The sequence below is a fragment of the Pseudomonas syringae genome (assembly GCF_002157375.1).
GTDB lineage: Bacteria > Pseudomonadota > Gammaproteobacteria > Pseudomonadales > Pseudomonadaceae > Aquipseudomonas > Aquipseudomonas syringae_T.
This window is the reverse complement of record NZ_MTSA01000008.1, coordinates 115,344-229,829: the sequence shown is the minus strand read 5'-3', so window position 1 is coordinate 229,829 and position 114,486 is coordinate 115,344. Positions and strand designations below refer to the sequence as shown.

106 protein-coding genes, 1 tRNA gene and 2 pseudogenes (2 of these 109 running past the window's edge) are annotated in these 114,486 nt (G+C 59.3%); 41 read left to right on the top strand and 68 right to left on the bottom strand.

Annotation, left to right across the window (positions count from 1 at the left end; genetic code table 11):
* On the bottom strand, positions 1-54 hold the start of the coding sequence (locus BW686_RS12485; protein WP_084917080.1) for an SDR family oxidoreductase. 735 nt of this gene lie to the left of the window's left edge; the window shows 54 of its 789 coding nt (coding positions 1-54); the start codon lies at positions 52-54; the stop codon falls past the left edge of the window.
* Positions 51-773 carry a GntR family transcriptional regulator gene (locus BW686_RS12480; protein WP_084917079.1) on the bottom strand — a complete coding sequence of 241 codons (723 nt, stop codon included), beginning with the start codon at positions 771-773 and terminating at the stop codon, positions 51-53. Before BW686_RS12480 ends, BW686_RS12485 begins: the two co-directional genes overlap by 4 nt.
* Positions 774-934: 161 nt before the next feature.
* On the opposite strand from BW686_RS12480, the gene BW686_RS26510 reads away from it, so the two are divergent.
* A complete protein-coding gene (locus BW686_RS26510; protein ID WP_143514183.1) occupies positions 935-1,201 on the top strand; it encodes a hypothetical protein in 267 nt (88 codons plus the stop codon).
* Between the two features lie 331 nt (positions 1,202-1,532).
* On the opposite strand, the gene BW686_RS12475 is transcribed toward BW686_RS26510, so the two are convergent.
* Positions 1,533-1,790, bottom strand: a complete 258-nt coding sequence (locus BW686_RS12475; protein WP_373271013.1) for a hypothetical protein — start codon at positions 1,788-1,790, stop codon at positions 1,533-1,535.
* 256 nt (positions 1,791-2,046) lie between these two features.
* Between BW686_RS12475 and BW686_RS12470 the strand changes: the two are divergent.
* Positions 2,047-2,614: pseudogene (locus BW686_RS12470) on the top strand (tyrosine-type recombinase/integrase); the annotation flags it as partial.
* 77 nt (positions 2,615-2,691) lie between these two features.
* Here the strand turns inward: BW686_RS12470 and BW686_RS12465 are convergent.
* From BW686_RS12465 to thrS, 9 genes are all read right to left on the bottom strand, one after another.
* Positions 2,692-2,768: transfer RNA gene (locus tag BW686_RS12465), tRNA-Pro, on the bottom strand.
* An 85-nt stretch (positions 2,769-2,853) separates the two neighbouring features.
* Positions 2,854-3,210 (bottom strand): MerR family transcriptional regulator, encoded by a 357-nt coding sequence (locus BW686_RS12460; protein ID WP_005893448.1) that lies wholly within the window; start codon positions 3,208-3,210, stop codon positions 2,854-2,856.
* Entirely contained in the window at positions 3,191-3,493 is a 303-nt protein-coding gene (gene ihfA, locus BW686_RS12455) for an integration host factor subunit alpha (protein ID WP_002553164.1), read from the bottom strand. The genes BW686_RS12460 and ihfA overlap by 20 nt, the downstream gene beginning before the upstream one ends.
* A gap of 3 nt (positions 3,494-3,496) precedes the next feature.
* Positions 3,497-5,875, bottom strand: coding sequence for a phenylalanine--tRNA ligase subunit beta (gene pheT / locus BW686_RS12450; protein ID WP_084917078.1), 2,379 nt, complete (start codon positions 5,873-5,875; stop codon positions 3,497-3,499).
* Between the two features lie 28 nt (positions 5,876-5,903).
* Complete coding sequence (gene pheS, locus BW686_RS12445) at positions 5,904-6,920, bottom strand: phenylalanine--tRNA ligase subunit alpha (protein ID WP_003367019.1); 1,017 nt, start codon at positions 6,918-6,920, stop codon at positions 5,904-5,906.
* Between the two features lie 104 nt (positions 6,921-7,024).
* Positions 7,025-7,381 (bottom strand): 50S ribosomal protein L20, encoded by a 357-nt coding sequence (rplT, locus tag BW686_RS12440; protein WP_002553161.1) that lies wholly within the window; start codon positions 7,379-7,381, stop codon positions 7,025-7,027.
* Between the two features lie 29 nt (positions 7,382-7,410).
* Positions 7,411-7,605, bottom strand: coding sequence for a 50S ribosomal protein L35 (gene rpmI / locus BW686_RS12435; RefSeq protein ID WP_002553160.1), 195 nt, complete (start codon positions 7,603-7,605; stop codon positions 7,411-7,413).
* Positions 7,606-7,665: 60 nt separating this feature from the next.
* Entirely contained in the window at positions 7,666-8,217 is a 552-nt protein-coding gene (gene infC, locus BW686_RS12430) for a translation initiation factor IF-3 (protein ID WP_170855886.1), read from the bottom strand.
* Positions 8,217-10,139: a threonine--tRNA ligase gene (gene thrS / locus BW686_RS12425; protein ID WP_084917077.1), complete on the bottom strand. Its 1,923-nt coding sequence runs from the start codon at positions 10,137-10,139 to the stop codon at positions 8,217-8,219. The genes infC and thrS overlap by 1 nt, the downstream gene beginning before the upstream one ends.
* Before the next feature lie 349 nt (positions 10,140-10,488).
* Here thrS and BW686_RS12420 point away from each other — a divergent pair, with 349 nt between their 5' ends.
* Together BW686_RS12420 and BW686_RS12415 are read left to right on the top strand one after the other, a co-directional pair.
* Complete coding sequence (locus BW686_RS12420) at positions 10,489-10,794, top strand: hypothetical protein (RefSeq protein WP_084917076.1); 306 nt, start codon at positions 10,489-10,491, stop codon at positions 10,792-10,794.
* 296 nt (positions 10,795-11,090) lie between these two features.
* Positions 11,091-11,303, top strand: coding sequence for a cold-shock protein (locus BW686_RS12415; protein ID WP_084917075.1), 213 nt, complete (start codon positions 11,091-11,093; stop codon positions 11,301-11,303).
* A 66-nt stretch (positions 11,304-11,369) separates the two neighbouring features.
* On the opposite strand, the gene BW686_RS12410 is transcribed toward BW686_RS12415, so the two are convergent.
* The gene (locus tag BW686_RS12410) at positions 11,370-11,708 is read right to left on the bottom strand and encodes an I78 family peptidase inhibitor (RefSeq protein WP_084917074.1); all 339 of its coding nucleotides are present in this window, start codon (positions 11,706-11,708) and stop codon (positions 11,370-11,372) included.
* 308 nt (positions 11,709-12,016) lie between these two features.
* Here BW686_RS12410 and BW686_RS12405 point away from each other — a divergent pair, with 308 nt between their 5' ends.
* Positions 12,017-12,232: a hypothetical protein gene (locus BW686_RS12405; protein ID WP_084917073.1), complete on the top strand. Its 216-nt coding sequence runs from the start codon at positions 12,017-12,019 to the stop codon at positions 12,230-12,232.
* Here the strand turns inward: BW686_RS12405 and BW686_RS12400 are convergent, their stop codons facing one another.
* The 8 genes from BW686_RS12400 to BW686_RS12365 form a co-directional block, all read right to left on the bottom strand.
* Entirely contained in the window at positions 12,233-13,258 is a 1,026-nt protein-coding gene (locus tag BW686_RS12400) for a nucleoside hydrolase (protein ID WP_084917072.1), read from the bottom strand.
* 23 nt (positions 13,259-13,281) lie between these two features.
* A complete protein-coding gene (gene rbsD, locus BW686_RS12395) occupies positions 13,282-13,686 on the bottom strand; it encodes a D-ribose pyranase (RefSeq protein WP_084917071.1) in 405 nt (134 codons plus the stop codon).
* Entirely contained in the window at positions 13,683-14,603 is a 921-nt protein-coding gene (gene rbsK / locus BW686_RS12390) for a ribokinase (protein WP_084917070.1), read from the bottom strand. Before rbsK ends, rbsD begins: the two co-directional genes overlap by 4 nt.
* 30 nt (positions 14,604-14,633) lie before the next feature.
* Positions 14,634-15,650, bottom strand: a complete 1,017-nt coding sequence (locus tag BW686_RS12385) for a LacI family DNA-binding transcriptional regulator (RefSeq protein WP_084917069.1) — start codon at positions 15,648-15,650, stop codon at positions 14,634-14,636.
* 1 nt (position 15,651) lies between these two features.
* On the bottom strand, positions 15,652-16,644 hold the full coding sequence (locus tag BW686_RS12380) for an ABC transporter permease (RefSeq protein ID WP_084917068.1): 993 nt from the start codon (positions 16,642-16,644) through the stop codon (positions 15,652-15,654).
* Positions 16,641-18,194, bottom strand: a complete 1,554-nt coding sequence (locus BW686_RS12375) for a sugar ABC transporter ATP-binding protein (RefSeq protein ID WP_084917067.1) — start codon at positions 18,192-18,194, stop codon at positions 16,641-16,643. Before BW686_RS12375 ends, BW686_RS12380 begins: the two co-directional genes overlap by 4 nt.
* Positions 18,195-18,248: 54 nt before the next feature.
* Positions 18,249-19,208 carry a sugar ABC transporter substrate-binding protein gene (locus tag BW686_RS12370; RefSeq protein ID WP_084917066.1) on the bottom strand — a complete coding sequence of 320 codons (960 nt, stop codon included), beginning with the start codon at positions 19,206-19,208 and terminating at the stop codon, positions 18,249-18,251.
* A 198-nt stretch (positions 19,209-19,406) separates the two neighbouring features.
* Positions 19,407-19,631: a YgdI/YgdR family lipoprotein gene (locus BW686_RS12365; RefSeq protein WP_084917065.1), complete on the bottom strand. Its 225-nt coding sequence runs from the start codon at positions 19,629-19,631 to the stop codon at positions 19,407-19,409.
* A 137-nt stretch (positions 19,632-19,768) separates the two neighbouring features.
* Between BW686_RS12365 and BW686_RS12360 the strand changes: the two genes are divergently transcribed.
* The 3 genes from BW686_RS12360 to BW686_RS12350 all read left to right on the top strand — a co-directional run bounded on the left by BW686_RS12360 (position 19,769) and on the right by BW686_RS12350 (position 21,198).
* Complete coding sequence (locus tag BW686_RS12360; RefSeq protein ID WP_084917064.1) at positions 19,769-20,020, top strand: DUF1654 domain-containing protein; 252 nt, start codon at positions 19,769-19,771, stop codon at positions 20,018-20,020.
* Between the two features lie 4 nt (positions 20,021-20,024).
* Positions 20,025-20,726: an endonuclease gene (locus BW686_RS12355; protein ID WP_084917063.1), complete on the top strand. Its 702-nt coding sequence runs from the start codon at positions 20,025-20,027 to the stop codon at positions 20,724-20,726.
* Positions 20,727-20,961: 235 nt separating this feature from the next.
* Entirely contained in the window at positions 20,962-21,198 is a 237-nt protein-coding gene (locus tag BW686_RS12350) for a DUF6555 family protein (protein ID WP_084917062.1), read from the top strand.
* 53 nt (positions 21,199-21,251) lie between these two features.
* Here the strand turns inward: BW686_RS12350 and map are convergent, their stop codons facing one another.
* The 4 genes from map to BW686_RS12330 all read right to left on the bottom strand — a co-directional run bounded on the left by map (position 21,252) and on the right by BW686_RS12330 (position 23,715).
* Positions 21,252-22,043 carry a type I methionyl aminopeptidase gene (gene map, locus BW686_RS12345; protein WP_084917061.1) on the bottom strand — a complete coding sequence of 264 codons (792 nt, stop codon included), beginning with the start codon at positions 22,041-22,043 and terminating at the stop codon, positions 21,252-21,254.
* Positions 22,040-22,297 (bottom strand): ParD-like family protein, encoded by a 258-nt coding sequence (locus BW686_RS12340; protein ID WP_084917060.1) that lies wholly within the window; start codon positions 22,295-22,297, stop codon positions 22,040-22,042. The genes map and BW686_RS12340 overlap by 4 nt, the downstream gene beginning before the upstream one ends.
* A gap of 86 nt (positions 22,298-22,383) precedes the next feature.
* On the bottom strand, positions 22,384-22,581 hold the full coding sequence (locus BW686_RS12335; RefSeq protein WP_084917059.1) for a hypothetical protein: 198 nt from the start codon (positions 22,579-22,581) through the stop codon (positions 22,384-22,386).
* Between the two features lie 102 nt (positions 22,582-22,683).
* Positions 22,684-23,715 carry an Ldh family oxidoreductase gene (locus tag BW686_RS12330; RefSeq protein WP_084917058.1) on the bottom strand — a complete coding sequence of 344 codons (1,032 nt, stop codon included), beginning with the start codon at positions 23,713-23,715 and terminating at the stop codon, positions 22,684-22,686.
* A gap of 219 nt (positions 23,716-23,934) precedes the next feature.
* Here BW686_RS12330 and BW686_RS12325 point away from each other — a divergent pair, with 219 nt between their 5' ends.
* Positions 23,935-24,966 (top strand): FecR family protein, encoded by a 1,032-nt coding sequence (locus tag BW686_RS12325; RefSeq protein ID WP_084917057.1) that lies wholly within the window; start codon positions 23,935-23,937, stop codon positions 24,964-24,966.
* Positions 24,967-25,184: 218 nt separating this feature from the next.
* Complete coding sequence (locus tag BW686_RS12320) at positions 25,185-25,574, top strand: Fe2+/Zn2+ uptake regulation protein (protein WP_084917056.1); 390 nt, start codon at positions 25,185-25,187, stop codon at positions 25,572-25,574.
* 36 nt (positions 25,575-25,610) lie between these two features.
* Here BW686_RS12320 and BW686_RS12315 read toward each other — a convergent pair whose 3' ends face one another.
* Positions 25,611-25,799 carry a hypothetical protein gene (locus BW686_RS12315; protein ID WP_084917055.1) on the bottom strand — a complete coding sequence of 63 codons (189 nt, stop codon included), beginning with the start codon at positions 25,797-25,799 and terminating at the stop codon, positions 25,611-25,613.
* Between the two features lie 256 nt (positions 25,800-26,055).
* Between BW686_RS12315 and BW686_RS12310 the strand changes: the two genes are divergently transcribed.
* Positions 26,056-27,864 carry a monovalent cation:proton antiporter-2 (CPA2) family protein gene (locus tag BW686_RS12310; protein ID WP_084917054.1) on the top strand — a complete coding sequence of 603 codons (1,809 nt, stop codon included), beginning with the start codon at positions 26,056-26,058 and terminating at the stop codon, positions 27,862-27,864.
* Between the two features lie 39 nt (positions 27,865-27,903).
* On the opposite strand, the gene BW686_RS12305 is transcribed toward BW686_RS12310, so the two are convergent.
* From BW686_RS12305 to moaB, 3 genes are all read right to left on the bottom strand, one after another.
* Positions 27,904-28,830, bottom strand: a complete 927-nt coding sequence (locus BW686_RS12305) for a glycosyltransferase family 2 protein (protein WP_084917053.1) — start codon at positions 28,828-28,830, stop codon at positions 27,904-27,906.
* 89 nt (positions 28,831-28,919) lie between these two features.
* Positions 28,920-30,131: a molybdopterin molybdotransferase MoeA gene (locus BW686_RS12300; protein ID WP_084917052.1), complete on the bottom strand. Its 1,212-nt coding sequence runs from the start codon at positions 30,129-30,131 to the stop codon at positions 28,920-28,922.
* A gap of 6 nt (positions 30,132-30,137) precedes the next feature.
* The gene (gene moaB / locus BW686_RS12295) at positions 30,138-30,677 is read right to left on the bottom strand and encodes a molybdenum cofactor biosynthesis protein B (RefSeq protein ID WP_005893511.1); all 540 of its coding nucleotides are present in this window, start codon (positions 30,675-30,677) and stop codon (positions 30,138-30,140) included.
* A gap of 75 nt (positions 30,678-30,752) precedes the next feature.
* Here moaB and mobA point away from each other — a divergent pair, with 75 nt between their 5' ends.
* Both mobA and BW686_RS12285 read left to right on the top strand, forming a co-directional pair.
* Positions 30,753-31,358: a molybdenum cofactor guanylyltransferase MobA gene (gene mobA, locus BW686_RS12290; protein WP_084917051.1), complete on the top strand. Its 606-nt coding sequence runs from the start codon at positions 30,753-30,755 to the stop codon at positions 31,356-31,358.
* Between the two features lie 94 nt (positions 31,359-31,452).
* Positions 31,453-31,677, top strand: coding sequence for a YgdI/YgdR family lipoprotein (locus BW686_RS12285; protein WP_084917050.1), 225 nt, complete (start codon positions 31,453-31,455; stop codon positions 31,675-31,677).
* 75 nt (positions 31,678-31,752) lie between these two features.
* Here the strand turns inward: BW686_RS12285 and BW686_RS12280 are convergent, their stop codons facing one another.
* The gene (locus BW686_RS12280) at positions 31,753-32,643 is read right to left on the bottom strand and encodes a pseudouridine synthase (RefSeq protein ID WP_084917049.1); all 891 of its coding nucleotides are present in this window, start codon (positions 32,641-32,643) and stop codon (positions 31,753-31,755) included.
* A gap of 184 nt (positions 32,644-32,827) precedes the next feature.
* Here BW686_RS12280 and BW686_RS12275 point away from each other — a divergent pair, with 184 nt between their 5' ends.
* Positions 32,828-33,682 carry a shikimate dehydrogenase gene (locus tag BW686_RS12275; protein WP_084917048.1) on the top strand — a complete coding sequence of 285 codons (855 nt, stop codon included), beginning with the start codon at positions 32,828-32,830 and terminating at the stop codon, positions 33,680-33,682.
* A gap of 3 nt (positions 33,683-33,685) precedes the next feature.
* Here the strand turns inward: BW686_RS12275 and BW686_RS12270 are convergent, their stop codons facing one another.
* Both BW686_RS12270 and quiC read right to left on the bottom strand, forming a co-directional pair.
* Positions 33,686-34,357 (bottom strand): TetR/AcrR family transcriptional regulator, encoded by a 672-nt coding sequence (locus BW686_RS12270; protein WP_084917047.1) that lies wholly within the window; start codon positions 34,355-34,357, stop codon positions 33,686-33,688.
* Positions 34,358-34,528: 171 nt separating this feature from the next.
* Entirely contained in the window at positions 34,529-36,436 is a 1,908-nt protein-coding gene (quiC, locus tag BW686_RS12265) for a 3-dehydroshikimate dehydratase QuiC (protein WP_084917046.1), read from the bottom strand.
* Between the two features lie 619 nt (positions 36,437-37,055).
* Between quiC and BW686_RS12260 the strand changes: the two genes are divergently transcribed.
* Positions 37,056-38,384, top strand: a complete 1,329-nt coding sequence (locus BW686_RS12260) for an MFS transporter (RefSeq protein WP_084917045.1) — start codon at positions 37,056-37,058, stop codon at positions 38,382-38,384.
* Positions 38,385-38,524: 140 nt separating this feature from the next.
* Here the strand turns inward: BW686_RS12260 and BW686_RS12255 are convergent, their stop codons facing one another.
* Positions 38,525-39,412: a DMT family transporter gene (locus tag BW686_RS12255; protein WP_084917044.1), complete on the bottom strand. Its 888-nt coding sequence runs from the start codon at positions 39,410-39,412 to the stop codon at positions 38,525-38,527.
* A gap of 249 nt (positions 39,413-39,661) precedes the next feature.
* Here BW686_RS12255 and BW686_RS12250 point away from each other — a divergent pair, with 249 nt between their 5' ends.
* Complete coding sequence (locus BW686_RS12250) at positions 39,662-40,918, top strand: OprD family porin (protein WP_084917043.1); 1,257 nt, start codon at positions 39,662-39,664, stop codon at positions 40,916-40,918.
* 92 nt (positions 40,919-41,010) lie between these two features.
* Here BW686_RS12250 and pcaC read toward each other — a convergent pair whose 3' ends face one another.
* The 8 genes from pcaC to BW686_RS12210 all read right to left on the bottom strand — a co-directional run bounded on the left by pcaC (position 41,011) and on the right by BW686_RS12210 (position 48,001).
* Positions 41,011-41,409, bottom strand: a complete 399-nt coding sequence (gene pcaC / locus BW686_RS12245; protein WP_024644887.1) for a 4-carboxymuconolactone decarboxylase — start codon at positions 41,407-41,409, stop codon at positions 41,011-41,013.
* On the bottom strand, positions 41,406-42,767 hold the full coding sequence (locus tag BW686_RS12240) for a 3-carboxy-cis,cis-muconate cycloisomerase (RefSeq protein WP_084917042.1): 1,362 nt from the start codon (positions 42,765-42,767) through the stop codon (positions 41,406-41,408). Before BW686_RS12240 ends, pcaC begins: the two co-directional genes overlap by 4 nt.
* A gap of 24 nt (positions 42,768-42,791) precedes the next feature.
* Positions 42,792-44,141, bottom strand: a complete 1,350-nt coding sequence (locus tag BW686_RS12235) for an MFS transporter (RefSeq protein WP_084917041.1) — start codon at positions 44,139-44,141, stop codon at positions 42,792-42,794.
* 68 nt (positions 44,142-44,209) lie between these two features.
* The gene (gene pcaG / locus BW686_RS12230) at positions 44,210-44,812 is read right to left on the bottom strand and encodes a protocatechuate 3,4-dioxygenase subunit alpha (RefSeq protein ID WP_084917040.1); all 603 of its coding nucleotides are present in this window, start codon (positions 44,810-44,812) and stop codon (positions 44,210-44,212) included.
* 10 nt (positions 44,813-44,822) lie between these two features.
* Entirely contained in the window at positions 44,823-45,542 is a 720-nt protein-coding gene (gene pcaH / locus BW686_RS12225) for a protocatechuate 3,4-dioxygenase subunit beta (protein ID WP_084917039.1), read from the bottom strand.
* Between the two features lie 127 nt (positions 45,543-45,669).
* On the bottom strand, positions 45,670-46,599 hold the full coding sequence (gene pcaQ / locus BW686_RS12220; RefSeq protein ID WP_084917037.1) for a pca operon transcription factor PcaQ: 930 nt from the start codon (positions 46,597-46,599) through the stop codon (positions 45,670-45,672).
* A gap of 30 nt (positions 46,600-46,629) precedes the next feature.
* On the bottom strand, positions 46,630-46,872 hold the full coding sequence (locus BW686_RS12215) for a glutaredoxin family protein (protein ID WP_084917036.1): 243 nt from the start codon (positions 46,870-46,872) through the stop codon (positions 46,630-46,632).
* 58 nt (positions 46,873-46,930) lie between these two features.
* On the bottom strand, positions 46,931-48,001 hold the full coding sequence (locus BW686_RS12210; RefSeq protein ID WP_084917035.1) for an acyltransferase family protein: 1,071 nt from the start codon (positions 47,999-48,001) through the stop codon (positions 46,931-46,933).
* A 254-nt stretch (positions 48,002-48,255) separates the two neighbouring features.
* On the opposite strand from BW686_RS12210, the gene BW686_RS12205 reads away from it, so the two are divergent.
* The 7 genes from BW686_RS12205 (at position 48,256) to BW686_RS12175 (ending at position 56,068) form a co-directional block, all read left to right on the top strand.
* Positions 48,256-48,570, top strand: coding sequence for a DUF883 family protein (locus BW686_RS12205; protein WP_084917033.1), 315 nt, complete (start codon positions 48,256-48,258; stop codon positions 48,568-48,570).
* Between the two features lie 4 nt (positions 48,571-48,574).
* Positions 48,575-48,967 (top strand): phage holin family protein, encoded by a 393-nt coding sequence (locus BW686_RS12200; protein WP_005893548.1) that lies wholly within the window; start codon positions 48,575-48,577, stop codon positions 48,965-48,967.
* Positions 48,964-49,320 carry a hypothetical protein gene (locus BW686_RS12195; RefSeq protein WP_084917030.1) on the top strand — a complete coding sequence of 119 codons (357 nt, stop codon included), beginning with the start codon at positions 48,964-48,966 and terminating at the stop codon, positions 49,318-49,320. The genes BW686_RS12200 and BW686_RS12195 overlap by 4 nt, the downstream gene beginning before the upstream one ends.
* Positions 49,321-49,493: 173 nt before the next feature.
* Positions 49,494-50,819 (top strand): deoxyguanosinetriphosphate triphosphohydrolase, encoded by a 1,326-nt coding sequence (locus BW686_RS12190; protein ID WP_084917028.1) that lies wholly within the window; start codon positions 49,494-49,496, stop codon positions 50,817-50,819.
* 256 nt (positions 50,820-51,075) lie between these two features.
* On the top strand, positions 51,076-51,468 hold the full coding sequence (locus BW686_RS12185; RefSeq protein ID WP_084917025.1) for a response regulator: 393 nt from the start codon (positions 51,076-51,078) through the stop codon (positions 51,466-51,468).
* A gap of 347 nt (positions 51,469-51,815) precedes the next feature.
* Positions 51,816-52,442, top strand: coding sequence for a response regulator transcription factor (locus tag BW686_RS12180; RefSeq protein WP_179149254.1), 627 nt, complete (start codon positions 51,816-51,818; stop codon positions 52,440-52,442).
* A 56-nt stretch (positions 52,443-52,498) separates the two neighbouring features.
* The gene (locus BW686_RS12175; RefSeq protein ID WP_373271015.1) at positions 52,499-56,068 is read left to right on the top strand and encodes a transporter substrate-binding domain-containing protein; all 3,570 of its coding nucleotides are present in this window, start codon (positions 52,499-52,501) and stop codon (positions 56,066-56,068) included.
* Between the two features lie 79 nt (positions 56,069-56,147).
* Here BW686_RS12175 and BW686_RS12170 read toward each other — a convergent pair whose 3' ends face one another.
* Complete coding sequence (locus BW686_RS12170) at positions 56,148-56,492, bottom strand: YggL family protein (protein WP_084917019.1); 345 nt, start codon at positions 56,490-56,492, stop codon at positions 56,148-56,150.
* Positions 56,493-56,813: 321 nt separating this feature from the next.
* Here BW686_RS12170 and dacB point away from each other — a divergent pair, with 321 nt between their 5' ends.
* On the top strand, positions 56,814-58,280 hold the full coding sequence (gene dacB, locus BW686_RS12165; protein ID WP_084917017.1) for a D-alanyl-D-alanine carboxypeptidase/D-alanyl-D-alanine endopeptidase: 1,467 nt from the start codon (positions 56,814-56,816) through the stop codon (positions 58,278-58,280).
* Positions 58,281-58,361: 81 nt separating this feature from the next.
* Here the strand turns inward: dacB and BW686_RS12160 are convergent, their stop codons facing one another.
* Positions 58,362-60,752, bottom strand: coding sequence for a sensor domain-containing diguanylate cyclase (locus tag BW686_RS12160; RefSeq protein WP_084917014.1), 2,391 nt, complete (start codon positions 60,750-60,752; stop codon positions 58,362-58,364).
* A 146-nt stretch (positions 60,753-60,898) separates the two neighbouring features.
* Positions 60,899-63,151: a bifunctional 23S rRNA (guanine(2069)-N(7))-methyltransferase RlmK/23S rRNA (guanine(2445)-N(2))-methyltransferase RlmL gene (gene rlmKL / locus BW686_RS12155; RefSeq protein WP_084917012.1), complete on the bottom strand. Its 2,253-nt coding sequence runs from the start codon at positions 63,149-63,151 to the stop codon at positions 60,899-60,901.
* Between the two features lie 587 nt (positions 63,152-63,738).
* Here rlmKL and rmf point away from each other — a divergent pair.
* The gene (rmf, locus tag BW686_RS12150; RefSeq protein WP_002553055.1) at positions 63,739-63,954 is read left to right on the top strand and encodes a ribosome modulation factor; all 216 of its coding nucleotides are present in this window, start codon (positions 63,739-63,741) and stop codon (positions 63,952-63,954) included.
* Between the two features lie 139 nt (positions 63,955-64,093).
* On the opposite strand, the gene BW686_RS12145 is transcribed toward rmf, so the two are convergent.
* Positions 64,094-65,125, bottom strand: coding sequence for a quinone-dependent dihydroorotate dehydrogenase (locus BW686_RS12145; RefSeq protein WP_084917009.1), 1,032 nt, complete (start codon positions 65,123-65,125; stop codon positions 64,094-64,096).
* 245 nt (positions 65,126-65,370) lie between these two features.
* Between BW686_RS12145 and BW686_RS12140 the strand changes: the two genes are divergently transcribed.
* Positions 65,371-66,582, top strand: a complete 1,212-nt coding sequence (locus BW686_RS12140; protein ID WP_084917159.1) for a CmpA/NrtA family ABC transporter substrate-binding protein — start codon at positions 65,371-65,373, stop codon at positions 66,580-66,582.
* A gap of 14 nt (positions 66,583-66,596) precedes the next feature.
* Positions 66,597-67,172, top strand: coding sequence for an ANTAR domain-containing response regulator (locus BW686_RS12135; RefSeq protein ID WP_084917007.1), 576 nt, complete (start codon positions 66,597-66,599; stop codon positions 67,170-67,172).
* A gap of 55 nt (positions 67,173-67,227) precedes the next feature.
* On the opposite strand, the gene BW686_RS12130 is transcribed toward BW686_RS12135, so the two are convergent.
* Entirely contained in the window at positions 67,228-68,475 is a 1,248-nt protein-coding gene (locus tag BW686_RS12130) for a glycoside hydrolase family 68 protein (RefSeq protein ID WP_084917005.1), read from the bottom strand.
* A 927-nt stretch (positions 68,476-69,402) separates the two neighbouring features.
* Between BW686_RS12130 and BW686_RS12125 the strand changes: the two genes are divergently transcribed.
* The 5 genes and pseudogenes from BW686_RS12125 to cobA all read left to right on the top strand — a co-directional run bounded on the left by BW686_RS12125 (position 69,403) and on the right by cobA (position 77,295).
* Positions 69,403-70,614, top strand: a complete 1,212-nt coding sequence (locus BW686_RS12125) for a nitrate/nitrite transporter (protein ID WP_084917003.1) — start codon at positions 69,403-69,405, stop codon at positions 70,612-70,614.
* A gap of 7 nt (positions 70,615-70,621) precedes the next feature.
* Positions 70,622-72,283, top strand: coding sequence for a bifunctional protein-serine/threonine kinase/phosphatase (locus tag BW686_RS12120; RefSeq protein ID WP_084917001.1), 1,662 nt, complete (start codon positions 70,622-70,624; stop codon positions 72,281-72,283).
* Positions 72,284-72,576: 293 nt separating this feature from the next.
* Positions 72,577-73,782 (top strand): annotated as a pseudogene (locus tag BW686_RS12110) (NAD(P)/FAD-dependent oxidoreductase); the annotation flags it as partial.
* Between the two features lie 20 nt (positions 73,783-73,802).
* Positions 73,803-76,523 (top strand): nitrate reductase, encoded by a 2,721-nt coding sequence (locus BW686_RS12105; protein WP_084916995.1) that lies wholly within the window; start codon positions 73,803-73,805, stop codon positions 76,521-76,523.
* A 10-nt stretch (positions 76,524-76,533) separates the two neighbouring features.
* Positions 76,534-77,295, top strand: a complete 762-nt coding sequence (cobA, locus tag BW686_RS12100) for a uroporphyrinogen-III C-methyltransferase (protein ID WP_084916993.1) — start codon at positions 76,534-76,536, stop codon at positions 77,293-77,295.
* A gap of 78 nt (positions 77,296-77,373) precedes the next feature.
* Here cobA and BW686_RS12095 read toward each other — a convergent pair whose 3' ends face one another.
* The 8 genes from BW686_RS12095 to ppsA form a co-directional block, all read right to left on the bottom strand.
* Entirely contained in the window at positions 77,374-78,408 is a 1,035-nt protein-coding gene (locus tag BW686_RS12095) for an OmpA family protein (RefSeq protein WP_084916990.1), read from the bottom strand.
* Positions 78,409-78,513: 105 nt separating this feature from the next.
* Positions 78,514-79,104 carry an RNA polymerase sigma factor SigX gene (sigX, locus tag BW686_RS12090; protein ID WP_005897476.1) on the bottom strand — a complete coding sequence of 197 codons (591 nt, stop codon included), beginning with the start codon at positions 79,102-79,104 and terminating at the stop codon, positions 78,514-78,516.
* Positions 79,105-79,187: 83 nt separating this feature from the next.
* Positions 79,188-80,012 (bottom strand): mechanosensitive ion channel family protein, encoded by an 825-nt coding sequence (locus BW686_RS12085; RefSeq protein ID WP_084916988.1) that lies wholly within the window; start codon positions 80,010-80,012, stop codon positions 79,188-79,190.
* A gap of 2 nt (positions 80,013-80,014) precedes the next feature.
* Positions 80,015-80,263 carry a CrfX protein gene (locus BW686_RS12080; RefSeq protein ID WP_084916986.1) on the bottom strand — a complete coding sequence of 83 codons (249 nt, stop codon included), beginning with the start codon at positions 80,261-80,263 and terminating at the stop codon, positions 80,015-80,017.
* 86 nt (positions 80,264-80,349) lie between these two features.
* The gene (locus tag BW686_RS12075; protein WP_084916984.1) at positions 80,350-81,345 is read right to left on the bottom strand and encodes a zinc transporter ZntB; all 996 of its coding nucleotides are present in this window, start codon (positions 81,343-81,345) and stop codon (positions 80,350-80,352) included.
* Positions 81,346-81,356: 11 nt separating this feature from the next.
* Positions 81,357-81,845, bottom strand: a complete 489-nt coding sequence (gene rraA / locus BW686_RS12070) for a ribonuclease E activity regulator RraA (protein ID WP_084916982.1) — start codon at positions 81,843-81,845, stop codon at positions 81,357-81,359.
* A gap of 93 nt (positions 81,846-81,938) precedes the next feature.
* Complete coding sequence (locus tag BW686_RS12065; protein WP_084916979.1) at positions 81,939-82,931, bottom strand: alpha/beta fold hydrolase; 993 nt, start codon at positions 82,929-82,931, stop codon at positions 81,939-81,941.
* A gap of 159 nt (positions 82,932-83,090) precedes the next feature.
* Positions 83,091-85,466: a phosphoenolpyruvate synthase gene (gene ppsA, locus BW686_RS12060; RefSeq protein WP_084916977.1), complete on the bottom strand. Its 2,376-nt coding sequence runs from the start codon at positions 85,464-85,466 to the stop codon at positions 83,091-83,093.
* A 193-nt stretch (positions 85,467-85,659) separates the two neighbouring features.
* On the opposite strand from ppsA, the gene ppsR reads away from it, so the two are divergent.
* Both ppsR and BW686_RS26975 read left to right on the top strand, forming a co-directional pair.
* Positions 85,660-86,478 carry a posphoenolpyruvate synthetase regulatory kinase/phosphorylase PpsR gene (gene ppsR / locus BW686_RS12055; RefSeq protein ID WP_084916975.1) on the top strand — a complete coding sequence of 273 codons (819 nt, stop codon included), beginning with the start codon at positions 85,660-85,662 and terminating at the stop codon, positions 86,476-86,478.
* Positions 86,479-86,663: 185 nt separating this feature from the next.
* Complete coding sequence (locus tag BW686_RS26975; RefSeq protein ID WP_218775746.1) at positions 86,664-92,612, top strand: hypothetical protein; 5,949 nt, start codon at positions 86,664-86,666, stop codon at positions 92,610-92,612.
* 41 nt (positions 92,613-92,653) lie between these two features.
* Here BW686_RS26975 and prpF read toward each other — a convergent pair whose 3' ends face one another.
* From prpF to BW686_RS12020, 5 genes are all read right to left on the bottom strand, one after another.
* On the bottom strand, positions 92,654-93,859 hold the full coding sequence (prpF, locus tag BW686_RS12045) for a 2-methylaconitate cis-trans isomerase PrpF (RefSeq protein WP_084916973.1): 1,206 nt from the start codon (positions 93,857-93,859) through the stop codon (positions 92,654-92,656).
* A gap of 216 nt (positions 93,860-94,075) precedes the next feature.
* The gene (acnD, locus tag BW686_RS12035) at positions 94,076-96,667 is read right to left on the bottom strand and encodes a Fe/S-dependent 2-methylisocitrate dehydratase AcnD (protein WP_084916969.1); all 2,592 of its coding nucleotides are present in this window, start codon (positions 96,665-96,667) and stop codon (positions 94,076-94,078) included.
* 68 nt (positions 96,668-96,735) lie between these two features.
* Positions 96,736-97,863: a bifunctional 2-methylcitrate synthase/citrate synthase gene (gene prpC / locus BW686_RS12030; RefSeq protein ID WP_084916967.1), complete on the bottom strand. Its 1,128-nt coding sequence runs from the start codon at positions 97,861-97,863 to the stop codon at positions 96,736-96,738.
* Positions 97,864-98,083: 220 nt separating this feature from the next.
* Positions 98,084-98,977 carry a methylisocitrate lyase gene (prpB, locus tag BW686_RS12025; RefSeq protein WP_084916965.1) on the bottom strand — a complete coding sequence of 298 codons (894 nt, stop codon included), beginning with the start codon at positions 98,975-98,977 and terminating at the stop codon, positions 98,084-98,086.
* Positions 98,974-99,693, bottom strand: coding sequence for a GntR family transcriptional regulator (locus BW686_RS12020; protein WP_084916963.1), 720 nt, complete (start codon positions 99,691-99,693; stop codon positions 98,974-98,976). Before BW686_RS12020 ends, prpB begins: the two co-directional genes overlap by 4 nt.
* 301 nt (positions 99,694-99,994) lie before the next feature.
* On the opposite strand from BW686_RS12020, the gene rloA reads away from it, so the two are divergent.
* The 4 genes from rloA to pabB all read left to right on the top strand — a co-directional run bounded on the left by rloA (position 99,995) and on the right by pabB (position 104,482).
* Positions 99,995-100,531: a retropepsin-like aspartic peptidase RloA gene (gene rloA / locus BW686_RS12015; protein ID WP_084916961.1), complete on the top strand. Its 537-nt coding sequence runs from the start codon at positions 99,995-99,997 to the stop codon at positions 100,529-100,531.
* 4 nt (positions 100,532-100,535) lie between these two features.
* The gene (gene rloB, locus BW686_RS12010; RefSeq protein WP_084916958.1) at positions 100,536-102,074 is read left to right on the top strand and encodes an osmotic stress tolerance membrane protein RloB; all 1,539 of its coding nucleotides are present in this window, start codon (positions 100,536-100,538) and stop codon (positions 102,072-102,074) included.
* A complete protein-coding gene (locus BW686_RS12005; RefSeq protein ID WP_179149258.1) occupies positions 102,074-103,051 on the top strand; it encodes an alpha-L-glutamate ligase-like protein in 978 nt (325 codons plus the stop codon). Before rloB ends, BW686_RS12005 begins: the two co-directional genes overlap by 1 nt.
* A gap of 87 nt (positions 103,052-103,138) precedes the next feature.
* Positions 103,139-104,482, top strand: coding sequence for an aminodeoxychorismate synthase component I (gene pabB, locus BW686_RS12000; protein WP_084916954.1), 1,344 nt, complete (start codon positions 103,139-103,141; stop codon positions 104,480-104,482).
* Positions 104,483-104,664: 182 nt separating this feature from the next.
* On the opposite strand, the gene thrH is transcribed toward pabB, so the two are convergent.
* A complete protein-coding gene (gene thrH, locus BW686_RS11995) occupies positions 104,665-105,282 on the bottom strand; it encodes a bifunctional phosphoserine phosphatase/homoserine phosphotransferase ThrH (protein WP_084916951.1) in 618 nt (205 codons plus the stop codon).
* Between the two features lie 174 nt (positions 105,283-105,456).
* Here thrH and BW686_RS11990 point away from each other — a divergent pair, with 174 nt between their 5' ends.
* A complete protein-coding gene (locus BW686_RS11990) occupies positions 105,457-106,191 on the top strand; it encodes a phosphoadenylyl-sulfate reductase (RefSeq protein ID WP_084916950.1) in 735 nt (244 codons plus the stop codon).
* A gap of 77 nt (positions 106,192-106,268) precedes the next feature.
* Here the strand turns inward: BW686_RS11990 and cysB are convergent, their stop codons facing one another.
* From cysB to BW686_RS11970, 4 genes are all read right to left on the bottom strand, one after another.
* Positions 106,269-107,243, bottom strand: coding sequence for an HTH-type transcriptional regulator CysB (gene cysB / locus BW686_RS11985; RefSeq protein ID WP_003382487.1), 975 nt, complete (start codon positions 107,241-107,243; stop codon positions 106,269-106,271).
* 149 nt (positions 107,244-107,392) lie between these two features.
* Complete coding sequence (locus BW686_RS11980) at positions 107,393-107,887, bottom strand: universal stress protein (RefSeq protein ID WP_084916948.1); 495 nt, start codon at positions 107,885-107,887, stop codon at positions 107,393-107,395.
* A gap of 85 nt (positions 107,888-107,972) precedes the next feature.
* Complete coding sequence (locus BW686_RS11975; RefSeq protein WP_084916946.1) at positions 107,973-108,884, bottom strand: 5'-nucleotidase; 912 nt, start codon at positions 108,882-108,884, stop codon at positions 107,973-107,975.
* A gap of 3 nt (positions 108,885-108,887) precedes the next feature.
* Positions 108,888-109,859 (bottom strand): putative 2-dehydropantoate 2-reductase, encoded by a 972-nt coding sequence (locus BW686_RS11970; RefSeq protein ID WP_084916944.1) that lies wholly within the window; start codon positions 109,857-109,859, stop codon positions 108,888-108,890.
* A gap of 235 nt (positions 109,860-110,094) precedes the next feature.
* Here BW686_RS11970 and BW686_RS11965 point away from each other — a divergent pair, with 235 nt between their 5' ends.
* Positions 110,095-111,171 carry a 3-deoxy-7-phosphoheptulonate synthase gene (locus BW686_RS11965; protein ID WP_084916942.1) on the top strand — a complete coding sequence of 359 codons (1,077 nt, stop codon included), beginning with the start codon at positions 110,095-110,097 and terminating at the stop codon, positions 111,169-111,171.
* Between the two features lie 86 nt (positions 111,172-111,257).
* Here BW686_RS11965 and BW686_RS11960 read toward each other — a convergent pair whose 3' ends face one another.
* Positions 111,258-111,545: a GNAT family N-acetyltransferase gene (locus BW686_RS11960; RefSeq protein WP_084916940.1), complete on the bottom strand. Its 288-nt coding sequence runs from the start codon at positions 111,543-111,545 to the stop codon at positions 111,258-111,260.
* 472 nt (positions 111,546-112,017) lie between these two features.
* Here BW686_RS11960 and oprI point away from each other — a divergent pair, with 472 nt between their 5' ends.
* Positions 112,018-112,269 (top strand): outer membrane lipoprotei OprI, encoded by a 252-nt coding sequence (gene oprI / locus BW686_RS11955; RefSeq protein ID WP_002553018.1) that lies wholly within the window; start codon positions 112,018-112,020, stop codon positions 112,267-112,269.
* Between the two features lie 391 nt (positions 112,270-112,660).
* Here oprI and BW686_RS11950 read toward each other — a convergent pair whose 3' ends face one another.
* The 3 genes from BW686_RS11950 to BW686_RS11940 form a co-directional block, all read right to left on the bottom strand.
* Positions 112,661-113,626, bottom strand: coding sequence for a L,D-transpeptidase family protein (locus BW686_RS11950; protein WP_084916938.1), 966 nt, complete (start codon positions 113,624-113,626; stop codon positions 112,661-112,663).
* A 107-nt stretch (positions 113,627-113,733) separates the two neighbouring features.
* Positions 113,734-114,015, bottom strand: a complete 282-nt coding sequence (locus BW686_RS11945; protein ID WP_084916936.1) for a hypothetical protein — start codon at positions 114,013-114,015, stop codon at positions 113,734-113,736.
* A gap of 56 nt (positions 114,016-114,071) precedes the next feature.
* Positions 114,072-114,486, bottom strand: partial view of an arylesterase gene (locus BW686_RS11940; RefSeq protein WP_084916934.1) — the 3' portion only. The gene runs 191 nt beyond the window's last position; 415 of the gene's 606 nt are visible here — the last part of the coding sequence; its start codon lies off the right edge, out of view — the gene reads right to left on this strand; it ends in the stop codon at positions 114,072-114,074.

Sequence of the window (114,486 nt, the reverse complement as noted above, 5' to 3'; positions counted from 1 at the left end):
GGAAATCAGGACCCGCAGCCCGGTGTAGGGAACTAGCCGATTGAGAACGCTCATGCTTTTTTCACTCCCGAGACACGCGACCTGGAGCGGTCGCTCTTTGCGATCAGGCGCGTCAGAGAATCCGCGGCCTGCATGATGTCGTCAGTGACCGCGGCACGAGCTGCCGCCCCGTCACGCGCCGCCAGCGCCTCGACGATACGGTTGTGCGCCTCCATCGAACGCTGAAGATGCGCCCTGTCCGGCGCGACAAGCGCGAAACACGGGCCTATGTGCAACCAGAAATTCTCCACCGCCGCAACGATCAGTTCAGCCTTGGCCACCGCGTAAATGCGTCGATGAAAAGCAAAGTTGGTCCACAGATAGAGGGCGACATCGACGTTGTCCGCAGCCTTCTGCATCTGCCCACAGAGCAGGCTGATGTCCGCAAGATCGGCGTCGTTGATCAGAATCACCGCTTTCTCGGCCAGCAGGCCTTCCAGCGCAACCCTGGCATCACGAATCTCGCGCAGCCGCTCCGGGGTCATCATGGGCACGCGCAGACGAGCGGTTTCGGTGACTTCGAAGGCGTTCTCGGCACTCAAACGATTCAAGGCTTCGCGCACCGGCATCGGACTGGAACCCAACGCCTCGGCAAGCCCCCGGATCGTCAGCTTCTGACCAGGCTGAAAGCGCCCGCTCATCAACGCTTCGCGGATCTGCCGATAGACCTGATCTTGAAGGGTATCGCGAGAAACCTGACGCATGGCAGGCAGGAGGATCGGACGGTCGGTCATGGGGAGTGACTCATATTGGCGTTCTTATGGGCTAAATATGTGATCACAAATAACATATGTCAAATTGTTTTTGAGCGAGCGAGGTTTGGGTGATCGTTCCCATCGCGGGCCAAGGACTGCACGTCTGTGCAAGGAGCGGCGAGTGCTGCCGGGCATGAACAATGGATACCAGCCTTCGCTTCGTGCAGGCGCTGATCGTTGTGTGCGTGCCTCAGTCAAGGATGGCGTGGGTGCCTGCCGATGCCAGTCAACCGAACGCGCACGAAAGCAAAAAAGGCTTACGAGTCGCCGACGATTTTTTCTATGAAACGAAGGGTGAGAGTTTGCAGGATCATCCAGCGCGTCAGGTAGCGCCAGGTATTGCTGGAACAAGTCACCGCCAACGGCATCACCGAGGGCTACGGCGACTGAAGGGTGATGGCAATTGACGAGGACTCAGCCCCACTCTGCTCTACCGCCATGCCCACCCAGCCAGAGAGAAAGTAGACAAGACAGCGCGAATCTACAGAGGGTGGCAGGCCCGCGCCAAGCTGAACACCTCGCAGTCAACCCCCTCTCAACCAATTCAACGCATGCAGCCTTAACAAGCTTTATCAAACAAAGGCGAGCACTAAGGTGGGGCTATAAAGCGACTGACTTTAATTAAACCGCCCCGAAATACACCTAGCAATCAAGACCATGATTAGTAGCCGACTACCGGTTCTGGAACAGTGCTGCCGCAAAGCTTACTTTACGGCAGCCGTTTTAACTACGGCAGCATTAGTCACACTCGAGTGGGTGGTAACGGCATGGATCATTGACATTCGTGTGGTTTGGAATGCGGATAGCCAGCTGCATCGGCGCTGCTTTCGAATCCTTGGAGGCATTGCCTGCGCCCTGAACAAGCGCATATTTCCCATCGACTGCAGGGGCGGATGGCTTGGAAGCCGCAGCGAATGCCACGCCTTGCAGGCTAATCACCGCGACAGTTGTCATGACAAACCCTTTCAGCACGGATGTTTTTGTAATGCTGTTCATGGCATTTCCTCTGGGTTATTAATAGCTCGACAGCCTAAGAGGCTCCGATTCATATGTCACATGGCAGGCAAACTGCAATACACATACTGTACCTACTTTGTGACAGCAGCTGCATTGCGCTGAAGGTGAATAAAACTTCATCTGATTCGATTACAAAGTTAGCTTACCTCCCCAATGCTCTCGACACCGTATCGCCCTCATCGAACCTATACCAAATAACTTGTCAGCCACGTGTGCGAAGGACAATGGCGATGTTCAGGTGAACACCAGCTGCCGCGGGCAGGAGGTTTGTAAGCTGCAATGGGATTGGGAGATTGCGGTGCCGGAGCTGGGAACGAGCGTGTTCCTGATCCCGGCGGGTTTTGGCGGCCGAAGCGCGAAGGCCGGTGTGAAAAACCGGATGAGCGCTTGGTGGTGCTGAACGACGTTGCAAAATCGATTATTGAAAGGCAGCGCGGAAAGCACAAGCTGTTCGTGTTTCCGTACGGTGAAGGGAAACGACGGTTCATCGCATGAATGATTCAGCCTGGAAGAAGGCGCGAATCAGGGCGGCTAAGAAGTGGCAGGAGAAGTACTTGAGGCCTGCGCATGACGGATTTTTGAAAATCCGCATCCACGACCGCAAGCATTCGTTCGGAAGAAGGCTGCGCGCCGCTGGAGTGACCAAGGAAGACCGCAAAGCTTTGCTCGGTCACAAGAATGGCAGCATCACCAGCCACTGCTCGGGCGCTGAGCTCGGGCATTTGATTGAAGCTGCGAACATGGTTTCAGCAACCGATTCACGCGGACCGGTTCTGACTATTCTGAAGAGGAGGCAGGCATAAAAACAACGAGTCACGCAAAAGTCACGCGCATGAAAAAGGCCAATGCTGCGAACATCGGCCTAAATCATTGAATTATATGGTCGGGACGGAGTGATTCGAACACTCGACCCCTAGCACCCCATGCTAGTGCGCTACCGGACTGCGCTACGCCCCGACTAGGCGTGTATCTGTTTTTGCAACCTGCGAAAACGTTGAAGAATATACCCTAAGCGTTTGAATTATGGAAGTATCTTGCTCGATTACGCTTTGAGCATGACCAGCACGTCTTCCAGTTCGGCAATCATCTCCCGAATCATCTGCTTGTACTGCTGGGTATCGTCCTTCGGTTCGCCGGTGGTGAGACGAAGCCGGGCTCCACCGATGGTGAAGCCTTGGTCGTAGAGCAAGCCGCGGATCTGGCGGATCATCAGCACGTCCTGGCGCTGATAATACCGACGGTTTCCGCGTCTTTTGACGGGGTTGAGCTGAGGAAATTCCTGCTCCCAATAACGCAAAACGTGCGGTTTTACCGCGCAGAGCTCGCTGACCTCACCGATGGTGAAGTAGCGTTTGCCGGGGATCGGCGGTAGCTCGTCGTTATGACTTGGTTCCAGCATATGCCTCAACTCGGGCTTTCAACTTCTGCCCTGGACGAAAGGTGACCACACGGCGCGCCGTAATCGGAATTTCTTCACCGGTCTTGGGATTTCTCCCAGGCCGCTGGCGCTTGTCTCGAAGGTCGAAGTTGCCAAAACCTGACAACTTCACCTGCTCGTTATCTTCCAGAGCGTGCCTGATTTCTTCAAAAAACAGTTCAACCAATTCCTTGGCTTCCCGTTTATTCAGGCCCAGCTCTTCGTACAGACGTTCGGCCATCTCAGCTTTCGTCAGAGCCCCCATACGCTACTTCCTTAACGTGGCGTTTAACCTCTCCTCTAGCGAGGTGAGGATAGCAAGTGTCGTTGCGTTTACCTCATCGTCATTAAGAGTGCGCGATGGATGCTGCCAGGTCAAGCCGACTGCAAGGCTTTTTCTATGTGGATCAATGCCTTTACCCTGGTAAACATCAAATAACCTGAGGTCTGTGAGCCACTCGCCTGCTTTTTCACGAATCACGTCCAGAACAGCACTGGCTGAAACGTCGCGGTCGGCCAGCAACGCCAGGTCGCGACGCACTTCGGGGAAGCGCGACAACTCGTGGAATTTCGGCAAGCGACCGGTGGCCACTTCGCCCAGCACCAGCTCAAAAACGAACACCGGACGGTCCAGACCCAGGGTTTTCGACAATTCAGGATGGATGGCACCCAGAAAGCCGACTTCACGACCGTCGCGCTCGATGCGAGCAGTCTGGCCTGGGTGCAGGGCTGGATGCTGGCCCGGCGTGAATATGAATTCACCCAATGCACCGGCGAACCCCAGAACCGCTTCGACATCGGCTTTGACGTCGAAGAAGTCGACCGTGTCGCGGCCTTGTGCCCAGCCTTCCGGCAGGCGGCTACCGCATACAACACCGGCCAGCATCGGCTCTTGCTTCAAGCCGTCGAGCTGACCGACGAAACGCAGGCCGCTTTCGAACAGGCGAACACGGTCTTGCTGGCGATTGAGGTTGTGCTGCAACGCCTTGACCAGACCCGGCCACAACGAGGCGCGCATGGCGGCCATGTCGTTGGAGATCGGATTGGCCAGCAACAGCGGCTTGGCGCCCGGCGTGAACAGTTCGAACCACTTGGGATCGATGAAGCTGTAAGTGATTGCTTCCTGATACCCACGCGCAACCAGCAGGCGGCGCAGCTCGGGCAGGTCGCCTTTGGCTTCTGCCTTGGCTTGAGGTGCCAGGCGGGCTTGCGGGTAACGGACCGGCAAACGGTTGTAGCCGTAAAGGCGCGCCAGCTCCTCGATCAGGTCGACTTCAAGGCTGATGTCGAAACGATGACTGGGCACGTCGACACACCATTGGCCATCAGCTTCGGCGGAAACGGTCAGACCGAGCCCGGTCAGCAGACGTTCGATCTCAGCATTTTCAATGACCAGACCAAGCATTTGCTCGACACGGCTCGCGCGCAAGGTGATGGGTGCAATTGAAGGCAGGTGCTGTTCACTGACCACCTCGATCACAGGGCCCGCTTCGCCACCAGTGATCTCCAGCAGCAGGCCGGTGGCACGCTCCATTGCTTCACGGGCCAGTTGCCAGTCCACACCGCGCTCGTAACGGTGCGAGGCATCAGTGTGCAGACCGTAGGAACGTGCCTTGCCAGCCACCGAGATGGTGTCGAAAAATGCGCTTTCGAGAAAGAGGTCGCGAGTGCCAGCCGTGACGCCGCTGTGCTCGCCGCCCATCACGCCGGCAATGGCCAGTGCGCGCTGGTGGTCGGCGATGACCAGTGTGTCGGCACGCAGGCTGACTTCCTGGCCATCGAGCAGAACGAGCTTCTCGCCCTCCTCGGCCATACGTACGCGGATCCCGCCGTTGATTTCGGCCAGGTCGAACGCATGCAGGGGCTGGCCCAGCTCCAGCATCACGTAGTTGGTGATGTCGACAGCCGCGTCGATGCTGCGCACGTCGGAACGGCGCAGGCGCTCGACCATCCACAGCGGGGTCGGACGCGACAGGTCGACATTGCGAATCACACGACCCAGGTAGCGCGGGCAGGCAGCCGGAGCCAACACCTCCACCGGACGCACTTCATCGTGTACAGCGCTGACGGCAGCAACTTGCGGGCGGGTGACGTCAGCGGCGTACAGCGCGCCGACTTCACGTGCAATACCAGCCACTGACAGGCAATCACCACGGTTCGGGGTCAGGTCGACCTCGATGCTGGCGTCGTCCAGGCCCAGGTAGACACGAATATCCTGACCCACCGGCGCATCAGCTGCCAGTTCCATCAGGCCATCGTTGCCTTCACCGGCCTGCAACTCGGCAGCGGAACACAGCATGCCGTTGGACTCGACGCCGCGCAGCTTGGCTTTCTTGATTTTGAAGTCGCCCGGCAGTTCGGCACCGATCATGGCGAACGGAATTTTCAGGCCCGGGCGCACATTTGGCGCGCCGCAGACGACCTGAAAGGTTTCGCTGCCATTGCTGACCTGGCAAACGCGCAATTTATCGGCATCAGGGTGCTGCTCGGTGCTCAGCACCTCACCCACCACTACACCGGTGAAAACGCCGGCGGCCAGCGTCACGCTGTCAACCTCAAGACCGGCCATCGACAGACGAGCAACCAGCTCGTCGCGGGAGACCTGCGGGCTTACCCAGCCGCGCAGCCATTGTTCACTGAATTTCATCCTGCTCTCCTGAAAGGTTCGTTACGACTTAGCGAAATTGCGCGAGGAACCGCAAATCGTTGTCGAAGAACAGGCGCAAATCATTGACGCCGTAACGCAGCATGGCCAGACGCTCTACGCCCATGCCGAACGCGAAGCCCTGAAACTCTTCAGGGTCGATGCCGGACATGCGCAATACGTTCGGATGAACCATGCCGCAGCCCATGACTTCAAGCCAGCCGGTCTGCTTGCAGACGCGGCAGCCCTTGCCACTGCACATCACGCATTCCATATCCACTTCCGCCGAAGGCTCGGTGAAAGGGAAATACGAAGGACGGAAACGCACGGCCAGCTCTTTTTCGAAGAACACCCGCAGGAACTCTTCGATGGTGCCTTTCAGGTCGGCGAAATTGATGTCGCGATCAACCAGCAGACCTTCGATCTGGTGGAACATCGGCGAGTGGGTAATATCGGAGTCGCTGCGGTACACACGGCCTGGGCAGACAATGCGGATCGGCGGCTGTTGCGATTCCATGGTGCGGACCTGTACCGGAGAGGTATGGGTGCGCAACAGCATGTTCGCATTGAAATAGAAGGTGTCATGCATCGACCGGGCCGGGTGGTGGCCTGGGATGTTGAGCGCCTCGAAGTTGTGATAATCGTCTTCGACTTCAGGGCCTTCGGCGATGCCGTAGCCGATGTGCGTGAAGAACTGCTCGATACGCTCCAGAGTTCGGGTAATCGGGTGCAGACCACCAGAGGTCTGACCGCGGCCCGGCAGGGTCACGTCGATGCATTCGGCGGCGAGTCTGGCAGTGAGTTCTGCCTGCTCGAACGATGCCTTGCGTGCATTGAGGACCTCTGTGACACGCTCCTTGGCAACGTTGATCAGCGCGCCGACTTGCGGACGCTCTTCAGCCGGCAGGTTTCCCAGGGTCTTCATCACCTGAGTCAACTCGCCTTTCTTGCCGAGGTAGTGAACCCGGATTTGCTCCAGGGCATTGATATCTTCGGCGCTTTGCACAGCCTCAAGAGCTTGAGAGACCAGCGCGTCCAGGTTTTCCATGTACAGACTCCAGATACAAAATAGGGGAAGAGCTTTAGGCTCTTCCCCTATTTATGACGTTCAACACCGCCCCCGGAAACCGGGGCCGGTGATTGTCGGGGGACTTAGGCCAAGGTGGCTTTAGCTTTCTCGACAATCGCAGCAAACGCCGCTTTTTCGTTCACTGCCAGATCAGCCAGAACCTTACGGTCGATCTCGATGGACGCTTTTTTCAGGCCGGCAATGAAACGGCTGTAGGACAGACCGTTAACACGAGCACCAGCGTTGATACGAGCGATCCACAGAGCGCGGAACTGACGTTTTTTCTGACGACGGTCACGGTAGGCGTATTGGCCTGCCTTGATTACCGCTTGCTTGGCAACACGGAATACGCGTGAACGCGCGCCGTAGTAGCCTTTAGCAAGTTTCAGAATTTTTTTGTGACGCTTACGGGCAATGACGCCACGCTTTACACGAGCCATGAGTTACTTCCTCTCTATCTTGATCAAAATTAACGAAGGCGCAGCATGCGCTCGACTTTTGCCACGTCGGACGGATGCAGCAAGCTGCTACCGCGCAATTGACGCTTACGCTTTGTCGACATTTTGGTCAGGATGTGGCTCTTGAAAGCGTGCTTGTGCTTGATGCCGTTGGCGGTTTTCAAAAACCGCTTAGCTGCACCACTTTTCGTTTTCATCTTTGGCATGTTCGGATACTCCGCATTCAGTTGATAAATATAACCGCAAGGCCTGCCGTGCCCTGGTGGTTATTTCTTCTTTTTCGGGGCGATGACCATGATCAGCTGGCGTCCTTCCATCTTAGGATGCTGTTCGACGGAACCGTATTCAAGCAGGTCACCTTCAACCCGCTTCAACAATTCCATACCCAGCTCCTGGTGGGCCATCTCACGACCGCGGAATCTCAACGACACCTTGGCCCTGTCCCCGTCACTCAGGAAACGTACCAGGTTGCGTAGTTTTACCTGGTAATCCCCTTCCTCCGTCCCTGGACGAAACTTGATTTCTTTAACCTGGATCTGTTTCTGGTTTTTCTTCGCTGCAGCAACCTGCTTCTTCTTCTCGAAGATCGATTTGCCGTAATCCATCACACGGCAGACCGGAGGGAGTGCGTCGGCAGAAATCTCTACCAGATCCAGCTTCGCCTCTTCGGCTATACGAAGCGCTTCATCAATCGAGACGATGCCAATCTGCTCGCCGTCAGCGCCAATTAAACGAACCTCGCGGGCCGAGATATTTTCATTGATCGGGGCCTTGGGTGCAGCTCGTTTATCTTGTCTCATTTCACGCTTAATAATAATTACTCCGTATCTTGGCGACCACGCCGGGAAACCGCTTGTGCGAGGAATTCAGCGAATTGGGCGACCGGCATCGAGCCAAGGTCAGCGCCTTCACGTGTACGCACAGCGACAGTTTGCATTTCAACTTCCCGATCTCCAATCACGAGGAGATAAGGAACCTTGAGCAAAGTATGCTCACGGATTTTAAAGCCGATCTTTTCATTTCTCAAGTCGGACTTGGCACGAAACCCGCTTTCAGCCAGAGTTTTTTCCACTTCAAGGGCAAAATCGGCCTGTTTGTCAGTGATATTCATGATCACTGCCTGGGTGGGCGCCAGCCAGGCTGGAAACGCGCCTTCGTAATGCTCGATCAGAATACCGATGAAACGCTCGAAGGAACCGAGGATCGCACGGTGCAACATGACCGGATTCTTGCGGCTGTTGTCTTCGGAAACGTACTCGGCACTCAGACGGACCGGCAGATTGAAGTCCAGCTGCAAGGTGCCGCACTGCCAGACACGACCGAGACAATCCTTCAGGGAAAACTCGATTTTCGGACCGTAGAAAGCACCCTCGCCCGGCTGCAAATCATAAGGCAAACCTGCACTGTCAAGCGCGGAGGCCAGCGCGGACTCGGCACGATCCCACAATTCGTCGGAACCCACACGCTTTTCAGGACGAGTGGACAGCTTCAGCTCAATGTCTTTGAAGCCGAAATCGGCATAGACATCCAGTGTCAGCTTGATGAATGCAGCGGACTCGGCCTGCATCTGATCTTCGGTGCAGAAGATGTGAGCATCATCCTGAGTGAAGCCACGCACACGCATGATGCCGTGCAGCGCGCCGGAGGGCTCGTTGCGGTGGCAGGCACCGAACTCGGCCAGGCGCATTGGCAGCTCGCGGTAGCTCTTCAAACCCTGATTGAACACCTGCACGTGGCAAGGGCAGTTCATCGGCTTGATGGCGTAGTCGCGGCTTTCGGACTCGGTGGTGAACATGTTGTCCGCGTAGTTGGCCCAGTGCCCGGATTTTTCCCAGAGCGAGCGATCAACCACTTGCGGGGTCTTGATTTCAAGGTAGCCGTTTTCACGCTGCACCTTGCGCATGTACTGCTCAAGCACCTGATACAGAGTCCAGCCCTGCGGGTGCCAGAAAACCATCCCCGGCGCTTCTTCCTGGGTATGAAACAGGCCCAGACGCTTGCCGATCTTGCGATGGTCGCGCTTTTCAGCCTCTTCAATCCGCTGGATGTAGGCGGCCAGTTGCTTCTTGTCGGCCCAAGCGGTGCCATAAACGCGCTGCAGCTGCTCGTTTTTGGCATCGCCGCGCCAGTAGGCACCCGACAGCTTGGTCAGCTTGAAGGATTTCAGGAAACGGGTATTCGGCACGTGCGGACCACGGCACATGTCGACGTATTCTTCGTGGTAATACAGGCCCATTGCCTGCTCGTTCGGCATGTCTTCGACCAGACGCAGCTTGTAGTCTTCGTGACGGGCGGTGAACACCTCGATCACTTCAGCGCGCGGCGTGACTTTCTTGATGACGTCGTAATCTTTTTCGATCAGCTGCTGCATGCGCTGCTCGATGGCCGCCATGTCGTCCGGCGTGAACGGGCGCTCGTAGGCGATATCGTAATAGAAACCGTCGTCGATGACCGGGCCGATGACCATTTTTGCGGTCGGATACAGCTGTTTGACCGCGTGCCCTACCAGGTGAGCGCAAGAGTGACGGATGATTTCCAGTCCTTCCTGATCCTTGGGGGTGATGATCTGCAGGCTCGCATCGTTTTCGATCAGGTCGCAGGCGTCGACAAGCTTGCCGTCGACTTTACCGGCCACGGTGGCCTTGGCCAGCCCGGCACCGATTGAAAGCGCGACATCGGCTACGGAAACTGCATGATCGAATGAACGCTGACTGCCGTCGGGAAGAGTAATAGTTGGCATGGCGCCTCCTCTCCTAGTGGTGACCCCTACCAAAGGTCACGTGGGTTGGGATGAGCCAGTACGTGATCCGGTGGTATGCCTGCCTCACAGTGGCAGGAGCCTTGGGCCAACCTTGAACCGGACCAGATGACTGGAATGTACGAAAACCCTGCTTGCGCTGCACCGAAAGCCATCAGCAATGGGGCGCTTGAAAATAACAGGACGCGCATCCTAACACAGCCAGGCGTGCCGGGATGCACAGCGACGCAAATCGACCGGAAATAACAGACTGCCTGAACTGGCGAGGCTCAAGGGCGTCTGAAACCATCGAGACCCTTTACGTTTTTATCCAGCAAAAAAGGAGAACACCATGAAGCTTTCATACCTGACCTCCCTCCTCGCCTGCGGTGCAGCCCTGAGTTCGGTGGGTGCCCACGCAGCAATGGACAGTGCGACACGCGCAACCTTTACCCAAGAGTGCGTTGCGGCGGCCAAGCAACAGAAGCTGGATGACAAGCCGGCCACTGCACACTGCGAATGCGCTGCGAAACAGATTGACAGTCACTTTACCGCCCAGGAAATCGCGTCGCTCAGCGACACTAAAGCTGCGCCCCCTGCCGCCTTGACCGCAAAATTGCAGAAACTGGTCGCCGAAAACTGCACCGGCACAAAATAATCGCTTTTTTTAGTCGGGGTGAAACGGGCGTTTCATGCGCTTGCAGCGTTAAGCCCCGGCTTGCCTTAAAGCCTTTTAAATCATGGCCTTTAGCACGCCCGAACCCCGTCGGCCATTCACTTGGGCAGGTCCTCACGAGGCGGCTTGAAGAGTATGACAGGCTTAATGTGGACACCCTTTGGCCAAAGTACTCGAGCGGGTAGCTGTTTTTTTGCTTATTTCGACTATGATAGGCCCGTGTGCCCAGTTGGCCTGAGCAGCACGTTTATTGAAAATTATGTTTCTGGAGATACACCATGTCTAATCGCCAAACCGGCACCGTAAAATGGTTCAACGATGAAAAAGGCTTCGGCTTTATCACTCCACAAGGTGGCGGTGACGACCTGTTCGTACACTTCAAAGCGATCGAAAGCGACGGTTTCAAAAGCCTGAAAGAAGGCCAGACCGTTTCGTTCGTTGCAGAAAAAGGCCAGAAGGGCATGCAAGCAGCACAAGTCCGCGTTGACTGATTCATTCGGCGCAAAAAAACCCCGTCACTGACGGGGTTTTTTATGCGCGACAGAAAAGCCGCCGACTCAACCGCAGTTGATGCGCGTCACTTTTCCAGAGGCGTCGGTGTTGACGTTGACACGCTCGGATCGGTACTCCAGCGTGACCATGTCGTCAGGCCCGAGAATGCGCGCATCCTGCGAACCGGTGCGGGCGCGCACTTGTGAAAGCAGGTCGATAGAAGCAGGCTTGCCGATTGCGAACTGGGCAGGGTCTGCGTCACAGCGACCGGGGATGGCGCTGCTGGCCGGCGTACTGGCTGCCTGAGCGGATGTCTCGGTATTCGGTTCGGATGAAGTGCTGCTGCACCCTGCCAGCACTGACGCCACAACCATAAAACCCAATGTTGCGAATTTCCGGGGCATACACCCTCCTCTGCCAATAAACATTTCCAGACCTGGTCCGACCGCATTCAAACGCGTTGGTTGCACACGGCACCCCGCAAGTCGCCGCTAACCCGCTGATCTGACAAGGCCATGAGTCTGCACGGGCATCGCGCCACGTGCGCGAACAAATCGTCACAAAACGTTTATACGGCCTGTCATTGATCTGGACTATGGGGACGATGTGTAAGTAGGCGTGTCAAAACGCGCCCGGAATGGTTTACTGCCAGTGACGCAAACGCCGGGAAGCGAACAGCGTCATGCGGGACCTTTGACTGGAGAACAGACACATGACAGCCATATCCATAGATGCGGACATAAAAGCCAAGTGGCCTCAGGGCCAGTGCTCGCACAGCCCGGGGAACCCGGAAGAACTGATGATCATCGCCGTCGACCTGCTGATCAAGGACCTGGGCACCGACGGTGCCCGGGCCTTCATCAGTCAGGTGCTTAGCCGATACCCCACGGCTGCGCACCTGACTGACAGCGCCATCAAGACTGCGTGATTACTTCAGTCGCGCCAGGCGCTCGGTCAGCAGATCGAAAAAGCCCTGCGCGTTGCCATCCTCGACCCAGAACACGTTCTGTGGCTGTTTGAGGGTGCCATACCAGTCAGCGACGGTCTGACCAAAGCCGATGCCTTCGCGCGTGTCGACCGCGAGATTGATCTGCCGACCGGTAAACAATTCAGGCTTGAGCAGCCAGGCAATGACACTGGCGTCATGAACAGGACCGCCGGGCAAGCCGTAATGCTCCATGTCCAGCTTGACGTACTCATTGAGAATCCCGTCCACCAGCTTGCCGGCATTGTTGCCCAGTGCCGCAATCTGCTTGAGACGCTGCTCGCTGGTGAGGATCTTGTGGGTGACGTCCAACGGCACGTAAGTCAGCTTCACGCCACTGGCCAGCACGATCTGCGCTGCATGAGGGTCGGCGAACAGGTTGAATTCGGCAACCGGCGTGATGTTGCCGCCGTTGAAGTGCGCACCGCCCATGACCACCACTTCCTTGATGCCCTGGGTAATCTCGGGAGCCTGCACCAGCGCCAATGCGAGGTTGGTCTGCGGGCCAAGCATGGCAATGGTGATGCTGTGCGGCTTGGCCTTGCTCAGGGTACGGATGAGGTAGTCGACTGCGTTGCCGTCGGCCAGACCTTTGGCCGGCTCGTGTACGGGTACGCCCGGCAGACCTTCCTGACCGTGGACATTCTCGGCATAGATCGGCGTGCGAACCAGAGGCTTGGGCGCACCGGCATACACTGGCACTTCTTCACGACCGGCCCACTCGCGCGCCAGCCTGGCATTGCGCGAGGTCTTGTCCAGCCGCACGTTGCCCGCCACGGTGGTGATGGCCATCACGTTCAGCTCTTCCGGCGAAGCCAGCGCCAGCAACAGCGCGACAACATCGTCCGCACCCGGGTCTGTGTCAATGATCAGGTCACGCTTTTCTGCCGCCTGCACGGCAGCGGTACTCAGGATGGACAACAGCAATGCTCCACGAATGAACTGTCTGGAAAACTGTATGAACGTCATATGAAACTCCCTTTCTTGAATAGCTAAAAGACAACTCCGGATACCAGCGCCAGATTGCTGTACGGCTGACACTCACCGGTACGAATGATCGCCTTGGCTGTGCGGCTCAAGGCTTTCAGTTCTTCATGGCTGACCCAGCGCTGCTGCCCCAACTGATCATCAAGGTTCAGGCTCTCGATAACCTGAAGGGCTGGCGGTTTGATCTCGGCCATTTCACTGGCCAGCACGTGACTTTCGACCTGCATTTCGCTCAGCACGACATCCAGCACACTGACGAAGTCAGGCACACCGCGGGTCAGCGCCAGGTCGATCAGCTCGACACCGGGCGGCACCGGCATCCCGGCGTCCACGATCATCAGAATGTCGCCATGCCCCAGCGAGGCGATCACGCGTGACAAGGCAATATTGAGTAACGGTGTTTTTTTCATAGCGAATCGAATTCCTGTACTTCCCCTGACGTCGGGATGGACGGTTGCGCGCCCGCTCGGGTGACAGAGATCGCTGCCGCCGCCTGACCGAAGCGGATAGCCTGCGACTCACTCTGCCCGGCGGCCAGCGCAGCCGCAAAACCGCCGACAAAGGTATCACCTGCAGCGGTGGTGTCCACGGCCTGTACACGACGTGCGGCAATATGCTCCACGCCGCCGGCACCGGCGAACAGCGTTCCGCGCTCGCCAAGGGTAATGATGACGTTGCGCGCACCGGCGGCCAGCATCGCTGCGGCAGCCTTTTCGGCAGCCTCGGGCGAGTCGACATCCACCCCGGTCAGGGTCTGCGCTTCGCTTTCGTTGGGGATCAGATAATCGATCAGACCGTACCAGTTCGCAGGCAAAGGCTCACTGGCGGGCGCGGGGTTGAGAATGACGGTCTTGCCCAGCTCATGGGCACGGGCCAAGGTGTGGAAGACGGTTTCGGTCGGCACTTCCAGCTGGCAGATAACGATCTCGGAACCCGCCAACAACGCGTCAAACCGATCAATCAGTGCAGGCGTCAGGCGACCATTGCCGCCTGCGACGATCACAATCGCGTTCTGACTGTCGGCATCGACCACGATCGAAGCAATGCCGGTAGAGACGCCGTCCACGACAGTCACGGCCTGACAGTCAATGTTCTCGGCCAGCAACGCTGCACGCAAGTGCTCGCCGTAGGCGTCCGCGCCCACGCAGCCGATCATCGCCACACTCGCGCCCAGACGCGCAGCCGCGACGGCCTGATTGGCGCCTTTACCACCGGGCACGGTGTCAAACGTCTCCCCACTGAGGGTTTCACCGGGGCGCGGCAGACGTTGGGCGCGGATCACCAGGTCCATGTTCAGACTGCCCACTATCACTATTTTTGCTTGCATGGCTTGTTTACTCATTGCTGGGCGTACGCGTCATTCGGGGGACGACATGTTTGGCGGCGCAGTGGACTCACGCACCACAACACATGGCGTCACGAGTCGTTTCTCGACAGGTGCTGCATGGGGAGCAGCAATTCTGCACAACAGCATCTCGGCTGCGGTCTCCCCCAATTGCATGATGGACTGCCCCACCGTGGTCAGCGCGGGATAGACGTAGCGACTCATCTGGATATCATCAAAACCGATCACCGACAGCTGCTGAGGCACACGAATCGAACGTTCGGCCGCAGCACGCAGCACGCCAATGGCGATGACGTCGTTGCCGGCAAAGATCGCTGTCGGTGCCTGCCCGGTCAACAACTGAACCGCTGCGTCGTAACCGGCGGAACTGGTGAACGGGCTGTGTACCGCCCACCCTTCGCCGACCTCCAGGGAGGCCTGCTGCATTGCACGTCGATAACCCGTCAGACGCATCTCGGCGACCATGCTTTCGCGTGGCCCGCCGATGCAGGCAATGTGCTTATGGCCGAGGTCCAGCAAATGCCGGGTCGCGAGATAAGCGCCCTGCTCATGATCGATGCGGACCATATCGGCATCGATGCCTTCAAGCTCACGGTCGACGATCACCAGCGGTGTACGTACGTCGGTCAGGCCGGAGGTGATACTGACATCACCCGCCACTGACGAGACAATCAAACCGTCCACGCGCTTCTCCAGCAGCACACGCAAGTAGCTGCGTTGCTTCTCCGGGTTGTCGTCCGAATTGCAGAGGATCACGCAAAAACCGTTGCGCTCGCAATAATCCTCGATGCCTCTGGCCAGCTCGGCGAAGTACGGATTCATGCCATTGGGTATCAGCAAACCGATGGTAGAGGTGGTCTTGGCCTTCAGCGACCGCGCAACGGCACTGGGAACATAATCCAGTTGCGCAATCGCCGCCTCGACCTTGAGCCTGACCGGCTCGCTCACCGGCCGGGTCTTGTTCAGCACGTGAGAAACCGTGGTGTACGAGATCCCTGCCAGCGCCGCTACATCCTTGATGGTCGCCATATCATCCCTGGCGCCGTGCCCGGTGGCTGCGGTAGGTGTCCAGCACCACCGCGATCACGATCACCGCGCCGGTGATGATGCGCTTGGTCGGCTCGGTCGCACCGATCTGCGCCAGACCTGCTGCAAGCACCGAGATGATCAACACGCCGAAGAACGTGCTGATGATCGAACCGCGCCCGCCCATCAGGCTGGTACCGCCAATCACCACCGCCGCAATGACTTGCAGCTCAAGACCGACACCGGCATTCGGATCGGCGGCTTCCAGTCGCGATATCTGAAACAGCGCGGCCACACCGGCCAGCATGCCCATCAGCGAGAACACCAGAATCTTGTAGGGCTTGGGATTGATCCCTGCCAGACGTACGGCTTCTTCGTTGGTGCCGATGCCGATCAGGTAGCGACCGAACACTGTGCGGGTCAGCACCGCCTGGGCAACGATGATGACGATCAGGGCGATGATGAACGACGGCGCGATGCCAAAAGCGATCGGGTCAGACAGCCACGCGAACGAGTCGCCGATGTAGGCCGTGCGCGAGTTGGTCATCTGATAGGCCGCACCACGGGCCATTTCCAGTACACCGAGGGACACGATGAACGAGGGAATGCGCCACGCCACGGTGATGGAGCCGGTAATCGTACCGGCCAGGGTCGCACAGGCAATCCCCAGCAATGCGGCCGGAAACACACTCCAGCCCCACCCCAGAATCGCCACACTCACCGCCGAAGCGGCCAGTGCCAACACCGAGCCGACCGACAGGTCGATGCCACCGATGATGAGGATCAGTGTCATCCCGACAGACAGCACCATCAGGTCGGGGATCTGGTTGGCCAGCATGCTGAACGTTTGATAGGACAGGAAGTGATCGCTGAGGAGGGAGAACAGCACAATCATGACCAGCAGTGCGCCCGCCAGCCCGATGTAGGTGCCGAGGCCGAAATAATTGCCGCTGCGGCGAGCCGGCACTGTCTGCGTCGGGGAAGGAGTCGTTTTCATGAGTTGTTCCTGGGCGCCGCATCGTCGAGCAGCGCATCACGTTTCTGATAACCGGCGAAGGCAGCGGCCAGCAATTGGTCCTGAGTCCAGCTGTCACGCTCGAACGTGTCGATCAGGCGACCGGCAGACAGCACGCCGATACGGTCGCAGATCAGCATCAGCTCGCGCAGATCGCTGGAAACCACCACCAGTGCCCTGCCCTGGCGGGTCAATTCGGCCAGCAGTGCGTAGATATCGAACTTGGCGCCGATGTCGATGCCACGGGTTGGCTCGTCGAACAACATGACCGGGCAATCACGCTCCAGCCAGCGACCGATCACGACCTTTTGCTGGTTACCGCCCGACAGCTCGGAAACCAGTTGGGTCGGACTGGAGCTGCGAATACGCATGGCAGCGACTTGCCGCTGCGCCAGCTTCAGCTCTTCATCGGCATTGACCACGCCCGCCCGGGAAATGGAATGCATGTTGCCCAATGCAATATTGGCGCTGATGGATTGCGACATCAGCAGCCCTTCGCTCTTGCGGTCTTCGGTGATCAGCGCAATACCATGCTCCACGGCGTCAGCCGGCGAGCGAATGGTGACCTTCTGCAACGGCTGACCGACTTCAATGGCACCGCTGTCGGCAACGTCGGCACCGTAAATCAGGCGCAGCAGCTCGGTTCGCCCGGCACCGATCAGACCGGAAATACCAAACACTTCGCCGCGTCGCACGTCGAACGATACATCCTGAACCTTGCCGGCACGGCTGAGGCGCTTGACTGACAGCGCCACTTCGCCAATCTGCCGAGCCCCCATATCGATGTGTTCACCCAGTTCACGGCCAACCATCAGCGTGACCAGTTGCTCGCTGCTGTAACGAGCGATCGGTTCGACGCACACCAGCTTCCCATCGCGCAGCACTGCGATGCGCTGAGAGACCCTGGCAAGCTCTTCAAGACGATGGGAGATATAAATGATCGAGACACCACGGGCCTGCAAGCGCGTGATCTGCTCGAACAGCATCTCTACCTCGCGCGAGGTCAGCATGGCGGTGGGTTCATCGAGGATCAGCACGTGGCAGTCGCCGATCAGGTTGCGGGCAATTTCAACCATCTGCTGATGGCCGATACCCAGCTGCCCCACCAGCGTATCGGGATCAATCGCGTCCAGCCCGACCTGAGCCATTGCCTTGATAGCATTTTCACGCAGGCGCTTGCGGTCGATCCAGCCGGCACGGCGTGGCAGATTGTCGAGAAACAGGTTTTCAGCGACGGTCAGGGTCGGCAGCAGGTTCAGCTCCTGCATGACCATGCGAACGCCAAGCTTTTCAGCCTGGGTGCGACTCGCCGGTGCATAAGGCTGCCCCTGATACTCCATGTGCCCGGTGGTAGGCGTTACCAGCCCACCGATGATTTTCGACAAGGTGCTTTTACCGGCACCGTTTTCCCCGGTCAGGGCCAGCACTTCGCCACGCATCAACGTCAGGTCAACGTCACCGAGTACGGGTTGAGCGTAAGTTTTGCCGATGCCACTGACCGAAAGAACAGCTGTCTGAGCAGACGCTGACATACATTTCTCCCAGCGCCTGTCCGTGTCAGGACAGGCGCCTTTACGCGGCGTGGATCAAGGTTTGGTAACGAGTTCTACTGGCGTTTCGATAACGCCTTTTTCGTTGCTGTCGACCTTCTCGCCTTTGACCAGCTTCAGCGCAGCTTCGATACCGAAGACCGCTTGCTTTGCCGCGAACTGATCAGCCGTGGCCAGCACTCGACCGTCCTTGAGCATCGGTTTGATCGCGTTGATGTTGTCGTAACCCACCACCATGACCTTGCCGGCTTTGCCTGCTGCGCGCACGGCGGAAACGGCGCCCAGCGCCATGCTGTCGTTACCCGCCAGCAACGCCTTCAGGTTCGGGTATTCATTGAGCATCGCCGAGGCAACAGCGTTGCCCTTGTCGATTTCCCAGTTGCCGGACTGCGTGGACACGACTTTCATTTGTGCTTTGTCCATCGCGTCCTTGAAACCGGCGCTGCGTTGCTGAGCATTGGTGGTGGTCGACACGCCTTCGATAATGCCCACCTCGTCGCCAGCAGTAAGTTTTTTGGCCAGGTAGTCGCCTACCAGTTCAGCGCCCTTGCGGTTGTCAGGGCCTACGAAGGGGATTTGCAGGTTTTTGCTTTTCAGCACATCGGGATCGAGCTGGTTGTCGATGTTGACGACCTTGATACCGGCGTCCGTGGCTTTCTTGAGCACTGGAACCAGCGCTTTGGAGTCGGCAGGTGCAATCACCAGCGCATCGACCTTGGAAACGATCATCTGCTCTACGATACGGATCTGTGCAGAGGTGTCGGACTCATCCTTGATCCCGTTGGAGATCAGGTCGAATTCGTTGGCGTGTTCTTTCTGGTAGGCCTTCGCACCGTCTTCCATCGTCAGGAAGAATTCGTTGGCCAGTGACTTCATGACCAGCGCGACCTTGGGTTTTTCCGGGGTCTGGGCATATGCAGAAGCGAGGGGCATGACTGCCGTGACGGCAGCAAACATGGCGACAGCGAGAAGGCGTCCAGCGAATGGCAGCTTCATGAGTTCATCTCCGATCTTGTGATTATTGTTCGGGCGAACGACGCAGGGTCGATGCGGAGCATCGACGCGCAAACGTTTGCGAGGAGCGAACTATGGAAAATGCTTAAGGGTTTGTCAATCCACCGGAAATGAAATTTGCGTGCGCTGATCGTTCCTCATACAGCATGGGAACGATCAGTTTTGAACGGGCAGACTCCATCAATCTTCCGGTCTGACCGTGGCCACGTCGTCGGCCTTGATTTTGATCGTCTTGCCGGAAATGTCCTCGAACTCATAGAAACCATCCCGCGTCTTGGTCTTGGGCATGTCTTTGGTCACGTACTGCGTGCCATTCTGCAGGGTGACCACAGAAGGTGTGGAGCAACCGGCCAACAGCACAACGGCTGCGGCCAGCAGCGGAAATGTCAGTGGTTTGATATTCATGCATGACTCCTTGCGCGTTACAGGATTTTTTCGAGACGACAGTGTGCCACTCAAGGCGCTTTATCCTACATAGATGTTGCGAAAGATCCCACTCTGAAATACTGTATGCCCGTACAGCGACTTGAGGGAATTTTTCCGTGGCAAAACAAACCGCAGCGACCCCTTCCACTCCCGGCCCTTACGAGCGCATGGGGATGCGGGTGCAGAAAATCATCAACTCGCCCACTGCGCAGAAATCCAGGGCTGCCCTGCTGTTTCGTCAGCCTGACGAATCGGAAGACGACTGGGCGCAGCTCCTTGAAGAAATAGCCGAGAACGATAATGTCACCCTCGCCTGGCGCGATGACGGTGGCGTGCAAATATTCTGGACATTGCCGAAGGAAGATTGACGGCATGACGTTTAGATTTTCTACCCTGTTTTGCACCACCCTGCTCATCACCGCGTCATTCACGACCCAGGCCGATGCCCCACGCACGTTCAGTGAAGCGAAAAAAGTCGCCTGGGGCCTGTATGCGCCACAATCGACCGAGTTTTATTGCGGCTGCAAATACTCCGGCAAACGGGTCGATCTCGCTGGCTGTGGCTATGTCCCGCGCAAGAGTGCCAAGCGCGCCAGCCGGATCGAATGGGAACACATCGTGCCGGCCTGGCAGATCGGCCACCTGCGCCAATGCTGGCAAAATGGCGGACGCAAGAACTGCACGAAAAATGATGCCGTCTACAAGCGCGCCGAAGCCGACCTGCATAATCTGGTGCCCAGCATTGGCGAGGTGAACGGTGACCGCAGCAACTTCAGTTTTGGCTGGGTTCCCGAGAAAAAAGGCCAGTACGGCTCCTGCCTGACCCAAGTGGACTTCAAAGCCAAAAAGGTCATGCCCAGGCCTTCGATACGCGGCATGATCGCCCGCACCTACTTCTATATGAGCAAGCAATACAACTTGCGTTTGTCCCGCCAGGATCGCCAGCTTTATGAAGCCTGGAACAAGACCTACCCGCCTCAGGTCTGGGAGCGCCAGCGCAATCAGCAGGTCGCCTGCGTCATGGGTCGTGGTAATGACTTTGTCGGGCCGGTTGATCTGAAATCGTGCAAATAATACGTGATCGGCGCAGAAAGACTTCGTTCGGATTGCCTGAAAACGCCTGATGCATGCATTTGAATAAGCGAAAAGCCCACTCATCGGACAACTGATAAGTTAGCCGTTGAGTGCAGCACTTTTCGTTCTAGGCTATGGAACGCAGCCACCTGATTAGAAAGGCTTTCTGACCCAGGCACTGCTACCGACAGGTCTCATTCAATACGGCGAGACATAAGCCTTCAGGTAGAGAACGATGAATTATCAAACGGAATTTGAAATTTACTACCAGTTCAATGGCGAGCCACGGTGCTTTCTGCATCAGACGAGGCAGCTCTGTCAGAATGATGCGCTGCATTGCGCAACGCTGCACGCCGGCGTCGGAACGGTCAGTGGCAATATCTCTGCAGGCCCGTTGCGCACCGCCACGCTGCAAGCCAAAAGCTTAGGCGTCACGCAAGTACACTGGAAAAGGGCTTTGCCTGAGTATTGAGGCTTTTTCTGCCAGTCAAAAATAATGGCCTCCGTAGAGGCCATTATTCATGGCTAGACCGCAGGGTAATCGCCCGTACCGTCAGGCCAGGGCGTCAGCAGTTCGAAGCCGTCTGCAGTCACTGCAACCATGTGCTCCCACTGCGCAGAGAGTGAAAGATCGCTGGTCAGCACCGTCCAGCCGTCCGGCAGCGTCCTGGTGCCTGCCTTGCCGGCGTTGATCATCGGCTCGATGGTGAACACCATGCCCTCTTTCAACCGCAGGCCTTTGCCTTGGGCGCCGTAATGTAAAACCTGGGGCTCTTCATGGTATTTGCGGCCAATGCCATGCCCGCAATATTCGCGTACCACACTGAAGCCTTCACGGTGCGCCACGCTCTGGATGGCATAACCGATATCACCCAGCGTCGCCCCCGGGCGCACGGCGTGAATGCCGGCGCGGGTTGCTTCATAGGTCGTCTCGACAAGACGCTTGGCCAGCGGGCTGACCTCGCCCACCAGGTACATGCGGCTGGTATCGCCGTACCAGCCATCCTTGATGACCGCGACATCGATATTGACGATATCGCCATCCTTCAGAATGTCCCTGGCCGAGGGTATGCCGTGGCAAACCACCGCATTGGGCGAGATGCAGGTGGTTTTGGTAAAACCGTGATAACCCACATTCGCGGGGATCACTTTCAGCTCTTTGACGATGTATTCATTGCAGATGTCATCGAGCGCCTCGGTGCTGACACCCGCCTTGACGTAAGGCGTGATCATCGCAAGCACATCCGCGGCCAGTCTTCCGGCAATACGCAACTGCACGAGGTCCTGCTCGGTCTTGATACCGATTGAGCTGCTCATGAGGCGGCCTTGGAAAAGTGTGAGTCAGAGCGCTCTGAAACGTTGAAAGTGGAGGCTGTCAGCACCGTGTCACCTGTATTTTCGATGCGAATCAGCATCTGGCAGATTTCGCTGTAATTCAGTGCAGGGTGCAGTTCAGCCAGCATGCCGATGCGCATCCAGTGCTCAGCCTGCGCATTGATGGAACGGCTGAGCGCAACACTGGCGGAGCGCAGGTTGGCGTGCATATTTTCAGAAATTTTTACCAGGCCCATGTTCACCTCATATTGAATATACGAATCATATACGCTTCATATACTCACAGGCAACACGAGGCTTTCCGGGGTTGACCGCTGGCCCCCTATTCCATGACGCCCGCCTGCCGATACTCGCCGCCTGAGCGGGCTGTCGAAATGGCAATGGACACCTCGGGCTCGTAGGCGTTGAACTGGCGCAATGCAGCCGCCAGCCTCAGGAAATCCTCACGCTGCATTTCGTTGAGTACGCAGAGCGTGCGATGTTGTTGGGCAACCGTGCTTTGCACTGAGTCAAGGGACATGACAGACCTCATTCGTTCTTTACTGTTCATACATACAGTATTTAGATAAGCGTCCCGGCACAATACTGATCACGACGAATGGTCAGTGAATATGTAAATGGATCAATCGCCAGCCAGTACCCGCAATCGCTCGAGATCAGCCTCGGCGACGGGAATACCGTGGGCCATCGAGCTTGCACGCTCAAGGTAACGTCGATCACCGGGCAGACGCTCCTGCCCTGCCCCGTGAAGCTGTCGTACCAGTTCTTCGCTACGCTCGGCAAAATGCTGACCGCTGCCTTTGTCGGGATCAATGACGATCAAGAGCTGGCCTGTCCAGGGTGTTTGCGCACCGGGATGTCCCGACCAGTCGAACCCGAACGAGAAGTTGCCACCTGTAAGTCCCGCCGCCAGCAGTTCGACCATCATCGACAGCGCAGACCCCTTGTGCCCGCCGAAAGGCAAAAGCGCTCCACCATCGAGAATCGCATGAGGGTCCTCGGTGGGTCGCCCGGCGCGATCAACGCCCATCCCCTCAGGCAGCAATCGACCTTCACGGGCCGCTATCTGCACGTCGCCATGTGCAATGGCGCTGGTTGCCAGGTCAAAAACGATGGGCTCGCCGCCTGTACGCGGAGCTGCGAAGGCAATCGGGTTGGTGCCGAACAAGGGTTGACGCGCACCGTGAGGCACAACGCAGGTCATGCTGTTGACCATGCTCAGGGCGACCAGATTCTGCTCGGCGAAAGGCTCGACGTCCGGCCATAGCGCCGCAAAATGGTGAGAGTTGCGAATCGCCAGAATGGCAATCCCGGCACTGCGCGCCTTGTCGATCAGCAACGGTCTGGCCGCCGCCAGCGCCGGCTGGGCAAAGCCGTTGCCCGCATCGACCCGGACAAAGGCGGCCCCTACATCTTCGACTGCCGGCACGGCCTTGCCGTCCACCCAGCCGCTGGCCAGTGAAGACAGATAACCGGGTATTCGAAAGATGCCATGACTGTGCGAACCGTCGCGCTGGGCGCTGGCGCAGTTTTCAGCGAGCACACCGGCCACCTCTGGCGAGGTGCCGTGCGCAAGAAAGATGCGGCGCAACAGGTCTGTCAGTTGCAGGAACGAGACAGTTGAAACAGGCTCATCGGCAGTCGTCGCGCGCATCTGAAGCTCCCGGTAATGGCATTGACGTGAGAAATCGCACGCCCCGAGAGTAGCGCTCCGGCCCCGGCAACACTACTCCCCTGTGCCTGTCTGCCGTGTATGAGAGCGGCTTGCATTCACAAGGAAATACATCGTGCGCTGATGCGTAATCGCCAGCGAATGTTCTCTCTCCATGAAATCCGAGGGTAGAATGCGCCAACGGTAATGGCCGGAGCGCCCATGAGCGACCCTCTCTTCAGCAAGGCAGAACACGATGCAATCACCGATGCGGCTGCGCATTGGTGCATGCGACTGCACGCTGATGACTGCACGGACGCAGAACGAAAAGCCTTCGATGAGTGGCTGGCGGCGCACCCTCTGCATGCGCGCGAGTATCAGGCAATGAACGAGGTCTGGGACATGACCGGGCAGCTCGAACCGCTCAACCCTGCCCCGCGCGTTTCCATCGAGGCAGCGCAAGCCAATCCGGCCCTGCCACGGCGCAAGCGTCGCCGGGTCTGGCAGGTGGCCGCTGCGGCGGCGGTCATTGCGCTGGCCATGCCAATCGCGGGTTATGTGGGCTGGTATCAGGGCTGGTTGCCGAATACTTATGAATCCTACAACGCCGGCGCCGCCACCCGCCTGGTGGTCCTGGCTGACGGCAGCCGCGCAGAACTGAACCTGGGAACCCAACTCACTTACGCCCATTACCGCAACCGACGCAGTGTCACACTGAAAAACGGTGAGGCATTCTTCGAAGTCAGCCATGACAGCGCACACCCGTTTGTGGTCGATGCCGGACAGGGCAGCATCGAGGTCACAGGAACACGCTTCAATGTGTGGATGTATCAGGATCAGGTGCGCGTAACGCTGGTCGAGGGCTCGGTTCAGGTCAGCGGCGACCGCACGCACCCCGCGTCCAGCCAGCGCCTCGACCCCGGCATGCAGGCGAGCTACAAAACCGGAGACGATACCCCACTGATCAGCCAGACCCCTGCACAGGACGCGAGCCTGGCGTGGCGCAATGGCAAGCTGATTTTCAATGACCTGCCGCTCAGCCAGGCGCTGCCCTTGATCAATCGTTACCTGCCAATGCCTATTTTGCTGGCTGACACGGCCACGGGTGCCGTGCGCCTGGGCGGCAGCTACAACACCCACGACCTGTCGAACCTGCTGGTGTCTCTGCCCAAGGTGCTGCCGGTCTATGTGACCCACAATCAAAACGGCAACCCGGTGCTCAACCGTCGCCTGTCCGACACACCCAAGGGCTGACCTCAGGCGCAGGCAGAACGACGCTGCCCCCCTCTAACAACCGGATGAACCACCTGCGTCGCCCCGCTGCCTTCATCTATCCTGAACCCTTCAATCGCCGCGACACGTATGTGGACGTCGGCCCGACCCTTTTTTTCATCCAGAAACTGAGGTTTTGCCTTCCTCGTTCGTCTTAGTAACTGAGAGTGTTTAAAAAAAGCCTGAAAAGGAGTTTGTGGATGTTCAATCGCCAAGGAATCACGACTCGCACTTTGCTGCGGCAAACAGCGCTGGCCGCGCAGTCACAGTCGCCTGCCCTGGAGACCGAGCGGCCCGGCAATGAGCACATCCGGATGCTGCTGAAAAGCTTTGGCCTGCGCACAAGCCTGGTCAGGCTCAAGGTGCTGGATGCGCTTCTGGTATCCAGCGAAGAAGGCCAGCCGCTGGGGGTACGAGGTGTACACAGCCAACTGCTGAGGCTCGATGTGCCGCTTTCATTTCTGAGCGTGCGCGAAGTGCTGAAACGTTTGTGCGATGAAGGTGTGATCAACCTTAACGATGACAAGACTTACAGCCTGCATCCTCGCGCCCGGGAATGGCTGGGTGACGCGAAAGCTTCGACGCAATGAACCGGGGTTGTCACACCCCTGATCGTCAGCCAGCGCTCAGCGCTTGACCTTGCGACGCATAATCCCGTTGAGGATCACGACCAGTACTGCCACGCTGATAGCAATGTACTGAAAGGTCTTCTCAGTGATGGTCCCGCTGTTCTGCAGATGCGACAAGCCCAGCATGATCGCCAGAACGCCGAGGGCGATCAGAATCGAATAAATCAAACGCTGTTTGTTGGTCATAACAGTTTCCTGAAAGCTCATGAACGGTCAGTTAGCGCCGCTTGTTTGCGCGCACATCTTACGCCGATGCGCGACGAATCGCATCGGCTGCGAACTTTGATCCCGCGCCTGACCTCCCTTTCTGCGCCTCCCTGCCCATCCGCTATCAACCGCGTTGATGATCGTCATGCCCCGATGAACATTGCCGTGTAAAACTCACATGCTTTAATACCGCCCTGCTTCAACACTGAGTTTAATCATTACCAAGGAGTTTTACATGCCCCATGAAGGCAGCCTTTTGCAGGCCGCAGTGGTGTTTCTGCTCGCGGCGGTGCTGACCGTGCCGCTCGCCAAACGCCTGAAACTGGGCGCGGTCATCGGCTATCTGTTCGCGGGCGTGATAATCGGCCCGTCGGTGTTGGGGCTGATCGGCGATACCGAGAGCGTCAGTCACATCTCGGAACTCGGGGTGGTCTTGCTGCTGTTCATCATCGGCCTTGAGCTGTCGCCCAAGCGATTGTGGGTCATGCGCAAGTCGGTATTCGGCGTCGGCATGGCACAGGTGCTGCTGACAGGCCTGGTGATCGGCGGCGTCGCCTTGTACGCCTTCGGCCAGCCGCTGAACACGGCGATTGTGCTGGGTCTGGGACTGGCGCTGTCATCCACCGCCTTCGGCCTGCAGAGTCTGGCCGAGCGCAAGCAACTGAACAGCCCGCATGGCCGCATGGCATTTGCCATCCTGCTGTTTCAGGACATTGCGGCAATTCCGTTGATTGCGATGGTGCCGTTTCTGGCGGGGTCCGACCATGCGATGGACACCGGCGAGAGCATCAACCACGGCCTGCGTGTGCTGGGCAGTATCGCCATCGTGGTCATCGGCGGCCGCTACCTGCTGCGTCCGGTGTTTCGCATCGTCGCCAAGACCCGGATTCAGGAAGTCTCGACGGCCACCGCCTTGCTGGTGGTGATCGGCACCGCATGGCTGATGGAACTGGTGGGTGTTTCCATGGCGCTGGGTGCGTTTCTCGCGGGCCTGCTGCTGGCCGACTCCGAATACCGCCACGAACTGGAAGCCCAGATCGAACCGTTCAAGGGCCTGCTGCTGGGCCTGTTCTTCATCAGCGTCGGGATGGGCGCCAACGTCGGCCTGCTGCTCAGCTCGCCCTTGGCGGTGCTGGGCCTGACGCTGCTGCTGATTGGCATCAAACTGCCGATGCTGTTCCTGATCGGCCGCACCGCTGGCGGTCTCAACAATCGCAGTGCGTTGCAACTGGGGCTGGTACTGGCCGCCGGGGGCGAGTTTGCTTTTGTGGTGTTCAAGATCGGCAGCGCGCAAGGGCTGTTCGAAGCCCGCCTGTACGACATGCTGGTACTGACCATCACCTTGTCGATGGCGATCACGCCGCTGCTGTTCATTGCCCTGGCTCGCTGGATCAAACCCAAGGCCAAGGTGGTGGACGTACCCGACGAATACCGTGACATCCAGACCGATAAACCCCGCGTGGTGATTGCCGGCATGGGCCGCATGGGGCAGATCGTCGCGCGGATCCTGCGCGCGCAGAAAATCCCGTTCATTGCGCTGGACACCGCTGTGGAATCCATCGAGTTCTCGCGCAGTTTCGGCAACGTGCCGGTGTTCTACGGCGACCCGCTACGCCCTGAAATACTGCGTGCCGCCAAGGTCGATGAAGCGGAATACTTTGTCATCGCGACTGACGACCCTGATACCAATATCAAAACCGCCGAATTGATCCGCAAGCTGTACCCACACATGAAGATCATCGCCCGCGCACGTAACCGGCAGCACGTTCATCGCCTGATGGACCTGGGCGCTCACGCCGTGCGCGAGACGTTCTACTCAAGCCTGGAAATGAGCCGTCAAACCTTGATGGGGCTGGGCCTGAGTGAGGCGCAGGCCAATGCGCGCATCAGTCGCTTCAAGCGTCACGATGAACAAGTGCTGGCGGCCCAGCACGAAGTGTATGACGACGACGCCAAGGTGCTGCAGACCGCCCGCGAGGCGCGGGCTGACCTGGCGCAGTTGTTCGAGGCGGACCGTCTGGACGAAGAAGCCGCGAAAGGCTGACCTGTCACTGCGCCGGATGCTCAGCGTCCGGCGCGTGACTCAGGCGTAAGGGCTGTCCCAATAGCGTTTGTACATCCCGAGTTTTTTCTTCACGCTTCGGGGCAGGCGCTTTTCCTGTTTGCTCAATTTGTAAGCCAGCAACTTCAGCGCATTGCGTACGAATGACATCGGCCACCAGAGGATTCGCCGGGGGCCGAGGAACGTCAGCTCGGACTTCACGTAGCGCATGCCCTCGCCGCCGATGCCACCGAAGGTCTCGTAGATCCACGCTTCCCGGGACTGAAACACGCCAATGTCGAAGTAACGACAGAACTCTTCACGCAAGCTGTAGTTGTGGGAGTGACGGCACACGGCCGAGCCTTCGTAAGCCACTTTCCAGCCATCGATCAGCATTTTGGCCGTGACGTACATGTCTTCGGACAGGATCACGTGCCGAGGGAAACCACCGATGGCACGCAACGCAGCCCCCCGATAAGCCGCAAACGAGTTGGACATGAACGGCGTCTTGATCCCTAGCGTGCCAGCATCGGCCAGGGTTTTGATCTGCGAGGTGGGTGGGTAGTTGAACAGCCGAGCGTGCTGAGCCAGCAGGTTGGCGTTCTTGTGTGGCAATTGACGACCGCATACCGCACCGACCTTCGGGTCGGCAAACGGCAGCAGAATATTGGCAATGGCATCGATGTCTTCGACGTAGGCGTCCTGGGTCATGTAGACATACACGTCATAGTCGGGATGCAGATCGACCATCATCTGCCGGGTGCCGCCGTGGTTGAAGTCCTTGCTGTCGATGCGCATGACGTTGGCACAGCGGGCCTGGGCCAGCTCCAGCGTACCGTCCGAAGAGCTGGAATCCACGATCAGCGTGTCGAAGCTCGCCGTCTGCGTGGCCAGCGAATCCAGAAGCCGCTCCAGATCCTGGCGACCGTTGTAGGTCGGGATGACACAAGCCACTTTCAATGACGCCATAACAACACTCCAGGGCGAAGTCCGGTTGCCCAATTTGTCAGCGTTGTTGAGGGTAGCTCATGTGTACCCGACCCACCATTCGAATGCATTCAGCCGAGCACTTCACTCAACGGGATGAAGTTGACCCAGTCGCCCTCGGCCACTGTCGTGCCTTCGCGCACCTCGATCAGACCGTCCGCCCAGGCGGCGCTGCGCAGCACGCCGGAACTCTGGTTTCGATAAGCCACGGCCTTGCCCTGTTCAAGACGACCGCGCAGGTATTCACGACGATTGCCGGGACGCGTCCAGACGAACCCGGCCGGCACTGGAAACTTCAACGGAGCGACATCCAGCACACCTTGCCGACGCAGCAGGTAAGCGCGCGCCAGCAACGCGAAAGTGACCAGCGTGGACGCCGGATTACCGGGTAGACCGATGACCGGCACGCCTCGGAAATGCCCGAACGTCAGGGGTTTTCCGGGCTTGATGGCCAGCTTCCACAGCGTCAGCTCGCCGTCCTCGCGTAACGCATGGCCGAGAAAATCCGCTTCACCGACCGAAACGCCGCCCGTGGAGAGGATCAGATCGACGTCGTGCAGGTTCGCCAGCGCAGTGCGGGTTTTCGGCAGGTCATCCGGCAGAATGCCTGCATCCACGACCTCACAGTGCAGCCGCGCCAGCCAGCTGCACAGCAACACCCGATTGCTGTTGTAGATCTGCCCAGGCCCCAGCGGCTGACCCGGCTCGATCAATTCGTCGCCCGTGGACAATACCGCCACCCGCACACGACGAATCACCTCCAGCTCGGCCAGCCCCAGTGAAGCAGCCAGCCCCAGCTCGATAGGCCCAAGCCGCGTACCGGCCGCCAGTACGGTGTCGCCGACACGGGTTTCCTGACCTTGCGGACGAACGTTCTGGCCGACCTTGAGCGGCTCGCTGAAGCGCACACGCTGATCCGCCAGCACTTCAGTGTTTTCCTGCATGTCGACGCAATCGGCGCCCTCGGGCATCGGCGCGCCGGTGAATATCCGTGCGCACGTGCCGGGTGCCAGTGGCTCGGGAGCCTGACCGGCAAAAATGCGCTGGCTGACGACCAAGGGCTCGCCGGTAAGGTCCGCCACACGCAAGGCATAGCCGTCCATCGCACTGTTCGGCCACGGCGGCATGTCCAGCGTGGAAACCAGGTCCACGGCCAGCACCCGGCCTTCGGCCTCGCCCAGCGACACCCGCTGGCGATCCGTGATCGGCGTCGCATCGGCCATCGACAATAACCGGGCGATGGCCTCCTCAACCGGCAACAAGGCTTTAGGCTCGTTGTTCATGCGCACTCAACCACGGGTCGCGCAGGGTTCGGCCTGCTTGAGGTGTGGCACGAAATTGCAGGGCCTGAAGCGTGAATCCAGTTGCTCGGCCAGAATGCCGTCCCAACCCGTGCGCACAGCATTGGTGGAACCCGGCAGGCAGCATACCAGCGTGCCGTTGGACAGCCCGGCCAGGGCGCGAGACTGAATGGTCGAGGTGCCGATATCAGGCACTGAAATCTGCCGGAACAGCTCGCCAAAACCATCAACCTGCTTGTCCAGCAAGCAACCCACGGCTTCGGGGGTGCTGTCACGCCCTGTGAAGCCGGTGCCTCCGGTGATCAGCACAACCTGCACCTGATCGTCGGCAATCCAGGTCGCCACCTGAGCACGAATCTTGTACAGGTCATCCTTGAGCAGCACGCGCTCGATCAGGCCATGACCGGCCTCGGTCAGGCGGTCGACGAACATCTGACCGGACGTATCGGTTTCACGGGTGCGAGTATCGCTGACGGTCAGAACGGCAATATTCAGGGGTACGAACGGTGTGTCAGCCTTGGCTTTCATGGCCTCATCCAGTTGTTAAGAGAACAGGCCGGTGTTATATCACAGCACTCCTTTTGCCTGCCCGCCGAGTGTTTGATGAATGTCCCTGCCGCACTGCCCTCCTGCTCTGTCCTGCTGCTGGCCGGAGGCCGCGGGCAGCGCATGGGGGGGCGCGACAAGGGTTTGATCGAATGGCAGGGCAAGGCGCTGATCGACCATTTGCATGGCCTGACCCGGCCACTGACCGATGACCTCATCATTTCCTGCAACCGCAACATCGAGCGCTACGCACAGTACGCCGATCAGGTGGTTGAAGATGGCGACGCGGACTTCAACGGCCCGCTGGCCGGGATTCGCGCTGCCCTGCCGCTCGCGCGCCACCCGTGGCTGCTGGTATTGCCCTGCGACGTGCCTCTGGTCGATGAGCCGTTGCTGCGGGCGGTGCGCGAAAAAGCGTTCGAACATCCGCAGCGACCTGTCATGGTGCGTGAAGGTCAACACTGGCAGCCGCTTTTATGTATGATTCCCGTCGCCTGCGCTGCAACGCTGGAAGCCGCATGGCAGACCGGCGAGCGCAGCCCGCGACGGGCGATGGAGTCACTGCACCCCGTTGCTGTACAACTGGAAGCCGATGATCCACGTCTGGCGAACCTGAACACCCCCTCTCTGTTGGCAGGGGTCAATGAAAATCACTGTAAGTGAGTGCTATTGAGCTCGCGCACGGTGTATACGGAACTTGCGGACGGCGTATACGTCTGAGAGTTCAGTAATCAAGAATCCATCTGGAGACACAGTAATGAAACAACGGACCCTCCCCGCTGCCTTCCTGCTTGCATTGAGCATTGCCTCCCTCGCCGGTTGCGCATCGCCCACTGTGATCACTATGAACGATGGTCGTGAAATCCAGGCCGTCGATACGCCGAAGTACGATGAAGAATCGGGTTTCTACGAGTTCAAACAGCTTGATGGCAAAGAAACGCGCATCAACAAGGATCAGGTACGTACCGTCAAGGATCTGTAACCCTGACGCGGTGTGACTGATTTGAAAAAACCCGCCGAGTGCGGGTTTTTTTTGCCTTTTATTTTTAGCCCGGGGCTACCAGTCCAGCTTCAACAGGCTTTCGAAATGACGCCCTTCGCCGCTGAGCGGGTCTGTAAAGCGAAGGCTTCGGGCCAGGAGTTTCAGCGGATGCTGATAGTCGTCTACCGGGTCTTTCAAGGCATCGGGATAGAACGGATCGTTGCAGATGGCCGCGCCCAGTGCCGCCATGTGTACGCGCAGTTGATGCTTCTTGCCGGTCACCGGGTATAAGCCATAACGCCACAGGTGTTCATGACGTTCCAGCACTTCAATGCGCGTCCGGGTGTTGGCAACACCCGGCCCTTCCTGCATGCGAAAGAACGGCTCGCCCTCGACCAGACGGCTCTCGTGCAGGCGCGGGAATTCCAGATCAGGCAGCGCTGGCGCAATGGCCTCATAGCATTTGTCGATACGCCGGGTCGGGAACAGCGACTGGTACGCCGAGCGCGTCTGTCGGCTGGCGGAAAACAGCACCAGCCCGGCGGTGTGCCGATCAATGCGGTGCAGTGGCACCAGATCCGGGTTGTCGAGCCGATGGATCAAGCGGCGCAGCAAGGTCTGCTCGACGTATTCACCCGCCGGTGTCACAGGAAGAAAGTGAGGTTTGTCGGCGACGACCAAGTGTTCGTCAGCATAGAGGATCGTTTCGACGACAGGGATCGGCGTCTCATTGGGCACTTCGCGAAAGTAGTGAATCTTCAGCCCTTCACGGTAAGCCAGGTCTGGCGCGATGGTCTTGCCATCGGCATCCAGAACCCGGCCGCGCGCGATCCGATCCAGCCACTGCTCGCGACTGATGGCCGAAAACTTCGCACACAGGCAGTCCAGCACCGTGGCCCAGGGGCCGGGTGGCAAATACAGGGTGCTGGCTTGTTGCTGGGTGGCGCTGAACGCGGAATCGGACATGCTCGGGCTCTGACTCTCTCGGGGGTGACGCGGTTGAGCGGGGATTATCGCTGATTGGGGCGATCACCGCACAACATCGCTGTATGGCGTCTGACGGTAGACTGCGACACTATTAACCATCTGGTACATTCCGCTCAACACCTGCCAAGACCGGGCAGCGTCGCAAAAACAAGAGACGTATTTTATGACCCACGCTGAACACACTTCCGTACTGGCCGGCCTGATCGGCTCCGGCATTCAGGCGTCGCGAACGCCCGCCATGCATGAGCACGAAGGCGATGCGCAGGGCATGCGCTACCTGTATCGCCTGATCGATATCGATGCGCTGCAGCTGGACATCAACGCCCTGCCCCAGTTGATCGACAGCGCTCAGAACTGCGGCTTTACCGGCCTGAACATCACGTTCCCCTGCAAGCAGGCGGTCATCCCGTTGCTGGACGAACTCTCCGATGAAGCCCGTGGCATCGGTGCGGTGAACACTGTGGTCTTCAAGGATGGAAAGCGCATCGGCCACAACACCGACTGCCTGGGCTTCGCCGAAGGCTTCCAGCGCGGTCTGCACCAGGCAGCACGCCAGCGAGTCGTACAAATGGGTGCAGGGGGCGCAGGAGCCGCGGTGGCTCATGCGCTGCTGACAGCAGGCGTCGAGCGGTTGACCGTGTTTGAAGTGGACCCGCAACGCGCACAAGGACTCGTGGACAACCTGAACAGCCATTTCGGGGCCGGACGTGCTCACGTGGGTCTCGATTTGCCGGCTGCAATGGCCGAAGCGGACGGGCTGGTGAACACCACGCCGGTCGGCATGGCCAAACTGCCGGGCACGCCGTTGCCGGTGGAGCTGCTGCGCCCCGCACTGTGGGTCGCAGAAATCATCTACTTTCCGCTGGAAACCGAGCTGCTCAAACAGGCCCGCGCATTGGGCTGCCGGACGCTGGATGGCAGCACGATGGCGGTGTTTCAGGCGGTCAAGGCGTTCGAGCTGTTTAGTGGCCGGTCCGCTGACGCCGAACGCATGATGGCGCATTTCCACACACTGTAGGCATCAGCGTTTGAGGTAGCGCATGACAGCGTCGCAGATCATTGCCTTGTGACGCTGCTTGACCTCATCGCTCCACAGCTCGATCTGGAAAATCTCGCTGAACGTGTGGCGGTTGGAGATTCGGTAAAAGCAGAACGAACTGATCATCAGGTGCAGATCCACAGGATGCACATTGTCACGAAACAGGCCTTCGGCTTCACCGCGCCGCAGAATGCCCTCAAGTGCCTTGATGACCGTCTGACTCTGGGCCTGGATCGTGTCGGACTGTTTGACGTTCTCGCCATAATGGATGTTTTCGATACACACGATGCGCACGAAATCGACATTGTTGTCGTGGTGATCGAAGGTGAATTCAACCAGACGCTGAATTGCCTCGACCGGCTCCAGCTCGCTCAGGTTCAGTTCGCTTTCGGTGCTGCGAATCGCACCGTAGAGTTTTTCCAGCACGTCGACGTACAGCTGCTCTTTGCTGCCAAAGTAGTAATAAATCATCCGTTTTGAGGTTTTGGTCCGCTCGGCAATGGCATCGACGCGGGCACCGGTCAGCCCATGGGCAACGAATTCGGCCACAGCGGCCTGGAGGATGTCTTCGCGGGTTTTTTCCGGGTTGTTCTTGCGCCCCTTCGGCAACACGGCGGCAGGCCTGATGGCAACGGCGGAGTCGATTGTTTTCATTGTTGGCTCATGACCACGAGTGATGCGTGAAGTATGAAGCCGACCGGCGACAGAGGAAAGCTGCAGGGACTCTGAACCCGCACAGCGTCCTTGGCGCGGCCCTCACCGGTCTACACACGTCTTTGTGGGATCTTCAGGGCTTATGTATACCGGCGAGGCGTCGGCCCGGGCTCAGAGCCGGGTCTGGCGTACAGCGACATTGCGCGCCTTGGCCATCGCCGCGAGGCGCACCGGCACATTGGCAGCGCCGTACCCCACATAGCCGTTCTTGCGCTGCAGAATCTCGAAGAAGAAACGTCCGTCGAAGGCGTCGGTGTAGACGTGAAACAGCTCGCCGCCCTGCGCGTCGCGGTCATAGAGCACGTTGTAGTACGCCAGCTCGCTGAGGAACTCTTCATCGAAATCGAAGCGCGCCGCCAGATCGTCATAGTAGTTGAGCGGAATATCCAGCAACGGCACGCCGGCTTCCTTGGCGCGACTGACCTCGGCAAAGATGTCTTCGCAGGAGAACGCAATGTGATGCACGCCTGAACCACGGTAACTCGACAGCGCATGCGAAATGGCGGTGTTGCGGTTCTCGGAGATGTTCAGCGGCAGCCGCACGGTGCTGCAACGGCTGCGCAGGGCACGGCTTTTGACCAACCCGTAAGGATCGGGCAGCACCACTTCATCGTCGGCTTCGAAATCCAGAATGCTTTTGTAGAACAGCACCCAACTGTCGAGGCTGTCGGCTGGCAGCGCCATGGCCATGTGATCGATACGCTGCAAACCGCCCTTGGCGACCGCCTGCGGGTCGACGACAAAATCACTGTCGTAAATCGAATCGCCGGGCACCGCCTTGTCGACCAGATAGATCAGGCTGCCGTCGGGCGCACGCACCGAAGGAATCTCACGCTCGTTGGGGCCGACCAGCCCGCGATAGGGCTGGCCCTTAAATGCACGCGCACGCTCAAGGGACTGATGACCGTTGTCGACCCGCAAAGCGGTGGCGCACAACGACGGCCCGTGAGATTCGAAAAAGCTGTGCGCAAATGAGTACGGCTCGGCATTCAGCACGATTTTGATATCGCCCTGCCCCAACAGGCTGACCGCTTTGGAGCGGTGCTGCCCCAGCTTGGCGAACCCCAATCGCTGTAACCAGCCCGACAAGCGAGCGCCGTGGCTCTCATCGACCGCGAACTCGAGAAATTCGACGCCGTTGTACGTGCTGGCAGGCGGCGGATTGAACAGCACCTCGGGAACCGCAGCGGGTTCGTCACGCGCCAGCAACTGACGGGTTTTTTCTTCCAGATACAATAGCGAGCGCAAACCGTCGGCGGCATTGGCGCGAGTCGGCGCGGCACGGAAACCGTCGTTGAACACTTCCAGCGACAGCGGGCCGGTGTAGCCGCTGCGCAGGATAGGTGCCAGGAAACCCGCGAGGTCGAACTCGCCCTGACCGGGGAAACAGCGAAAATGGCGGCTCCACTCCAGCACATCCATTGCCAGAATCGGCGCGTCGGCCATTTGCACGAAAAAGATCTTGTCGCCGGGTATTTGCGCAATCGCGCTCGGGTCGCCCTTCAGTGACAGCGTGTGGAAGCTGTCGAGCAGCACGCCCAGTGCCGGATGATCGACCTGACGCACCAGATTCCAGACCTGTTGCCAGGTGTTCACATGCTTGCCCCAGGCCAGCGCTTCGTAACCGACCCGCAGGTTACGGGCACCGGCACGCTCGGCCAGCAGGCTCAGGTCATCGAGCAGAATGTTTTCATCGCCCACCGAATCGGCAGACGCGTTGCTGCAGACCAGCACCAGATCAGTGCCCAGTTCCTGCATCAGATCGAATTTGCGTTCGGCACGGTCCACGTTGCGCTGCAAGCGGTCACGGCGGCAACCTTCAAAATCGCGGAACGGCTGAAACAGCGTGATGGCGATGCCCAGGTCGGCGCATATCTGCCTGACGTTGCGCGGGCTGCCGTCGTAGTACAACAAATCGTTTTCGAAAATCTCGACGCCGTCAAAGCCGGCTGCGGCGATGGCTTCGAGTTTTTCGGGCAGGGTACCGCTCAAGGATACGGTAGCAATTGAACGCTGCATGCTTTTCAGCTCCTGGATGAACGCAACCTGATCGGGTCACGACTGGACAGCACCGCATTCTGGCCTTTCCCGGCCTTATTCAGAGGTGCGGATAAAGTATTTGCCTGTCAAAATCCTACAGCAACCTAAAGTGTACGAACTGGTTAGTTTTACGTTCGATTATCGAACAGAAGCCTTTTTAGTCAATTGACGCTGTACTGCGCAATGATCAACATCAGCATCACATTGCAGTGATAGACCCGCAGTCAGACGTTTTGATCGTCCGCTTCATCAGCAGCAAACCATAACAATTCAAACAACAGGAACCTTGCTCATGCACTCCCTCTTCGCCTTGCTCGACTACCCGCTCGCCCCTCTCGCCAGACGTCATGCCCGACGAACGCCTCCGGCCAAAAAACCGGTGGCGATTCGCGTCGCCTGAAACATTCCAACACACTTGCGCAGCTCAACCTGTAAATTGTCGGCCCGACGAACCGTTTCGCTGAAAGCCTGAGTTTCAACCGGCTTGTCGAATCGCGGTTCTACGACGTCACTTTACCTGCACAGCGCCTGCATCGAGTGGACTTCTCAGTCCGACTGTTGCCAGCAGCACAGTCCTGGAACGGATGGTTAGATCATCATGCTCAATACCCAGACCAACCCTGTCGCCCAGGCCGCCCGTGCCGGGATGGGTGAAAAGATTCGCGGCGCCCTCGCCGTGGGCAAGACCCGCTGGGGCATGCTTGCCCTGGTGTTTTTCGCCACCACGCTGAATTACATCGACCGGGCAGCGCTCGGGGTCATGCAGCCGATCCTGGCCAAGGAGATGAGCTGGACGGCGATGGATTACGCCAACATCAACTTCTGGTTTCAGGTCGGCTACGCAGTAGGCTTTGTGCTGCAAGGCCGATTCATCGACAAAGTCGGCGTCAAGCGCGCGTTCTTCCTGGCCGTGCTGCTGTGGAGCCTGGCCACCGGCGCTCACGGCCTGGCGACTTCCGCCGTCGGCTTCATGGTCTGCCGGTTCATTCTGGGCCTGACCGAGGCCGCCAACTACCCGGCCTGCGTGAAGACCACCCGTTTGTGGTTCCCGGCAGGCGAGCGCGCTGTCGCGACCGGGATCTTCAATGCCGGCACCAACGTCGGTGCCATGCTGACCCCCGCCCTTCTGCCTCTGATTCTGACCGTGTGGGGCTGGCAGGCAGCGTTTGTGGCAATGGGTTCGCTGGGCCTGATCTGGGTGATCATGTGGCGCCTGAAGTACTACAACCCTGAAGAACACCCGACCGTCAGCAAAACCGAACTGGACTACATCAATCAGGAGGTCGAGCCGGCACCGGTCAAGGTGCCTTTCTCCGGCATTCTGAAGATGCGTGGCACCTGGGCGTTCGCGCTGGCCTACGCAATCACGGCGCCGGTGTTCTGGTTCTACCTGTATTGGCTGCCGCCGTTTCTCAATCAGCAATACAACCTGGGGATCAGCGTGACGCAGATGGGGATCCCGCTGATCCTGATCTGGCTGACTGCCGACTTTGGCAGCGTGGGCGGCGGCATTCTCTCATCGTGGATGATCGGCCGTGGCATGCGGGCGACCAGAGCGCGTCTGCTGTCGATGCTGATTTTCGCCATCACGATCTGCAGCGTGGTGTTTGCCGCCAACGCCAGCGGCTTGTGGGTGGCGGTGCTGGCCATCTCTGTGGCGGTCGGCGCGCACCAGGCCTGGACGGCGAACATCTGGAGCCTGGTGATGGACTACACGCCCAAGCACATGATGAGCACCGTGTTCGGCTTTGGTGGCATGTGCGCGGCCATCGGCGGCATGTTCATGACGCAGATCGTGGGCGCTGTGCTGACCGCCACCAACAACAATTACAACGTGCTGTTCACCATGATTCCGGCGATGTACTTCATCGCCCTGATCTGGCTGTACTTCATGGCCCCGCGCAAGGTTCCGACGCTTAGCGAGTAACCGTCTGACACCCCCCGAAGAACCATAATGGCTATCGTCCCCACGCTCCGCGTGGGGATGCATTTCTTGGCGCTCCGCGTCACAGGCGGTTGTGCGATGTCAGCGCCGAATTGGCACGACACAGCGCTCAGCGTCGGCCGTTACCCACCCTTACGCCGCTGCTGCCAAGCCGCCGCCAGGCCGCTGAGGCAGATGATGGCGATGCCTGCCTGTGCGGTTGGCGACGGTGTGTGATCGAAGACCAGGAATCCCAACAGGCCGGCAAACACGATCTGGCAATAGCTGAACGGCGCGAGCATGGCCGGGGCGGCGAAGCGGAAGGCCTGGGTCAGCAGCAAGTGGGCCGACATGCCACACGCCCCCAGTGCCAGCAGGAACGGCAGGTGTTTGAGTGCTGGCACTTCCCAGAAGAACGGCACCAGCGCGCTCATCAACAGCGTATTGAACAGCCCGGCGAAGAAATTGCTGGTGGTCGGGCTGTCGAACGGGCTGACCAGTCGCGTCAGCAGTTGATACAGCGCAAAACACAGGGCTGACGACAGGGGCAGCAGAATCGCAGGCGTGAACAGTTCGCCGCCCGGATGAATGATGATCATCACCCCGACAAACCCCACGACCACGGCAGCCCATTGGCCGCGCGTCACCCGCTCGTGCAACAGCGGCACCGACAACGCCGTGACCAGCAGGGGCGCCAGGAAGTTGACCGCCGTGGCCTCTGCCTGCGGAATGAACATCAGGCTGCTGGTGAACAACAGGCTGGTGCCCAGCAGCGCAAGCGCTCGCAACACCTGTAACCCAGGGCGTCTGGTGCGCAACACACGCAACCCCGCCGACGGCATGAAGAGGCAGGCCATGAGCAGCGTGTGGACCAGATAGCGCGCCCAGACCACAAGAATGATCGGGTAAAAGCCGGACAGGTATTTGGACAGCGTGTCGTGACTGGCGAACAGAAAAGTCGCCAGAAGAATCAAACCAATCCCTTTCAAAGGTTGATTAATGCCGGACAACGGCGTGCTGGCAGTGCTCATCGGGCTTCCCTGTTCAAGTTTTCAGCCGCCTGGCCTGGCCGCCACCAGCGGCCAGAATACGCCACGTGCGTCTGCGGATCGCAGAGCATCGCACACGCCTGTGCAACGCCTCGCATAAAATGTTCCAACCGGTTCATTAACGTTCGATTATCGCCCTAAACAGCGCTTTCACAATTGCGGTCCACCTCTCGGCATTTCAATATCGCAACCAGCTACAACGACTCAATAACTACAAAAAAGGTCAGTTCCATGCGCTTGAATCCCTCTTGCAAAATCGTTTGCGGTCTTTCTGCGGCCATCGCTGCGACCCTGACACCGATAGCCAGCCACGCCGCCGGGTTTGTCGATGACGCCAAGGTCAATTTGAACGTACGCAACTTCTACATCAACCGCAACTTCGTGGACCCGGCCAACGCGCAGAACTACGCCGAAGAATGGACACAAAACTTCATTCTCGATGCCCGCTCCGGTTTCACCCAAGGCACGGTAGGCTTCGGCGTCGACGCATTGGGGCTTTACTCGCTCAAGCTCGACGGCGGCAAAGGCACCGGTGGCACGCAATTGTTGCCGATCCACAGTGACGGACGCCCGGCCGACGACTTTGGTCGGCTGGCGGTGGCAGGCAAGGCGCGCTTCTCGAAAACCGAACTCAAGGTCGGAGAATGGATGCCCGTGTTGCCAATCCTGCGCTCCGATGACGGTCGGTCGCTGCCGCAAACGTTTCAAGGCGGGCAGATCACTTCTAAAGAGATCGACAACCTGACCCTGTACGGCGGCCAGTTCCGCGGCAACAGCCCGCGCAACGACGCGAGCATGGAAGACATGTCCCTGAATGGCCGCGCAGCGTTCACCTCCGACCGTTTCAATTTCGGCGGCGGCGAGTACCTTTTCAATGAAAAACGCACCCAGGTCGGGGTGTGGTACGCCCAACTCGAAGACATTTACCACCAGCAGTATTTCAACCTGTTGCACAGCCAGCCCCTGGGCAGCTGGACGCTGGGCGCCAACCTCGGTTACTTCCAGGGCAAGGACGATGGCCAGTCACTGGCCGGCGATCTGGACAACAAGACCTGGTCCGCCCTGCTCTCTGCAAAACACGGCGGCAACACGTTCTACGTGGGCCTGCAGAAAGTCAGCGGCGACAGCGCCTGGATGCGGGTCAACGGCACCAGCGGCGGCACACTGGCCAACGACAGCTACAACTCCAGCTTCGATAACGCCCGGGAAAAATCCTGGCAGTTGCGTCACGACTATGATTTCGCGGCGCTTGGCACACCCGGCCTGACCCTGATGAACCGCTACATCAGCGGCGAAAACGTCCACACCGGTGCCATTACCGACGGCGAAGAGTGGGCTCGGGAAACCGAGCTGGCGTATGTGTTCCAGAGCGGCGCCTTCAAAAACCTGACACTCAAATGGCGCAACTCGACCATGCGCCGCGACTACAGCACCAATCAGTTCGACGAAAACCGCGTGATTGTCAGCTACCCGCTGTCGTTGCTCTGATCAGCAAAAAGCCGCCACAGCCCTGAGGGCTGCGGCGGCTTTTTCTGACTATCGTGCCGACGCTCCGCGTCACACAGCGGTTCTGCGATTTCTCACCCCTCCTTCAACGACTCCACGCCCATCTCGTCCCACACCGCCTCGGCCAAGTGAAACGTCGCGTTCGCCGCCGGGATGCCACAGTAGATCGCGCTCTGCATCAGCACTTCCTTGATTTCTTCTCGGGTCACGCCGTTGTTTTTTGCAGCTTTGAGGTGCAGGCGCAACTCGCCCTCGCGGTTCATGCCGATCAGCATGGCAATAGTGATCAGGCTACGGGTGTGGCGCGGCAAGCCTGGCCGGGTCCAGATATCACCCCAGGCATGGCGGGTGATCATTTCCTGAAACTCTTCGTTGAACGGCGTCAGCTTGCTCAGGCTGTTATCAACGTGCGTATCGCCCAGCACAGCGCGCCGCACTTGCATGCCGGCTTCGTAGCGTTCGTCTTCGGTCATCGGGAAATCCTTGTGTGTTCAGCCACGGCACGTTTGACCCACAGTCGGGCCTGGCCAAGGTAATGGGCCGGATCGAGCAGGCGATCCAGCGCGTCGGAAGACAGTTGCTCGCTGACCTGCGGGTTTTCACCGAGCACCTGACGCAAATGCGCCCCCTGCTCCACCGCGCGACGACAGCATTGTTCGATCAGATGATGGGCAGCGTCGCGGCCGATGCGCTGAGCCAGCGCAATGCTCACCGCTTCGGCCAGCACCAGCCCCTGAGTGGATTCAAGATTGACCCGCATGCGCTCGGCGTCAACCTGCAACCCGGGTATCACCTGCAACGCCTGCTGCAACGAGCCGGACACCAGGCAGCAGAGTTCGGGCAGGGTTTCCCATTCGGCATGCCACAGGCCCAGACTGCGCTCGTGCTCTTGCGGCATGGCCGCCAGCATCGTCGCGACCAGCCCCGGTGCCCGGGTGGCTGCACCGATCATCACCGCAGCACCGACCGGATTACGCTTGTGCGGCATGGTCGAAGAACCGCCTTTGCCCGGTGCGGAAGGCTCAAAGACTTCGCCTACTTCGGTCTGCATCAACAGGCTGACGTCGCGCCCCAGCTTGCCGAGGCTGCCCGCGATCATGCCCAGCAGGCTGGCAAACTCCACCAGCCGGTCCCGCTGGGTGTGCCAGGGTTGCTCGGGCAGCTCCAGCTGCAACTCCCTTGCCAGCGCCTCTGCGACCGGGAAAGCCTGATCGCCCAGCGCGGCAAGGCTGCCGGATGCGCCGCCGAATTGCAGGCACAGCAGGCGTGGCTTGATCTCGCTCAGGCGTTGTCGATGACGCGTGACAGCGCCCAGCCAGCCGGCGATTTTCATGCCCAGCGTGACGGGCGTGGCTTGCTGTAACCAGGTGCGCCCGGCCAGCGGCGTGCCGGCATGGCGCTGCGCCTGTTCCGCCAGCGCCTGGGCCAGTTGCGCGAGATCGCGCTCGAGCAAAACGATTGCCTGGCGCAGTTGCAGCACCAACCCGCTGTCCATGACATCCTGGCTGGTCGCGCCCATGTGAACATAGCGCTCGGCCTCCGGGCTGTGCGCGGCAATCTGCCTGCCCAGTGCCTTGACCAGCGGAATCGCCGAATTGCCGGCGCTGCCGATGGCGATGGCCAACTCGTCGAAATCGAACAGTTCGGCGCGGCAGGCTTGCTCGATATCGGCCACCACGCCTGAGGGGATCAGGCCGACCCGCGCCTGCGCACGGGCCAGGGCAGCCTCGAAGTCGAGCATGCCCTGCACCCGGCCTTGATCAGAGAAAACCTGACGCATGTCCGCCTGGGTGAAATAGGCATCGAAAAGTTGATTACCCGGTCTGTTCACGTCGCCGCTCCAGATTGAAAAGTTTCAGGTGGCGTCGGAATGACTGACCCAGCCCTTGATCAGGATCGCCACCGCAGCCACGGCCGCCGGAACCACCAGCGCGGTGAGTACTTGCTCGAAGCTCCAGCCCAGGCCCAGCAAAGTGGCACCGGCCCAGGCACCGAGAATGGCACCGAAACGACCGATCCCGAGCATCCACGACACCCCGGTGGCGCGCCCCTGTGTGGGGTAGAAACGTGCTGCCAGCGATGGCATCGCCGACTGCGCGCCGTTGATGCACATGCCTGCCACCAGCACCAGCGTAGCCAGCACAGCGACATTCCCCAGGCTCTGCCCGACCAGGTACGCGAACACACCGGCCAGCGCATACGCGACGCCAATTACCTTGTGCGGATTGTAACGGTCCATCGCCCAGCCAACACCCACCGCACTCAACACGCCGCCGAACTGGAACAGCGCGCCGATGAACGCCGACTGCTCCATGCTTGCGCCGCTGTCACGCATCAGGGTCGGCAGCCAGCTGGTCAGCAGGTAGACGATCACCAGGCCCATGAAATAGGTCAGCCACAACAGCAATGTGCCCGCACTGTAGGTGCCGGAAAAGATCACTTTCAGGACATTGCGGCTGCTGACGGTTTTTTGCTCGGGAACGCTGAACGCGGTCACGCCGGCCAGTGCTTTTGGTGCAATCGGCGCGAGTACCTTGCGAATCCGTTCGGCCCCCCGATGGTGTACCACCAGAAAACGCGCTGACTCCGGCAGCCAGACCATCAGCACCACCGCCAGTATCAGAGGCAGGATGCCGCCGAGCATCAGCAAGCTGTGCCAGCCCATGCTGGGGATCAGCTTGGCCGACACGAAACCGCCGCAGGCCATGCCCAGATTGAAACCACAGAACATGCTGGTGACCAGCAGCGACTTGAGCCGCTCCGGGGTGTATTCGGACAGCAGCGTGGTCGCGTTGGGCATCGCTGCGCCGAGCCCCAGCCCGGTCAACAGCCGCAATACCAGCAGTTGGTCGATCGTGTTGCTGTACGCGGACGCCAGACTGAACACGCCGAACAAAAACACGGCGACCACCAGCACCACTTTGCGGCCGAAACGGTCCGCCAGCGGCCCGGAACCCAGCGCACCGAAGACCATACCGATCAGCGCGGCGCTCATCACCGGCCCCAGGCTCGCGCGGTCGATTCCCCAATCCTGGCTGAGTGCGGGAGCGATAAAGCCCATCGCAGCGGTATCGAGACCGTCGAGGAACACGATCAGAAAACACAGGGCGACCACTCGCCACTGATACCCCGACAACGGTTGCGCGTTGATAAAAGCCTGTACGTCGAGCGTGCCTGTCACAGGCCCGCTGGCTGAAAGCGTCATGAAGGTGTCCTTTTATTTTTATAAGGTCGCCTGCCGGTGCAGGCGCCGTGAAACGCACGCACATTGCTTCAGAAATCGAAAAACACCGTCTCGTCATCACCCTGCACGCGAATGTCGAAGCGATAAGCCGTCTGGCCATCGTGCGTGCAACGTCGTGCAATCAGGGTTTCGCGACGAGCTGGCTGCTCGATCAGGTTCAGCACCGGGTCCTGCGCATTGGCCTGCGCTTCATCATCGAAATACACCCGCGTCTGCAGATGAATATTGATGCCGCGGGCAAACAGCGAGACGTTGATATGGGCCGCCATCGGCACCCCCGCCGCATTGCGCACCGAGCCCGGCTTGAGGGTCTTCAGTATCCATTGCCCGTCGTCGGTGGTTGCGGTGCGGCCAAAGCCGTTGAACGGGCGGTCCGGGTGAAATTCGTTGTGATACCGGCCTTCAGGGTCGGCCTGCCAGAACTCCAGGTACGCATCACGGATCAGATGACCATTGCCGTCGAAGACATTGCCCAGCAGTACGATGTGTTCGCCTGGCGCGTCAGGCCGGGCCATCTCGTTCCAGATCTCCAGCTCGCGGGTCGGGTTGCCGGCCACTTGCGGTGCCAGACCGATGTGAACGTAAGGACCTGCGGTCTGCGAGGGGGTTTCCTGCAGCAGTTGAACGGGCATGTCGGCCTCCTCAGCAGTTTTCGAAGTGAGTCTTGCGCTGACCGCGCAGAACGATATCAAAGCGGTACGCCAGGCAATCCATCGGGTTGCCCAGGGCCAGGTCAAGCCGGGCGATCAGGCTCTGGACGGCGTCCGGGTTGGCGATGGCCTTGACGATCGGGCAGATAGGAATCAACGGATCACCTTCGAAATACAACTGCGTGATCAGCCGTGTGGCAATCGACGGGCCGCTGATCGACACATGAACATGCGCCGGACGCCAGTCGTTGGGGCCGTTGCGCCACGGGTACGGCCCGGGCTTGACGGTGCGGAAGCTGTAATGGCCTTCGCTGTCGGTCAACGCTCGTCCGACGCCGCCGAAATTAGGGTCGATGGGGGCCAGATAAGCGTCGCGCTTGTGACGATAGCGACCGCCGGCATTGGCCTGCCAGATTTCCACCAGCGTATGAGGGATCGGCTTGCCGTACTGATCACAGACCCGGCCGGCAATCAGGATGCGCTCGCCGATGGGCAGCCCGCCATTATTGAAGTTGAGCAGCAGGTCATTGTCATGCTGGCCGAACGTCAAGTGCGAGAAATCAGGGCCGGTGGTTTCGGAAATGGATTGCGGAATACTGACCAGCGCCTGGCGTGGTGAACGCAGGATCGAGGTCTTGTAGTCGGGCGTCAGGGCTTTGGGGTGCCAGTTTCGGTCACGAATGACGAAGCGGCTGTTGTCCGCAGCAGACATGGCGTTCTCCTTGTTTTTCTTATGGGCGCGCGAGCGTCAGTCACTTGCGCTACAGGCTGTGGCGAAGTGTCGCGCGATCCATGCTTATGGAGAACTGAAATAAAACCTGCGATCCATAACCATATGGTTATGCATACTGCCCTTCCCGATAAGCCTCACCGACCGCTCGTAATTCATCCACGCACCACTGCGCGGCGCGGGTCAGCGGCAAAGCCGGATTGCTGCACAACCCCACCGAGCCGCCCGGTTCACGAATGCCCATGTCCAGTTCGACCAGCGTGCCACCTTTCAACTCCAGCGACACGGCATCCAGCGGCGCAATCCAGATCGCATCGCTGCATTGCACGTAACGACGGCTCAGGGTCAGCGACAGGGTTTCCAGCCGCTGGCGTGGCATCCGAATGCCACATTGCACAAACAGGCTGTCGGCGAACTTGCGAATGGTGGTGCCCGCCAGCGGCAACACCAGCGGAAACTGCTCAAGGCTTTCAGGCCTGAGGGGCGCAGCCAGCAGCGAGTGGTCGTTGCGCACCACCAGCGTCATGGACTCGTTGTACAGATGCTCAAACGTCAGCCCCTGTATCTGCGGGCTGTCCGTCATTCGCCCGACCACAAGGTCCAGCTCTCCGACCCTCAGTTGCGACAACAGATAGGCACTCGGGCCGGTCATGACACTGACGATCAAAGCCGGGTGGCGCTCGTGCAGCCGGTGAATGACGTCGGGCACCAACTGGCTCTCGGCAGTGGACAGCACGCCCAGCCTGGCCGTGACCGTGTCGTGCTCACCCGAACGCAAGCTGCTGACCCCGTCACGCAATGACTGCACGCTGGGGCCGGCGAAACGCATGAACGCAACCCCGGCCTCGGTCAGCGCCGCACCGCTTTTGCTGCGCACAAACAGCGAAGTCGCGAGAAGGGTTTCCAGCTCCTTGAGGCTTTTGGACAACGCAGGCTGACTGATCGCCAACGCGTCGGATGCCCGCGCCAGACTGCCCTGCCGAGCCACTTCGAGAAAGCAGACCAGATGCCGAAACTTGATACGGGTGTCGATATTCAATGCGCGCAAAGCCTGAAGTGGAGAAAGAGCCTAATGGCTGAGAAACGAAACAACCTGCGGCACTTCAAACGGCCACTCCAGTTCGTCGCCCGTGTCGACACGGCGCAACACAGGGACGCGCAACTCGTAACGCTCGAACAGCCGCTCATCTTCGCTGATGTCTATCAGCTCGACCAGCAAGCCATGTTCAATCGCGAGCGGTTGCAGCACCGCTTCGGCGGCCTCACACAACGGGCATCCCACGGTGCTTAAAAGCTGGCATTCGGGTGGCATGAATGGATCCTCGGCGAATACGTGACAACCGAGCACTGATTCTAGGCCCACCGCAGTATCACGTCGACACCCGGAAATGCGTCTTGCTGAACGCATTGGCGCGGTCCAGCACCGGCTTCTCGAAACAGCGGTAACCGACCCAGCCATAACAGACTGCCGCGGCCATCATCAGTACGGCGAAAAAAAGGTTGTCCAGATAGCTCTCCGGCCAGGCCCCGACCTGACTCCAGACCCGACCGATCACGCCGAGCACCAGCAGATGAGATAGGTAAATCGTGTAGGACATGTCCCCGACGGCGACCAGAAAACCCGGCACGACGAGCCGCTTGCGGCGCTCCAGCAAGGCCAGGGTCAGCACCAGCGTGCCGAATGTGCCGCCGACCATGAGCATGCGCAATAAACCCTGACTGTCGTAAAGCCGGTAGATCCCGATCAGTGGCACAGCCACCAGCAGCGCAACACCCAACAAGGCGCACACGGCAGACGTCGGCATGCGGGCGCTATGGCGTCCATAGAAGAACAGTGCCAGCGCCGCGCCGAGGATGAACTCGAGGGCATAAGGGTGCAGGATGATTTTCAGTGCGGGTGAATAGTCCTGCCAGTCCGCCAGCGCATTGAACGCAATAATGATCAGTGCCCAGCCGCCCAGCAGAAGCGGCAGACCGCGCTCGCGAAACAGCAGAAAACCCGAAAACATCACGTAGAACCACAGTTCGAAGAGCAGTGACCAGGCGACCATCACCAGCAGCACCTTGTCATTGGGCAGCAGGAGGAAGGACATGAGCAGATTCGACGAACCGTGCCCGCTGTTGACCATCCCCGGCTGCACCAGAAATACCGCCAGGGTGATGAAAAAGTACAGCCAGTACGTGGGGTAAATCCGCGACACCCGATTGAACAGGAAGCGCCGGGCCTCGAGGCCGCTCTGAAAACGGCCACGGCTGACAATCACCATCACGAATCCGCTGATGACGAAAAAAAGATCGACACCCAACTGAAAAAAATCGAGCAGCGGCGGCAGGAGAATATCCCCTCCGGAAAACTTGCTCTCGACCGACATCATGTGAAACAACACCACACCCAGTACGGCGACGCCCCTGAGCCCCTGCAGGGAATACAGCCGCTCCATGCCTCTCTCCATTCAGCCCATTGCGCTCATCTGTGCATGCCATGCCTGTGCTCACGCGTGTGGAGCATAGCCAATGGCCAGAAATACGGAACCCCCCAATTCGTCCAGTCGTTACGGTTTTTCTTGCCGCCCGCTTTTGGAGTAAGGTGCAGCGGCAGTGGGCGGCCTGATCAGGCACGATACGACAATCGAAGTGAACCTTCAGGAATGCCCTGTACTCGAAACATCCATACGCTACCCAAACGGAGAAAATCATGGCTCGCGAAACCGCACAGAATGCTCAGGAAATCCTGAGAGCCGACTTCCAGGTACTGGTTGCCGATACTGAAAAGCTGCTGGCGCACACCGCGTCCCTGGCAGGTGAGCAGGCTGATGAACTGCGTGCCCAGATCCGTGAGAGCCTGCTGCGTGCCAAGGAAACGCTGAAAACCACTGAAGACTCGCTTCGCGAGCGCGGTGAAGCGGCCGTGGTCGCTACCGAAGATTACGTTCAGAACAACCCCTGGCAGTCAGTCGGTATCGCCGCAGGTGTCGGCTTTCTGATCGGCCTGCTGGCCACAAGGCGCTAACATCATGACTCTGGGAACGGAATCTGCCACGCCCGAGGGGACCCCGGGCTCTTCACCGCGGCGCCTCGGCGCTGCATTCCTTGGCCTGTTGCACACCCACGTCGAACTGTTCGGCATCGAGTTGCAGGAGCAGAAAGCACGTACGGTCAGCCTGTTGCTGTTTGCAGGCCTGGCTCTGGTTTTCGGTCTGCTGTTGCTGACCGGGCTTTCGGCCTTGCTGCTGATCGTGCTGTGGGACAGCTACCGACTGGCCGGTATCGTCGGCCTGTGTACGTTCTACTTTCTGGCCGCGGTCTTCTGTGGACTGCGCCTGAAGGCAGCTATCTTCGACGAATCGTCGCCGTTCCACGCGACCCTCGAAGAACTGGCCAATGACCGTGAGCGATTGATGCCATGAGTGAACCCAAATCGCACCAGAGCAATACCCGTCGCGAATTGCGCAAAGCGTTGATCCGCTTGCGCATGGAGATGCATCGCCAGGAAATACGCCACGAATCGACGCAGCTGCTGCAGCCGTTGCAACGTTTTCGGGGCATTCGCCATGACTGGAAAAGCGCATTGGGCTTTCGCCACGCGCCGCTCTGGGGAGTGGGCTCGGTCGCCCTGCTGGGCTTTCTGAGTGGCAAGCGCGCCAAGACCGGTCGCACCAGCCTGCTCGGTCGCCTGTTGAAGCTGGGCATCACCCTGACGCCGCTGGTCAAGGTGGCCATGCAGAGCCGTGCCCTGCAGAATCGCAACCGCAGACTCTGATCGCCTGCGGTTTTGCATGACTCAAGCTTGCATGAATGCACATGCCCGCCCCGGATTCCGGGGCGGGCATTTGCTTTTTAACGAGACCTGTTTCCGGTTGTCACGATTCAAGGCCTTGCGGCACGCCTGGCGAACCGGGAAGCTAGGCGACAATTATTGACGGAGCGACCTCCTTGGATTGGCAAACCCTGCTTAACCGCGAACGACTCGGCAAGACCCTGCACAGCCCCGAAGAGCTCGGGCGCAGTCCATTCCACAAGGACCACGACCGCATCATCTTCTCCGGGGCGTTCCGCCGCCTGGGCCGCAAGACACAGGTTCACCCGGTGTCCAGCAATGACCATATCCATACACGCCTGACCCACTCGCTGGAAGTCAGCTGTGTCGGCCGGTCGCTGGGCATGCGTGTCGGCGAAACACTGCGCTCCGCCCTGCCCGACTGGTGCGACCCCAGCGACCTGGGCATGGTCGTGCAGTCCGCCTGCCTGGCTCACGATATCGGTAACCCGCCCTTCGGCCACTCCGGCGAAGATGCCATTCGCAACTGGTTCAACCAGGCCGCCGGGCGCGGCTGGCTCGACGCAATGAGCGAAACCGAGCGCAACGACTTCCTCAATTTCGAAGGCAACGCGCAGGGCTTCCGCGTGCTGACGCAGCTGGAATATCACCAGTTCGACGGCGGCACCCGCCTGACTTACGCCACCCTGGGCACCTACCTCAAATACCCGTGGACGGCCCGTCACGCCGATTCGCTGGGCTACAAGAAACACAAGTTCGGCTGCTACCAGAGCGAATTGCCGATCCTTGAGCAGATTGCCGGCAAGCTCGGTCTGCCGCAGCTTGAAGAACAGCGTTGGGCACGTCATCCGCTGGTCTACCTGATGGAAGCTGCCGACGACATCTGCTATGCCCTGATCGACCTGGAAGACGGCCTGGAGATGGACCTGCTCGACTACTCGGAAGTCGAGTCACTGCTGCTCGGGCTGGTCGGTGATGACCTGCCGGAAACCTATCGGCAACTGGGGCCGGGCGATTCACGCCGGCGCAAGCTGGCCATCCTGCGGGGCAAGGCCATTGAGCACCTGACCAATGCGGCGGCCCGGGCGTTCGTCGAGCAACAGGACGCACTGCTTGCCGGTACCCTGCCCGGTGATCTGGTCGAGCACATGCATGGCCCGGCCAAACGCTGCGTGCTGAACGCAAAGGACATGGCGCGCAAGAAGATCTTCCAGGACAAGCGCAAGACGCTGCACGAAATCGGCGCGTACACCACGCTGGAAATCCTGCTCAATGCGTTTTGCGGGGCAGCGGTCGAGCAGTTCGGCGGCAGAACACCGTCTTTCAAGCACCGCCGTATCCTCGACCTGCTGGGCAACAGCGCGCCCGACCCCAAAGCGTCATTGCATGCGTCTTTCTTGCGCATGATCGACTTCATCGCGGGCATGACCGACAGTTACGCCAGTGAAATGGCACGGGAAATGACCGGCCGCTCCGGGTAAATACACGCTCCATCGGCCCGCCGAATGGCTGAACAGCATCAGCCGTTTGGCGGGCCAGAGTGCCCCGACCTGAAAACTCAGACAAGCCCTACATGCTTGTCAGACGGGTCCTATCGCAGCTTTTCTTGCATCCCTCAATAATTCCAGCCACTTCAACTGCCGCATCGGCACGTCATCCGTATGCCTGCGACATTTGCCGGCGTGTATGCCGTCTGCCGGTGCCTGAACGCCTTGCCAGGGCCATTCCGGAAAACTCATGTCCAAACACAGCCTGCGCATCCTGTTGGTGGAGGACCACCCCTTTCAACTGATCGCCACCCAGGTGCTGCTCAATAACCAGGGCTACTTCCTGCTCACCCCCGCACTCACCGCAGCGGAGGCCATGAGTGCGATGCAGCGCAGCCCGGAGCCATACGGGCTTCTGCTCTGTGATCAGTGCCTGCCAGACATGCCGGGCATCGACCTGATCAGTGAAGCATCGCGGCAAGGGCTGCTGCGCCAGGCCATTCTTCTCAGCGGCGTGCCCGATGCACAGCTTGAAAACCTGCGGCAACTGGCCATGCATCGCGACCTGCCATTGCTGGGTTGTCTGAGCAAACCCCTGCACGGTCCTGACCTGCGCCGTCTGCTGGAACGCGTTCCGGCCTGATCCCCCGTGAGCCTGACTCGATAGCGCACAACAACTACCTGCACGCCACCGATAAATGATCATGACGGTTATGAATTCACGTTTGGAATCGTAGGAAATCAACGTTAAACATGAGTGATGATTCCAGAAAGTAATAAACAACCCGGTCATCATAACCCCCTGCCCCGCTGAACAACGCGTTAACGTTTAAACACACTTGTGTTCTGCGTAGGCTTTTACGTACTCCGATACGCTAATTATTGCAGGACTTTTCCTATATATGTCTGTTGAGCAAGTCTCTTTATGTGCCTGCCCGAACATCTGAGCTAAGGTGCGCGCTTTATTCGCCGCTTGTTATGGAATGGAATATGAACTCAGTTTTTATCATCGACGACCACCCGGTTATCCGGATGGCTGTAAGAATGCTTCTGGAAAACGAGAATTATGAAGTGGTCGGCGAAACCGATAACGGTGTCGACGCGATGCAAATGGTTCGCGAATGCATGCCCGACCTGATCATCCTCGACATCAGCATCCCCAAGCTCGACGGGCTTGAAGTGCTGGCCCGCTTCAACACGATGGGGCTGTCGTCCAAGATTCTGGTGCTGACTTCGCAGACCCCCAATCTGTTTGCGATTCGCTGCATGCAATCGGGTGCTTCCGGTTATGTCTGCAAACAGGAAGATCTAAGCGAATTGCTCAGTTCGGTGAAAGCAGTATTATCCGGCTACAATTACTTTCCCAGCCAGGCATTGACGTGTGCGGTGCGTGAAGATGGGCAGACCAGTGAGCTGGAGCTGTTCAAGTTGGTCAATGACCGTGAACTGATGGTGTTGCAATTGTTTGCACAAGGGCGTTCCAACAAGGAAATCGCCAAGGGTATGTTTCTCAGTAACAAAACCGTCAGCACCTACAAAACGCGACTGATGCAAAAACTGAAAACCAGAACCTTGGTAGAACTTATCGAGATGGCAAAACGCAACTCGCTAGTGTGAGAGACCGGATGCCCAAGCGCTTCAGACACTTATTACTGCTGGCCACGGGCCTATGCATGGGCTGGGTGGCTCAGGCCAGCCCTGACATGGCCGATCACTACACCCTGCTCGGTCGTTCAAGCCCGGCGCACATGGACGTGAAGCTGGACAGCAGCCAATGGCAGTGGGTACGCGGTCGGCGCGAACTCATTCTCGGCACCTCGAGCCCCGATTACCCGCCTTTCGATATCACCATTTCAGGCAACGATTACGAAGGCATCACGGCTGATTACGCTGGCATCATTTCGGATGCGCTGGACCTCCCCGTTCGTGTCCAGCGCTTCGCGAGCCGTGACGCCGCGATCAGGGCACTGGTGACAGGCCAGGTCGATCTGCTGGGCACCGCCAATGGCTTCGAAGCCGTTGAGCGCAACATCAGGCTGTCACAGCCCTATTCGGTGGACCAGCCCGTGCTGGTCACCCGGGTCGGAGAAACGCGCCCTTTGAACGAAGGCCTGCAAGGCATGCGCCTGAGCATGGTCTATCACTACCTGCCGGCGGCGGAGGTCGAAGCGACCTACCCGGGCGCGATTCTCAAGCTCTATCCCTCGTTCCAGAACGCCATCAATGCCGTGGCCTTCAACCAGGCCGATGTCTTTCTGGGCGATACCGTGTCCACTCAATACATCATCAACAAGGGCTACCTGAACAATGTCCAGATGTCGAACTTCGGCAAGCACGAGGCCAATGGCTTCAGCTTCGCCGTCCGCTACGAGAACACCCAACTGCTGGGCATCATCAACCAGACCCTGAAGGCCATTCCCGTCGATGAGCGCATCGACATTTCCAGACGCTGGAACACCGGCAGTGACCTGATGCTGACCGACCAGAAACTGCAACTGACGCAACGCGAGGAACGCTGGATCGCCCAGCATCCTACCGTCCGTGTGGTGGTCAACGAAGCGTACGCCCCTCTGACTTTCTTCGATGCCAAAGGCAACTTTCGGGGCATTACGGCTGATTTGCTGGAACTGGTGCGTTTGCGTACCGGGCTCAAGTTCGACGTCAAACGTTCGCCGAGCCTGACCGATATGCAGAATCAGGTCACCGAGGGCAAGGCGGACATGATCGGCGCGCTGGTCTCCAGCGATGAACGGGAAGATCGCCTGAGTTTCAGCCGGCCTTACGTCGACAACTCGTTCGTGCTGGTCACGCGCAAGGATCCGGGATCACCCGGCCATCTGGAGCAGATGGACGGCAAACGCCTGGCGATCACACAGGGCAGTCCGATGCTGGGCTGGCTACGGAACTCATACCCGAAAGTCGTCCCGCTGGAGATCGACAACCCGTTCCAGGCACTGGACATGCTCGCGCTGGGCAGAGCGGAAGGCGCGGTTATCTCGCTGCTGAGTGCAAATTACTTTCTGTCTTCGGGCATCTTTGAAGAGCGCTTGCAGATGACCGCCACCCTCGGCGAGGACCCGGCACTGATTTCGATGGCAACCTCACGCAATGCCATCGAGCTGAGCTCGATTCTCGACAAGGCACTGGCAAGCATCGCCCCGCAGGACCTGGCGGCGATCAACAATCGATGGCGCGCTTACACCCCCTCAAGCGCCAACTGGCACGATTACCAGCGCCTGATCTACCAGATCCTGATCGGCGCGAGTCTTCTGCTGCTGGGCCTGCTGGCCTGGAATGCCTGGATGCGACGGCAGATACGCGAACGCGAAGCCGCCGAGCGGGCACTGGGTGACCAGTTCGAGTTCATGAGCGCGCTGGTGAACGGTACGCCTCACCCGATCTACGTCCGCGACCGCGAAGGGCTTCTGCGCATCTGCAACGACAGCTACCTGCGGGCGTTCTCGGCCAGACGTGAGGATGTCATCGGCAAGAGCGTCACCGAGGGCGTGCCGGGCAACGCGTCCGAGGCCAGCGAGTACGCCGCGGACTATGAGCAAGTCATGGCCAGCAACACCGCCATGATCCTTGACCGTCCCTTGCGTATCGGCGAACGGCAACTGACCATCTATCACTGGATACTGCCGTTCCGTGACTCCCTGGGTGAAGTACAGGGCATCATCGGGGGCTGGATCGACATCAGCGAGCGTCGCCAGTTGATCGAGGAACTGCAAAGCGCCAAGGAACAGGCAGACGCTGCCAGTCGTGCCAAAAGTACCTTTCTGGCGACCATGAGCCATGAAATCCGCACGCCGATGAACGCGGTGATCGGCATGCTCGAACTGACACTCAAACGCGCCGACCAGGGGGAACTTGACCGCTCCGCCATTGAAGTCGCCTACAGCTCGGCCAACGACCTGCTGGACCTGATCGGCGACATTCTTGACATTGCACGCATCGAATCCGGCCGTCTGGCCCTCAACCCGGAACGGGCAAACCTGCGCCAGCTGGTGGAATCGGTGGTCAGGGTTTTCGACGGCCTGGCCCGCCAGAAAGACCTCAGTCTGGTGCTCGCGCTGGACAGCCGAATCAACACCGACGTGTTGATCGACCCGCTGCGTTTCAAGCAGATACTCTCCAATCTGGTCAGCAACGCGATCAAGTTCACTCAGTACGGGCAGGTAAAGATCAGCCTGCAAGCCGGCGACTCGGCCGACCCGCAACAGCTGCACCTGCATGTCACGGTTCAGGACAGCGGCATCGGCATCAGCGCCGAAGACCAGCAGCGGCTGTTCGAACCGTTCGCCCAGGTGGACAACACCGGGCAGATGGCGAGGACCGGCGCCGGGCTGGGGCTGGTGATCTGCCGCAGCCTGTGCATGATGATGGGTGGCAGCCTTCAGCTCGACAGCGAGCGCGGCCAGGGCACCCGAATCAGCATGGACCTGGTGCTGACGACACTTGAGCCGCTGAGCCATCAGTCAGAGGCACTACAGCCATCGACCTCGGCCCGGCACGCCCTCAGAATCCTTGTGGTCGACGACCATCCCGCCAACCGAATGCTGCTGTGTCAGCAGTTGGGGTTTCTCGGCCATCACTGCGAAGTCGCTGAAGACGGTGCGCAAGGGCTTGCGCAATGGAAGGCGGACAGCTTTGATCTGGTGGTCGCCGACTGCAACATGCCGATCATGAACGGCTATGACATGGCGTCCGCAATCCGCGCCCAGGAACGCACGGCAGACCAGCCGCGCTGCCCGGTGTGGGGCTTCACGGCCAATGCCCAGCAGGATGAGATCGAGCGTTGCCGTGCTGCGGGCATGGACGATTGCCTGTTCAAGCCCATCAGCCTCTCGATGCTCAGCGAGCGACTGACTGCAATTGCTCCACTGGCGCGCACGCCATTGCCCTTCAGCCTGGACAGCGTCAGCAACCTGACCGGCCATCAACCGGAGCGGGTTGAGCGCCTGATCGCGCAACTGCTGCAGAGCAACCACGAGGATCGGCTGACGCTTGCCCGGCTGATACTGGAAGGCAATCGCGCGCAAACCCGCGACCTGGCCCACAGGATCAAGGGCGCAGCGCGCATCATCAGTGCCTCTCGGGTGGTCGAAGCGTGTGACGAGCTGGAAAAGGCTTGTGAGGCTGACATGACAGACGAGCAGTTCCATCGAGGCCAGAAGGACGTCGAGCTGGCGATGATCGAACTTGAAGACGCACTGCTTATGCAGCAGGCAAAAACTGCCTGACGAGACGATGTAACAATAGGAGGAACTACCGAGGCGGGAACAGCAAGGGAAGCAGGCGCTGGCCTGCTTCCCTGTAACATCAAGCGGCCGGATTGATTTCTTTTTCCGGGTACCAGACGTCGATCAGCGGGCTGACAGTGGCTTCTGTCAGTTCGCTGCGGCCTTTGAGCCAAGCTTCAACAGCAGCACGCTGCTCTTCGCTGACCGAACCACGTTTGCTCAGGCAAACCAGACCGAAGTCGTCGCCGCCCACATAACCCAAACCGTTGGCTTCCATTGCTTCTTTCAGGAAAGCATCCAGGAACGCATCGATAGCGTTGTCATCCAGCCCTTCCTTGAAGTCCAGGTTCAGTTCGAAACCCAATTCCTGGAACTCGTCTACACACAGTTTTTTGCGCAGACGGCGGGAGCGGTTAGTGGCCATGGGACAATCCTCATCAATAAATATCGGGCGGCACTCTAACAGCTTGGCGTTTTAAAAGCCCGACAATTGCTGTCAGCACATCGGACATGGCGTGCCGACACTCAGGTGTGCGCTTGATAAAAAATAGCGATTCCGCGTCAACCCCCCGTCACAAGCCGGCTCTGCTTGGGGCATAATGCCGCTCGTTCGCACCACCGCTTTATGTGTTACAAAAAACCGCTGCGAATTCACTACTATAGTTACCGAGTTTTCGAACAGTTACCGGGGGAATTCATCCATGCCCTCTTTTTTATTTGCCTCTCTGCAGTAGGGTTTTAGTCAATGATCAAGTCGCTACGTCCCTTGTTGCTCGTTTCCCTCCTATTGCCACTGGCTCTGCCCGCCCACGCTGCCGTCGTCAACACCACGCTGCCCCCCAAGGTTCAACAGGCTCTGAAAGCCAGCAAACTCAACGATGATGCGCTCTCGCTGGTCATGCTGCCGCTCAACGGCCCCGGGACACCGACCGTATTCAACGCCGATGTGTCGGTGAACCCGGCGTCCACCATGAAACTGATCACCACCTATGCCGCGCTGGAAATACTCGGCCCGACGCACCAGTGGAAAACCGAATTCTTCACCGACGGCACCCTGAGCAACGGCGTGCTGCGCGGCAATCTGTACCTCAAGGGCGGCGGCGATCCCAAGCTGAACATGGAAAAGCTCTGGTTGCTGATGCGTGACCTGCGCGCCAACGGGGTGCAGCAGGTGACCGGCGACCTGGTCCTGGACCGCAGCCACTTCGTGCAGCCGCAATTGCCAGTCTTCAACGATGACGGCAATGACACCAACAAACCGTTTCTGGTCAAGCCGGACGCGTTGATGGTCAACCTCAAGGCCTTGCGCTTTGTGACGCGCAATGATGACGGCAAGGTTCTGGTTTCCGTAGAGCCGCCCATCGCGACCATCCACATCGACAACCAGGTCAAGGCTATTGCTTCGAAGCAATGCACCGGAGACGTTCGCTACAACCCGGTGACTCAGCCTGACGGCAGCGTAAACGTGACCGTGACCGGCCAGTTGGGCAACGGCTGCAACTCCCAGACCTACCTCTCGTTGCTGGACCACCCGGCTTACGCGGCAGGCGCAGTGCGGGCGATCTGGCAGGAACTGGGCGGCACCATTCAGGGCAAGGACCGGGTCGGCGTTGTGCCTGCCAACACCAAGCTGCTGGCCAAGGCCTTTTCGCCGGACCTGGTGGAAGTGATCCGCGACATCAACAAATTCAGTAACAACACCATGGCCCAGCAACTGTTTCTCAGCCTGGGGGAAGAGTTTCGCAACGAGGCGGACGGTGACGACGGCAAGGCCGCACAACGCGTGATTCGTCAGTGGCTGGCGAAAAAAGGCATCACCGCGCCGCATCTGGTGATGGAAAACGGCTCGGGGCTTTCCCGTGCGGAGCGTGTCAGTGCCCGTGAAATGGCGATTATCCTGCAAGCCGCCTGGCGCAGTCCGTATGCGGCCGAGTTCATGAGTTCAATGCCGCTGGCCGGGCTTGACGGCACCATGCGCAAGCGCCTCAAGCGCACGCCTTTGCTGGGCGAAGCGCATATAAAGACGGGCACCCTGAACACCGTTCGGGCCATTGCCGGTTTCAGTCGCGACAGCAACGGCAACACCTGGGCGGTCGTGGCGATCCTCAATGATCCGCGTCCTTTCGGCGCTTCATCGATCCTGGATGAAGTACTGATTGACCTGTATCGCCAGCCCAAGCTGGCCAACACAACGGTCTCGATTCAGCAGTAACAGACCCACAGAAAACACAAAGGCCCGCTCTCACAGCGGGCCTTTGTGTTTCAAGTCAGCGCACAGGACCGCCGCATCGAATCAGAACTGCTCCGGTTCCACCCGATCCCGACCAGCCTGCTTGGCGGCATAGACACCCGAGTCGGCACGCAACAACATCGCGTCGATCCCCTCGCCTGCCCGCCAGCTGGCAATCCCGAAACTGGCCGTGACAACATGATCCACGCCTTCGATCACCTGCTTGCGCAACTCCTCGCGCAGACTCATGGCCAACTGATAAGCCTGCGTGCCTCGGGTGCCCGGGCACACGACCATGAATTCCTCGCCACCCAGACGACAGAACACGTCGTCACTGCGCAGGCGTTGACTGATCTTTTCCGAGATGGCCTTGAGCACCTGATCGCCTACGGCATGCCCGAAGCGGTCATTGATGCGCTTGAAGTGGTCGATGTCGAGCATGATGATCGACAGATGACCGCCGTGGCGGTCGATCCTCTTCAACTCAGACTGCATCCGGTCCTGAAAGTAACGCCGGTTGTAGGCACCGGTCAGTACGTCGGTGACCGAGAGCGCGCGCAACTCCTGCTCGACCCGTTTGAGGTCAGTGATGTCTGACACAAAACCGTGCCACAGCACACTGCCATCAGCCAGCCGCTCCGGTGTCGAGGCCGCGCGCAGCCAGCGCTGGCCCTTACTTGGCAGCTCGACCCGATATTCTTCGCTCCACGCGGTCAGGTGCCTGGCGCTCTCGAGGATGGAGCTTTTGACCCGCGTCAGGTCGGTTGGGTGGATACGTCGCAGAACCGCGTCAGAGTCCTCCAGCAGCTGGGTTTCATCGACTTCGAACAGTTCGCCCATGCCCGCGCTGGCATACCTGAAGTGAGCGCTGCCATCGACGCCCAAGTGGTACTGATAAATGCCGCCGGGCACTTGAGAACCCAGCTTTTTCAACAACTCGCCCTGCTCGGCCAAGGCTTCGTTGACGCGCTTGTGTTCAGTGACATCGATGCACACGGCCAGGTACCCCGTCCACAGCCCCTGATCGTCGCGTACGGCGGTGACTAGCATGTCCACGACCAGCGTGCTGCCGTCACTGCGCTGCAGGGTCCACTCCTGAGACGGGTGACTGCCTTCCTGCACGGCATCGAGAAACATCAACTGAGAGGCGCTGATCGGCCGCCCCATTTCCTTGCTCAGGGTGCTCGCGCGGGCCTCCAGCACAGTGGACTGATAGAGGTCCATGAGCCGGAACTTGCCCAGCACGTCCTCTTGGGCATAACCCAGCATCTTCTGCGCGCCAACGTTGAACGTCTTGATCAGGCCGTCCAGGTCGGTCGCGATGATGGCCACTTCGGTCGCCGCGTCGAGTACGTTACGCAACTGCCCGTGGGCGGCCCTCAACTGCAGTTCGCGTTGACGCAGCTCGCGAGTACGCTGGGCCACTCGCTGCAAGGCCCGTTGACGCTGGCTGATCAGGCTGTACAGCAAGGCGCTGAGCATCAGACTCAGCAGCCCTCCGAGCCACATCACCCGTCCCGGCATCATGATCTGATTGCTCAGGCTGAAAATCTGCGTCGGCCGCACCTCGACCAGGTAATCCCTGTCACCCAGGCTCAGCAGGCTGCTGGCGTACAGTTGATTGTGTATTGCGGCCACCGGCGACTGATACACCTGCTCCGCCTTGGCCGGCGACGTGAGGTCAATCATGGTCACCGACAGGTTGTCCTGTTCCACGGTGCCCACGCTCATCAACTGCGCCAGACTGATGATCGCAGTGACATAGCCTTTCAACTCGGGGGACGACTGAGACGTCGAAAAAACCGGTGCCACCAGCAAGATGCCGTAGGTGTCGGAAGGGTCGAGGGCCAGCAGACGAATGCGCGGTGTGGCGACGATATGCTTGAGCAGGCGGGCACGCTCCAGCGCTGCATAGCGTACCTGTTCAGAGTAGATATCTAGGCCCAGCGGCGGTGGCGCCTTGCCGAGGGTCTGGATGAAGCGCACCGGAAAATACTCATTCCGCACGCCCGCGATCTTCAGCGTGCCGTTTTCACCCATCTCGCGTATGGCGTAATCATTCAGGCCATCCTGGCGTGCCTGCGCTTCAAAAGCGGCCCGCTCGGCCTGGGTCACTTTGGGGTTCCAGGCATAGGCCTGGGTCCCGAGCAGCAACGGCGCAACGAAACCGTCGAATTCAGACTGTTCGACCTGATGGGAGAAAACAAAGAAGCGGCCGAGGGTGTCCAGCCGCGTGACTTGCCGGTCAAGGCGCTCCTGAAGACGGCTGAAGCGCTCGGCGGCGAGCATGTCGAAGCGCTGACGCAGCTGGCGCTGGTACAACTCGTTGTCCGCCAACGCCAGCATAACGGTAAGTGCGATACCGACCAGAAAAGCCAGAGCCGCTACAAGCCACGGCGAGAGCTGACCACTGATGAAACTCAGAACCCTGAGCCTGAAACGTTTTACTGTCATAGACAGAAACTCATGACGCCAACGAACTGAAGCGTCAGGCTGGCTATGAGTTCTTTTATAGCTACTCGCCAGTAGTTTGCCTAGTGGACGATGAACAAACCTGTGCAAAGAAGCTACAAATCAGTTCAACGCCCTTCGTTTCATGATCAGGCGCGCGCCATTATCTTCCAGGCGCGGTGAATCTTGCCGTTGCGGGCAAAGTCCGGGTCAATCGTCTGCGCGGTGATGTCTTCGACCGAGTAGCGCTGGGCGAGATTTTCATCGAGTACGAACTTGCGGAAGTTATTGGAGAAATACAGCACGCCGCCGGGTGCGAGACGTGCCATTGCCAGATCGATCAGCTCGACCTGATCACGTTGCACGTCGAAAATGCCTTCCATGCGCTTGGAGTTGGAAAAGGTCGGCGGGTCGATGAAGATCAGGTCGTACTCGTCCCGATTGGCCTGCAGCCAGGCCATCACATCGCCCTGTTCCAGACGGTTCTTGTCGGAAAAACCGTTGAGCGACAGGTTGCGGCGAGCCCAGTCCAGGTAGGTGCGTGACAGATCGACGCTGGTGGTGCTGCGCGCACCGCCCTTGGCGGCGTGAACGCTGGCCGTTGCGGTGTAGGCAAACAGGTTGAGGAAGCGCTTGCCCGCGGCTTCACGCTGAATACGCATGCGTATCGGGCGATGATCGAGAAACAGGCCGGTGTCCAGATAATCAGTCAGGTTGACCAACAGCTTGACGCCGCCTTCGCTGACTTCCAGAAACTGCCCCTGAGCACTCTGACGCTCGTACTGCTTGGTGCCGCTCTGACGCTCGCGACGCTTGATCACCACGCGGCTCTTGTCGATGTTCAGCGCCTGCGGAATGGCCGCCAGCGCGTCGAACAGCCGGGCCGACGCCTTTTCCGGATCAATCGTCTTGGGCGCAGCGTATTCCTGAACATGCACCCAGTCGTGATACAGGTCGATGGCCAGCGAATACTCGGGCATGTCAGCGTCATACACACGGTAGCAATCAATCCCCTCGCGACGGACCCATTTGCCCATCAGCTTGAGATTTTTTTGCAGGCGATTGGCGAACATCTGCCCGCCTTCGCTCAGGCGCGCCTGTTCGACCACCACCGGTTCCGGTTTGATCGGGTTGCCGTTCTTGTTGAGCTTGCGTTCGACAACCTCGACTTCAACCGGGTTCTCACGCTCGACCTGACGTTGCTCTGGGGTGCGACGCTCGCCCGTCACGAACTGGTCAGGCGTGACCTTGATCAGCAACAACTTGCACGGCAAGGCGCCGTTCCAGAACGAATACTGTTTGTGGCTGCGAATGCCCATGCGCTTGCCCAGGTCTGGCGCGCCGGTGAAGACCGCCGCTTCCCAGTTGAGGCATGCCTGACGCAGACGCTCGCCCAGGTTCTGGTAGAGGTACAACAGGCTGGCTTCGTCCCCCAGACGCTCGCCGTACGGAGGGTTGCAGATCACCAGGCCTTTCTGGTTCTGATCCGGACGCGGCTCGAAAGTCGCGACTTCGCCCTGATAGACCTTGATCCACTCACTCAGGCCGGCACGTTCGATGTTGTTGCGGCCAGGCTGGATCAGACGCGGATCGGCTTCGTAACCGCGAATCCACGACGGTGTTTTGGCCAGACCGGCTTCTGCGCGCGCCAGCGCTTCGTCGTGAAGCTTGCGCCACAGTGCAGGGACGTGGCCGAGCCAGGCGGAGAAACCCCAGCGCTCGCGTTTGATGTTGGGGGCGATGTCGGCGGCAATCATGCCGGCCTCGACCAGAAAGGTGCCCACACCGCACATCGGGTCAGCCAGCGCGCCGCCTTCGGCAGCAATGCGCGGCCAGCCGGCCCTGATCAGAATGGCCGCAGCCAGGTTTTCCTTGAGTGGCGCAGCACCCTGCTGCAGGCGGTAGCCGCGCTGGTGCAGGCTGTGGCCGGAAAGGTCGAGCGACAGAATGGCTTCGCCGCGATCCAGGCGCAGGTGAACGCGCAGGTCCGGGTTGATCTTGTCCACCGACGGACGCTCGCCGTCGGGCGTGCGCAATTTGTCGACGATCGCGTCCTTGACCTTCAATGCACCAAAGTGGGTGTTGTCGATGCCCGAGCCATGACCGCTGAATTCCACCGCGATGGTGCCGTCCGACTCTAGATGGTCATGCCACTCGACATCCAGTACACCGTGGTAGAGGTCTTCGGCGTCCTTCATCGGAAAGCGCTTGAGCACCAGCAGCACGCGGTTGGCCAGACGCGACCAGAGACACAGCCTGTAGGCAGTCTCCATGTCGGCGGAGCCGCGAATGGCCGACGTGTGTTCGCGGGTCTCTTGCAGACCCAGCGCGGTGGCTTCCTCGGCAAGCAGACCTTCGAGGCCTTTGGGGCAAGTAAGGAAAAGTTCGTAGCGATCCGACATGTGTCTTCCAGGGCCTGAGCCGTCAGCGGCGGGCAACGCATTGCCCTGCCAGATTTGAACAGGCGTCTTTCGTGGAGAACGCCTGCGTGGCACGTTGTGTGTGCCGGTCCACCGCATGATCCTTTCATGTCATTGCGGCAGTTGCGCGCGTATTAGAACAGATATCAGGGCGAACGATGTCGGCAATAAGAAAGCGCCCCCGAAAAGACCGATGTGAAAAGTCACATTTTCACGACGAATTGGCGACCCTTCGTCGCCTGAGCAGGCAAGGCATAGCGCCACTATCTGCACCTGATAAGCGATCTCAATTCGCTCTAAAGCCCCCGACCCGAAAGGGCTGAAGCGAAAAACACGCGAGCGGCCCGTGGCTGCTTATTGCTCGATAGACCTGAATGTGACGTGCTTATGACAAAACGATCATTCACACCGACCTGCTGTTTGGTTAGAAATCACCACAGGTCATCTCCGCAACGGTTATGACGTAAAGGCCCGCGACGCCGGCAGCGGGCACCAACGGCAGAAGACTCTGCCCGACCTCACCACGGGGTCTCAGGGATATTACAGTCAACAGACGAGGGCATTACCCTATGAGAAGACTTAAGCGTGATCCGTTGGAAAGAGCATTTTTACGCGGATATCAATACGGCGTTCATGGTAAATCCCGTGAGCTTTGCCCATTTACTCTACCGTCAGTACGCCAGGCATGGATCAATGGCTGGCGCGAAGGACGCGGCGACAACTGGGACGGTATGACCGGCACTGCGGGCATCCACAGACTCAACGAACTTCACGCAGTCGGATGAGGCGATACGAAGACTGTCAGGCCTCTATCGGGCTGCACACATGACTGATTGATTCACACCTGTACCATGCACGCCCGACCCGGGCGGCGGGCCAACGCCCAGGGGCTCTTTCGAAGAGCCCCTTTTTTTCACCTGCGAATCAGCCTGTCTTGCCTGGCATGGCCGCAATGGCGTCCACCGATTGACGAATCAGCGCCGGGCCTTTGTAGATGAAACCGGAGTAGATCTGCACCAGACTGGCACCCGCTGCGATTTTTTCCGCGGCATGCCTGCCCTCGGTAATACCGCCTGCGGCAATGATCGGCAGGCGGCCCGCCAGCTCACCGGCCAGTACCTTGACGATATGCGTGCTTTTTTCCAGCACCGGCGCCCCCGACAGGCCGCCCGCTTCGTCTCCGTGCGGCAGGCCTTCCACGCCCTTGCGACTGAGGGTGGTATTGGTGGCAATCACCGCGTCCATTCCCGACTCGATCAGCGCTGCGGCGACCAGCACGGTTTCTTCATCGGTCATGTCCGGGGCGATCTTGATCGCCAGCGGCACACGCTTGCCGTGAAGCCGGGCAAGTTCGTGCTGGCGCAGGCTCAAGGCCTGAAGCAACTGCTTGAGCGAGTCACCGAATTGCAGGCTGCGCAGACCCGCTGTGTTGGGTGAACTGATGTTGATGGTGACATAGCTGGCGTGGGCGTAAACCTTGTCCAGGCAGATCAGGTAATCATCCACTGCACGCTCGACCGGCGTGTCGAAGTTCTTGCCGATGTTGATACCCAGAATGCCGTTGTACCTGGCCGCCTTGACCCTGGACACCAGGTTGTCGACACCGAGGTTGTTGAAGCCCATGCGGTTGATGATGGCCTCGGCATGCGGCAGGCGAAAAACTCGCGGCTTGGGGTTGCCCGGCTGCGGACGCGGCGTCACGGTGCCGATCTCGACAAAGCCGAAACCCAATTGTGCAAAACCGTCGATGGCTGCGCCGTTCTTGTCCAGGCCGGCCGCCAGCCCTACCGGGTTGGGAAACTCCAGGCCCATGACACTGACCGGCAGCCTGGCCGGTGACTTGCTCAGCAGGCCGTTGAGGCCCAGCCGTCCGCCGGCACCGATCAGGTCCAGCGACAGGTCGTGGGAGGTTTCCGGGGAAAGTTTGAACAGTAACTGGCGGGCCAGGTTATACATGGCGGGATAGGCTCGTAAGCAGCTGAATTCAGGGTGGCGATTATAGACGCGTGCGGGCGGCTCAGGCGAGCGCACGATACACTTCCCGTCCGCCGACGATGGCATATGCCTTGCTTGGATACCCTTATCGGCATTCATTCCAACGACGGAAGGGTGCATGGACAACGGCGTCGCTTCCGCCCTTTGCCTTGGCATCGGGCAGAACGACGCCTTTTTTCTGGATGAATATTTATGAAGTACGCGGCATGACTGAACGAACCGGCAACGCCCTGGACTGGGTAGGCGGCAGCGACGCCCCGGAAATGAACAGCCTGGACGTAGGTTTCATGGCGCTGACCGACTGCGCCCCACTGGTGGTCGCCGCGACGCAGGGCTTTGCCCAGCCTTACGGGTTGAGCCTGAACCTGAAATGCCAGACATCATGGTCCGGGTTGCGCGACAGGCTGGTCAGCGGGCAGCTCCAGGCGGCGCACAGCCTTTATGGCCTGATATACGCCGTGGAACTGGGCATCAGCGGCGGCCCGGCGACTGACATGGCCATCCTGATGGGCCTCAACCAGAACGGCCAGTGCATCAACCTGTCCCGCGAATTGCAGCAGGCCGGCGTGATCACTCCCGAGGCGCTGAACAAACGCGCGCACCAAAGCGGGTCACGACTGACGTTCGCTCAGACCTTTCCGACCGGCAACCATGCCATGTGGCTCTATTACTGGCTCGCCAGCCAGGGCATCCATCCGCTCGATGACGTCAACAGCGTCGTGGTGCCCCCCACTCAGATGGCGCAGCACCTGCAGGCCGGGCGCATCGACGGCTTTTGTGTCGGCGAGCCTTGGGGCGCCAGTGCCGTGCATCAGCAACTGGGCTTCACCGTCGCCACCAGCCAGGCGATCTGGCCGGATCACCCCGGCAAAGTGCTGGGCTGCACCCGCGAGTTCGTCGAGCAGAACCCCAACACGGCCAGAGCGCTGATCATGGCCGTGCTGGAAGCCAGCCGTTTCATCGAGCAAAGCGATCATAACCGGCGCAGTACCGCACAACTGCTCAGCGGCGCGGACTACCTGGACACCTCGCCGGACTGCATCGAGCCGCGCCTGCTCGGCCAGTACAGCGACGGCCTCGGCAACCACTGGCAGGACCCTCACGCCGTTAGTTTCCATGATCAGGGACAGGTCAATTATCCGTGGTTGTCCGATGGCATGTGGTTCATGACCCAGTTCCGACGCTGGGGGCTATTGCGCGAAGACCCGGACTACCTGGCCGTCGCGACCCGGGTTCAGCAACTGGACCTGTACCGTCAGGCCGCCCGCGCTCTGGGCATCGAGGCTCCCGCAGCCACCCTGCGCAGCAGCGCGCTGATCGACGGCAAGGTCTGGGATGGCAGCGATCCGGCGGGTTACGCACGCAGCTTCACACTCCACTCGCTGGCCGATACCGCGCCCGCTGTTGCCAGTCGTTGAAGGAGAACGTGACCATGCTGCGTATTCTGCTTATCAACGACACTGCCAAAAAAGTCGGCCGCCTCAGATCCGCATTGATCGAAGCCGGATTCGAAGTGATCGACGAGTCCGGCCTGATCATCGACCTGCCCGCGCGGGTCGAAGCCGTGCGCCCGGACGTTATCCTGATCGACACCGAATCGCCCGGCCGCGATGTGATGGAACAAGTCGTGCTGGTCAGCCGTGACCAGCCGCGCCCGATTGTGATGTTCACGGACGAACACGATCCAGGGGTGATGCGCCAGGCGATCAAATCCGGAGTGAGCGCCTATATTGTCGAGGGTATTCAGGCCCAACGGCTGCAACCCATCCTCGATGTGGCGATGGCCCGTTTCGAGAGCGATCAGGCGTTGCGTGCGCAACTGCATGCCAGGGATCAGCAACTGGCAGAGCGCAAGCGTATCGAGCTGGCCAAGGGCATGCTGATGAAAATGAAGGATTGCAACGAGGAAGAGGCGTACACGCTGATGCGTCGTCAGGCAATGAGTCGTCAGCAAAAGTTGATTCAGGTTGCCGAGCAAATCATCGCGATGAACGAATTGCTGGGGTAAACACGCAAGAACGCCTGCACAGGCAGGCGTTCTTGCGGGCGATAGCGCTGCGCTGTCAGCTCAGCGTGACATCCTTCATCGCAGGGATGTAACCGTAGTCATACGCCTCCTGCACAAACGAGCGGTCCCCTTTCAAAAGGATCCTCACCGTCGGCGCTTCGGTCCCGCCGATACGGTAGTCCTCGCCTTCGGTGGGCACACTGTCGATGAATGACGTCACCAGGCCGTTCGGCATGACGCAATGGGAATACGTCTGGAATGGCTGCTCGGGCGGATTGCCGAGCACCAGGCCCGAAGCATTCATCGGACGGTACGGACCGAACAGGTGTTCGCCGACAAACCCGTAGACGCCATCCGGCCCTGTAACACCATCGGCATAGGTGAACTTGTGGCTGATGGTGAACAAGTAATACTTGCCGTCTTGAAATACATAATGCGGGCGCTCGGTCTGATCATTGACGCCCACTGCTGTCACCAGCGGCGGCAGTATTTCCCATTCTTCGCCGCTGAGGTCTTTTGCCACCGCCAGACCAATACAACCCACCTGGAATCGGGCACCGCCCACTTCTTCATGGCCGGGTGGCACAGGGCCAAGTTCGGCAGCCCCTACTGTGTGCGATCCACGCTCACCCGCCACATTGCCTTCAAAGACCATGTACAACTTGCCATCATTGGGGTCAATAAACGGACTGGGGTCACGAAAGTTCCAGGTCGCGTTTTGCGCCTCGGTCTGATAATAACTTCCGTCGGCTTCAAACAGTGTTTTGACATCGGTAAAGTCTTTCAACTCCACCCCTTTGTCTGACGTCACAATACGGCCGCGAACTTTGGCAATGGCCGCACCGGGTGTCACGCACGTGTAGTACAGGTCGATGTCACCCTTGTCATTCAAGAGTATCGGCGTGCCGGCCCACTCACGGGTGGTCGGCGACACGCCTTCGGCCATCACCCGGCCGCCAAAGATCCAGTCCTTGCCGGTGCGCGAATACCAGTAGCACATGCGTGCCCGGCCGTGACGGTCTTCCCAGTCACGCTTGATGTCATAACGACCGTTGGCGCCCAGGTATTGAGGGTCGTCCGGGTGGCGGTCGGCCGTCAGGGTGATGATCACGGACCAGCCGTTGACTGAAACCACCGTGCCGTCGAGTTCTCGCAGCGGCATGGTGTCCCAGATGAATACCGTATCGCTCATGACCGGAAAGTCCGGGCTTACCAGTGGCTGCGTGGTGGTCGGGTCATTTTCATTGACCTTCAGCGCGTCGGCACGGGACCAGACAGTGGGTGCGTAATTGATGTTACTCATGATGATGTGTCCTTTATTGGCGCCCTTCAAAGCAGCGCGGAGAGGAAGACAACGCGGCCTGTAGGCTGCATTGCCGAGGTGCATCTGGCGTCGGCCTTCCCGTATCGAACGCGTCGGGAAGCCGGAAAAAGAGCGAATACCGGGTCACTTCTTGCGAAGTAAGCACTTATCGAAATGGACAGGCAATTTGAAACTTTATAGTGCCTTGATGAAGAGCGAGATCACTCTTTAATGACAGGCCGCATTAGTCGCGGCAGAACGGATGCTGTCAGAGATACTGCGAGAAGTAAATTAAATATTTGCACACCGCCCTGCGACCCTGCACGCGCCGCTGTTGAATTAAACATTGTTCACGTTTCTCGAACATCGGTATTAAAACCGACATACAATGGCCTTGAAATAATCTCACCGTGACAGCACGCCAGCGTGAAACAAGCGGCACGTTAAATAAACATTAAAAACATTGAACTTTAATAAAACATTAATAAGAACTTCCGGGTTCGGTCCTTGTGAAATCTGCCACCCCTGGTCGGCACGCGATCAAGGGCGTCATTCGGTGACGCGCCCTTTTATGCAGCGCGCTTGCCGGACGGCGCCCGCTTGAAGGTCAGTAGCACGCTCAAACCCGCGTCCTGATATCACGCAAACCCGTGTGCAGCGTGCGGTTGAACCGCGTTCCCGCGCATTGGCCCGGCGATTGCTACAGCAATCGCACCGGTGGCCAACGGCGGCTACCTCCCTTACGACAAAGACGTCGCTTATCTCTTTCCCTTGCTGTGGACAGAGAGGCGACGTTTTTGCGTTTTAGCCCCGGCGAAGGGGCTGGTGGAGTCGCCGTGACCCGGAACACTCCACCGCAACGTCTGGAACAAACCGTGTCGCGGCCATGCCCGACTGACCTACTAGCAGATGATGAGGGGCGTACACATGGATACAAGCTTCTGGAAGGCCGGCCATAAACCGACCCTGTTCGCAGCCTTTCTGTACTTCGACCTGAGTTTCATGGTCTGGTACCTGCTTGGCCCGCTGGCGGTGCAGATCGCCACCGACCTGCAATTGACGACTCAACAACGCGGCCTGATGGTGGCCACGCCGATTCTGGCCGGCGCCGTGCTGCGCTTCTTCATGGGCTTGCTGGCAGACCAGTTGTCGCCCAAGACCGCCGGCATCATCGGCCAGGTGATTGTCATCGGCGCCCTGCTCGCCGCCTGGCAACTGGGCATTCATACGTATGGCCAGGTGCTGTTGCTGGGCCTGTTCCTCGGCATGGCGGGGGCGTCGTTCGCCGTTGCGCTGCCGTTGGCGTCGCAATGGTATCCACCGCAGCATCAAGGCAAGGCGATGGGCATTGCCGGTGCAGGTAATTCAGGCACCGTGCTGGCTGCGTTGATTGCGCCGGTACTGGCGGCCAGCTTCGGTTGGGGCAACGTGTTCGGCCTGGCCCTTATTCCGCTGGTGCTGACCCTGATTGCGTTTAGCCTCATGGCGCGCAATGCACCGGAACGCAGTAAACCCAAGTCGATGGCGGACTACCTCAAGGCACTGGGCGACCGTGACAGCTGGTGGTTCATGTTTTTCTACAGCGTGACCTTCGGCGGTTTTATCGGCCTGGCCAGCGCCCTGCCCGGCTACTTCAACGACCAATACGGGCTGAGCCCGATCACTGCCGGCTACTACACTGCCGCCTGTGTATTCGGCGGCAGCCTGATGCGCCCGCTGGGTGGCGCACTGGCGGACCGCTTTGGCGGGATTCGCACCTTGACGGTCATGTACGCCGTCGCGGCCATCGGCATTGCAGCAGTGGGCTTCAACCTGCCGAGTTCATGGGCGGCACTGGCGCTTTTCGTCGCCGCAATGCTGGGGCTGGGGGCCGGTAACGGCGCGGTTTTCCAACTGGTGCCGCAGCGCTTCCGCAAGGAAATCGGGGTCATGACCGGCCTGATCGGCATGGCCGGCGGCATTGGTGGCTTTCTCCTGGCAGCCGGTCTGGGCACCATCAAACAGAATACCGGTGACTACCAGTTGGGGCTGTGGCTGTTCGCGGGTCTGGCAGTGGTGGCCTGGTTCGGCCTGCTGAACGTCAAACGTCGCTGGAGAACCACGTGGGGTTCGGCTGCCGTGACAGCGGCGCGGGTCTGAACCGTCGATGACATTGCAACTGCGTTTTGCCGAGTTCAGCGCCAGCGGCCCGCGAGCGGAGAATCAGGACGCCCTGCGCCTGGTCACGCCGGTTGCAGCGCTCGCGGCCAGCAAGGGCTACCTGTTCGCCCTTGCCGACGGCGTCAGCCAGTGCGCCGACGGTGCGCTGGCCGCTCAATCCACGCTGCAAGCGCTGGCGCTGGACTACTACGCCACACCGGAGACCTGGGGCGTGGCGCAATCCCTTGATCGCCTGCTGCTGGCACAGAATCGCTGGTTGCTGGCCAACGGCCTGATGACCACCCTCAGCGCGCTGGTGCTGCGCGGCCGACGCTTCACCCTTGCCCATGTCGGTGACTGCCGGGCGTATCGCTGGAGCGCCGGGACGCTTGCGCGCATCAGCGAAGATCACGTCTGGGAGCAGGCTGACATGCAGCATGTGCTCAAGCGCGCGCTGGGTCTGGATCAATACGTGGTCATGGATTATCTCGACGGCGAACTGCGTGAAGGCGAGCGGCTGTTGCTGGTCAGCGACGGTGTCTGGGCGACACTCGGCGATGCCAGCATTCGCTCTATTCTTGGTGAGCAGGACGACCTCGACGCTGCGGTGAAAACCCTGGTCAGCGCAGCCCATCTCGCAGGCAGTCAGGACAATGCCAGCGCGCTGTTGATCGAGGTCGACAGCCTCGGAGAGGATGATCTGGGCGACGCGTTGTTACAGTTGCAACAATGGCCACTGCCGCCCGCCCTGAAGCCCGGCCAGGCGTTCGAAAGCTGGAGCATCGACAGCGTGGTGGCGCACTCGCGCCAATCGATTCTGTATCGGGTCCACGATGCCCACGGTCAGCCCTGGCTGCTGAAAACCTTGCCCGCCAGCCGGCATGACGAAGCAGGTGCCGGCCAGGGTCTGCTGCTTGAAGAGTGGTTTCTGCGCCGGGTAGCCGGGCGCTTCTTTCCCGAGCTTCACCCGCTTACCGAGCGTCAGCATCTGTATTACGTGATGCGCGAGTATTCCGGACGTACGCTGGCCGATGTCTTCACGGCCAGTGGCCCTTTGCCGCTGGCGCAATGGCAGGATCTGGCGACACGACTGTTGCGAGCCACTGGCCTGCTGCACCGGCGCAATATCATTCATCGCGACATCAAGCCGGAAAACCTGCTGGCAAGTGATGACGGCGAATTGCGCCTGCTGGATTTCGGTCTGGCCTTCTGCCCCGGTCTGTCGACCGCCAGCGCCGACGACCTGCCCGGCACCCCCAGCTACATTGCACCCGAAGCGTTTCATGGCGCCGAGCCAGACCCGCGACAGGACCTGTATGCCGTTGGTGTAACGTTGTATTACCTGCTGACCGGTCATTATCCCTATGGCGAGATCGAAGCGTTTCAACATCGGCGCTTCGGCCTGCCCGTTCCCGCCAGTCGCTACCGGCCTGATCTGCCGCAATGGCTGAACCACGGCCTGGACAAGGCGCTGCAACCCGATCCGGATCAACGCTACGAAACCGCCGAACAATGGCTGCTGGAACTGGAGCAGGCCGAACATCGTCCGGTCGTTGCGCGTCCACGGCCATTACTGGAGCGCGAACCGCTGAAAGTCTGGCGCACGCTGGCGCTGGTTTCACTGCTGCTTAATCTGCTCGCAGCGGTCTGGTTCATGGGGCGTCACTGAGTCAGGTGATTCGACCCACACGCCGCCCTGATTCTGTGCGACGCGCTTCAACCCAGTGCAAAGATGCCCGTCAGCGCTTGCAACATCCCCCGCCACGCGGGCATTTGCGAGTTGGCACAAGCGCTGCATAGTCCTTTTCAGATCATTCATAACACGCAGCCCTCAACGATGAAGGCTGCGTTTCCCGAGATAACGGGACCGGACAAAGGCGTCCCTGTCAGGCAACTGACGGGACGCCTTTTTTTGTTTGCGCACACGGTGTCGAGCGCGCGCCCTGGCGACTCGGAGGCAAAATGAAAAAACTCAAACTGGTGATGATTGGCAACGGCATGGCCGGCGTGCGCACACTCGAAGAGTTGCTGAAACTGAGCGAAGACCTTTACGACATCACGGTCTTCGGCGCCGAGCCACACCCCAACTACAACCGAATCCTGCTGTCCCCGGTACTGGCCGGCGAGCAGAACTTCGAAGACATCGTCCTCAACGACCTGGACTGGTACGCAGCCAACGGTATCCGGTTATTGCTAAACCGCCGGGTGGTAAAGATCGATCGCATCAAACGTCTGGTGATCGCCGAAGACGGCACCGAAGCCGGTTACGACCGCCTGCTGATCGCGACCGGATCGCGGCCCTTCATCTTGCCGATCCCCGGCAACACACTGGAAGGCGTCATCGGCTACCGCGACATCGGCCATACCCGGCAGATGATCGACACGGCGGTCACCCACAAGCGTGCAGTGGTCATCGGCGGCGGCCTGCTCGGACTGGAAGCGGCCAACGGCCTGAGCCTGCGCGGCATGCAGGTCACGGTCATTCACAACGGGCAAACGCTGCTGGAGCGCCAACTGGACAAGACCAGCGGCCTGATGCTGCAAGCCGCGCTGGAGCTGCGCGGCCTGAGCTTTCGTCTCAATGAACAGACCGACGCCTTGCTCGGCGACGAACAGGGCCGCGTGCGGGCCGTACAGTTCAAGAACGGCGATGTGATCGACGCCGATCTGGTGGTCATGGCCGCGGGCATACGCCCCAATACCGAACTGGCTGAACAGGCCGGGCTGCCCTGCCACCGAGGGATTCTGGTCAACGACACCCTGCAGACCTACGACCCGCGTATCTACGCGATCGGCGAGTGCGTCAGCCATCGCGGCATTGCCTATGGCCTGGTTGCCCCACTGTTCGAACAGGCGCGAGTCTGCGCCAACCACCTCGCGCAACTGGGTTTTGCGCGCTACCCAGGCTCGGTCACCTCGACCAAGCTGAAGGTCACCGGCATCGACCTGTTTTCAGCAGGCGACTTTCTCGGCGGCGAAGGCACCGAAAGCATCACCCTTTCGGACCCCATCAGCGGCGTATACAAAAAACTGGTGATCAAGAATGACATCCTGGTCGGCGCTTGCCTGTATGGCGACACCGCAGACGGCAGTTGGTATCTGCAACAGATTCGCGAAGGTCAGGGCATTGCCGCGATCCGCAATCACCTGATGTTCGGCCAACCCGCCGCCGAAGAGGCCGCCTGCGCATGACCAGCCTGGCCATCAACACCACCCAGGTTACCGCCTCCACCTGCTGTTATTGCGGCGTCGGCTGTGGCGTGCTGATCGAGCATGACGGTCAAAACATCCTCGGCGTCAGTGGCGACCCGACGCACCCGGCCAACTTCGGCAAACTGTGCAGCAAAGGCTCAAGCCTGCACCTGACAGGCGATATCGAAGCACGTGCGTTGTACCCGGAATTGCGCCTGAGCAAAGCGCTCGCGCGCAGCGTCACCGATTGGGACACGGCACTGGAGCATGCCGCCAACGTGTTCGCTGACAGCATTCGCGAGCACGGCCCGGACAGCGTCGCCTTCTACATTTCGGGCCAGTTGCTCACCGAAGATTACTACGCGTTCAACAAGCTGGCCCGGGCGCTGGTCGGCACCAACAATATCGACAGCAATTCGCGGCTGTGCATGTCATCGGCCGTGGCCGGTTACAAACGCAGCCTGGGGGCCGACGCACCACCCTGCAGTTACGAAGATATCGAGCTGAGCGACTGCGTGGTCATCGTCGGCAGCAACATGGCCTATGCGCATCCGGTGCTGTTCAGACGCCTCGAAGAAGCAAAAAGCCGCCGACCGCACATGAAACTCATCGTCATCGACCCGCGACGCACCGATACCTGCGAGCTGGCAGACCTGCATCTGGCGGTTCAACCGGGCACCGACGTCGCACTGTTTCACGGCTTGCTGCATGTTCTGATGCGCGACAACCTGGTCGACCACGATTTCATCGCCGCGCACACACAGGGTTATGAGGCACTGGCCGCTCGGGTCAGTGAATACACGCCCGACTACGTAGCCACCCTCTGCGGCATTGCGCCAGATCTATTACAGACGTGCGCGCGCTGGATCGGCGAGTCACCAAGCGTATTGTCGCTATGGTGCATGGGTCTGAATCAATCCACCGCCGGCAGCGCCAAGAACAGCGCGTTGATCAACCTGCACCTGGCAACCGGCCAGATCGGTCGCCCGGGCGCAGGTCCGTTCTCGCTGACCGGGCAGCCGAACGCGATGGGCGGGCGTGAAACCGGCAGTCTTTCCAATCTGCTGCCCGGCCATCGAGACGCGACCAACCCCCAACATCGCGCGGAAGTGGCCGAATACTGGGGCATCGACAGCCTGCCCGCCAACCCCGGCCTGTCTGCCATCGAACTGTTCGAGCAACTGCAAAGCGGCACCATCAAGGCGCTGTGGATCGCCTGCACCAACCCCGCGCAATCGCTGCCCGATCAGAACCGTATCAGGCAAGCACTGGAAACCTGCCCGTTTGTCGTCCTTCAGGAAGCGTTCAAGACCACCGAGACCGCGCGTTATGCCGACCTGCTGCTACCCGCCGCCAGTTGGGGAGAAAAGGAAGGCACGGTGACCAATTCGGAGCGGCGCATTTCCAACGTGCGCAAAGCGGTTCAGGCGCCCGGTGAGGCGCGCCCGGACTGGGCGATCACGGTGGATTTCGCTCAGCGCCTGCAAAAACGCCTCCAACCCGAGGCGCCTGCCCTGTTCGACTTCCACACGCCCAAGGCTTTGTTTGATGAGTTCAAGGGCCTGACGGTCGGACGCGATCTGGACATGTCCGGCATCGACCGTGAGCTGATCGACCGGGACGGCCCGCAACAATGGCCTTTTCCGAGGGGTGCCCGCGCCGGTACGCCTCGTCTTTACACGGACGGGATTTTTCCCACGGACTCAGGCCGTGCGCATTTTCTGTCCGAGCCTTATATCGCCGCCCGCGAACTGCGGGACGCTGACTACCCGCTGACACTCAATACCGGCAGGCTGCGCGATCACTGGCACGGCATGAGCCGAACCGGCACCGCTGCCCGCCTGTTCGGCCACGTCAGCGAAGCGGTGTTGAGCCTCAACCCTCAGGACATGCAGCGCCACGATGTGCAAACCGGCGATCTGGTCAAGCTGATCAGCCGCCGCGGCGAACTGCTGCTGCCGGTGAACTGCGATGACAGCCTGCTGCCTGGTCAGGCGTTCCTGCCCATGCACTGGGGCGACCGCTTTCTCAAGGGTGGCGTCAATGTCCTCACCCAACCGGCGTTTGACCCCGTCTCGAAACAACCGGAACTCAAGCACTCGGGCGTGAGAATCGAAAAGACCCGGTTGACCTGGCAGTTCTTCGCCCTGATCGAAGGCAACGTGCAGCAGCGTATGGAGCAACTGCGCCCGCTGTGCGACGGGTTTGCCTACCTGAGCATGAGTCTGGCGGGGCGCGAGCGATCAGCACTGATCGTCAACGCCGCCAGCAGCACCGCGCCCGACCCGGCGCTGCTGCACGACATAGACCGTGTACTGGGCCTCGACACAGGACCGGTCATGGCGTACGACGATCCACGCCACGCCATCGGTAAACGAATCCGGATCGATAACCAGCGCATCACCGGCGTTCGCCTGGCCGGCGAAACCCTCGCCCGGCACTGGCTGCAGACGCTTTGGCTGGAAGAACGCATCGAAGACTCTGTACGGCGCTGGCTGCTGGCGCCGTTGAGCAACCCGCCCGGCAAAGACACGTCGCAGCGCCGTGACAAAACCCTGTGCAACTGCATGAACGTCAGCCAGAGCGCGGTGACAAGCGGCATTGCACGTGGCCTGGATCTGAATCAACTCAAGAAACAGTTGGGCTGCGGGACCCAGTGCGGGTCGTGTGTTCCCGAAATAAAAAGACTGATCAACGCCGTCGCAGTGACCGAATGAGGAATGCAGCATGAGCGCAAAAGTATGGCTGGTGGGCGCAGGCCCCGGTGACCCGGAATTACTGACCCTCAAGGCCGTCCGCGCCTTGCGGGAGGCCGACGTGGTATTGATCGACGATCTGGTCAATACCGCCGTGCTCGAACATTGCCCGCAAGCACGAGTGATCGCTGTCGGCAAACGAGGGGGTTGCCGCTCGACACCGCAAGCGTTTATTCATCGTCTGATGCTGCGGTATGTGCGTCAGGGTAAATGCGTGGTGCGCCTGAAAGGCGGCGACCCGTGCATCTTCGGGCGCGGCGGCGAAGAAGCACAGTGGCTGCAGGAACACGGTGTTGCGGTAGAACTGGTCAACGGTATTACAGCCGGCCTGGCCGGGGCGACCCAGTGCGGGATCTCGCTGACCCTGCGCGGGATCAGTCGCGGCGTGACCCTCGTGACCGCCCACACGCAGGATGACAGCAGCCTCAACTGGCAGGCGCTGGCACAAGGCGGAACGACGCTGGTGGTGTACATGGGCGTGGCGAAGCTGGCAGACATTCGCGAAAACCTGCTGGCAGGCGGAATGACAGGCGAAATGCCGGTGGCCATGATCGAAAATGCGTCACTGCCCTGGCAGCGTGATTGCCGTAGCACGCTGAACGCCCTGCAGAGGGATGCCGCTACATTCGAACTGAAGAGCCCTGCCATTCTGGTGATTGGCGCTGTCGCGGCGTGCAGCAACGAGTGGTTGAATCAGGCACTTGAGCATCATACGCAACGGCAAGCGGGCTGAGCGACCGTCAGAAGCTGCCCGAATCGCAGACAAAGAAAAGCCCGGCCTAAGCCGGGCTTTTCAGTACAAGCGGGCTAATTACTTAGCTTGAGCTTCTACTTCTGCTTCTACGCGACGGTTAACTGCGCGGCCAGCTTCAGTTGCGTTGTCAGCAACTGGGCGGGATTCGCCGTAACCAACCGAGTTTACGCGGCTAGCGCCAACACCGTACTGGTTAACCAGAACCTGTTTAACGGCGTTTGCACGACGCTCGGACAGTTTTTGGTTGTAAGCGTCAGGACCGACGGAGTCAGTGTGACCTTCAACAGTGGTGGTGGTTTGTGGGTACTGCTGCATGAAGTCAGCGAGGTTCTTGATGTCGCCGTAGCTGTTAGGCTTGACTACGGATTTGTCGAAATCGAACTTCACGTCCAGCTCAACACGAACCACTTCAGCAACGGCTGGGCAGCCATCAGCGTCAACGGTAACGTTGGCTGGGGTGTCCGGGCACTTGTCGACGTTGTCGCACACGCCGTCGTTGTCGCTGTCGGAGCACACTTCAGCTACTGGAGCAGGTGCAGCTTCAACTTTTTTGCTGCCGCCACCGAAGTTAACGCCGATACCGACGCTTGGCGCCCACTCGGTGTTGCCTTGGTCGATGTTGTACTGAGCTTCAACGCCTGCACGGGCATAGAAGTTGTCAGTGAAGTACAGCTTGGCGCCGCCACCGATGTTGGCGAAGGTCGAACCGTCACGGCCGTTGCGAGCGTCTTGACCGATGCTTTGGTCAGAGAAACCGGCAGACAGGTAAGGACGCAGCATGTCGCCTGGGTTGTTGAAGTGGTACAGAGCGTCCAGAGCGGTGTCTGCGCCCTTGATGTTCTTGCCGCTTTCGCTACGGACGTTGTGAACTTCGTCGTAGCCCAGACGCAGTTCAACGTCGTCGGTCAGGAAGTAGCCAACGGAGCCGCCGAACAGGTTGCCGTCGTTTTTGAAATTACGATCGCTATCGTAATACTCTTTCTTGGCGAAGCCTTCGATTTCGACCGCGCCTTGGCCTTGAGCCAGTGCGCCGAACGAGGTGGCGGCAACAATAGTACCAATGGCCAAGCCCAAGGTGTTTTTCAGTTTCATCCGTTAAATCCCCATCTGATGATTATTAAGCAGTCCCACACAGGGGGACAACTCGGCGGCCAGTCTACCAGACCCAGCCAGTTCGTAAGAGATATTTGCACCGTATTAAGTTTCGGCGATTCCCGCAAATTTCTCTCGTAATTTATCTAATGCCCGCTTGTAACGCATTTTCGTTGCGCTCAAGCCCATGTGCATGATGTCTGCGATCTCCTGGAATTCAAGTTCTGCGACGAATCTCAGTACCAGAATCTCCCGATCGATCGGGTTCACATACACAAGCCAGCGATCGAGTCCGCCCCGCTCTTCAGGTTTGGGCGTCTTGTCTTCCGACGCTTCCTCAAGTGGATCCAGACTCAGCGCGTCCATCAAGCGACGCTTACGCCGTTCCTTTCTGTACTGCGTGATGCACTCATTGTAGGTGATGCTGTAGAGCCAGGTTTTAAATTTAGATTTACCTTCAAAATTTTTCAACCCATACAACACCTTAAGCATCACCTCCTGACAGACATCGTCAGCGTCGCGATCGTTCCCTAAATAACGTGAACACACGTTAAAAAGTGTCCGCTGATAACGACGCATCAATTCTTCGTACGCCCGCGTCACATTGAACAGCTCAACATGGGCTCGCGCAACCAGCTCCTCATCAGAGAGCTCGCGGGGGTCGTAGCGCGTCGAAAACGGTTGAGGTTTATTCAAAACAAATTTTGCCGACAGTCAGGTCAATGTCCGCCACAGCCCTATATCGGCAACCGGGCGGCATAGATTAGCAGGTTGGCCGCTTAACGGCTGCTTACTCGCTGTTCAAGAAGGATGCGGTTGGAAAACGAAACCAGCTCTCCTTCTTCTGTCAGTAACGTTGTCTTGACCGTACCGATCTCCTCGATCTGCCCTTCCGTCTCGCCTATCTGTACCTGCTGCCCCACCTGAAAGAGCTCGCGGACATAAATGCCGGCGATGATCTGACCGGCGATTTCCCGACTGCCGAGGCCCAAGGCAAGTGCCACTGTCAGACCAACGGTAATCAGCGCAATCACAATCACATGGTTCAGCAGGTCGGTCTTGACCTCAAGCTGGCTGATCGCGACCGAGATGCTGATGATTATGACCAGCCCTTGAGCAATTCGTCCCAGGCCAGCCGAATAATCTATTCCGACGCCTTCAGCGGCCCCCCGCACCAGGCCGTTGACCAGTTGCGCCAGCAACACGCCGACCAGCAACACCAGCGCGGCACCAAACACTTTCGGCAGATACAGCGCCAGCATGTCCAGGGTAGCGGAAACTCGCTGCAGCCCCAACGATTCGGCAGCCGACACCAGGAAGATCAGCAATACAAACCAATAGACGACTTTGCCGATCAGTGTGGAGACAGGCACCTTGACGCCCGCGCGGCCGATCAGCTTGGTGAGGCCCGTGCCACTGACCAGACGATCAAGGCCCAGCTTTGCCAAGAGCTTGGAGAGCAGCGTGTCGAGCAGCTTGGCCACGACAAAACCCAGCAGCACCACGACCAGGGCGCCAAAGAGGTTAGGGATGAAGTTGGCGACTTTGGTCCACAACGCAGTCATTGCAGCAAGAAGGCTCTGGGTCCAGAGATTCAATTCCATGCTCAATCAGCCTTATCGATAGAACGCGCACCAGAAGCAGTGCGGCGAGAAACGGGAGAAACATGTGCCGAACCGCTGTTGACGGCAATCATCAACGCCTCCGACCAACGCCCCAGCAGCCCGAACAACACACCGGCACCGACCTGGCGGTTGGCGGTCTTCAGGACACGTCCCAGACATGCATCGTCATCCCGGCTGGAGGATGAAGAATTGAGCATGTCGCGTAAAGATTCTTCAAACGGATCGTGCATCAGGCACCTCACGTAATGTCAGTCAAAGACGCGACGCGAAAACAACAAGTCACACGGCCCCGGCAAAAAAGCACCAACGCCGCCCTTCATACCCAGCGTAAACGCCTGAACAGCCACCACTGCCCTGCCGCCAGCGAGACGATAAGCAGACACGCCACGAGAAAGCCATAAGCGCTGTCCGAACCGGGAATACCGCCCACATTAATGCCCAGCAACCCGGTGAGAAAACTCATCGGCAGGAAGATACCGGTAATGATGCCGAAACGGTACATCGTGCGGTTCATGTGCTCGCGCAGCCGCCGGTCCTCGGACTCCAGCAGCAGCCCCACGCGCTCGCGGGTCAGCTCCAGCTCTTCCAGGTAACGGGTCAGGCTATTGTTAAGTTCATTCCAGTAATCAGTATCGTCATGGGCGAACCAGGACAGTTTGATCCGCGAAAGCTGACCGTAGATATCTCGCTGCGGGCCCAGAAAACGGCGCAGTCCGGCTGCGCGACGGCGAATGTGCAACAATTTGCCGTGTTCCGGGCTGTAGCGCTCGTCGGCATCCGACTTTTCTTCCTCTTCGTCGACAGACTCCGTCAACTCGCCAACCAGATCCTGAACCTTGTCGGTCAGGTACTGCGCCAGGTAAAGGATCAGTTCAGAGGCGCTCTTCGGGCCTTTGCCCTGCCCCAGCAACTCGATCAGTTCTTCAGTGGCGCGCAAAGGCCTCAGGCGCAACGAAATCACGCGTTGCGCGGCAGCAAATATGCGCACCGAGACCATGTCTTCCGGCTCGGCACCGGGGTTCAGGTTCACGCCGCGCAGAAACAGCAGCAACTCCTGATCCGCCAACGGCAGCAGACGCGGCCGGGTGTTTTCTTCGAGCAGCAGGTCGCAGGCAAATTCGCTCAGGCCGCTGGCGGTACGCAGCCAGGTCTGAGTCTGCGGATGGCTGCGATCCCAATGCAGCCACAGACTCTCCTGCGGCTGTAACTCAAGGGCCTGCAACTCGGTTCGAGCAATGAAACGCGCCCCGCCTTTACCGTCCAAAACAAGGGCATGAACCAGCCCCCACTGCGCGTTTGCTTCATCGAACATGGATACTTCGCTTATTCCGGCATGGTCAGAGGTGAGGGAGAAATGATGATGCCATTGTTGTCCGCGTACAGGTATTCACCCGAACGAAAGGTAATACCGCCAAAGGTGACCGGTACATTCAGATCACCCAAGCCACGTTTCTCGGTTTTCTTCGGATGACTGGCCAGCGCCTGAACGCCGAGATCGGTCTGAGCCAGCATGTCAACGTCGCGCACACAGCCGTAGATCACCAGCCCTTCCCAGCCGTTCCTGGCTGCCTTTTCGGCCAGCAAATCACCCAGCAGGGCGCACCTCAGCGAACCGCCACCATCGACCACCAGCACTTGGCCCTTGCCGTCGAGTTCGACCTGCTCCCTGACAAGAGAATTGTCTTCGAAGCACTTGAGGGTGACGATCTGGCCACCAAATGAATCGCGTCCACCGAAATTGCTGAACATCGGCTCGACGACCTGGACCTGATCCGGGTAGGCGTCGCACAGGTCGGGGGTGAGGTAATGCATGAGGTCAACTCCTGTCATTCCATAGTGGGCATGAGGTCGTGACAGACGGAACATGACACGACCAACTGATGCTAACCATAGCGACTTTAACCGTTAACTGCCCACTGCGGCCTGAAACTCTATGACCTGTTCAGGAACCGTACGCGCTTCCAACCACTCGATGACACGCGGCCAGACCTCTTGTTGCGCCCCCTTGCTGATCAACATCTGCACATGGTCGAAGTCTTCGCTGAAGCCGTGTTCGCGTCCCAGGCAGAGGAACTGCTTATGCGCGCCCTCTCCGATCTGATCGAACAACAGGCGGCAAGCCCAGACCGGGTCCTGATGATCGCCAGCCGCCGCGACAGCCAGAACGGGCACCTGAACTGCGTTGAGCCCTTCCCACCAGTTATTGTCACGCTCGCCAAAACGCCCGAACAGCCCGTGCCAGCGCAGGCTCTCCAGCACCAGCCCTATCGGCTCGTCTTCCGGCCCACGCTTGAAACGCGGGCCGGAGACGTGCTCGAACGACCTGAGCAACAGACGCGCCGACCATTGCAGTGGCGGGATTTTCAGCGGCCAGTAGCTGCGGCTGACCTGACTGCCGAACAGCGCCACCGACGCTGCCGTTTCCGGCCCCAGGTACTGCCCGCCCAACGCCGCCGCCAAGGTTATTCCGCCCAACGAGTGGCCGATCCAGTGCGGCACCTGAGCGCTTTGCTCGACAACGAACGCGGCGATGGACGGCAGATCGAAACGGGCGTAGTCCGCCACGCAATTGGACCGATAGCTCTGGTTACGCGACGACAACCCGTGCCCGCGCATCTCTGGAATCCACACGTCGTACCCCGCCCGGGCCAGGTACGGCCCCAGACCGATGCCCTTGGGCGAGTACCAGAAGCGCCGATTGGAAAAACTGCCGTGCAGCAGAATCACCGGAACGCCCCGCACATCGGGCTGATCAACCAGCCCCAGGCGGGTCACCACCAGCTCGACACTCGGGTCCGGGCTGTTGGCAGGTTTCAGACGGTAGACGTCTTCGACCAGGTCGCCGCAACGTTCGGCGCTGATCAGGGCTACGGGAAAAAGCTGGCTACTGCTTTGCATAACACTCTTTATCTGGCTGGACAGACTGGATAAAACCCTGCGTTAAGGCATGCTCATGGCACGCCATAAAAAAGGCGGCTTCCGAAGAAACCGCCTCTCTCGAACACCTGATCCACAAGACGGCTCAGGCGCCTTTCACGTCACAAGAGCCGCGCCACCTCAGACAGGGGCTTGCGCCTCGGCCAGGAAGAACCAGGTTTCCAGGACCGAATCAGGGTTGAGCGACACGCTCTCGATCCCCTGATCCATCAACCAGCGCGCCAGATCCGGGTGATCCGAAGGCCCCTGGCCGCAGATGCCGATGTACTTGCCCGCCTTGTTGCAGGCCTGAATGGCGTTGGACAGCAGCTTCTTGACCGCCGGATTACGCTCGTCGAACAGGTGAGCGATAACACCGGAGTCGCGATCCAGGCCAAGCGTCAGTTGAGTCAGGTCGTTGGAGCCGATGGAGAAGCCGTCGAAATACTCGAGGAACTCGTCTGCCAGAATGGCGTTGGACGGCAATTCACACATCATGATGATGCGCAGGCCGTTTTCGCCCCGCTTCAGGCCGTTGGCCGCCAGCAGGTCGATGACCTGGCTCGCTTCGCCCAGGGTGCGCACGAACGGCACCATGATTTCGACGTTGGTCAGGCCCATGTCTTCCCGAACCCGTTTGAGCGCGCGGCATTCCAGCTCGAAACAGTCGCGGAAGTTTTCGCTGATGTAACGCGACGCGCCGCGGAACCCGAGCATCGGGTTTTCTTCTTCAGGCTCGTACAGCTTGCCGCCGATCAGGTTGGCGTACTCGTTGGACTTGAAGTCCGACAGCCGCACGATGACCTTTTTCGGCGTGAACGCGGCGGCCAGGGTGCTGATGCCCTCGACCAGCTTCTCGACGTAGAAACCGACCGGATCGTCGTAACCGGCAATCCGCTTGTCGACGCTGTCCTTGATTTCCGGCGGCAGCACCGAGTAATTGAGCAGCGCCTTGGGGTGTACGCCGATCATGCGGTTGATGATGAACTCCAGGCGCGCCAGGCCGACACCGGCATTGGGCAACTGGGCAAAATCGAAGGCGCGATCCGGGTTGCCGACGTTCATCATGATCTTGAAGGGCAGATCGGGCATGGCATCGACCGAGTTGGTCTTGATGTCAAAGCCCAGCTCACCTTCGAAGATGTAACCGGTGTCGCCTTCGGCGCAGGACACCGTCACGCCCTGCCCGTCCTGCAAGGTGTGCGTGGCATTGCCGCAACCGACCACTGCCGGGATACCCAGTTCACGGGCAATGATCGCCGCGTGGCAGGTACGACCGCCGCGGTTGGTCACAATTGCGCTCGCACGCTTCATGACCGGTTCCCAGTCCGGGTCGGTCATGTCGGAGACCAGCACGTCACCGGGCTGGACTTTGTCCATTTCGGACACGTCCTTGATGATCCGCACCTTGCCTGCACCGATGCGCTGGCCGATGGCGCGACCTTCGACCAGCACCTTGCCGGTCTCTTTGAGCAGATAACGCTCCATGACGTTGGCCGAGGCGCGGCTCTTCACGGTTTCAGGGCGTGCCTGCACGATGTACAGCTTGCCGTCGTCGCCGTCCTTGGCCCATTCGATGTCCATCGGGCACTTGTAGTGCTTCTCGATGATCATCGCCTGTTTAGCCAGTTCGGACACTTCGGCATCGGTCAGACAGAAGCGCGCCCGATCAGCAGGCTCGACGTCGATCACCTTGACCGAACGACCGGCCTTGGCTTCATCGCCGTAAATCATCTTGATGGCCTTGCTGCCCAGGTTGCGGCGCAGGATGGCCGGGCGACCGGCGGCCAGCGTGTTCTTGTGTACGTAGAATTCGTCCGGGTTGACCGCGCCCTGCACGACCGTCTCGCCCAGGCCGTAAGCGCCGGTGATGAACACCACATCGCGGAAACCGGATTCGGTGTCCAGGGTGAACATGACGCCCGCTGTACCCGTTTCAGAACGCACCATGCGCTGCACGCCGGCCGACAACGCCACCAGTTTGTGGTCGAAGCCCTGGTGGACCCGGTAGGAAATCGCGCGGTCATTGAACAGCGAAGCAAAGACTTCCTTGGCAGCACGAATGACGTTTTCGACACCGCGAATGTTCAGGAAGGTCTCTTGCTGGCCCGCAAAAGAGGCGTCAGGCAGGTCTTCAGCGGTGGCGGAAGAACGCACCGCCACGGCCAGATTCGGGTTGCCCGCCGACAGTTCGGCAAAGGCGGTGCGGATTTCGGCGTTGAGCTTCTCTGGAAACTCGGCTTCCATGATCCACTGACGGATCTGCGCGCCAGTGCGGGCCAGTGCATTGACGTCATCGACATCAAGTGCGTCCAGCGCCGCGTGGATCTGGTCGTTCAGGCCGCTGAGTTCGAGAAAATCACGATAAGCCTGGGCCGTAGTCGCGAAGCCACCGGGCACTGAAACACCAGCGCCTGCGAGGTTGCTGATCATCTCGCCGAGGGACGAGTTTTTGCCCCCCACATGCTCTACATCATGGACGCCGAGCTTATCGAGGGAAACTACGTACTCTACCAAGGTGATCTCTCCACTAACTGTGTTTGTTGTTGGGAAAAGCTCATTCACCCGAGGCGCGTGTAGAGTGGCCTCGGGCGTGTCAGGTCGGGCGCAAGCCTGAACCTTCAAAAAAGGTGTGCCGACACGCCCTCAGGGCTGACAAGCACGCCTATGATATCCAGAAATCGTCAACGGCTTAAGGTCAGGGACAAAAATGAAACGATCTGCTTTTTTCATCTCGGACGGTACCGGTATCACTGCCGAAACCCTGGGGCAAAGCCTGTTGGCACAATTTGAAAACATTACATTCAACAAGTTCACCAGGCCCTATATCGACAGCGTCGAGAAGGCGCGGGCGATGGTACAACAAATCAACAATGCCGCCGACAGGGACGATGTACGACCGATCATCTTCGACACCATCGTCAATCAGGACATCCGCGAGATTCTGGCGACGTCCAACGGCTTCATGATCGATATTTTCTCGACCTTCCTGGCCCCGCTGGAACAGGAGCTTAGTTCACACTCCTCGTACTCGGTGGGCAAATCGCATTCCATCGGGCACAACTCCAACTATATGGAGCGCATCGAGGCGGTCAATTTTGCGCTGGACAACGACGACGGCGCCCGCACGCACTATTACGACAAGGCCGACATCATTCTGGTGGGCGTGTCGCGCTGCGGCAAGACCCCGACCTGCCTGTACATGGCCATGCAATTCGGCATCCGGGCGGCCAATTACCCGTTGACCGAGGACGACATGGAGCGGCTGCAATTGCCCGCCGCGCTCAAGCAGCATCGCGAAAAGCTGTTCGGCCTGACCATCGACCCGGATCGCCTGACTGCCATACGCCACGAGCGCAAGCCCAACAGCCGTTATTCAAGCTACGCCCAGTGCGAATTCGAAGTGCGCGAAGTGGAAGGCCTGTTCCGGCGCGAGAACATCCCGCACATCAACTCCACGCATTTTTCGGTGGAAGAAATCTCCGCCAAGGTACTGGTCGAAAAAGGGGTTGAGCGGCGCTTCAAATAATCCGGCCTTCACTTCCCTGTCACCACCGCCGTACCGTGCCTGTCAGGAATGACAGTAGTCAGCCGTCCCGGCGTGTTTGAAAATGAATCCGGCCCCTTGACGCCACCGTGGCGCAGGGACGGATCAATACAGATGGCAGCATTGCTCACGCATGCAATGCCACCTGTCACCAAGGACGGTGAACAATGAACCTTTCAGTCCTGATGCCAGTGGCGTTTGCGCTCGCACTGCTCAACCCTGCGCACGCCCGGAATGCGTCACCGGAGTCGAGCCACACAACCAATATGCCAGACGCAGGCCATGCTGGCGCGACGACTCCTCTTGAGAGCGTTCCACAACGACAGGCCGGCACATATGAAAATCCGCTCAATCTGAAAGACTACAGCTTTGTAGAGGGCCTCATTTACGCACTCGTCGATTCCACCGGCCGGCGGCGTTTCTACGAGGCGAGGTTTGTCGGTGACCCGGCTGAACATGAATTACCGCCTTTACCCGAGGGTTACCCTGAATTCTCACCCCGCCCCATCCCGGCTGTCCAGAATGGTTTCTGGGTATACCGAGGCACCCATTCGGGCACTTACGCGGACCCGAAAATAGCATGCGAAGCCACCTACCTGGGCGCCATCAATAAAGTCACCCAGGCTGACGGGCTGTTGGTTTTTTACAGCACTCGGCGCGAAGAGAACGGAAGTACATGCATAGGCTCCGGGCTGCCTGCCAACCCTGGACCCAACAGTGACTGGGGATTCCTGGCGTCCACTTATAAGCCAGGCAGCTTTAGTACACCCAAGGGTGACCAGACCGTGGAGGATTTCACGTGGAAAGGTGCCATCCATCTTTTCAAGATGTCCGATGGAGCCGAGGCGTTCTACGCCTCAAAGCAGGAAGGTACGGTGTCTCCGTCCTGGACCGCACCGGATCCTGATAAACCAGGAGACACCGCCCATTGGACATACATAGCCGTGCGCAATGACGGCGTTCATGCTGGCACCTATGAAGACCCCAAGGCCCTGGACGAGCGCAGCAATACCCTGGAAACGGTCTACGCCACCGTTGACTCCACAGGCCAGCGACGCTTCTACTCGTCGAAATTTGTCGGATACCCGGCTGACCAGGACCTGGAATTGCCACCCTTACCGGACGACTACAATAATTTTTCCAGATCGACCATTCCGGCCGTCAAGAATGACTCTTGGGTATATCGCGGCATCCACAAAGGGACTTACGCAGACCCGAAGATTAATTGCGAGGCGACCTACCTGGGCGCCATCAACCGGATCGAAATCGACCCGGCTCAACCAGGCAACAAAACGTACGCTTTTTTCAAGACCGACTACCAGGACTTTGGGGAAACCTGCCGGACGCCGTTACCCACTGGCGCCGAGAGTGAGGAAGGTTGGACATATCAAGAGAGCACTTTCCATCGGGGCACCCTCAGCGACCCCAAAGGCGACGAAACCATCGCAGACTTCACCTGGAAAGGTGCAATTCATGTGTTCACCATGGCTCACGGAATAGACGCCTACTACGCATCAGCGCAGGAAGGCATGGTATCGACCGCCTGGATCCGCCCCGACCCGCGGTACAGGGACGATACAGAGCACTGGACATTCGTTGGCAACCGGATGAAGGCAACGTTCGAGCATCCCGCACAAACGCTGGAATCGGACGAACTGAGCTGGATGGGTGCCGTTTACAGTTTATCCATCGACGGCAAGCCGACTTATTTCATTTCACGCTTCGAAGGCAGCCCGCAGGACGTCAAACCCGCAGTGCCCGGCGCGGCCGTGAGCAACGAGTTCTTTAGCCATGTGGGTCCTGTCGAGCCAGGTCGCGGCACCCTTGAGCATCCGAAAAGCCTGGATGAACCGACCTGGTCAGGGCAAATCCATGCGTTCAACCTGTCGGACCGCACGGTGTATTACGAGGCACGGTTCGATGGGCTTCCATCGGACCGCTATCAGTCGCTGGAGGACGTAAAAGCCGACACAGTGAACTGGGTTTACACAGGCGAAAGCCGGCACGCAGGCACGTACGCCGATCCCAAAACGCTTGCTGACCTGACCTGGCCGGGCGCTGTCCATAAGCGGGACGGTTATTTTGATAATTCAGGCACGTTCTCGATTTACTACGGATCGACATTTTCGGGAACAGCAACGCTGCTGGGCATCGACTACCCACAGGATGGGCTGCACGGTGACAAGCAGTGGACGTTTCTGGAGACATCACTGGGAGCCGGGACATTCCAGTCGCCCAAAGATGAAACCGAAGTCACATGGCCGGGGGCCATTCATGCATCGCACGCGACGGCAGGCGACCCTGCACGTTTCTTCGTTTCACAGGTTGAAGGCGCCGCGCCAGCCGGTAGCCGTCCTTTTCCTCCAAAAGGCGAGAACAGCGATGCGTGGAAGTACATTGGCATCGATGAACACAAAGGGACGTTCATCGACCCGAAGACAGAGCACGACTTCACCCGGCCCGGCGCAATTCACATGGTCGAAGAAAACGGGCGCATGAGTTTCTTCTCCTCCAGCTTCTATGGGGTGCCGCCCCTGGAACAGGGCTGGCAGTATCCAGAAGGCAAATCCAGTAACGAGCACTGGACTCACATCGGCAGCGGCAGACATCGGGGGACGTACAGCGACCCCAATGTCTGGGATGAAATGACCTGGCCAGACGCTATTCATGAGCATTATTCAACAGCCGGGCGCTTGTATTTCAAAGCGCGCAAACAGGGTGTGCCCTCATTGCAGGGCTGGGCGTTCCCTTCAGAAGCCGCTGATAATCAATACTGGCTGTTTACAAGGGCCGAGAAGCATAAAGGCACGTTTGATGAGCCCAAGGATTCCGACGACGATGTGACCCGCATCGGCGCCATCCATAGAACAGTTGAACGTACGACCGGCCTGGACTGGTACTTTTCATCGCTTATGCAGGGCCTGCCCGCTGATCTGGGCGCCAGCGTCCCGCACCGCCCGGAGAGCACTGCGTTTTTTTCCTATCTGGGCAAAAGCATACACGAGGGCACCGACACAGATCCGAAAGGCTGGGAAGAACTGACCTGGAAAGGCAGGATACATTTCTATGCACACGAAAACAGGGTGTTTCTGTTTGCTGCGAAGGCCTCCGGTGTGCCGTCCGAAAAAGGCTGGTACTACCCCACCACAGCCGCCTCCAACGACCACTGGACATTTATCGTTGAAAGCAGGCACGCCGGCAACTATGCGGCACCAAAAGACTGGGAGGACATTACCTGGCCGGGAGCCATTCATGCCCACTCAGGCGATGGCGTGCGGCGATTTTATGCGGCCAAGGCAAACGGCACGCCCTCAAAGGAAAACTGGACCTACCCTGTAGGCCCGGTTGATAACGAGCACTGGACTTACCTGTCATCGCAAAAACACCTGGGCACCTACGCCGACCCGAAAGAGCTGGACGAACCCACTTGGCCGAACGCCATTCATGTGCGTCAAGCCGAGAATGTGCGCGTCTATTACAAGAGCCGCAATGACGGTATTCCATCGCAGCAGGGATGGGAGTATCCAGAAGGCGAGTTCAGCAACAACAACTGGATTTATATGGCATCAGGGAGGCATTCAGGTACGTCAGCGGACCCGAAACCCTGGAGCGAGCCCACCTGGCCAGGCAGGGTCCATGTCAACCAGGATCAGGCAGGCACGTACTTCTACTACACGGCGACCAAGGATGGCTTGCCCTCTGAAAACGGATGGTATTACCCGACGGGCGAAGCCAGTAACGATCACTGGACATACAGAGGCACCGGCCGCCACTCAGGCATGGCCTACGACGCCAAAGACTGGGATGAATTTACCTGGCCAGGCGCCTTGCATTTTTCGACAGTGAACAACTACCGCGTGTTGTTTGCATCGAAAAAAGAAGGCGTGCCATCGCAACACGCCTGGTATTACCCGCTAACGGCCAGTGACGATGCAAACTGGACCTTCGTCGGCAGAGGGCGTGCAGGTACCTTCATAGACCCGCGAAACTGGGGAGACCCGACGTCACCGGGGGCGCAGCACATTAACCTGATAGGTAACACTCCGTATTTCTACACGGCGAAGTTCACCGGGAGTGCCGCCGCAAATAACTGGTATTTCCCTGAAAAAGAGGCCGACAACGCGTACTGGGCTTATGCCGGCAAGTCCTACGGGACATTTTCAGACCCAAGAATCAGTACCGAACCTGTGTGGCCGGGTGCGATCAGCCTGATACCCAATGCGGGCGTTCCACATTATTACGAAGCCCGAAAAGACGGTAAGCCCACGGACGCCGGATGGACGCTTCCCGCTGATGGCTCAAGCAATGAGTATTGGGTAGACAAGGGTAAGCACGCCGGCACGCTAGCCGACCCGAAGGACTGGGATGAGTTGACCTGGCTCGGTGCCATTCACAGGCACATACAGCGCGATCAGACTTATTACTACACCTCTCAAGTCGCAGGCGTCCCGAGCGAGCACTATTGGTACTACCCCGACGGCAGCATCAGCAACGCATGGTGGACACGTCTGGCTACCTGGACGCAGACCGCGCCAGGCATCAATGACTTTTCTCGTCCCTTCAACCGCTACACATGGGCAACGGCACACAACGCCTACCTCAACAGTATCAAAGAGCAGCTGGAGCGAGGAATAAGAGGTTTCATGCTGGACTTGCATGAAGTCAATCTTGACGGAATACCGTTCATAGCTCTTTGCCATGCCGAGGAGAACGACCCATGTTTTCAGACAAACGTGCTGAACAATGAACTCGTCAAAACGCTCAACGAAATCTATCTGCCGTTTTTAACAGCCCACCCATCCGTCGTCATCACACTGCTGCTGGAATCGTATGTGGATCACGACTTGCTCGAAAGCGAGTTGAAACAGGTATCGCCTGAATTTCTTTCGATGGTGTTCGATCCGAGCGAATACCCGACCGGCCAGTGGCCGCTCCTTGCCGACATGATCCGGAAAAACAAGCGCGTGGTCATACTTGCCGACCGAGACGGATCGACGGGCTATTTCACGATTGGCGACCATCGCGTGCGAATCCTGAAGAACACGGAGGTGGCAGTCGAGAATACCTACAACCTGGGGAGTCTGTTTGACCACGACTGGCGCTGTGAGACCCGAGACATCAATAATCCTCTGGACAAACCCCAAGCAGCGAACTCCAGAGGCTGGCCGAGCTTGTTTGTGATGAATCAGTTTCATGCTTTCGGCAGCAGTCAGGGTCACGCCGGAGACGTTGACAACAACCTGACCTGGCTGCAACGTCGCGTGCAGGACGAATGCATGCCCAAAGCTCAGAAGCCGCCTAGCTACCTGGCCGTGGATTACAACCAGACAGGCGACACCATTCCCTACGCTGCGGCGCTGAGTCAGGGCGGCATTTACTTTTATGAAAAGGCAAACGCCGACCGTAGCGGGGACACCGTATGCGTGCTGCCGGCGCTGCACGATTACAACTTCAAACTGCCCGCACGGGGCTGTGAAAACGATGAGATCAGATCAGTGCAACTGGCGGGGGTTGCCAGAGGGACACGCATCACCCTTTACGACTCGCCAAATGGCAATAAGTCAGACGATTTTGTCTATATCGACGTCAAGAAAACCATGCCGATAGACGCCTTTGTGACCATCGGTTCCCTCGAGCGCAGTTTCTCGAATGATCAAGTGACCGTGACGGCGTTACGCAACAACGGTATGGACGGCAAGGTATCCCATATCGTCGTCGGTGCATCGCCTCTTGATAGCGATTTTTCGGTCGCGGAGATCGTTTTTCATGAAGGCAACAACGCAACCCAAAACACGGTTTGCACGGTTCCGTTCGCCAAAGGCGACCAATTCAAGATGGGAGATGGCAATAATCCATATGGCTGTGACAACGATGAAATCAGGTCTGCAACTGTCGTGAGGGCAAAAAAAGGCTCGTATTTCACCCTGGTGGGCAACCCGGACGGGACGTTCAATCAAGGCAGAACCACTGTAACAGTGCTCCAGGACATCATCGTGCCTCGCGTCATCCCCAGCTTTAATCGGACGTACAACGATGACTTCATCAAGGTCGAAGTGACACACGGAGGCAACGTGGACGGGAAGAGTTCTTACGGCTATTTCGGCCCCCTGCAATAACACCGGAGGCAATGCGCCTGCTCCACAGGCGCATTGCACTATCAAGCCGGCGTTGTTTCTTTCCAGAGACTCCCTGGCACACGCACCCATCCCTCCATCAATACGCGGGAGCTTCGACTCATGATGGCTTTCCTGACCGACCATTCGCCGTCTACGACTACGGCTTCAGCCCCGACCCGTAGCGTACCGGAAGGGTGACCAAAGCGAACCGCGCTGCGCGTCTCGCCACCGGCAGCCAGGTTCACCAGTGTTCCCGGAATGGCCGCCGCTGTTCCGATCGCCACGGCAGCAGTGCCCATCATCGCGTGATGCAGCTTGCCCATTGAGACAGCGCGCACCAGCAGGTCAATATCCTGCGCGGCAACAGGCTTGCCGCTGGAGGAAACATAATCGGCAGGTGCGGCGACAAAGGCGACCTTGGGCGTGTGCTGGCGCGTGGCAGCTTCACTGATGCTGCCAATCAGGCCCATGCGCACGGCACCGTAGGCGCGAATGGTCTCCAGACGGGCAAGCGCGTGCGGGTCGGTATTGATATCGCCCTGCAACTCGGTGCCGGTGTAGCCGATGTCAGCGGCGTTGATGAAGATGGTCGGTATGCCTGCGTTGATCAGGGTCGCCTTGAAGGTGCCGATACCCGGCACTTCCAGGTCATCCACCAGATTGCCGGTGGGGAACATCGAGCCACCTGCGCCCTCCTCATCCGCAGCCGGGTCAAGGAACTCAAGTTGCACTTCCGCCGCCGGGAAGGTCACGCCATCCAGCTCGAAATCTCCGGTTTCCTGTACCTCACCGTGACTGATCGGCACATGGGCAATGATGGTCTTGCCGATGTTGGCCTGCCAGATGCGCACAATGGCGATGCCGTGCTGCGGAATACGGCTGGCGTCGACCAGATCACTGAAGATGGCAAAGGAGCCTACGGCGGCCGACAGGTTGCCGCAATTGCCGCTCCAGTCGATAAAAGGCTTGTCGATGGACACTTGTCCGAACAGGTAGTCGACATCGTGATCGGGCTTGCTGCTGCGCGACACGATCACGGTCTTGCTAGTGCTCGATGTCGCCCCGCCCATGCCGTCGATCTGTTTTTCGTAAGGGTCGGGACTGCCGATGACCCGCAGTAACAGCGCATCGCGGGCCAGGCCGGGCGTTTGCGCGGCTTCCGGCAAATCGTGCAGCCTGAAGAAAACACCTTTGCTGGTGCCGCCGCGCATGTAGGTGGCGGGGATTCGTATCTGTGGTGCATGCATGAAGTCGTTGTCCTGTTCAACGAGCGCGCCGAGCGCTCAAAGTCGGACGCAGAGCGTCCAGAACCGCGTGCCCACGCTGAGCATGGGCACGATGGTGTTTTTCCGCACGCTTATCGTTCCTCACGCGCCAGCGTGGAGATGCCTTGCGTGACGCTCCGCGTCACAGGCATGCGCGGCACCACACCTTCAAGAGCGGACGTAGCGCGTGGAGAACGATCAGGCAACGGTTGTAGCCTCCAGAAAATCCTGGGCGAAACGCTGCAGTACGCCGCCCGCCTCATAAATAGAGAGCTCTTCAGCGGTGTCCAGACGGCAGGTGACCGGCACCTCGACACGTTCGCCATTCTTGCGCTGGATCACCAGTGTCAATGTCGCGCGGGGCGTGCGCTGGCCGATCACGTCGTAGGTTTCGCTGCCGTCGATGCCCAGTGTCAGGCGATTGGTGCCTGGCTTGAACTCCAGTGGCAACACGCCCATGCCGACCAGATTGGTCCGATGAATACGCTCGAACCCTTCTGCCGCAATGGCTTCGACGCCCGCCAGCCTGACGCCTTTGGCCGCCCAGTCCCGCGAAGAACCCTGGCCGTAATCGGCACCGGCGATGATGATCAACGGCTGTTTGCGAGCCATGTAGGTCTCGATGGCTTCCCACATGCGTGTGACCTTTCCCTCCGGTTCAAGGCGCGTGAGCGAGCCCTTCTTCACCTTGCCCTCGATCACGGCCATTTCGTTGACCAGTTGCGGGTTGGCGAAGGTCGCCCGCTGAGCCGTCAGGTGATCGCCGCGGTGGGTCGCATAAGAATTGAAATCCTCTTCCGGCAGGCCCATTTTTGCCAGGTACTCACCCGCCGCACTGTCGAGCATGATCGCGTTGGACGGCGACAGGTGATCGGTGGTGATGTTGTCCGGCAGCACCGCCAGCGGGCGCATGTCCTTGAGCGTACGCTCGCCGGCCAGCGCGCCCTCCCAATAAGGCGGCCGACGAATGTAGGTGCTCATCGGACGCCAGTCATAGAGCGGCTCGACCTTCGGGCCGGTGTGTTCTTCGATGGCGAACATCGGGATGTACACCTGACGAAACTGCTCAGGCTTGACCGAGGCCTGCACCACGGCGTCGATTTCTTCGTCGCTTGGCCAGATGTCCTTGAGGCGGATGTCCTTGCCGTCGGCAATGCCCAGCACATCGTTTTCAATATCAAACCGAATGGTGCCGGCAATGGCATAAGCCACCACCAAGGGCGGCGAGGCCAGAAAAGCCTGTTTGGCGTAGGGGTGAATGCGCCCGTCGAAATTGCGGTTGCCGGACAACACGGCCGTGGCGTACAGGTCACGGTCGATGATTTCCTGCTGAATCAGCGGATCGAGCGATCCGGACATGCCGTTACAGGTGGTGCAGGCAAACGCCACCACGCCAAAACCCAGTTGCTCCAGCTCGGTCGTCAGCCCGGCAGCATCCAGGTACAGCGCCACGGTTTTCGAGCCGGGCGCCAGCGAGGATTTCACCCACGGTTTGCGGTTCAGCCCCAGCCGGTTGGCGTTACGCGCCAGCAGGCCGGCCGCAATCACGTTGCGCGGGTTGCTGGTGTTGGTGCAACTGGTGATCGCGGCGATGATGACCGCGCCATCGGGCATTTGCCCCGGCACCTCGTCCCACTGCCCGGCAATGCCACGGGCTGCCAGATCTGACGTCGCCACTCGCGCATGCGGGTTGGACGGCCCGGCCATGTTGCGCACCACGCTGGACAGATCGAAGCTCAGCACGCGCTCGTATTCAACCTCGGTCAGGCTGTCCGACCAGAGCCCCGTGTGCCGGGCGTAGAGCTCGACCAGCTTGACCTGCTCGTCCTCACGACCGGTCAGGCGCAGATAATCGATGGTTTGCGAATCAATGGAGAACATCGCCGCTGTCGCGCCGTATTCCGGCGCCATATTGGAGATGGTCGCCCGGTCGCCAAGGGTCAGGCTCGATGCGCCTGCACCATAGAATTCCAGATACGCGCCGACGACTTTCTGCTGGCGCAGGTATTCGGTCAGGGCCAGCACCACATCGGTGGCAGTGATGCCTGGCTGGCGGCGGCCGGTCAGTTCGACACCGATGATGTCCGGCAGGCGCATCCACGAGGCGCGACCCAGCATCACATTTTCGGCCTCAAGGCCACCGACACCGATGGCGATCACGCCCAGCGCATCGACGTGTGGCGTGTGACTGTCGGTGCCGACCAGTGTGTCAGGGAACGCCACACCATCAAGTACCTGCACCACCGGCGACATTTTCTCCAGGTTGATCTGGTGCATGATGCCGTTACCCGGCGGGATCACCTCGACGTTCTTGAACGCCAGTTTGGTCCAGTCGATAAAGTGAAAGCGGTCTTCGTTGCGACGGTCTTCGATGGCACGGTTCTTTTCGAACGCCTGCAGGTCGTTGCCGTCCGCCTCGACGGCCAGAGAGTGATCGACAATCAGTTGAACCGGCACCACCGGGTTGACCAGCGCCGGGTCACCGCCCTGCGAGGCAATCGCGTCGCGCAGCCCGGCAAGGTCGACCAGTGCGGTCTGGCCCAGAATGTCATGACAGACCACCCGTGCCGGGAACCAGGGAAAGTCCAGGTCTCGCTTGCGCTCGATGAGCTGAATCAGCGAGGCGTTCAACGTTGCCGGGTTACAGCGGCGCACAAGGTTTTCGGCCAGCACCCGCGAGGTGTACGGCAACGTGGCATAAGCGCCGGGCTTGAGTGCCTCGACAGCCGCGCGCGCATCGAAATAATCCAGTCGGGAGCCAGGAAGCGTTTTGCGGAATTCACTGTTCATTGCGGGACTCGATCACGGAGTGTCTGGAATACGGGCGGGAAGCTCATCGACGGCTCCCCTGCCCCCTTTCAACGCTGTTCGATGGGCACGAAGCGGCGCTGCTCGACGCCGATGTAGTCGGCGCTCGGACGGATGATGCGGTTGTTGGCGCGCTGCTCGAAGACGTGAGCGGCCCAGCCGGTCAGCCGTGAGCAGACAAAGATCGGCGTGAACAGCTTGGTCGGAATGCCCATGAAGTGGTAAGCCGAGGCGTGATAAAAGTCGGCATTGGGAAACAGTTTTTTCTGCTCCCACATGACCTTGTCGATGGCTTCGGACACCGGGAAAAGCACGGTATCCCCCACTTCGTCAGCGAGCTTTTTCGACCAGCCCTTGATGACCTCGTTGCGCGGGTCGGACTCCTTGTAGATCGCATGGCCGAAGCCCATGATCTTTTCCTTGCGCTCCAGCATGCCCAGCGTGCCTTGGGTTGCCTCGTCGGCCGAGGAAAAACGCTGGATCATTTCCATCGCCGCTTCATTGGCGCCGCCGTGCAACGGCCCACGCAGTGTACCGATGGCCGCAGTGACGCAGGAATACAGGTCCGAGAGGGTCGAGGCGCACACCCGGGCGGTGAAAGTCGAGGCATTGAACTCGTGCTCGGCGTACAGAATCAGCGAAACATCCATGACCTTGCGGTGCAGCTCGCTGGGAGCCTTGTCCAGCAACAGGTGCAGAAAGTGCCCGCCGATGGAGTCTTCAGGCGTGGTGCAGTCGATGCGCTTGCCGTCGTGGCTGAAGCGATACCAGTAACACATGATCGCCGGAAACGCCGCGAGCAGGCGGTCGGTTGCATCGCGCTGCTGGTCGAAATCGAGTTCGGGTTCCAGCGTGCCGAGCATCGAAGCACCGGTGCGCATGACGTCCATCGGATGAGTGTCGGCGGGAATGCGTTCCAGCACTTCCTTAAGCGCCTGCGGCAAATCACGCAGGCCCTTGAGCTTGTCCAGGTAGGTCGACAGCTGCGACGGGGTTGGCAACTCGCCATACAGCAGCAAATACGCGACCTCTTCGAATCGGGCTTCGGCGGCCAGTTCGCGCACGTCGTACCCACGGTATGTCAGACCAGCGCCAGCCATGCCGACCGTAGACAACGCTGTTTGCCCGGCAACCTGCCCGCGAAGCCCGGCACCGCTCAATACTTTTGCTTCAGCCATGATTCTTCTCCCATTTTGTTCTTTTGATGTTGGACTGGCTCTGGCTATCGTGCCAACGCCGGAGCGCTCATCGTTATACAAGTCCGCTTTTGATTCCGGCCGAAGGCCTTAGGAGCGACCGGGCGGCGATCCGTGTTGTTCGCGAAGCGGCAGGCACAGCCCCTGGAAATGGGCGCATGGGCCACCGCTTTCGCGAGCAAGCTCACTCCCACAAGGGGTTTCAGCCTTTTTTCTGCGCAAACAACGCATCCAGCTTCTGCTCGAATACGTGGTAATCGATGGCGTCGTACAGCTCCATGCGTGTCTGCATGCTGTCGACCACGTTTTTCTGGCTACCGTCACGACGGATCGCGCCGTAGACGTTTTCCGCGGCCTTGTTCATGGCGCGGAATGCGGAAAGCGGATAAAGCACCAGCGAGACGTCGGCGTCGCGCAGCTCATCGACCGTGAACAACGGCGTAGCGCCAAATTCGGTGATGTTGGCGAGAATCGGCACGCCTGCCCGATTGGCAAATTGCTTGTACATGGCCAGTTCGGTAATCGCTTCCGGGAACACCATGTCGGCGCCCGCTTCAATGCAGGCCGCAGCACGCTCCAGCGCCGACTCGAGCCCCTCGACGGCCAGCGCATCGGTACGCGCCATGATCACAAAGCTGTCGTCGGTGCGGGCATCGACGGCAGCCTTGATGCGGTCGACCATTTCCTGCTGCGAGACGATTTCCTTGTTCGGGCGATGACCGCAGCGCTTGGCACCCACCTGATCCTCGATGTGAATTGCCGCAGCGCCCGCCTTTATCATCGAGCGCACCGTGCGCGCCACGTTGAAAGCCGAGGAACCGAAACCGGTGTCGACATCCACCAGCAGCGGTAAATCACACACGTCGGTGATGCGACGAACATCGATCAGCACGTCTTCCAGGCCGGTGATCCCGAGGTCAGGAATGCCCAGCGACCCCGCAGCCACCCCGCCACCGGACAGGTAGATCGCCTTGAAACCTGCGCGCCTGGCCAGCAATGCGTGATTGGCATTGATCGCTCCGACCACTTGCAGCGGCTGTTCGCTGGCAACGGCATCGCGAAAACGCTGGCCGGGAGTACGGTTGTTGGAACTCATTGTTCACCTCGGTCGGAAGTTGCCTGGGAAGCCGCCTCATAGTGGCGCTCGATGTTGCGTCTGGACGCGCCGATGTGTCGGCGCATCAACAATTCAGCCAGCTCGCCGTCGCGCTCGGCGATGGCGTCGAGAATCCGGTGGTGTTCGGCAAAGGCCTGGCGGGGACGATTGGGCGTGGTGGAGAACTGAATGCGGTACATGCGCACCAGTTGATAAAGCTCGCCGCAGAGCATCTGGCTGAGGGTGCGGTTACCGCTGCCCTGAATAATCCGGTAATGGAAATCGAAATCGCCTTCCTGCTGGTAATAACCGATACCGGCCTGAAAGGCTGCGTCGCGCTCGTGGGTATCGAGGACCCCGCGCAACTCATCGATGTCAGCCTGGGTCATGCGCTCGGCCGCCAGCCTGCACGCCATGCCTTCCAGGGATTCGCGAATTTCGTACAGCTCGATCAACTCGGCGTGGCTCAGCGCAACCACGCGCGCGCCGACGTGAGGCACCCGAACCACCAGTCGCTGCCCCTCAAGCCGATGGATAGCCTCACGCAGCGGACCACGACTGATGCCATACGTACGGGCCAGTTCCGGCTCGGAAATCTTGCTGCCGGGGGCAATCTCGCCTTTGACAATGGCCGCCTGAATGCGTCGGAAGACGTTCTCGGAAAGGGTTTCCGGGTCGTCTTCCGTTGTCAGCAGCTTCTCGACCAAAACCGACATTGTCGACACCTTGTTATTTAATAGCTGCAAATCTAGCCATAAACGACCTAAACGTCAAAGCCAAATCAAGCATTGTCGACAATCATGCAATTCAGGGTTACCCGCCCTTATCAGTCAACCTGAACAGATGCTCAGGTAGACAACTGGCACCCCCAAGGCTTCATGCTAGACTGCGCGTCGCGTCTGCACGGTACGCTTCCGGATCGGAGCCTACCGCCTGCGGCCTCCCTGCCTCACTATCATCAGGTCCATCCCGCTTGCGCCCTGACCCTGAAGTTATTTGCTCATCGCGCCAGGATTTATGAGACTCACTACCCTCTTCACATTGTCATGCCTCCTGTCTTTGCCGGGCCTGAGCCTGGCCGCCAACAAGACCGTCTATGGCCTCAACGAATACGCCAGACTCACCGATATCGACGTCGAAGTCGCCGCCAAGCTGGACACGGGCGCCAAGACCGCCTCGCTGAGCGCACGCGACATCAAGCACTTCAAACGCAACGGTGAAAGCTGGGTGCGCTTCTACCTGGCCATCGACCGCAAGCATGTCCACCCTGTTGAACGGCCGCTTGCGCGGGTCAGCAAAATCAAACGGCGTGCCGACGACCTGGACCCGGATGACGAAAACCGCTTCTCTTCGCGACCGGTGATTACGCTGGATATTTGCATGGGTGAAGTTTTACGCACCATAGAAGTGAACTTGACTGACCGAAGTGCATTCCAATATCCGCTTTTGATCGGCTCCGAGGCGTTGAAACGCTTCGATGCGCTGGTCGATCCAAGTCTTAAATATGCGGCAGGAAAGCCCGACTGCGCTTCCGTCGCTCAAAACGCAGAGTAAATACATGCGCGCTCTTACACTCCATCTGAAGATCCTGATCACTGTCCTGGTGACCCTGGGCATTGCGATCACGGCCTATCAGATACTGGCGCTCGGCATACCGGTGTCCGAAGACGAAACCGATGACTTGTGGAATATCGACGCCAAGGTCGAATTCGTTGCCAACCCCAAGGATTCCGTGAAAATCCAGATGTTCGTGCCGCCACTGGCCCACGACTACATCAGCCTCAACGAGAGTTTTATCTCGAACAACTACGGCGTCAGCGTCAATCGCGCTGACGGCAACCGCAAGGTCACCTGGTCTGCACGTCGCGCTACCGGCAACCAGACGCTTTACTACCGACTGGTGCTGACCAAGCGCTACAGCGGCGAGAAACCCAAGGTCAAAGGCCCGATCTTTCGCGACAGCATGACCGTCGAAGGCCCTGAAAAAGTCGCTGCCGAGGCGCTTCTGGCGCCGATCCGTCAGCACTCGGCGGATGTCGAAACCTTCATTACCGAAGCCATCAAACGCGTCAACAACCTGAATGACGATAACGTCAAGCTGTTGCTGGCAGGTGACACCTCGGCTTCGAACAAGGCGCGAATCACCGAGCTGCTGCTGTCGATCGCCCACGTGCCGATGGAAAAAGCCCATACCATTCGCTTGCAGGCCGACCAGCCGCAGACGCCGGAACTCTGGCTGCGCAGCTTCAATGGCAAGGAATGGCTCTATTTCAACCCGGACACGGGCGAAGCCGGCATGCCGGAAGACCGTCTGCTGTGGTGGACCGGTGAAGAAAACCTGGTTTCCGTTGAAGGCGGCAAGAAAGTCCAGGTCACCTTCAGCCTCAACAACAGTGAAATGAACGCCATGCGTCTGGCCAAACTGACCGACGCCAGCACTGACTCGGATTTCCTGGCCTACTCGCTGTACGGCCTGCCGCTGCAAACCCAGCAGACGTTCATGGTCATGGTGATGATCCCGATTGGCGTACTCGTCATCCTGATCCTGCGCAACCTGATCGGCCTGCAGACTCTGGGCACGTTCACACCGGTACTGATTGCCCTGGCGTTCCGCGAAACGCAGCTGGGCTTCGGTATCGTGCTGTTTACTGTGATCACGGCGTTAGGCCTGTCACTGCGCTCATACCTTGAGCACTTGAAGCTGCAGATGCTGCCGCGTCTCTCGGTGGTGCTGACGTTCGTCGTGGTGCTGATCGCCGCCATCAGCCTGTTCAGCCACAAGCTGGGCCTGGAACGCGGCCTGTCGGTGGCACTGTTCCCGATGGTGATCCTGACCATGACCATCGAGCGCCTGTCGATCACCTGGGAAGAGCGTGGCGGCAGCCATGCCATGAAAGTCGCCATCGGCACGCTGTTCGCAGCGTCCCTGGCGCACCTGATCATGAGCGTGCCGGAACTGACCTACTTCGTCTTCACGTTCCCGGCCGTACTGCTGATTCTGGTGGGCTTCATGCTGGCGATGGGCAGATACCGTGGCTACCGCCTGACCGAGCTGATGCGTTTCAAGGCCTTCCTTAAAGAGGAAAAGGCCAAGTGATCGGCTGGTGGAAAACCTGGAAGGCACTCGAAGCCCGCGGCATCATGGGCATCAATCGGCGTAATGCCGACTTTGTGCTCAAGTACAACAAGCGCAGCCTGTATCCGATTGTCGATGACAAGATCATCACCAAGGAACGCGCCATCGCGGCGGGCATTCACGTTCCGGAGATGTACGGGGTGATTTCCACGGAAAAGGAAATCGACCGGCTTGACGAGATCATCGGCGGGCGCAACGACTTCGTGATCAAGCCTGCCCAAGGCGCGGGCGGCGACGGCATTCTGGTCATCGCCGACCGTTTCGAGGAACGCTTTCGCACGGTCTCCGGCCGTATCATCAGCCATTCGGAAATCGAGCATCAGGTCTCCAGCATCCTCACCGGCCTCTATTCCCTGGGCGGCCACCGTGACCGTGCGCTGATCGAATACCGGGTCGTCCCCGACTCGATCTTCAAAAGCATCAGCTATGAAGGTGTACCGGACATTCGCATCATCGTGCTGATGGGCTACCCGGTGATGGCCATGCTGCGCCTGCCGACGCGCCAATCGGGCGGCAAGGCGAATCTGCACCAGGGGGCGATTGGTGTTGGCGTGGACCTGGCCACCGGCGTGACCCTGCAAGGCACCTGGCTGAACAACATCATCAGCAAGCACCCCGATACGACACATTCGGTAGACGGCGTGCAGTTGCCCAATTGGGACGGTTTCATGAAGCTGGCGGCCGAATGCTACGAGCTGTGCGGTCTGGGTTATATCGGCGTCGACATGGTGCTGGATCAGGACAAAGGTCCGCTGATCCTGGAACTCAATGCCCGACCAGGCCTGAATATCCAGATCGCCAACGACGCCGGCCTGACTCATCGCACCCAGGCCGTCGAGGCACGCCTGGAACAACTGGCCCTCGAAGGACGCCAGGAATCGCCTCAGGAACGGGTCGATTTTGCGCAGCAGCTGTTCGGCCATGTACCCGGCGTCTGAGTCATGCCCGCACCCGACATACTGCTAGGAGCGGCCCGGCAGCAAGGCTACAATCGCCGGCCGCGCTCCCAAGACTGACACTTGATAATGTCCACTTGCTCGATACACCCTCTGCCCTACAGCACTGACCCGGCCGTGTTTTTTTCACGGATACGTCATGAGCCGGGTGCCGTTCTGCTCGACAGCGGCAGGCCGGTCGCCGGGCGCGGACGGTATGACCTGCTCAGCGCCTGGCCACTCGAAACGCTTGTGGTGGCAGAGGATGAAACGGGTACGGCTTATCTTCAGCGATTGCGCGACGGCCTGGCATCATTGGGAACGGCAACCCTGCCTGAGGGCTGCGAACTGCCCTTTACAGGCGGCCTGATAGGTTACCTGAGCTACGAATTTGGCCGTCGCCTTGAACCGCTGCCCGATCAGGCGCGCGACGACCTGCAACTGCCTGAAGCCCGTCTGGGGCTCTACGCCTGGGCGTTGATCAGCGACCATCGGCACGGCACCAGCCAGTTGGTTTTCCATCCGTCACTGGCCACACGTGAACGGGCGCGGCTGATCGAGCTGTTTAGCGCCAACGCGCCATTATCTGCCACAGGCTTCAAACTCGATCAGCCGTTTCAGGCCAGTATCAGCGCGGACGACTATCGACAGGCTTTTGCACGCATTCAGGCCTACATTCAGGCGGGTGACTGTTATCAGGTCAATTTCGCGCAGCGCTTTCAGGCCCGCTGCGCTGGCGATCCGTGGGCGGCGTATTGCGCGCTGCGGGCAGCGTGCCCTACCCCGTTTGCGGGTTATCTGGCACTGCCGGGGTCTGACGCCGTGCTGAGCCTGTCTCCGGAACGCTTTGTCAGGGTCAGTTCACGGCAAGTGGAGACCCGCCCCATCAAAGGCACACGGCCACGCAGCCCGGACGCGGTACAGGACGCTGCTTTTGCCAGGGAGCTGCTGTCCAGCGAAAAGGATCGCGCCGAGAACCTGATGATCGTCGACCTGCTGCGCAACGATCTGGGGCGCAGTTGCAGCATCGGTTCAGTGAAGGTCCCCGAACTGTTCAGCCTGGAAAGCTACCCCAACGTTCACCATCTGGTGAGCAGCGTAACCGGCGAGCTGGCGGTCGGTAACGATGCGCTGGACCTGATCGCGGGCAGCTTTCCCGGCGGGTCCATCACCGGCGCACCGAAGATTCGTGCCATGCAGATCATTGACGAACTAGAGCCGACCCACCGCAGCCTGTACTGCGGCTCACTGATGTACCTGGACGTTCGCGGCGAAATGGACAGCTCGATTGCCATCCGCAGTCTGCTGGTCAAGGACGGACACGTCTCGTGCTGGGGCGGCGGCGGCATCGTCGCCGACTCGGACTGCGAGGCGGAATATCAGGAAACCTTCACCAAGGTCCGCGTGCTGCTGGAGACGCTCGAGGCGCTTTGATCAGCAAAGCACTCTTACACGGGAGTCAAGCGAGAAACGAGAGGCGTCCGGCCAGCTCCAGTGGAGCGTTGGAACGCTAGTGTTCGGGCTCACACCTATCGTTCCCATGCGCCAGCGTGGGAATGCCGTTCCGGACGCTCCGCGTCCGTTTTTGCACAAGACGAGAAGCACAGGCCCGGCCTCTAAAGCGACAGGTCTCGATTCGATGCCTTGATAAATTCCTTCTTCAGATCATCAAAGGTATGCACCGCCGGAAACTGCGGGAATTCGCGGATAACGTTGTCAGGCGCATGGAACAGAATGCCGGCGTCGGCCTCGCCCAGCATCGTGGTGTCATTGTACGAGTCGCCTGCCGCAATGATCCGGTAGTAGAGGCTCTTGAAGGCCAGCACCGACTGACGCTTGGGGTCTTTCTGACGCAATTGGTAACTGACCACGCGGTCGGTGTCATCGATGATCAGCCGATGGCACAACAGCGTCGGAAACCCCAGTTGGCGCATCAGCGGTTGGGAGAACTCGTAGAAGGTGTCCGACAGGATCACCACCTGAAAACGCTCACGCAGCCAGTCGACAAACGCTGCAGCGCCGTCCAGCGGCTTGAGGGTGCTGATCACCGCTTGAATGTCGGACAGTTTCAGGCCGTGCTCATCAAGGATGCGCAGGCGCTGCTTCATCAGCACGTCATAATCCGGAATGTCCCGAGTGGTCGCACGCAACGACTCGATGCCGGTTTTTTCGGCAAAGGCGATCCAGATTTCCGGGACCAGCACACCCTCAAGGTCCAGACAGGCAATTTCCACGGCACACTCCTCAAAGACGTCTCACCACCGGGCGAAACGGCACTCTAGCCCCTCGCCTGGAGCGTTGCAACGCATTGCCCTTGGCAGGCAGCGGCTCATGAACGATGGATTTTGTTACCATTGCCGCCATCACGAGCGCTTAAGCGCCACCTTTGCATTTTAGGAAGCCGCCTGATGAGCCACCCTTTCGACGTCGCCGAACTGGCGACCACTTATGCGAACAAGTCTGCGCAGGACATTCTGAAACTGGCGTTCGAGCATTTTGGCGACGAGCTGTGGATTTCCTTCAGCGGTGCCGAAGATGTCGTGCTGGTGGACATGGCGTGGAAACTGAACAAAAACGTCAAGGTCTTCAGCCTGGACACAGGCCGCCTGCACCCGGAAACCTACCGTTTCATCGAACAGGTCCGTGACCACTACAAGATCGAGATCGAAATTGTCTCGCCAGACCAGAGCAAGCTGGAGCCGTTCGTCAAGGAAAAGGGCCTGTTCAGCTTCTACCGGGACGGTCACGGCGAATGCTGCGGTATTCGCAAGATCGAGCCGTTGCGCCGCAAACTGTCGAACGTCAAGGCATGGGCAACCGGCCAGCGTCGAGACCAGAGCCCCGGCACCCGAAGCGCCGTTGCGGCGCTGGAAATCGACAGCGCCTTTTCGACCGCCGAGCGCACGCTGTACAAGTTCAACCCGTTGGCACAGATGAGCAGCGAGGAAATCTGGGGGTATATCCGGATGCTGGAACTGCCTTACAACAGCCTGCACGAGCGCGGTTTCATCAGTATCGGCTGCGAACCCTGCACTCGCCCGGTACTGCCGAACCAGCACGAACGTGAAGGACGCTGGTGGTGGGAAGAAGCCACGCAAAAAGAATGCGGGCTGCATGCGGGTAATCTGATTGCACGCAACTAGCAACCAGCGTCGCGAGCTGCAAGCTGAAGCCGACCGGCTTTAACGTGCAGCTCGCCGCTAAACGCTTGCCGCCGCTGTTAATGCACCGGCAGTTCGACGTTGGCAAACAGTTCTTCCATTTCCTGCTTGTTGTGGCACTGAATCGCCTTGGCCATGACCTCACGCGTCAGGTGCGGAGCGAACTTCTCGATGAAGTCGCACATGAACCCGCGCAGGAAGGTGCCGCGCCGGAAGGCAATCTTGGTGACGCTGGACTCGAACAGGTCGCTGGCGTCGAGAACCACCAGGTCGCTGTCCACTTCTTCGTCCACGGCCATCCGTGCCACGATCCCCACACCCAGGTTCAGCCTCACGTAGGTCTTGATCACGTCGGCGTCCGCCGCGGTGAACACGACTTTAGGTACCAGGCCGCGGTGACTGAAGGCCTCGTCCAGCTTTGACCGGCCGGTAAAACCGAAGACGTACGTCACGATCGGGTATTCCGCCAGCAGTTCCAGCGTTAGCTTTGGCACTTTGGTCAGAGGATGCCCTTGAGGCACGACGACACAGCGGTTCCAGCGATAGCACGGCATCATCACCAGATCGCTGAACTGCTCGAGCGCTTCGGTGGCGATGGCGAAATCGACGGTCCCGTCAGCCGCCATTTCAGCGATCTGCATCGGCGACCCCTGATGCATGTGCAGCGCAACGTCCGGGTACTGCTTGATGAAGTTACTGATGACCGGCGGCAGCGCATAACGTGCCTGTGTGTGGGTGGTGGCAATCGACAAGGTGCCTTTCTTCTCGTTGGAGAATTCCTGGGCAATTTGCTTGATGCTTTCGACCTTGCGCAGGATTTCACCGGCCGTGGTGATGATGCGCTCGCCGGCTGGCGTCACGCGCGTCAGGTGTTTGCCACTGCGGGCAAACACTTCCACACCCAGCTCGTCTTCAAGCAGACGGATCTGCTTGCTGATGCCGGGTTGAGAGGTGTAAAGGCTTTGGGCCGTCGCGGAAACGTTGAGGTCGTGGTGCGCCACTTCCCAAATGTAGCGCAGTTGTTGGAGCTTCATATGTATCCCTCAAAGCAGATAAACCCTATGGGTATCAGCGACGGTATATAACTGGATTAATGGTGAGACGAATAATTCTAGAACTTTTTATCACCTTTGTAAGGTGATCGCACGCTCGATTTCATTAAAACCACCAAATGAGGCTTCCTTTACCCTCGCCCTTTGTTCAGCATGATTGGAACCATGTACACGGGCACCTCGGAAAACTGCAACACCCTGGCTGCCGTCCGACCTGTCGATGCACCGCCTTCCACCCTGCGACTGTGGCTGCCGACAACAAGCAGGTCCACACTCAGCTTCTGCGCCTGCTCGAGAATAATGCTGGCAGGCTCTCCTTGAACAACGCGCACCGTGCGAATCAGCGACAGGTCTGAGTGCCCGTCCCCGAGTTCTTCACGATACCCGTCAAGCATCCGTTGCTCTATTCCGTCCAGAAACGCCCTCACGCCCTTGCCGTGAAGTTCACGCAACGCATCCTGTCCCAGGTAACTCTGCAGCACCGACTCGGCAAACAACCCCATCGGCTCGACGACATGGACAACGTACAGCCCGGCGTTGAACGTTCTTGCCAGCGCCAACGCGTGCTGCGTTACATACGGCGCATACAGACCCAAGTCTGTGGCATACAGCATCGAACGCACCATACAACCTCCCGTACAACCAGAATGGCGGAGATTGACTCAGCGTAGCAGTGCATCAAGCGCCATGACGGCGGACTGCTCGGTGCCGTTACGCCAGTGGCTTTATTTCGTTGCTGATGCCGTGCGGAACATGGCCCGTGGCAACCACGTCGCGGGCCTTTTCGCAGTGTCCCGGCTGGTCATCGAAAAACACATCGGCGGCGAACGCTTCAAGGAACGCCGACTTCTGCAAGCCACCGAGAAACAGCGATTCGTCCAGCCGGATATCCCATTCGCGCAAGGTACGGATCACCCGCTCGTGCGCAGGCGCAGAGCGCGCCGTGACCAGCGCGGTGCGGATCGGGCAACTTGCGTCAGGAAACTCGCGTTGCAATTGGTTAAGCGCGGCCAGAAACGGTTTGAACGGCCCGCCGCGCAAGGGCTCGCGGGCCGACTCACGTTCGCTTGCCTGAAAAGCGGCCAGCCCGCCGCTTTGATAAACCCGTTCCGATTCGTCGGAAAACAACACCGCGTCGCCGTCGAAGGCGATGCGCAACTCGGCACTGGCAGCGCGCCTTGCACCGCCCGACAGAATGGTCGCAGCAGCGAACCCGGCGTCCAGTGCGCTGCGCACGTCTTCGGCATGCGTCGACAGGAACAGATGGCAACCGAACGCCGCCAGATAAGGATAGGGGCTGCGCCCGCCGGCAAAGGCGGCGCGGCTGATATCAAGCCCGTAATGCTGAATAGAATTGAAGACCCGCAGGCCGGTGTCGGCACTGTTGCGTGAGACCAGCACCACTTCCACCCGCGCCTTGCCGAGGCTGGCATTGAGGCTCAACAGTTTTTCAACCAGAGGAAAGGCATCGCCTTGCTCGAGAATCCCGTCTTCATGCTCAATCTGATACTTGCGATACGCTTCAACGCCGTCCGCCATGTACACGGCATGACTGTCACGCAGATCGAACAACGCCCTGGATGAAATGGCCAGAACCAGTTTATGGTCGTCATTGTCGGTCATGAATCACTCCTCGCCTGCTCGACGGTTACCGCGATCAACAAAGGCCAGCGCTTGATACAGCGCACGCACTCGAACCATGTCCACGCCGGCCGCCAGTGCCGCCGCCAGCGGCCGGGCATAAATGGCTTCCAGCTCCAGCGGACGAGCCTCGACCCGGTCGTGGTACATGCTGGGCTTATAGTCAGGCATGTTCCGGGTCACTGAAAACAGGTGTTGCGCAAACCCCGGCGGCAACACATGACCGCAGGCCTCGGCGCCCTGCACCACTTCGTCCATCAACGCGCAGATCAGCGCCTGGCTGTCAGGGTCGGTCATCAACCGGGTGGTGCCGGCCTGCAACAAGGCTGACAGCCCGTTGTAGGGCACATTCCAGACCAGCTTCTGCCAGCGGGCCTGTCGCAGATCGGTCATGACGGGGGCGTCGATCCCGGCCGCCTTGAACAGCGCCGCGCCGGCCTCGACAACGGCCAGACGACCGGCCTCATCAACAGCGGGGCCGCTGTGATAACCGACACTGACCGCGCCGAACGCCTGATGGGTAATGACGCCGGGCGCGGTTCGGTGAACGCAGACGAAGCACAGACCGCCCAACAGGTGCAGGCTGTCGGGCAGCACCGCGCGCAACGGGTCTTCAACGGCCAGACCGTTCTGCAACAGCAACACGCGGGCATCCGGAGCAGCGGCCTGCCTGATGATCGGCCCCAGCTCGGCATTGCCGGTGCTCTTGGTGCCGACCAGCAACCAGTCGCAAGGCGGCATCTCGGCAACCGAGCGATAAGCCTGAACCGGTTTGAGCTGTAAATCGCCATGCACTGCGCTATTGACCCGCAGCCCGTCGGACGCCACTGCGTCAAATTCGCTGCGCAGCAGAAAATGCACGTCAAACCCGGCGCGTGCCAGCATCAGCCCGTAAAATCCACCGATGGCCCCGGTACCGATGATGCCGACCCGTGGCCGATGGGGGTTAACGCTCATATGGACTCCCTAGGCTGTATTTCAGGCCATACACTATCCGTCGCAGCGAATTGTCTTGCAATACAGAAGCACAACTCGGCTGACAGCCCGTGAACCGGTGCGATACCTAGTTTACTTATTGTCGAACAGCGCGATAACGCGCTAAGGTTCGGCTCCCCGCTGCGCTCAAACCTGCTGGGCACCGCCGCACGGGGGACCGTTGGCGGCCAGTACCCGCGACCTGATGAGTAACACGATGGCTGATTTACCGATTAATGACCTCAACGTTGCCTCCAATGAGACTCTGATCACCCCGGATCAGCTCAAGCGCGACATCCCGCTGACCGATGCTGCCCTGCGCACCGTCAGCCAGGGCCGCGAAGTGATTCGCAACATCCTCGACGGCAATGATCATCGCCTGTTCATCGTGATCGGCCCTTGCTCGATCCATGACCTGAAGGCCGCCAAGGAATATGCCGAGCGCCTCAAGACGCTGGCAGCGGAAGTTTCCGACACGCTGTATCTGGTCATGCGCGTCTATTTCGAGAAGCCCCGCACCACGGTGGGCTGGAAAGGCCTGATCAACGATCCGTACCTGGATGACTCGTTCAAGATCCAGGACGGCCTGCACATTGGTCGCCAGTTGCTGCTGGACCTGGCTGAAATGGGCTTGCCGACGGCGACCGAAGCACTGGACCCGATCTCTCCGCAATACCTGCAGGACCTGATCAGTTGGTCAGCCATCGGCGCTCGCACCACCGAATCCCAGACTCACCGCGAGATGGCCTCCGGCCTGTCTTCGGCAGTCGGCTTCAAGAACGGCACCGATGGTGGCCTGACCGTTGCCATCAACGCCTTGCAGTCGGTTTCCAGCCCGCATCGCTTCCTCGGCATCAACCAGGAAGGCGGCGTGTCGATCGTCACCACCAAGGGCAACGCCTACGGCCACGTCGTGCTGCGCGGCGGCAATGGCAAGCCCAACTATGATTCGGTCAGCGTTGCGCTGTGCGAACAGGCCCTGAACAAATCCGGCATTCGCCCGAACATCATGGTCGACTGCAGCCACGCCAACTCGAACAAGGACCCTGCCCTGCAGCCGCTGGTCATGGAAAACGTCGCCAACCAGATCCTGGAAGGCAACGAATCGATCATCGGCCTGATGGTAGAAAGTCACTTGAACTGGGGCTGCCAGTCGATTCCAAAGGACTTGTCGGCGTTGCAATACGGTGTGTCCATCACCGATGCCTGCATCGACTGGGCAAGTACTGAAAAGACCCTGCGCGGCATGCACGCAAAACTCAAGGGTGTACTGCCGGCGCGCAAGCGCAAGTGATCCGTGCTTAGTGGATCCGTGCAGTAACGAAAACGCCGAGCAGATGCTCGGCGTTTTTGATGGTGACTGTCGGCAAGAAAGCCGGATCAGAGCTTGGCGGCCTGCGATTGCAGGTCATGAAGTTCCATGTAGCGCTCGACATAAGAGCAGGACGGTATAACCGAATAGCCGATGCTGTCGGCGTAATCCAGTGCCTGTTTAGTCAACGCAGCGGCAATGCCGCGACCGCGCAGGGCATCGGGGACGAAGGTCCGGTAGAAATCCAGGGTTTGCTTCCCGAGATCCATATAGGTCAGGTAGGCACGATGGCCGTCAATAATGATTTCGAAATGATGGCCGATTTCGTCATGGTGGATGGACAACGCCTCGCTCATCGTTACTCCTAGCGGGTCTTGGAATTGGACCCCTACCTTACCGGTCTTTTTAAGGCGAAGGAACATCCGCGCCACCAGTGCCTGTTTTATGACACCGAAAAGAGCATTGCCGATCTCGACAAACAGCACCCTTGGATAGTAGGCGTCATTGCCGAATATGCTCAAGCACAGCAAGGGTAAAAACACATAAATATTTCGTCCTCCCGACCGACAGTCAGGTGCTATAGCGCCAGAAAAAGGTGGTCAGGTGAAAAGCCCGAATGCCCGAGGCCTGCACTTGCCGCGCGGAAGTGGATAGTTTTTGTACAGAATGCCCGGGAAGTAACGCAGAACACTTTCAAAGCAGCTAAATTTAGCAGCTTCTTGCGCTGGGTCCGTTTACTTACTACAAACAATGGGTACTATGTACGCCGGTCGTTTTCTCATTTTCGAGAGATGACTAATTTGAAAAAATTCCTTGAAGGTGAACACGATGAACAACGTTCTGAAATTCTCTGCTCTGGCTCTGGCCGCAGTTCTGGCTACCGGTTGCAGCAGCGTATCCAAAGAAACCGAAGCTCGTCTGACAGCTACCGAAGACGCAGCAGCTCGTTCGCAAGCACGTGCCGACGAAGCCTATCGCAAGGCTGACGAAGCGCTGGCTGCTGCTCAAAAAGCTCAGCAAACTGCTGACGAAGCCAACGAGCGTGCTCTGCGCATGTTGGACAAAGCTAGCCGCAAGTAATAATCCCTCGGGGTTATTGAAAGCCGACCCGGCAACGGGTCGGCTTTTTTTTGTGCGTTTTTTGCGTAACGGATGGCGCCTCGGCTCTGCGCCGGGCGTTGCTGGGCGTTATAGACACGTCTGATTTTGCTTCTGGCTGAACGGCCCGACTTCGTCAGGTTCCTTCGCCCTGGCGCTGATCCGTCACTGACCTCGCACTCTGTATCGTCAGTGACATTGCGATAAAAAGCACATTTAAAGCCATTAAAGCCGTCACGAAACTGCATGCCAACGGAGCATTGACACGATAGTGACAGGATTATCGTTCCGCGCGCTCCAGCGTGGGAATGCAGTTCCGGACGCTCTGCGTCCGGTTTTGAATGGGCGACGAGTCCTGGATGTGTAACGCGCGCTATTGGAAAATCACGGGTTCTTCCGCGCTTGCAGAGGCAACCGCCGGCTCGGCAATTTCCACTGGCATGCCGTCTTCAGCCGCGACCACGTCACGTACCCGATCCCAGTTCATGCGCAGATTTTTGGCAAGGTCATCACGTTTCAGGAGCGCGTTGATCACCGCCGTGTGTTTGTCGACCACCGAAGGATTGCCCTGGTCATCAACCGGCGTGTGGGCTTCAAGGTAGACCTTGCCGCCGCTGAGGCCAAATTTGTAAGGCTCGCTGATAATGCGCACCGTGGTGCCGACGGGGGCCATGTCGGCCAGTTCCAGCACGTTGTTGTTGTACATGCGGAAACAGCCGTGGCTGGTGCGCATGCCGATGCCGAATTTCTTGTTCGAGCCATGAATCAGGTAGCCCGACATCCCCAGACCGAACTTGAACGGGCCCAACGGGTTGTCCGGGCCGGCAGGCACGACATCAGGCAACGGATCGCCGTCGGCAGCGTGCTCGGCCTTGATCGACGCAGGCGGCGTCCAGGTCGGGTTCGGCGTCTTGGCGATCACCTTGGTCACGCCGATGGGTGATCCCCAGCCTTCACGACCGACCCCGAGTGGATAGGTGTGAACCACATTCTGCCCCTTGGGGTAGTAATACATGCGGTATTCGGCGAGGTTGATGACAATTCCCTCGCGCGGGCCCGGCGGCAGAATGAAGCGGGTCGGCAGCACGATGTCCTTGCCTGCGCCGGGCAACCACGGGTCCACGCCCGGGTTGGCGGCGATCATTTCCAGATAGCCCAGATCGTATTTTGTGCCCAGATCAGCGAAGGTGTCTTCGTACCGGGCCTTGATGACCTGCACCTGACCGACGATATCCTCGCCGGGCGGCGGCAATGGAAACTCCAGAGCATGGACAGAAGTCGCCGCGCAGAGAGCAGCAAGTGACAGACAGCGGGTAACGGCTGGAATGCGCGACAACATCCGGAAAGATCCTTCGGGTTCGACAAGGTAAATGCAAAGGTTGAAGTGTACACCTGGACTCGCCGGATCGGGGATATCCAAGGCAAGCCTGCCATCCGTACTGACAGCTAAAGTTCAGGCCAGATCGGGTTCATCCCCCTGCGCTGCGCATCCATGATGGCCTTGCACAGCGGGCACAGCCGCTCATCACGCATGGCCTGCAGCTCGACCGCAGACATTTGCGGCTGAGCAGGCAGTAGCGTGCCGCATAACGTGCGGTCGATGGAGCCGCCCAGCTCCAGCTGGCGCGCAATCAGATGCACCCGCACTTCCTGACAGGCGAACATATCCAGCTGTTCGTGGGGTTCAAGCATTTGATAGGCATACAGGGACCAGGCGGGACGCGGCATGGGGGGCTCCAGATCGGGGGCGCCACATTAGCCGAAAGCCCCCGTGCAGGAAAGCCTCAAAGCAGCGGTTTCAGGCTCGGCCAGACATTTTCAAGCAACTTGCCCTGAGCCGCTGCCGCCGGATGCAGACCATCGGCTTGCATCAACTCGGGCACACCGCCGACACCTTCCAGAAAGAACGGCACAAAAGGCACCTTTTTCTCTTCGGCCAGATGGCTGTACACCTCTTTGAAGGCCGTGGTGTAACGCGGGCCGTAATTGGGAGGAATCTGCATGCCGAGCAACAACACCTTGGCACCTGCTGCCCGGGAGCTGTCGATCATCAATGAAAGGTTTTGTTGCAATTGAGCCGGCTGCTGACCACGCAGCCCGTCGTTGCCACCCAGTTCGAGAATAACCAGTTCCGGCTTATGCTCTGCAAGCAGCGCAGGCAGACGCGCCTGGCCTCCTGCACTGGTGTCACCACTGATG

Bases quoted from the DNA above. Each gene is read 5' to 3' on its own strand.
- BW686_RS12405 (WP_084917073.1), top strand. From the start codon at position 12,017: ATGACAGCCATATCCATAGATGCGGACATAAAAGCCAAGTGGCCTCAG.
- BW686_RS12145 (WP_084917009.1), bottom strand. From the start codon at position 65,125: ATGTATAACCTGGCCCGCCAGTTACTGTTCAAACTTTCCCCGGAAACC.
- BW686_RS12325 (WP_084917057.1), top strand. From the start codon at position 23,935: ATGAGCGACCCTCTCTTCAGCAAGGCAGAACACGATGCAATCACCGAT.
- BW686_RS26510 (WP_143514183.1), top strand. From the start codon at position 935: ATGGATACCAGCCTTCGCTTCGTGCAGGCGCTGATCGTTGTGTGCGTG.
- BW686_RS12335 (WP_084917059.1), bottom strand. From the start codon at position 22,581: ATGTCCCTTGACTCAGTGCAAAGCACGGTTGCCCAACAACATCGCACG.
- BW686_RS12260 (WP_084917045.1), top strand. From the start codon at position 37,056: ATGCTCAATACCCAGACCAACCCTGTCGCCCAGGCCGCCCGTGCCGGG.
- BW686_RS12170 (WP_084917019.1), bottom strand. From the start codon at position 56,492: ATGGCCACTAACCGCTCCCGCCGTCTGCGCAAAAAACTGTGTGTAGAC.
- rpmI (WP_002553160.1), bottom strand. From the start codon at position 7,605: ATGCCAAAGATGAAAACGAAAAGTGGTGCAGCTAAGCGGTTTTTGAAA.
- BW686_RS12300 (WP_084917052.1), bottom strand. From the start codon at position 30,131: ATGAACAACGAGCCTAAAGCCTTGTTGCCGGTTGAGGAGGCCATCGCC.
- BW686_RS12120 (WP_084917001.1), top strand. From the start codon at position 70,622: ATGACATTGCAACTGCGTTTTGCCGAGTTCAGCGCCAGCGGCCCGCGA.
- BW686_RS12310 (WP_084917054.1), top strand. From the start codon at position 26,056: ATGCCCCATGAAGGCAGCCTTTTGCAGGCCGCAGTGGTGTTTCTGCTC.
- BW686_RS12180 (WP_179149254.1), top strand. From the start codon at position 51,816: ATGAACTCAGTTTTTATCATCGACGACCACCCGGTTATCCGGATGGCT.
- BW686_RS12315 (WP_084917055.1), bottom strand. From the start codon at position 25,799: ATGACCAACAAACAGCGTTTGATTTATTCGATTCTGATCGCCCTCGGC.
- BW686_RS12365 (WP_084917065.1), bottom strand. From the start codon at position 19,631: ATGAATATCAAACCACTGACATTTCCGCTGCTGGCCGCAGCCGTTGTG.
- ihfA (WP_002553164.1), bottom strand. From the start codon at position 3,493: ATGGGGGCTCTGACGAAAGCTGAGATGGCCGAACGTCTGTACGAAGAG.
- cysB (WP_003382487.1), bottom strand. From the start codon at position 107,243: ATGAAGCTCCAACAACTGCGCTACATTTGGGAAGTGGCGCACCACGAC.
- BW686_RS12380 (WP_084917068.1), bottom strand. From the start codon at position 16,644: ATGAAAACGACTCCTTCCCCGACGCAGACAGTGCCGGCTCGCCGCAGC.
- rmf (WP_002553055.1), top strand. From the start codon at position 63,739: ATGAGAAGACTTAAGCGTGATCCGTTGGAAAGAGCATTTTTACGCGGA.
- BW686_RS11950 (WP_084916938.1), bottom strand. From the start codon at position 113,626: ATGTTGTCGCGCATTCCAGCCGTTACCCGCTGTCTGTCACTTGCTGCT.
- acnD (WP_084916969.1), bottom strand. From the start codon at position 96,667: ATGAACAGTGAATTCCGCAAAACGCTTCCTGGCTCCCGACTGGATTAT.
- BW686_RS11970 (WP_084916944.1), bottom strand. From the start codon at position 109,859: ATGAGCGTTAACCCCCATCGGCCACGGGTCGGCATCATCGGTACCGGG.
- BW686_RS11945 (WP_084916936.1), bottom strand. From the start codon at position 114,015: ATGCCGCGTCCCGCCTGGTCCCTGTATGCCTATCAAATGCTTGAACCC.
- BW686_RS12185 (WP_084917025.1), top strand. From the start codon at position 51,076: ATGTCCAAACACAGCCTGCGCATCCTGTTGGTGGAGGACCACCCCTTT.
- quiC (WP_084917046.1), bottom strand. From the start codon at position 36,436: ATGCAGCGTTCAATTGCTACCGTATCCTTGAGCGGTACCCTGCCCGAA.
- BW686_RS12385 (WP_084917069.1), bottom strand. From the start codon at position 15,650: ATGGCGACCATCAAGGATGTAGCGGCGCTGGCAGGGATCTCGTACACC.
- BW686_RS12330 (WP_084917058.1), bottom strand. From the start codon at position 23,715: ATGCGCGCGACGACTGCCGATGAGCCTGTTTCAACTGTCTCGTTCCTG.
- prpF (WP_084916973.1), bottom strand. From the start codon at position 93,859: ATGCATGCACCACAGATACGAATCCCCGCCACCTACATGCGCGGCGGC.
- BW686_RS12200 (WP_005893548.1), top strand. From the start codon at position 48,575: ATGACTCTGGGAACGGAATCTGCCACGCCCGAGGGGACCCCGGGCTCT.
- rloA (WP_084916961.1), top strand. From the start codon at position 99,995: ATGAGACTCACTACCCTCTTCACATTGTCATGCCTCCTGTCTTTGCCG.
- BW686_RS12320 (WP_084917056.1), top strand. From the start codon at position 25,185: ATGTTCAATCGCCAAGGAATCACGACTCGCACTTTGCTGCGGCAAACA.
- rplT (WP_002553161.1), bottom strand. From the start codon at position 7,381: ATGGCTCGTGTAAAGCGTGGCGTCATTGCCCGTAAGCGTCACAAAAAA.
- pheT (WP_084917078.1), bottom strand. From the start codon at position 5,875: ATGAAATTCAGTGAACAATGGCTGCGCGGCTGGGTAAGCCCGCAGGTC.
- BW686_RS12215 (WP_084917036.1), bottom strand. From the start codon at position 46,872: ATGCCACCCGAATGCCAGCTTTTAAGCACCGTGGGATGCCCGTTGTGT.
- oprI (WP_002553018.1), top strand. From the start codon at position 112,018: ATGAACAACGTTCTGAAATTCTCTGCTCTGGCTCTGGCCGCAGTTCTG.
- BW686_RS12475 (WP_373271013.1), bottom strand. From the start codon at position 1,790: ATGAACAGCATTACAAAAACATCCGTGCTGAAAGGGTTTGTCATGACA.
- BW686_RS12105 (WP_084916995.1), top strand. From the start codon at position 73,803: ATGACCAGCCTGGCCATCAACACCACCCAGGTTACCGCCTCCACCTGC.
- pcaG (WP_084917040.1), bottom strand. From the start codon at position 44,812: ATGCCCGTTCAACTGCTGCAGGAAACCCCCTCGCAGACCGCAGGTCCT.
- BW686_RS12065 (WP_084916979.1), bottom strand. From the start codon at position 82,931: ATGCAAAGCAGTAGCCAGCTTTTTCCCGTAGCCCTGATCAGCGCCGAA.
- BW686_RS12210 (WP_084917035.1), bottom strand. From the start codon at position 48,001: ATGGAGCGGCTGTATTCCCTGCAGGGGCTCAGGGGCGTCGCCGTACTG.
- BW686_RS12305 (WP_084917053.1), bottom strand. From the start codon at position 28,830: ATGGCGTCATTGAAAGTGGCTTGTGTCATCCCGACCTACAACGGTCGC.
- BW686_RS12280 (WP_084917049.1), bottom strand. From the start codon at position 32,643: ATGTCCGATTCCGCGTTCAGCGCCACCCAGCAACAAGCCAGCACCCTG.
- thrS (WP_084917077.1), bottom strand. From the start codon at position 10,139: ATGCCAACTATTACTCTTCCCGACGGCAGTCAGCGTTCATTCGATCAT.
- BW686_RS12135 (WP_084917007.1), top strand. From the start codon at position 66,597: ATGCTGCGTATTCTGCTTATCAACGACACTGCCAAAAAAGTCGGCCGC.
- BW686_RS11990 (WP_084916950.1), top strand. From the start codon at position 105,457: ATGAGCCACCCTTTCGACGTCGCCGAACTGGCGACCACTTATGCGAAC.
- BW686_RS12250 (WP_084917043.1), top strand. From the start codon at position 39,662: ATGCGCTTGAATCCCTCTTGCAAAATCGTTTGCGGTCTTTCTGCGGCC.
- BW686_RS26975 (WP_218775746.1), top strand. From the start codon at position 86,664: ATGAACCTTTCAGTCCTGATGCCAGTGGCGTTTGCGCTCGCACTGCTC.
- BW686_RS12160 (WP_084917014.1), bottom strand. From the start codon at position 60,752: ATGACAGTAAAACGTTTCAGGCTCAGGGTTCTGAGTTTCATCAGTGGT.
- rlmKL (WP_084917012.1), bottom strand. From the start codon at position 63,151: ATGTCGGATCGCTACGAACTTTTCCTTACTTGCCCCAAAGGCCTCGAA.
- cobA (WP_084916993.1), top strand. From the start codon at position 76,534: ATGAGCGCAAAAGTATGGCTGGTGGGCGCAGGCCCCGGTGACCCGGAA.
- pabB (WP_084916954.1), top strand. From the start codon at position 103,139: ATGTCCACTTGCTCGATACACCCTCTGCCCTACAGCACTGACCCGGCC.
- BW686_RS12340 (WP_084917060.1), bottom strand. From the start codon at position 22,297: ATGGGCCTGGTAAAAATTTCTGAAAATATGCACGCCAACCTGCGCTCC.
- BW686_RS12195 (WP_084917030.1), top strand. From the start codon at position 48,964: ATGAGTGAACCCAAATCGCACCAGAGCAATACCCGTCGCGAATTGCGC.
- pcaC (WP_024644887.1), bottom strand. From the start codon at position 41,409: ATGACCGAAGACGAACGCTACGAAGCCGGCATGCAAGTGCGGCGCGCT.
- BW686_RS12285 (WP_084917050.1), top strand. From the start codon at position 31,453: ATGAAACAACGGACCCTCCCCGCTGCCTTCCTGCTTGCATTGAGCATT.
- BW686_RS12410 (WP_084917074.1), bottom strand. From the start codon at position 11,708: ATGCCCCGGAAATTCGCAACATTGGGTTTTATGGTTGTGGCGTCAGTG.
- dacB (WP_084917017.1), top strand. From the start codon at position 56,814: ATGATCAAGTCGCTACGTCCCTTGTTGCTCGTTTCCCTCCTATTGCCA.
- BW686_RS12350 (WP_084917062.1), top strand. From the start codon at position 20,962: ATGAATTATCAAACGGAATTTGAAATTTACTACCAGTTCAATGGCGAG.
- BW686_RS12095 (WP_084916990.1), bottom strand. From the start codon at position 78,408: ATGAAACTGAAAAACACCTTGGGCTTGGCCATTGGTACTATTGTTGCC.
- BW686_RS12020 (WP_084916963.1), bottom strand. From the start codon at position 99,693: ATGTCGGTTTTGGTCGAGAAGCTGCTGACAACGGAAGACGACCCGGAA.
- BW686_RS12235 (WP_084917041.1), bottom strand. From the start codon at position 44,141: ATGACGCTTTCAGCCAGCGGGCCTGTGACAGGCACGCTCGACGTACAG.
- BW686_RS12175 (WP_373271015.1), top strand. From the start codon at position 52,499: ATGGGCTGGGTGGCTCAGGCCAGCCCTGACATGGCCGATCACTACACC.
- BW686_RS12460 (WP_005893448.1), bottom strand. From the start codon at position 3,210: ATGCTGGAACCAAGTCATAACGACGAGCTACCGCCGATCCCCGGCAAA.
- BW686_RS12205 (WP_084917033.1), top strand. From the start codon at position 48,256: ATGGCTCGCGAAACCGCACAGAATGCTCAGGAAATCCTGAGAGCCGAC.
- BW686_RS12370 (WP_084917066.1), bottom strand. From the start codon at position 19,208: ATGAAGCTGCCATTCGCTGGACGCCTTCTCGCTGTCGCCATGTTTGCT.
- BW686_RS12355 (WP_084917063.1), top strand. From the start codon at position 20,025: ATGACGTTTAGATTTTCTACCCTGTTTTGCACCACCCTGCTCATCACC.
- BW686_RS12140 (WP_084917159.1), top strand. From the start codon at position 65,371: ATGACTGAACGAACCGGCAACGCCCTGGACTGGGTAGGCGGCAGCGAC.
- mobA (WP_084917051.1), top strand. From the start codon at position 30,753: ATGAATGTCCCTGCCGCACTGCCCTCCTGCTCTGTCCTGCTGCTGGCC.
- BW686_RS11975 (WP_084916946.1), bottom strand. From the start codon at position 108,884: ATGACCGACAATGACGACCATAAACTGGTTCTGGCCATTTCATCCAGG.
- pheS (WP_003367019.1), bottom strand. From the start codon at position 6,920: ATGGAAAACCTGGACGCGCTGGTCTCTCAAGCTCTTGAGGCTGTGCAA.
- rbsK (WP_084917070.1), bottom strand. From the start codon at position 14,603: ATGCAAGCAAAAATAGTGATAGTGGGCAGTCTGAACATGGACCTGGTG.
- BW686_RS12375 (WP_084917067.1), bottom strand. From the start codon at position 18,194: ATGTCAGCGTCTGCTCAGACAGCTGTTCTTTCGGTCAGTGGCATCGGC.
- BW686_RS12275 (WP_084917048.1), top strand. From the start codon at position 32,828: ATGACCCACGCTGAACACACTTCCGTACTGGCCGGCCTGATCGGCTCC.
- map (WP_084917061.1), bottom strand. From the start codon at position 22,043: ATGAGCAGCTCAATCGGTATCAAGACCGAGCAGGACCTCGTGCAGTTG.
- BW686_RS12085 (WP_084916988.1), bottom strand. From the start codon at position 80,012: ATGGAATTGAATCTCTGGACCCAGAGCCTTCTTGCTGCAATGACTGCG.
- BW686_RS12075 (WP_084916984.1), bottom strand. From the start codon at position 81,345: ATGTTCGATGAAGCAAACGCGCAGTGGGGGCTGGTTCATGCCCTTGTT.
- rraA (WP_084916982.1), bottom strand. From the start codon at position 81,845: ATGCATTACCTCACCCCCGACCTGTGCGACGCCTACCCGGATCAGGTC.
- BW686_RS12130 (WP_084917005.1), bottom strand. From the start codon at position 68,475: ATGAGTAACATCAATTACGCACCCACTGTCTGGTCCCGTGCCGACGCG.
- BW686_RS11980 (WP_084916948.1), bottom strand. From the start codon at position 107,887: ATGGTGCGTTCGATGCTGTATGCCACAGACTTGGGTCTGTATGCGCCG.
- moaB (WP_005893511.1), bottom strand. From the start codon at position 30,677: ATGAAAGCCAAGGCTGACACACCGTTCGTACCCCTGAATATTGCCGTT.
- prpC (WP_084916967.1), bottom strand. From the start codon at position 97,863: ATGGCTGAAGCAAAAGTATTGAGCGGTGCCGGGCTTCGCGGGCAGGTT.
- BW686_RS12480 (WP_084917079.1), bottom strand. From the start codon at position 773: ATGACCGACCGTCCGATCCTCCTGCCTGCCATGCGTCAGGTTTCTCGC.
- BW686_RS12420 (WP_084917076.1), top strand. From the start codon at position 10,489: ATGAAGCTTTCATACCTGACCTCCCTCCTCGCCTGCGGTGCAGCCCTG.
- ppsR (WP_084916975.1), top strand. From the start codon at position 85,660: ATGAAACGATCTGCTTTTTTCATCTCGGACGGTACCGGTATCACTGCC.
- BW686_RS12270 (WP_084917047.1), bottom strand. From the start codon at position 34,357: ATGAAAACAATCGACTCCGCCGTTGCCATCAGGCCTGCCGCCGTGTTG.
- BW686_RS12080 (WP_084916986.1), bottom strand. From the start codon at position 80,263: ATGCACGATCCGTTTGAAGAATCTTTACGCGACATGCTCAATTCTTCA.
- prpB (WP_084916965.1), bottom strand. From the start codon at position 98,977: ATGAGTTCCAACAACCGTACTCCCGGCCAGCGTTTTCGCGATGCCGTT.
- BW686_RS12415 (WP_084917075.1), top strand. From the start codon at position 11,091: ATGTCTAATCGCCAAACCGGCACCGTAAAATGGTTCAACGATGAAAAA.
- rloB (WP_084916958.1), top strand. From the start codon at position 100,536: ATGCGCGCTCTTACACTCCATCTGAAGATCCTGATCACTGTCCTGGTG.
- rbsD (WP_084917071.1), bottom strand. From the start codon at position 13,686: ATGAAAAAAACACCGTTACTCAATATTGCCTTGTCACGCGTGATCGCC.
- BW686_RS12400 (WP_084917072.1), bottom strand. From the start codon at position 13,258: ATGACGTTCATACAGTTTTCCAGACAGTTCATTCGTGGAGCATTGCTG.
- BW686_RS12255 (WP_084917044.1), bottom strand. From the start codon at position 39,412: ATGAGCACTGCCAGCACGCCGTTGTCCGGCATTAATCAACCTTTGAAA.
- BW686_RS11965 (WP_084916942.1), top strand. From the start codon at position 110,095: ATGGCTGATTTACCGATTAATGACCTCAACGTTGCCTCCAATGAGACT.
- pcaH (WP_084917039.1), bottom strand. From the start codon at position 45,542: ATGTCTGCTGCGGACAACAGCCGCTTCGTCATTCGTGACCGAAACTGG.
- BW686_RS12125 (WP_084917003.1), top strand. From the start codon at position 69,403: ATGGATACAAGCTTCTGGAAGGCCGGCCATAAACCGACCCTGTTCGCA.
- BW686_RS11960 (WP_084916940.1), bottom strand. From the start codon at position 111,545: ATGAGCGAGGCGTTGTCCATCCACCATGACGAAATCGGCCATCATTTC.